At 70.2% G+C, this 114,403-nt stretch carries 107 protein-coding genes, 2 pseudogenes and 2 riboswitches (2 of these 111 only partly in view); of the genes and pseudogenes, 72 read left to right on the forward strand and 37 right to left on the reverse strand.

All coding sequences use genetic code 11. The features are described 5' to 3' along the window. Positions 1-470 carry the start of an HRDC domain-containing protein gene (locus tag LX16_RS04600; RefSeq protein WP_147133574.1) on the reverse strand. It extends 754 nt beyond the left edge of the window, so the window shows 470 of its 1,224 coding nt (coding positions 1-470); it begins with the start codon at positions 468-470; the stop codon falls past the left edge of the window. Between the two features lie 229 nt (positions 471-699). Between LX16_RS04600 and LX16_RS04605 the strand changes: the two genes are divergently transcribed. Further along, a complete protein-coding gene (locus LX16_RS04605; RefSeq protein ID WP_147133577.1) occupies positions 700-1,446 on the forward strand; it encodes a hypothetical protein in 747 nt (248 codons plus the stop codon). A 111-nt stretch (positions 1,447-1,557) separates the two neighbouring features. After that, positions 1,558-2,379: an isocitrate lyase/PEP mutase family protein gene (locus LX16_RS04610; RefSeq protein ID WP_147133580.1), complete on the forward strand. Its 822-nt coding sequence runs from the start codon at positions 1,558-1,560 to the stop codon at positions 2,377-2,379. A gap of 6 nt (positions 2,380-2,385) precedes the next feature. On the opposite strand, the gene LX16_RS04615 is transcribed toward LX16_RS04610, so the two are convergent. Beyond that, positions 2,386-2,970 carry a DUF3000 family protein gene (locus LX16_RS04615; RefSeq protein ID WP_147133583.1) on the reverse strand — a complete coding sequence of 195 codons (585 nt, stop codon included), beginning with the start codon at positions 2,968-2,970 and terminating at the stop codon, positions 2,386-2,388. Positions 2,971-3,103: 133 nt separating this feature from the next. On the opposite strand from LX16_RS04615, the gene LX16_RS04620 reads away from it, so the two are divergent. Then, a complete protein-coding gene (locus LX16_RS04620; protein WP_147133586.1) occupies positions 3,104-5,488 on the forward strand; it encodes an Hsp70 family protein in 2,385 nt (794 codons plus the stop codon). A 31-nt stretch (positions 5,489-5,519) separates the two neighbouring features. Here the strand turns inward: LX16_RS04620 and LX16_RS04625 are convergent, their stop codons facing one another. Next, entirely contained in the window at positions 5,520-6,119 is a 600-nt protein-coding gene (locus LX16_RS04625; RefSeq protein ID WP_244615762.1) for a dihydrofolate reductase family protein, read from the reverse strand. A 268-nt stretch (positions 6,120-6,387) separates the two neighbouring features. Between LX16_RS04625 and hemE the strand changes: the two genes are divergently transcribed. The 5 genes from hemE (at position 6,388) to LX16_RS04650 (ending at position 11,672) form a co-directional block, all read left to right on the forward strand. Then, entirely contained in the window at positions 6,388-7,431 is a 1,044-nt protein-coding gene (hemE, locus tag LX16_RS04630) for a uroporphyrinogen decarboxylase (protein WP_425304408.1), read from the forward strand. A gap of 4 nt (positions 7,432-7,435) precedes the next feature. Beyond that, positions 7,436-8,833 (forward strand): protoporphyrinogen oxidase, encoded by a 1,398-nt coding sequence (gene hemG / locus LX16_RS04635; RefSeq protein ID WP_147133596.1) that lies wholly within the window; start codon positions 7,436-7,438, stop codon positions 8,831-8,833. A gap of 62 nt (positions 8,834-8,895) precedes the next feature. Then, positions 8,896-9,603, forward strand: coding sequence for a hydrogen peroxide-dependent heme synthase (gene hemQ / locus LX16_RS04640; RefSeq protein ID WP_147133600.1), 708 nt, complete (start codon positions 8,896-8,898; stop codon positions 9,601-9,603). Positions 9,604-9,768: 165 nt separating this feature from the next. Next, positions 9,769-11,181: an APC family permease gene (locus LX16_RS04645; protein ID WP_147133603.1), complete on the forward strand. Its 1,413-nt coding sequence runs from the start codon at positions 9,769-9,771 to the stop codon at positions 11,179-11,181. 53 nt (positions 11,182-11,234) lie between these two features. Then, positions 11,235-11,672, forward strand: a complete 438-nt coding sequence (locus tag LX16_RS04650) for a hypothetical protein (protein ID WP_147133606.1) — start codon at positions 11,235-11,237, stop codon at positions 11,670-11,672. Between the two features lie 5 nt (positions 11,673-11,677). Here LX16_RS04650 and LX16_RS04655 read toward each other — a convergent pair whose 3' ends face one another. Further along, positions 11,678-12,109, reverse strand: a complete 432-nt coding sequence (locus tag LX16_RS04655) for a GNAT family N-acetyltransferase (RefSeq protein ID WP_147133609.1) — start codon at positions 12,107-12,109, stop codon at positions 11,678-11,680. A gap of 80 nt (positions 12,110-12,189) precedes the next feature. Here LX16_RS04655 and LX16_RS04660 point away from each other — a divergent pair, with 80 nt between their 5' ends. Further along, the gene (locus LX16_RS04660) at positions 12,190-13,170 is read left to right on the forward strand and encodes a serine hydrolase (RefSeq protein ID WP_147133612.1); all 981 of its coding nucleotides are present in this window, start codon (positions 12,190-12,192) and stop codon (positions 13,168-13,170) included. A gap of 21 nt (positions 13,171-13,191) precedes the next feature. Here the strand turns inward: LX16_RS04660 and msrB are convergent, their stop codons facing one another. After that, positions 13,192-13,593, reverse strand: a complete 402-nt coding sequence (msrB, locus tag LX16_RS04665; protein ID WP_147133615.1) for a peptide-methionine (R)-S-oxide reductase MsrB — start codon at positions 13,591-13,593, stop codon at positions 13,192-13,194. A 162-nt stretch (positions 13,594-13,755) separates the two neighbouring features. On the opposite strand from msrB, the gene LX16_RS04670 reads away from it, so the two are divergent. Further along, on the forward strand, positions 13,756-14,277 hold the full coding sequence (locus tag LX16_RS04670) for a hypothetical protein (protein ID WP_147133618.1): 522 nt from the start codon (positions 13,756-13,758) through the stop codon (positions 14,275-14,277). Here the strand turns inward: LX16_RS04670 and LX16_RS04675 are convergent. Further along, a complete protein-coding gene (locus tag LX16_RS04675) occupies positions 14,250-14,921 on the reverse strand; it encodes a DUF3159 domain-containing protein (protein WP_147133621.1) in 672 nt (223 codons plus the stop codon). The genes LX16_RS04670 and LX16_RS04675 overlap by 28 nt on opposite strands. Positions 14,922-15,326: 405 nt before the next feature. Here LX16_RS04675 and LX16_RS04680 point away from each other — a divergent pair, with 405 nt between their 5' ends. Next, positions 15,327-16,337 (forward strand): TY-Chap domain-containing protein, encoded by a 1,011-nt coding sequence (locus LX16_RS04680; protein WP_147133624.1) that lies wholly within the window; start codon positions 15,327-15,329, stop codon positions 16,335-16,337. A 50-nt stretch (positions 16,338-16,387) separates the two neighbouring features. On the opposite strand, the gene trpS is transcribed toward LX16_RS04680, so the two are convergent. The 3 genes from trpS to LX16_RS04695 all read right to left on the reverse strand — a co-directional run bounded on the left by trpS (position 16,388) and on the right by LX16_RS04695 (position 18,282). Continuing rightward, positions 16,388-17,434 carry a tryptophan--tRNA ligase gene (gene trpS / locus LX16_RS04685; protein ID WP_147133628.1) on the reverse strand — a complete coding sequence of 349 codons (1,047 nt, stop codon included), beginning with the start codon at positions 17,432-17,434 and terminating at the stop codon, positions 16,388-16,390. Between the two features lie 351 nt (positions 17,435-17,785). After that, positions 17,786-18,106 (reverse strand): hypothetical protein, encoded by a 321-nt coding sequence (locus tag LX16_RS04690; protein WP_147133630.1) that lies wholly within the window; start codon positions 18,104-18,106, stop codon positions 17,786-17,788. After that, complete coding sequence (locus LX16_RS04695; RefSeq protein WP_147133633.1) at positions 18,103-18,282, reverse strand: hypothetical protein; 180 nt, start codon at positions 18,280-18,282, stop codon at positions 18,103-18,105. Before LX16_RS04695 ends, LX16_RS04690 begins: the two co-directional genes overlap by 4 nt. Before the next feature lie 235 nt (positions 18,283-18,517). Here LX16_RS04695 and LX16_RS04700 point away from each other — a divergent pair, with 235 nt between their 5' ends. The 3 genes from LX16_RS04700 (at position 18,518) to LX16_RS04710 (ending at position 19,838) form a co-directional block, all read left to right on the forward strand. Further along, a complete protein-coding gene (locus tag LX16_RS04700; RefSeq protein ID WP_158645478.1) occupies positions 18,518-19,342 on the forward strand; it encodes a Scr1 family TA system antitoxin-like transcriptional regulator in 825 nt (274 codons plus the stop codon). Next, the gene (locus LX16_RS04705) at positions 19,332-19,499 is read left to right on the forward strand and encodes a DUF397 domain-containing protein (protein WP_147133639.1); all 168 of its coding nucleotides are present in this window, start codon (positions 19,332-19,334) and stop codon (positions 19,497-19,499) included. Before LX16_RS04700 ends, LX16_RS04705 begins: the two co-directional genes overlap by 11 nt. Positions 19,500-19,658: 159 nt before the next feature. After that, the gene (locus LX16_RS04710) at positions 19,659-19,838 is read left to right on the forward strand and encodes a DUF397 domain-containing protein (protein ID WP_147133642.1); all 180 of its coding nucleotides are present in this window, start codon (positions 19,659-19,661) and stop codon (positions 19,836-19,838) included. Between the two features lie 58 nt (positions 19,839-19,896). Here LX16_RS04710 and LX16_RS04715 read toward each other — a convergent pair whose 3' ends face one another. Beyond that, positions 19,897-20,829: a lytic polysaccharide monooxygenase auxiliary activity family 9 protein gene (locus LX16_RS04715; RefSeq protein WP_147133644.1), complete on the reverse strand. Its 933-nt coding sequence runs from the start codon at positions 20,827-20,829 to the stop codon at positions 19,897-19,899. 150 nt (positions 20,830-20,979) lie between these two features. On the opposite strand from LX16_RS04715, the gene LX16_RS04720 reads away from it, so the two are divergent. Beyond that, positions 20,980-21,729 carry a 2-phosphosulfolactate phosphatase gene (locus LX16_RS04720; RefSeq protein ID WP_147133647.1) on the forward strand — a complete coding sequence of 250 codons (750 nt, stop codon included), beginning with the start codon at positions 20,980-20,982 and terminating at the stop codon, positions 21,727-21,729. Between the two features lie 12 nt (positions 21,730-21,741). Here LX16_RS04720 and LX16_RS04725 read toward each other — a convergent pair whose 3' ends face one another. The 5 genes from LX16_RS04725 to LX16_RS04745 form a co-directional block, all read right to left on the reverse strand. After that, a complete protein-coding gene (locus LX16_RS04725) occupies positions 21,742-22,683 on the reverse strand; it encodes a DNA double-strand break repair nuclease NurA (RefSeq protein ID WP_147133650.1) in 942 nt (313 codons plus the stop codon). After that, a complete protein-coding gene (locus LX16_RS04730) occupies positions 22,684-25,116 on the reverse strand; it encodes an AAA family ATPase (RefSeq protein ID WP_147133653.1) in 2,433 nt (810 codons plus the stop codon). Further along, on the reverse strand, positions 25,116-26,285 hold the full coding sequence (locus LX16_RS04735) for an exonuclease SbcCD subunit D (protein ID WP_147133656.1): 1,170 nt from the start codon (positions 26,283-26,285) through the stop codon (positions 25,116-25,118). Before LX16_RS04735 ends, LX16_RS04730 begins: the two co-directional genes overlap by 1 nt. A 210-nt stretch (positions 26,286-26,495) precedes the next feature. Further along, the gene (locus LX16_RS04740) at positions 26,496-28,226 is read right to left on the reverse strand and encodes an ATP-binding protein (RefSeq protein ID WP_211354285.1); all 1,731 of its coding nucleotides are present in this window, start codon (positions 28,224-28,226) and stop codon (positions 26,496-26,498) included. A gap of 8 nt (positions 28,227-28,234) precedes the next feature. Next, on the reverse strand, positions 28,235-28,972 hold the full coding sequence (locus tag LX16_RS04745) for a pyrimidine reductase family protein (RefSeq protein WP_147133662.1): 738 nt from the start codon (positions 28,970-28,972) through the stop codon (positions 28,235-28,237). Between the two features lie 197 nt (positions 28,973-29,169). Further along, positions 29,170-29,284, forward strand: a riboswitch (cobalamin riboswitch). Between the two features lie 118 nt (positions 29,285-29,402). Between LX16_RS04745 and LX16_RS04750 the strand changes: the two genes are divergently transcribed. Together LX16_RS04750 and LX16_RS04755 are read left to right on the forward strand one after the other, a co-directional pair. Continuing rightward, on the forward strand, positions 29,403-30,581 hold the full coding sequence (locus LX16_RS04750; RefSeq protein WP_147133666.1) for a prenyltransferase/squalene oxidase repeat-containing protein: 1,179 nt from the start codon (positions 29,403-29,405) through the stop codon (positions 30,579-30,581). 110 nt (positions 30,582-30,691) lie between these two features. Beyond that, positions 30,692-31,519 (forward strand): alpha/beta hydrolase, encoded by an 828-nt coding sequence (locus tag LX16_RS04755; RefSeq protein WP_147133669.1) that lies wholly within the window; start codon positions 30,692-30,694, stop codon positions 31,517-31,519. On the opposite strand, the gene LX16_RS04760 is transcribed toward LX16_RS04755, so the two are convergent. Then, positions 31,516-32,514, reverse strand: a complete 999-nt coding sequence (locus LX16_RS04760; protein ID WP_147133671.1) for an acyltransferase domain-containing protein — start codon at positions 32,512-32,514, stop codon at positions 31,516-31,518. The genes LX16_RS04755 and LX16_RS04760 overlap by 4 nt on opposite strands. A 124-nt stretch (positions 32,515-32,638) precedes the next feature. Here LX16_RS04760 and LX16_RS04765 point away from each other — a divergent pair, with 124 nt between their 5' ends. Then, a complete protein-coding gene (locus LX16_RS04765) occupies positions 32,639-33,022 on the forward strand; it encodes a hypothetical protein (protein WP_147133673.1) in 384 nt (127 codons plus the stop codon). A 9-nt stretch (positions 33,023-33,031) separates the two neighbouring features. Beyond that, the gene (locus tag LX16_RS04770) at positions 33,032-33,391 is read left to right on the forward strand and encodes a DUF3817 domain-containing protein (protein WP_147133675.1); all 360 of its coding nucleotides are present in this window, start codon (positions 33,032-33,034) and stop codon (positions 33,389-33,391) included. A gap of 6 nt (positions 33,392-33,397) precedes the next feature. Here LX16_RS04770 and LX16_RS04775 read toward each other — a convergent pair whose 3' ends face one another. Beyond that, positions 33,398-33,952 carry a hypothetical protein gene (locus LX16_RS04775; protein ID WP_147133677.1) on the reverse strand — a complete coding sequence of 185 codons (555 nt, stop codon included), beginning with the start codon at positions 33,950-33,952 and terminating at the stop codon, positions 33,398-33,400. 46 nt (positions 33,953-33,998) lie between these two features. On the opposite strand from LX16_RS04775, the gene LX16_RS04780 reads away from it, so the two are divergent. Both LX16_RS04780 and LX16_RS04785 read left to right on the forward strand, forming a co-directional pair. Then, a complete protein-coding gene (locus LX16_RS04780; RefSeq protein WP_147133679.1) occupies positions 33,999-34,682 on the forward strand; it encodes a response regulator transcription factor in 684 nt (227 codons plus the stop codon). A 54-nt stretch (positions 34,683-34,736) separates the two neighbouring features. Then, positions 34,737-36,029 carry a sensor histidine kinase gene (locus tag LX16_RS04785; RefSeq protein WP_147133681.1) on the forward strand — a complete coding sequence of 431 codons (1,293 nt, stop codon included), beginning with the start codon at positions 34,737-34,739 and terminating at the stop codon, positions 36,027-36,029. Positions 36,030-36,041: 12 nt separating this feature from the next. On the opposite strand, the pseudogene LX16_RS28165 reads toward LX16_RS04785, so the two are convergent. Continuing rightward, positions 36,042-36,539 (reverse strand): annotated as a pseudogene (locus LX16_RS28165) (winged helix-turn-helix transcriptional regulator); the annotation flags it as partial. A gap of 111 nt (positions 36,540-36,650) precedes the next feature. Here LX16_RS28165 and LX16_RS04795 point away from each other — a divergent pair. Beyond that, entirely contained in the window at positions 36,651-37,211 is a 561-nt protein-coding gene (locus tag LX16_RS04795; protein ID WP_147133685.1) for a dihydrofolate reductase family protein, read from the forward strand. A gap of 51 nt (positions 37,212-37,262) precedes the next feature. On the opposite strand, the gene LX16_RS04800 is transcribed toward LX16_RS04795, so the two are convergent. The 3 genes from LX16_RS04800 to LX16_RS04810 form a co-directional block, all read right to left on the reverse strand. Then, positions 37,263-38,474, reverse strand: a complete 1,212-nt coding sequence (locus LX16_RS04800; protein WP_147137030.1) for a L,D-transpeptidase — start codon at positions 38,472-38,474, stop codon at positions 37,263-37,265. Next, positions 38,398-39,708, reverse strand: coding sequence for a coiled-coil domain-containing protein (locus tag LX16_RS04805; protein WP_147133686.1), 1,311 nt, complete (start codon positions 39,706-39,708; stop codon positions 38,398-38,400). The genes LX16_RS04800 and LX16_RS04805 overlap by 77 nt, the downstream gene beginning before the upstream one ends. 58 nt (positions 39,709-39,766) lie before the next feature. After that, a riboswitch (cyclic di-AMP (ydaO/yuaA leader) is annotated at positions 39,767-39,936 on the reverse strand. A gap of 89 nt (positions 39,937-40,025) precedes the next feature. Beyond that, on the reverse strand, positions 40,026-41,633 hold the full coding sequence (locus tag LX16_RS04810; protein ID WP_147133688.1) for an AfsR/SARP family transcriptional regulator: 1,608 nt from the start codon (positions 41,631-41,633) through the stop codon (positions 40,026-40,028). Between the two features lie 232 nt (positions 41,634-41,865). On the opposite strand from LX16_RS04810, the gene LX16_RS04815 reads away from it, so the two are divergent. From LX16_RS04815 to LX16_RS04880, 14 genes are all read left to right on the forward strand, one after another. Then, on the forward strand, positions 41,866-43,350 hold the full coding sequence (locus LX16_RS04815) for a UDP-N-acetylmuramoyl-L-alanyl-D-glutamate--2,6-diaminopimelate ligase (RefSeq protein WP_244615677.1): 1,485 nt from the start codon (positions 41,866-41,868) through the stop codon (positions 43,348-43,350). Positions 43,351-43,411: 61 nt separating this feature from the next. Continuing rightward, complete coding sequence (locus LX16_RS04820; protein ID WP_147133693.1) at positions 43,412-44,809, forward strand: UDP-N-acetylmuramoyl-tripeptide--D-alanyl-D-alanine ligase; 1,398 nt, start codon at positions 43,412-43,414, stop codon at positions 44,807-44,809. Continuing rightward, positions 44,806-45,906: a phospho-N-acetylmuramoyl-pentapeptide-transferase gene (gene mraY / locus LX16_RS04825; protein WP_147133696.1), complete on the forward strand. Its 1,101-nt coding sequence runs from the start codon at positions 44,806-44,808 to the stop codon at positions 45,904-45,906. Before LX16_RS04820 ends, mraY begins: the two co-directional genes overlap by 4 nt. Continuing rightward, a complete protein-coding gene (murD, locus tag LX16_RS04830) occupies positions 45,906-47,261 on the forward strand; it encodes a UDP-N-acetylmuramoyl-L-alanine--D-glutamate ligase (RefSeq protein WP_147133699.1) in 1,356 nt (451 codons plus the stop codon). Before mraY ends, murD begins: the two co-directional genes overlap by 1 nt. Further along, the gene (ftsW, locus tag LX16_RS04835; protein WP_147133702.1) at positions 47,258-48,544 is read left to right on the forward strand and encodes a putative lipid II flippase FtsW; all 1,287 of its coding nucleotides are present in this window, start codon (positions 47,258-47,260) and stop codon (positions 48,542-48,544) included. Before murD ends, ftsW begins: the two co-directional genes overlap by 4 nt. Further along, positions 48,541-49,653 (forward strand): UDP-N-acetylglucosamine--N-acetylmuramyl-(pentapeptide) pyrophosphoryl-undecaprenol N-acetylglucosamine transferase, encoded by a 1,113-nt coding sequence (locus LX16_RS04840; protein WP_147133705.1) that lies wholly within the window; start codon positions 48,541-48,543, stop codon positions 49,651-49,653. The genes ftsW and LX16_RS04840 overlap by 4 nt, the downstream gene beginning before the upstream one ends. Then, a complete protein-coding gene (murC, locus tag LX16_RS04845; RefSeq protein ID WP_147133708.1) occupies positions 49,650-51,062 on the forward strand; it encodes a UDP-N-acetylmuramate--L-alanine ligase in 1,413 nt (470 codons plus the stop codon). The genes LX16_RS04840 and murC overlap by 4 nt, the downstream gene beginning before the upstream one ends. A gap of 3 nt (positions 51,063-51,065) precedes the next feature. Beyond that, positions 51,066-51,806, forward strand: coding sequence for a cell division protein FtsQ/DivIB (locus LX16_RS04850; protein WP_147133710.1), 741 nt, complete (start codon positions 51,066-51,068; stop codon positions 51,804-51,806). A gap of 209 nt (positions 51,807-52,015) precedes the next feature. Then, entirely contained in the window at positions 52,016-53,140 is a 1,125-nt protein-coding gene (gene ftsZ, locus LX16_RS04855) for a cell division protein FtsZ (RefSeq protein WP_147133713.1), read from the forward strand. Between the two features lie 10 nt (positions 53,141-53,150). Beyond that, positions 53,151-53,879, forward strand: coding sequence for a YggS family pyridoxal phosphate-dependent enzyme (locus tag LX16_RS04860; RefSeq protein ID WP_147133716.1), 729 nt, complete (start codon positions 53,151-53,153; stop codon positions 53,877-53,879). 59 nt (positions 53,880-53,938) lie between these two features. Then, the gene (locus LX16_RS27865) at positions 53,939-54,505 is read left to right on the forward strand and encodes a cell division protein SepF (protein WP_147133719.1); all 567 of its coding nucleotides are present in this window, start codon (positions 53,939-53,941) and stop codon (positions 54,503-54,505) included. Positions 54,506-54,522: 17 nt separating this feature from the next. Continuing rightward, positions 54,523-54,822 (forward strand): YggT family protein, encoded by a 300-nt coding sequence (locus LX16_RS04870; RefSeq protein ID WP_244615678.1) that lies wholly within the window; start codon positions 54,523-54,525, stop codon positions 54,820-54,822. Between the two features lie 76 nt (positions 54,823-54,898). Further along, positions 54,899-55,651 (forward strand): DivIVA domain-containing protein, encoded by a 753-nt coding sequence (locus LX16_RS04875; RefSeq protein WP_147133722.1) that lies wholly within the window; start codon positions 54,899-54,901, stop codon positions 55,649-55,651. A 146-nt stretch (positions 55,652-55,797) separates the two neighbouring features. After that, positions 55,798-56,514: a hypothetical protein gene (locus tag LX16_RS04880; protein WP_147133725.1), complete on the forward strand. Its 717-nt coding sequence runs from the start codon at positions 55,798-55,800 to the stop codon at positions 56,512-56,514. Positions 56,515-56,762: 248 nt separating this feature from the next. Here the strand turns inward: LX16_RS04880 and narI are convergent, their stop codons facing one another. The 4 genes from narI to LX16_RS04900 are packed head-to-tail and all read right to left on the reverse strand — an operon-like array spanning position 56,763 to position 63,493. Beyond that, positions 56,763-57,497, reverse strand: coding sequence for a respiratory nitrate reductase subunit gamma (narI, locus tag LX16_RS04885; RefSeq protein ID WP_147133728.1), 735 nt, complete (start codon positions 57,495-57,497; stop codon positions 56,763-56,765). Beyond that, positions 57,494-58,135, reverse strand: coding sequence for a nitrate reductase molybdenum cofactor assembly chaperone (gene narJ / locus LX16_RS04890; RefSeq protein ID WP_211354286.1), 642 nt, complete (start codon positions 58,133-58,135; stop codon positions 57,494-57,496). The genes narI and narJ overlap by 4 nt, the downstream gene beginning before the upstream one ends. Next, on the reverse strand, positions 58,132-59,832 hold the full coding sequence (gene narH, locus LX16_RS04895) for a nitrate reductase subunit beta (protein WP_147133731.1): 1,701 nt from the start codon (positions 59,830-59,832) through the stop codon (positions 58,132-58,134). Before narH ends, narJ begins: the two co-directional genes overlap by 4 nt. A 1-nt stretch (position 59,833) precedes the next feature. Next, on the reverse strand, positions 59,834-63,493 hold the full coding sequence (locus LX16_RS04900; RefSeq protein ID WP_147137038.1) for a nitrate reductase subunit alpha: 3,660 nt from the start codon (positions 63,491-63,493) through the stop codon (positions 59,834-59,836). A gap of 255 nt (positions 63,494-63,748) precedes the next feature. On the opposite strand from LX16_RS04900, the gene LX16_RS04905 reads away from it, so the two are divergent. From LX16_RS04905 to LX16_RS04995, 20 genes and pseudogenes are all read left to right on the forward strand, one after another. After that, entirely contained in the window at positions 63,749-64,954 is a 1,206-nt protein-coding gene (locus LX16_RS04905; RefSeq protein ID WP_147133734.1) for an MFS transporter, read from the forward strand. A gap of 264 nt (positions 64,955-65,218) precedes the next feature. Continuing rightward, positions 65,219-65,710 carry a TraR/DksA family transcriptional regulator gene (locus tag LX16_RS04910; RefSeq protein ID WP_147133737.1) on the forward strand — a complete coding sequence of 164 codons (492 nt, stop codon included), beginning with the start codon at positions 65,219-65,221 and terminating at the stop codon, positions 65,708-65,710. After that, positions 65,683-66,294, forward strand: a complete 612-nt coding sequence (gene lspA / locus LX16_RS04915) for a signal peptidase II (protein WP_244615680.1) — start codon at positions 65,683-65,685, stop codon at positions 66,292-66,294. Before LX16_RS04910 ends, lspA begins: the two co-directional genes overlap by 28 nt. Further along, a complete protein-coding gene (locus LX16_RS04920) occupies positions 66,291-67,226 on the forward strand; it encodes an RluA family pseudouridine synthase (RefSeq protein ID WP_244615681.1) in 936 nt (311 codons plus the stop codon). The genes lspA and LX16_RS04920 overlap by 4 nt, the downstream gene beginning before the upstream one ends. A gap of 229 nt (positions 67,227-67,455) precedes the next feature. Next, positions 67,456-68,490: pseudogene (locus LX16_RS04925) on the forward strand (MinD/ParA family ATP-binding protein); the annotation flags it as partial. Positions 68,491-68,551: 61 nt separating this feature from the next. Next, on the forward strand, positions 68,552-69,346 hold the full coding sequence (locus LX16_RS04930; protein ID WP_147133743.1) for a hypothetical protein: 795 nt from the start codon (positions 68,552-68,554) through the stop codon (positions 69,344-69,346). Further along, complete coding sequence (hisD, locus tag LX16_RS04935; RefSeq protein WP_147133746.1) at positions 69,330-70,622, forward strand: histidinol dehydrogenase; 1,293 nt, start codon at positions 69,330-69,332, stop codon at positions 70,620-70,622. The genes LX16_RS04930 and hisD overlap by 17 nt, the downstream gene beginning before the upstream one ends. Beyond that, a complete protein-coding gene (locus LX16_RS04940; RefSeq protein WP_147133749.1) occupies positions 70,619-71,707 on the forward strand; it encodes a histidinol-phosphate transaminase in 1,089 nt (362 codons plus the stop codon). The genes hisD and LX16_RS04940 overlap by 4 nt, the downstream gene beginning before the upstream one ends. Then, a complete protein-coding gene (hisB, locus tag LX16_RS04945) occupies positions 71,704-72,315 on the forward strand; it encodes an imidazoleglycerol-phosphate dehydratase HisB (protein ID WP_147133751.1) in 612 nt (203 codons plus the stop codon). The genes LX16_RS04940 and hisB overlap by 4 nt, the downstream gene beginning before the upstream one ends. After that, positions 72,315-72,485 carry a hypothetical protein gene (locus LX16_RS26855; protein WP_170283842.1) on the forward strand — a complete coding sequence of 57 codons (171 nt, stop codon included), beginning with the start codon at positions 72,315-72,317 and terminating at the stop codon, positions 72,483-72,485. Before hisB ends, LX16_RS26855 begins: the two co-directional genes overlap by 1 nt. After that, a complete protein-coding gene (gene hisH, locus LX16_RS04950; RefSeq protein WP_147133754.1) occupies positions 72,482-73,093 on the forward strand; it encodes an imidazole glycerol phosphate synthase subunit HisH in 612 nt (203 codons plus the stop codon). Before LX16_RS26855 ends, hisH begins: the two co-directional genes overlap by 4 nt. Beyond that, a complete protein-coding gene (gene priA, locus LX16_RS04955) occupies positions 73,093-73,815 on the forward strand; it encodes a bifunctional 1-(5-phosphoribosyl)-5-((5-phosphoribosylamino)methylideneamino)imidazole-4-carboxamide isomerase/phosphoribosylanthranilate isomerase PriA (protein WP_147133757.1) in 723 nt (240 codons plus the stop codon). The genes hisH and priA overlap by 1 nt, the downstream gene beginning before the upstream one ends. Next, positions 73,812-74,255: a RidA family protein gene (locus LX16_RS04960; RefSeq protein WP_244615682.1), complete on the forward strand. Its 444-nt coding sequence runs from the start codon at positions 73,812-73,814 to the stop codon at positions 74,253-74,255. Before priA ends, LX16_RS04960 begins: the two co-directional genes overlap by 4 nt. A 382-nt stretch (positions 74,256-74,637) precedes the next feature. Then, the gene (locus tag LX16_RS04965) at positions 74,638-75,285 is read left to right on the forward strand and encodes a DUF4126 domain-containing protein (protein ID WP_147133759.1); all 648 of its coding nucleotides are present in this window, start codon (positions 74,638-74,640) and stop codon (positions 75,283-75,285) included. 66 nt (positions 75,286-75,351) lie between these two features. Further along, a complete protein-coding gene (gene hisF, locus LX16_RS04970; RefSeq protein WP_147133762.1) occupies positions 75,352-76,113 on the forward strand; it encodes an imidazole glycerol phosphate synthase subunit HisF in 762 nt (253 codons plus the stop codon). A 167-nt stretch (positions 76,114-76,280) separates the two neighbouring features. Continuing rightward, positions 76,281-77,369, forward strand: coding sequence for a FecCD family ABC transporter permease (locus LX16_RS04975; RefSeq protein ID WP_147133765.1), 1,089 nt, complete (start codon positions 76,281-76,283; stop codon positions 77,367-77,369). Between the two features lie 25 nt (positions 77,370-77,394). Further along, the gene (locus tag LX16_RS04980) at positions 77,395-78,375 is read left to right on the forward strand and encodes an ABC transporter substrate-binding protein (RefSeq protein WP_147133769.1); all 981 of its coding nucleotides are present in this window, start codon (positions 77,395-77,397) and stop codon (positions 78,373-78,375) included. A gap of 3 nt (positions 78,376-78,378) precedes the next feature. After that, entirely contained in the window at positions 78,379-79,185 is an 807-nt protein-coding gene (locus LX16_RS04985; RefSeq protein ID WP_147133772.1) for an ABC transporter ATP-binding protein, read from the forward strand. Continuing rightward, positions 79,182-79,922 (forward strand): class I SAM-dependent methyltransferase, encoded by a 741-nt coding sequence (locus LX16_RS04990; protein ID WP_147133776.1) that lies wholly within the window; start codon positions 79,182-79,184, stop codon positions 79,920-79,922. The genes LX16_RS04985 and LX16_RS04990 overlap by 4 nt, the downstream gene beginning before the upstream one ends. Before the next feature lie 102 nt (positions 79,923-80,024). Beyond that, entirely contained in the window at positions 80,025-80,471 is a 447-nt protein-coding gene (locus LX16_RS04995; RefSeq protein WP_147133779.1) for a protein-tyrosine phosphatase family protein, read from the forward strand. Between the two features lie 142 nt (positions 80,472-80,613). Here the strand turns inward: LX16_RS04995 and LX16_RS05000 are convergent, their stop codons facing one another. The 5 genes from LX16_RS05000 to LX16_RS05020 all read right to left on the reverse strand — a co-directional run bounded on the left by LX16_RS05000 (position 80,614) and on the right by LX16_RS05020 (position 85,097). Beyond that, positions 80,614-81,516, reverse strand: coding sequence for an amino acid ABC transporter permease (locus tag LX16_RS05000; protein WP_147133782.1), 903 nt, complete (start codon positions 81,514-81,516; stop codon positions 80,614-80,616). A 12-nt stretch (positions 81,517-81,528) separates the two neighbouring features. Further along, positions 81,529-82,185: an amino acid ABC transporter permease gene (locus LX16_RS05005; RefSeq protein ID WP_211354287.1), complete on the reverse strand. Its 657-nt coding sequence runs from the start codon at positions 82,183-82,185 to the stop codon at positions 81,529-81,531. Positions 82,186-82,252: 67 nt separating this feature from the next. Then, positions 82,253-83,194 (reverse strand): glutamate ABC transporter substrate-binding protein, encoded by a 942-nt coding sequence (locus tag LX16_RS05010; protein ID WP_147133785.1) that lies wholly within the window; start codon positions 83,192-83,194, stop codon positions 82,253-82,255. Positions 83,195-83,242: 48 nt separating this feature from the next. Continuing rightward, positions 83,243-84,001 (reverse strand): amino acid ABC transporter ATP-binding protein, encoded by a 759-nt coding sequence (locus LX16_RS05015; protein ID WP_147133788.1) that lies wholly within the window; start codon positions 83,999-84,001, stop codon positions 83,243-83,245. Between the two features lie 475 nt (positions 84,002-84,476). After that, a complete protein-coding gene (locus LX16_RS05020; protein ID WP_147133793.1) occupies positions 84,477-85,097 on the reverse strand; it encodes a TIGR03085 family metal-binding protein in 621 nt (206 codons plus the stop codon). 303 nt (positions 85,098-85,400) lie between these two features. Here LX16_RS05020 and LX16_RS27025 point away from each other — a divergent pair, with 303 nt between their 5' ends. From LX16_RS27025 to LX16_RS05030, 3 genes are read left to right on the forward strand one after another with little or no spacing between them, the layout of a single operon-like run. Continuing rightward, positions 85,401-87,239, forward strand: a complete 1,839-nt coding sequence (locus LX16_RS27025; RefSeq protein ID WP_244615683.1) for an ABC transporter ATP-binding protein — start codon at positions 85,401-85,403, stop codon at positions 87,237-87,239. Then, on the forward strand, positions 87,236-89,026 hold the full coding sequence (locus LX16_RS27030) for an ABC transporter ATP-binding protein (RefSeq protein WP_211354289.1): 1,791 nt from the start codon (positions 87,236-87,238) through the stop codon (positions 89,024-89,026). Before LX16_RS27025 ends, LX16_RS27030 begins: the two co-directional genes overlap by 4 nt. Positions 89,027-89,046: 20 nt before the next feature. After that, positions 89,047-91,059, forward strand: coding sequence for a DUF5107 domain-containing protein (locus LX16_RS05030; protein ID WP_147133796.1), 2,013 nt, complete (start codon positions 89,047-89,049; stop codon positions 91,057-91,059). On the opposite strand, the gene LX16_RS05035 is transcribed toward LX16_RS05030, so the two are convergent. Then, positions 91,052-92,314 carry a helix-turn-helix domain-containing protein gene (locus LX16_RS05035; protein ID WP_147133799.1) on the reverse strand — a complete coding sequence of 421 codons (1,263 nt, stop codon included), beginning with the start codon at positions 92,312-92,314 and terminating at the stop codon, positions 91,052-91,054. The genes LX16_RS05030 and LX16_RS05035 overlap by 8 nt on opposite strands. A 124-nt stretch (positions 92,315-92,438) precedes the next feature. On the opposite strand from LX16_RS05035, the gene LX16_RS05040 reads away from it, so the two are divergent. Beyond that, complete coding sequence (locus LX16_RS05040) at positions 92,439-93,236, forward strand: TrmH family RNA methyltransferase (RefSeq protein WP_345740647.1); 798 nt, start codon at positions 92,439-92,441, stop codon at positions 93,234-93,236. Positions 93,237-93,318: 82 nt separating this feature from the next. On the opposite strand, the gene LX16_RS05045 is transcribed toward LX16_RS05040, so the two are convergent. Further along, the gene (locus tag LX16_RS05045) at positions 93,319-94,296 is read right to left on the reverse strand and encodes an N-acetylglucosamine kinase (protein WP_147133804.1); all 978 of its coding nucleotides are present in this window, start codon (positions 94,294-94,296) and stop codon (positions 93,319-93,321) included. Between the two features lie 230 nt (positions 94,297-94,526). Here LX16_RS05045 and LX16_RS05050 point away from each other — a divergent pair, with 230 nt between their 5' ends. From LX16_RS05050 to ngcE (LX16_RS05075), 6 genes are all read left to right on the forward strand, one after another. Beyond that, positions 94,527-95,507 carry a MurR/RpiR family transcriptional regulator gene (locus tag LX16_RS05050; protein ID WP_244615684.1) on the forward strand — a complete coding sequence of 327 codons (981 nt, stop codon included), beginning with the start codon at positions 94,527-94,529 and terminating at the stop codon, positions 95,505-95,507. A 66-nt stretch (positions 95,508-95,573) separates the two neighbouring features. Beyond that, positions 95,574-96,326 carry a sugar isomerase domain-containing protein gene (locus tag LX16_RS05055; RefSeq protein WP_147133807.1) on the forward strand — a complete coding sequence of 251 codons (753 nt, stop codon included), beginning with the start codon at positions 95,574-95,576 and terminating at the stop codon, positions 96,324-96,326. A gap of 30 nt (positions 96,327-96,356) precedes the next feature. Continuing rightward, positions 96,357-97,766: an N-acetylglucosamine/diacetylchitobiose ABC transporter substrate-binding protein gene (gene ngcE / locus LX16_RS05060; RefSeq protein ID WP_147133809.1), complete on the forward strand. Its 1,410-nt coding sequence runs from the start codon at positions 96,357-96,359 to the stop codon at positions 97,764-97,766. A 69-nt stretch (positions 97,767-97,835) separates the two neighbouring features. After that, positions 97,836-98,762 (forward strand): carbohydrate ABC transporter permease, encoded by a 927-nt coding sequence (locus LX16_RS05065; protein ID WP_147133811.1) that lies wholly within the window; start codon positions 97,836-97,838, stop codon positions 98,760-98,762. Positions 98,763-98,770: 8 nt separating this feature from the next. Next, entirely contained in the window at positions 98,771-99,685 is a 915-nt protein-coding gene (locus tag LX16_RS05070) for a carbohydrate ABC transporter permease (protein ID WP_147133814.1), read from the forward strand. A 122-nt stretch (positions 99,686-99,807) separates the two neighbouring features. Next, complete coding sequence (gene ngcE, locus LX16_RS05075) at positions 99,808-101,214, forward strand: N-acetylglucosamine/diacetylchitobiose ABC transporter substrate-binding protein (RefSeq protein ID WP_147133817.1); 1,407 nt, start codon at positions 99,808-99,810, stop codon at positions 101,212-101,214. 60 nt (positions 101,215-101,274) lie between these two features. Here the strand turns inward: ngcE (LX16_RS05075) and LX16_RS05080 are convergent, their stop codons facing one another. Beyond that, a complete protein-coding gene (locus tag LX16_RS05080; RefSeq protein ID WP_147133821.1) occupies positions 101,275-102,390 on the reverse strand; it encodes a C45 family autoproteolytic acyltransferase/hydrolase in 1,116 nt (371 codons plus the stop codon). A 185-nt stretch (positions 102,391-102,575) separates the two neighbouring features. Between LX16_RS05080 and LX16_RS05085 the strand changes: the two genes are divergently transcribed. Next, on the forward strand, positions 102,576-103,265 hold the full coding sequence (locus LX16_RS05085; protein WP_147133824.1) for a hypothetical protein: 690 nt from the start codon (positions 102,576-102,578) through the stop codon (positions 103,263-103,265). Positions 103,266-103,300: 35 nt separating this feature from the next. Here LX16_RS05085 and LX16_RS05090 read toward each other — a convergent pair whose 3' ends face one another. Further along, a complete protein-coding gene (locus LX16_RS05090) occupies positions 103,301-104,308 on the reverse strand; it encodes a phosphotransferase enzyme family protein (protein ID WP_147133827.1) in 1,008 nt (335 codons plus the stop codon). A 244-nt stretch (positions 104,309-104,552) separates the two neighbouring features. Between LX16_RS05090 and LX16_RS05095 the strand changes: the two genes are divergently transcribed. From LX16_RS05095 to LX16_RS05105, 3 genes are all read left to right on the forward strand, one after another. Beyond that, positions 104,553-104,750, forward strand: coding sequence for a hypothetical protein (locus tag LX16_RS05095; protein ID WP_147133831.1), 198 nt, complete (start codon positions 104,553-104,555; stop codon positions 104,748-104,750). 281 nt (positions 104,751-105,031) lie between these two features. Continuing rightward, positions 105,032-105,289, forward strand: a complete 258-nt coding sequence (locus tag LX16_RS05100) for a Prokaryotic metallothionein (RefSeq protein WP_147133834.1) — start codon at positions 105,032-105,034, stop codon at positions 105,287-105,289. 103 nt (positions 105,290-105,392) lie between these two features. Continuing rightward, entirely contained in the window at positions 105,393-106,295 is a 903-nt protein-coding gene (locus LX16_RS05105; protein ID WP_147133836.1) for a bile acid:sodium symporter family protein, read from the forward strand. A 42-nt stretch (positions 106,296-106,337) separates the two neighbouring features. Here the strand turns inward: LX16_RS05105 and dnaE are convergent, their stop codons facing one another. From dnaE to LX16_RS05120, 3 genes are all read right to left on the reverse strand, one after another. Next, on the reverse strand, positions 106,338-109,880 hold the full coding sequence (gene dnaE, locus LX16_RS05110) for a DNA polymerase III subunit alpha (protein WP_147133838.1): 3,543 nt from the start codon (positions 109,878-109,880) through the stop codon (positions 106,338-106,340). 196 nt (positions 109,881-110,076) lie between these two features. Then, entirely contained in the window at positions 110,077-110,262 is a 186-nt protein-coding gene (locus LX16_RS05115) for a hypothetical protein (protein WP_147133840.1), read from the reverse strand. A gap of 220 nt (positions 110,263-110,482) precedes the next feature. After that, positions 110,483-110,665: a hypothetical protein gene (locus LX16_RS05120; protein ID WP_147133842.1), complete on the reverse strand. Its 183-nt coding sequence runs from the start codon at positions 110,663-110,665 to the stop codon at positions 110,483-110,485. Positions 110,666-110,988: 323 nt separating this feature from the next. Between LX16_RS05120 and LX16_RS05125 the strand changes: the two genes are divergently transcribed. Then, a complete protein-coding gene (locus tag LX16_RS05125) occupies positions 110,989-114,000 on the forward strand; it encodes an alpha-mannosidase (protein ID WP_147133844.1) in 3,012 nt (1,003 codons plus the stop codon). Positions 114,001-114,191: 191 nt separating this feature from the next. Then, positions 114,192-114,403, forward strand: partial view of an extracellular solute-binding protein gene (locus LX16_RS05130; RefSeq protein WP_211354292.1) — the 5' end (the start) only. 1,237 nt of this gene lie beyond the right edge of the window; the window shows 212 of its 1,449 coding nt (coding positions 1-212); its start codon is at positions 114,192-114,194; its stop codon lies beyond the right edge, outside the window.

Here is a 114,403-nt window from a genome sequence, read left to right on the forward strand (position 1 = left end):
TCGGCCGCCGAGTGGTGCTTCTCCAGGCGGTACCCGAGCAGCCGCTCGGTCAGGGCCGCCAGTCCCACCCGTTCCATGCCGCAGAGGCGCGCCGCGAGCTCCGTGTCGAACAGGGAGGAGGGGCGCATCCCGACCTCGGCCAGGCACGCCAGGTCCTGGCTCGCGGCGTGCAGGATCCACTCGGTGCCGGAGAGGACCCGGCCCACCCCGGTGAGGTCGTCGAATCGGGTCGGGTCGATCATGAAGGTGCCGGAACCGTTGCGGCGCAATTGGATAAGGTATGCCCGGGGTAGGTAGCGGAAACCGGACGCCCGCTCGGCGTCGACGGCGACCGGCCCGGAGCCTGCGGTGAGGGCATCCAGCACCGCCTCCAGCGCCGTGTCGTCGGCCACCACCTCCGGGACGCCGTCGCGAGGCTCGGTCAGCAGTACCGGGTCGGCGGCTTCGGCTTCGGTGTGATCTTCGGACACCTCCTAACCGTACGGGGGTACGGCGTGTCATGGGCAATGGCCCACCGGTATACCGGTGCAGGTCACCCTTAAGGGTGGACTTTTCGGATTCCGCGGCCGAATCGGGACTGGCGATCACTGATTAGAGTGCTTTACCAACGGTCGCGTCGTGCCGCTCCCCGGTGGCGTGTGACCCCCGCTTCCTCCGTCGTGAGCCCGCGCCGGTGACAATCCCTTGTGGAGGGCAGAGATGTACAACTACGGCCCTGGACAGCCGACTCCGGGACAGAATCCCGAACCCACCCCGAACAACCCGTACGGTGGTGACGCCGCTCCCCAGAATCCGTACGGTCCACCGCCCGCTCCCGCGGGGGGACAGCCGTCGCCGTACGCCTCCGAGCCCGGGGCCGGGGTGCCCTACCCGACCACGCCGGAACCCGCCCCGGCGTACGAACAGCCGGTCTCCGGCCAGCCGGCATCGCCCGCGCCGGGACAGCCGTACATCCCGCAGCAGCCGGGCTACCAGCCCGGTGCGACGACCGCCATGCCCGCGGCCCCCGTCACCGGGCCGGGCGTGGGGCCGTCGCCGCTCGGTGGTCCTCCCACCTCCTTCGCGCCGCTGCCGCCGGCCGGGGCCGCGCCGAAGAAGAGCCCCGCGGTGCCGATACTCGCCGTGGTCAGTGCGCTCCTGCTCATCGCCGCGGGCGTCTTCGGCTTCCTCTGGTTCGACAAGAGTTCGGAGGCCGACGACCTCGCCGCCGAACTGTCCTCCACCCGCAGCGACCTCCAGGGCCAGGTCGACGACCTGACCACCGAGGTCGACGACCTGGAGGACCAGCTCGCCATCGCCGAGGGCGACGCCGAGGACGCGGAGGGACTCCAGGAGTGCCTCGACACCCTGGGCGCCTACTTCGACGCGGTCGACGCCGACGCCTCCGAGAGTGAGCTGGACGACCTGTGGCTCGACTTCACCCTGGCGTGCACGCCTTACCTGTAAGACCGTTCCGTTCCGTTCCGTGCCCGGTGGCCGGGCCGCCTCCGGCCGCCGGGCACGGTTCGTGTCGGATTCCCGCCGGTCACCCGGCGGACCGCGGTTAGATTTGCCGCCATGACCGATATCCACGAACTCGCCACCCGATTCCACCGACTGCACGACGGCCCGCACGCGTTGCGCCTGGCGAACTGCTGGGACGCCGGAAGCGCCGCGGTGATCGCCCGTGCCGGTGCCGACGCCGTCGCCACCACGAGCGCGGGCGTGGCGTGGAGCCTCGGAGTCGCCGACGGCGACCGGCTCGACCGGGCCGCCGCCGTCGACGCGGTCGCCCGGATCACCCGGAGCGTGTCCGTGCCGGTCACCGCCGACATCGAGTCGGGCTACGGCGAGACCCCCGACGACGTCGCCGAGACCGTACGGCTGTTCCTCACCGCCGGAGTGGTCGGCGTGAACATCGAGGACGCCCACGAGGGCGGTCTACGCGACGTCACCGCGCAGGCGGAGCGGATAGCCGCCGCCCGGCAGGCCGCCGCCGACGCCGGCGTGGACCTGTTCGTCAACGCCCGCATCGACAACTTCCTCGGCGGCATCGGAGAACCCGAGGGCCGCACCGCCGTCGCCCTCGAACGCGCCGCACGGTACCTGGCGGCCGGTGCCTCCGGGATCTTCGTGCCGGGCGTGGCCGATCTCGCCGTCGTCCGAGAACTCGCCGACGGCATCGACGCCCCCCTGAACGTCATGGCCGGCGGGGGCGCACCGCCCGTGCCGGAACTGGAGACCGCCGGGGCGCGACGGGTCAGCGTCGGCCCGGGCATCACCCTGGCGGCGTACGCGCTGGCGGGCCGTGCGGCGACGGAGCTGTTCGAGACCGGCGGGTACACGTCGCTGACGGACGGGCTCGGCTTCGCCGAGGTCAACGCGATGTGGAGCCGCTGACGTCGGTCAGGCCGCCGCCCGGATGTAGAACTCGTCGGGCGGCAGGCCGGCCGCCGCGGCCAGCAGCAGGCACCAGCCCTGCAGGTGCGGCGTGAGATCGGTGCCCACCGGGGACCACGACGCCCGGATGTCCAATGTGGCTTCCGTGGCGTCCCGGGGGAACTCGTCCGGATCCCGCAGGGCCCCGAACCGCGTCTCGGTGGTGCACGTGACGGTGCCGCCGATGGCGGCGTGATCGGCCGCCGCGTCGGTGAGCCCGTCCACGAGCCACGCCCACGCCACCGTCGACAACACCGGATCGGTGTACATGTCCTCGTCCACCGCCACCGACAGGTGGGTGACCAGTCGCAGGGTCCCCTCCCACGCGGGATGGCCCGCGGGGTCGTGCAACAGGACCAGCCGGCCCGACGTGCCCGGTGAATCCGAGGCACCCACCTCCGCGCTCACCGCGAACGCGTAGGGCGCTATGCCGCGCGGGGCCGAGATCTCGGTGATGGATATCCGCCGGTCCGGACGCCAGGCGCGCAGCGACGCCACCGCGTCGCGGAAGATGCCCGGTGCCTGGTCGCCGAGTGCGGTCGCCGCTGCCACCGTGCCACCATAAGGCCCCGTCGCAACGGTTCGACGCAGGGCACGCCGGTGCCCGGCGCCCACTGCGCAATGTCGACGGTTTCCGCTCGTCCGCCCGACGCGGGCGATGGCGTGTCGTTGCTAGCCTGACCCCATGCCAGGCCAGCCCAGTCTCGGTGTCGACTTCGGTACATCGCACACGGTCGCGGTCACCGTCACACGATCCGGGCCGAACCCCCTGCTGTTCGACGGCTCACCGCTGCTTCCCTCGGCCGTGTACGCCGACCGGGCGGGCGCCCTGCTGGTGGGAACCGACGCCCTGCACGCCGCCGGGCGGGACCCGGCAAGGTGCGAACCGCATCCCAAACGCCGTGTCGACGACGGTTCGGTCCTGCTGGGGGAGCAGGAGGTGACGGTGACGGCGCTGTTCACCGCGGTCCTGCGCAGGGTCTCCGACGAGTACCGCCGGGTCACCGGCGGAGGCGGGGAGGTCGTCCTCACCCATCCCGCGACCTGGGGGGAGACCCGCCGCAGCCTGTTGACGGCGGCGGCCGAGGACGCCGGTCTGGGTGAGGTCCGGCTGCTGCCCGAACCGGTCGCGGCGGCCGCATACTTCGCGACCCGGCCCGGCGACCCGCTTCCGGTCGGGCACCGGCTGATGGTGGTCGACGTCGGCGGCGGCACGGTGGACGTCAGCGTCGTGCGCCGGGTCGACACCGGTTTCGAGGTGCTGGCGGTCGGCGGCCGGGACGACATCGGCGGCACCGACCTCGACGCCCTGGTGGCGGAGTGGCTACGCGGGCATCCGGCGGCGTCGGGCGACTGGAGCTGGCTGGACTCCGACACCGCGGCGGCGCGGCGCAGTCGCCGCCAGTGGTACGAGGAGGCGCGCAACGCCAAGGTGAGACTCTCGCGCCACAGCAGCACCGAGCTGTTCCTGCCCACGTTGGAGCGGGAGGTCCTGTTGACCCGCGCCGAACTGGAGCGACTGGCGCACCCCACGGTCACCGCCATCGCGGATCTCGCCGAGACGGTGGCCGCCTCGGCCGGGACCGGCGACGAGCCGGTGGTGTACCTGGTCGGCGGCGGCAGCCGGATGCCGCTGGTCGGCACCCTGCTGCACCGGCGGTTCGGCATCGCGCCGGTGACACTGGAGCAACCCGAACTCGTGGTGGCACAGGGCGCGGCGACCGCACCCCGGGTCCGTGGAACCGGAGCCGACGAGATCGCCACCGCGTCGGTGATGGCGCACGCGCCCGTCGCCGCACCGACACCTACCGAGGTGATCCGGGGCGAAGACGGCGCCGAGGTCCCACCGGCCCCGGACCGACCGCCCGCGACGGAACCCGCGCCGGAGCCCGCCGAGGAACCCACACTGGCCGCGCCCGCGGAGCCGGTCGCCGCCGAGCCGCTTCCCGACGACACGACGCCGACCCCCGACCGGCCCCGCCGGATACCCGGGCCGTTGCGGGTGGTGGCCCTGGTGGTCGCCGTCCTCGTCGTGGCGACGATCGTGGCGTCGAGGACCGGTTGGTTCGGCCTCGGAGACGAGGCCCAGGGCGGTCACGACACCCTCGAGGCCGACCCGGTGCTGGAGGGCCCCGCCGTGTTCACCGGGCACGAGGGCACGGTGATCGACCTCGACACCGTGGCGGTCGATGGACGGCCCACCCTGGTGACCGCCGGAGAGGACGGCGGCGTGTGTCTGTGGGACGTCGCGACCGGTGATTCGCTCGACCGCATCGACGCGCACGACTCATCCGTCACCGCGCTGGCGGTCGGCACCACGGCCGACGACGTGCCCATCGCCGTCACCGGCGACGGCGACGGCGTCGTGCGGGTCTGGGACCTGACCGAGCGGGAGCAGATCTTCGAGTACACCGGACACGCCTCCGGCATCCGGGCGTTGGCGCTGATGCGGGCCGGTACCTCCACCTTCGTGGTGTCCGGCGACGAGAGTTTCCAGGGGCTGCGGGGTTGGCGGTTGGACACCGGCGAACAGGTGCTGCCGTTCACCGACGCCCCCGACATGTCGATCGAACTGGAGTCGGTGATCATCGGGGACAAGTCGGCCGTGGTCGCGGCCGATTCCGGCGTCAACCTCGTCTGGAGCCAGAACTTCATCGGCGACTCGGTGCCACGCGAACTGCGGGTCTCCGGTCACCTCGCGACGGCCCTGGCGGCCGGTGAGATCGACGGCGGCCCGGTGGTCGCCGTGTCGATGGGCGCCGGTGAACCGGTCTCACTGTGGAACCTGACCACCGGCGAACGACTCGGCGAGTACGGCGAAGCCGACTCGCGCACCGCGGCGTTGGCGATCGTCGAGTGGAACGGCCGTGCCCTGCTGGCGGTGGGCGGCGCCGGCGGGATCGTCCGCGTCTTCGACGTGGACACCGGTGACGTGGTCGACGAGTTCGACGTCCAACCCGACGGCGAGACCGACGAGATACCGGCGATCGCGTTCACCGCCGTGGGCGACGACCTCGCCGTGTGCAGCGCCACCCTCGACCGGATCGACGTCCGTCCGGTCACGACCTGACCGGACGGACGTGCGTTCCGCGCGGCCGGGATCAGCGTTCCGCGCACAACCGCAGGTGCGTCACCGTGCCGGAGTGGATGACCCGCTCCATGGTGAACTCCAGCGGATAGTTCGCCAGCCCGTCGAACAGCCGCACTCCGCCGCCGAGCACGACGGGTGACATGTGGATCTGCAGCTCGTCCAGCAGGCCGGTGGACAGGCCCTGACGGAGGACGTCGGGGCCGCCCGTACACAACACGTCCATGCCGTTCGCAGCGGACTTCGCCTGTGCCACGGCCGATTCGAAGCCCTCGGTGACGAAGGCGAAGACGGTCCCGTTCCGTCTGGTGAGGACCGGGCGCGGCCGGTGCGTCACCACGAAGACGGGGCCCCGGAACGGCGGATCCTCGCCCCAACGCTCCTCACCGAGGTCGAAGGTGTTCCGGCCGAGCAGATACGCGCCCGCCTGGTGGAACTCCTCGGCGACCACGTCGGAGTCGATGTTGGGGCTGCCGCCCTCCAGGTTCTGCCGTTCCCGCCAGGCGACCAGGTCGTACATCCAGCGGTGCAACCGCTCGTGGACGCCGGAGCCGTCCTCACCGGGCTCCGGTCCGACGAATCCGTCCAGTGACATCGACACCGATCCGGTCACAATGGTCAAGGCGTGACACCTCCGTCCGTCCATCGCCCCGCGTGGTCCCACGCGGGGCGGTCGACGCGTCCGCGGTTCGTCCCGCCGACGCCGAGACCCTGAATGGTAGTCGGGTGACGGTGACGACACTCACCGCGCGACATCCGGCGCGCTCCACGTCGGCCGGTCGCGGGGTGCCACGTGCAGGGCGGGACCGGCGACGCTGTGACCGAGGGCGGAGAACCGGGTCGCGGTGGCCTGTCGCGCCGGGCGTCGTGTGATGATTCCGATGATGGCTACCAACGGTGTGTTGAACGAGTCGGTGTTCCTGCGAGCCTGCCGAGGGGAGGACACCACGCACACCCCGGTGTGGTTCATGCGGCAGGCGGGCCGGTCGTTGCCGGAGTACCGCAAGGTCCGTGAGGGCATCCCCATGTTGGAGGCGTGCCGGACCCCGGACCTGGTCTGTGAGATCACCCTGCAACCGGTGCGGCGCCACCACGTGGACGCCGCCGTGTTCTTCTCCGACATCGTCGTCCCGCTCGCCGCGGTCGGCGTCGACGTCGACATCGTCCCCGGGACCGGCCCCGTCGTGGCCGAGCCGATCCGCACGATGGACCAGGTGGAGCGCCTGCGGGACCTCACCCCCGAGGACGTCCCGTACATCACCGAGGCCGTCGGCCTGCTGCGCCGGGAACTGGGCGGGACACCGCTCATCGGTTTCGCCGGCGCGCCGTTCACCCTCGCCAGCTACCTGGTGGAGGGCGGGCCGTCCCGGACCCACGTCCAGACCAAGGCGCTCATGTACGGCGCGCCCGAGGTGTGGCACGCGCTGTGTGAGCGACTGGCCGCCATCACCTCGACGTTCCTGTCGGTGCAGATCGAGGCGGGCGCTTCGGCCGTCCAGCTCTTCGACTCCTGGGCCGGGGCGTTGTCGCTCGCCGACTACGAGTCCTTCGTGGCACCGCACTCGCGCCGGGTGCTCGCGTCGGTGGCCGACCGCGGCGTCCCCCGCATCCACTTCGGAGTCAGCACCGGTCACCTGCTCACCGCGATGGCCGACGCCGGCGCCGACGTGGTCGGGGTCGACTGGCGCACCCCCCTCGACACCGCCGCCGGACTCGTCGGCGGCAGGCCGTTGCAGGGCAACCTGGACCCGTGCACGCTCATGGCACCCGACGAGGTGCTGGAACGCGAGGTGCGCAGGGTGCTCGCCGAGGGCGCCGCGGCCCCCGGCCACGTGTTCAACCTGGGCCACGGCGTGCTTCCCGAGACCGACCCCGACGCCTTGACCCGCACGGTGGAGCACGTCCACCGGCACAGCGCGCGGTGACGTGATGACCGGTCGGCACGTGCTCGTCGTCGGCGGCGGCATCACCGGACTCGCCGCCGCACTGCGGCTGCGGGACCGCTACGGCGACGCCGTGAAGGTGACCGTGGTGGAGCAGGCGCGACGACTCGGCGGAAAGATCCTCACCGGTGAGATCGCCGGGCTGCCCGTCGAGACCGGCGCGGAGACGTTCCTGGTACGGCGGCCCGAGGTCGTCGCCCTCGCACAGCGGGTCGGACTCGCCGACCTGATCCGTCACCCCGCGCCGGTCCGGGCCGGTCTGTACGTCGCCGGTGAACTGGTGGACATGCCGGCCCGCACCGTCATGGGCGTCCCCGCCGACGCCGAGTCCGTCGCCGGGGTCGTCCCCGCCGACGACGTCGCCTCGATCAGAGACGAGGCCACCTCGGAGGAACCCCTGTTGGGCGAGGACGAGGACGTCTCGGTGGGGGAGTTGGCGCGCCGCCGGCTCGGGGACCGGCTGACCGACCGGCTCGTGGATCCGCTGCTGGGCGGCGTGTACGCCGGACGCGCCGACGACCTGTCGCTCGCCACGACGGTGCCCGGGCTCGCCGCGGCGGCCCGCCGCCACACGAGTCTCACCCGCGCCGCCGCCGCGACGCTGGCGGCGACCCCGGCGGCCTCCGGCCCGGTGTTCGGCACCGTGGAGGGTGGCCTTTCCCGGCTCGTGCGGGCGGTCGCCGACGCCTCCGGCGCCGACATCCGGCTCGGCGCGCCGGTGCGGGTCCTGACCCGTACTCCCGAGGGGTGGCGCGCCGAGATCGGTGCCACCCGGGACCCGAGCCACCTCGACGCCGACGCGGTGATCCTCGCCGTTCCGGCGAGCCCGGCGGCCCGGCTGCTCGCACCGCTGCACACCGGGGTCGCCGCCACCGTGGGCGAACTGGACTACGCCTCGCTCGCGCTGGTGACCCTGGTGCTGCCCGCAGTGGACCTGCCGGACCGTTCCGGTTTCCTGGTGCCCGCGTCCGAGGGGATGACGATCAAGGCGGGCACGTTCTTCGGCCGGAAGTGGCCGCACCTGGCGGCGGAGAAGATCACCGTGGTGCGGATGTCCATCGGCCGCTACGGTGACACCGCGCCGTTGCGGCGCGACGACAACGCGCTCATCGACACGGCCCACGCGGAGCTGTCGGCGGTGTTGCGGCGCAGTCTCCCCCTTCCCGTCGAGGCGGTCGTGCAGCGGTGGGGTGGCGCGTTGCCGCAGTACCGGCCCGGCCATCTCGACCGGGTGGGTTCGGCGCGCGCGTCGCTTGCGGGACACCCGATCGAGCTGGCCGGTGCCGGCTTCGACGGTGTCGGCATCCCGGCGTGCGTGGCCTCCGGGCAGGACGCCGCCGACCGGCTCGGCGACAAGTGGTTCGGCATCCCGGCACCGGTGTGACCCGTCTCCACGGCGCGGGGGGCGACGGTCACGGCGTGACGCCGGTGAGGCAGTATTCCGGCATGTCAACCGGTGCAAATCCCAATGCCGCACGGATCAGGGAACTCAACGACACCATTCGATACACCATGTGGTCGGTGTTCAAGGCCACCACTCCGCTCCCGGGCCTGCGGGACGATCTGGCCTCCGATGTGGAGGCCCTGTACGAACAGCTCGCGGAACGCGACGTGACGGTGCGCGGCACCTACGACGTCGCCGGCCTGCGCGCCGACGCCGACCTCCTGATCTGGTGGCACGCCGCCTCCAGCGACGACCTGCAGGCCGCCTACGGCCAGTTCCGGCGGACCTCGCTGGGACGGCACCTGGAGCCGGTGTGGTCACAGATGGCGTTGCACCGTCCGGCGGAGTTCAACAAGAGCCACATCCCGGCGTTCCTCGCCGACGAGGAGCCCCGCGAGTACCTGTGCGTGTACCCGTTCGTGCGTTCGTACGAGTGGTACCTGCTGCCCGACGCCGAACGCCGCGAGATGCTGGCCGAGCACGGCAAGATGGCCAGGGACTACCCCGACGTCCGCGCCAACACGGTCGCCTCGTTCGCGCTCGGGGACTACGAGTGGATGTTGGCGTTCGAGGCCGACGAACTGCACCGGATCCTCGACCTGATGCGGGAACTGCGCGGTTCGCGCGCCCGTCGTCACGTCCGTGAGGAGACCCCGTTCTACACCGGACGCCGCCGCGAGGTCGCCGACATCGTCAACAGCCTGCCGTAACCGGGTGTGGGACCGTGGGCGGTCACGGACGATCGCCCACGGTCCGCCACTTCGTCTCGCCCGCAGGTGAAGCACCGTGTCACCACGGTGTCCGCGCCGCGTCCCGGACGGTGTTCCGCGTGTCGTCACCCGGTTCGGTGGTCCGGTATGGGGTAATACGTGGCGATGAGTCACACACCTACCCCACCGGTCACGCTCGCCCCGGAGGAACCCCCTCCCACCGAACTCAAACGGGCGATCGGCCCCGGGCTACTGCTGTTGTTCATCGTCGGCGACATCCTCGGTACCGGAATCTACGCGTTGACCGGTCAGGTCGCGGCGAAGGTCGGTGGCGCACTGTGGATCCCGTTCGCCGCGGCCTTCGTCGCCGCGTTCCTCACCGCGTTCAGCTACCTGGAGTTGGTCGGGAAGTACCCCCGGGCCGCCGGGGCCGCCCTGTACACCCAGAAGGCCTTCGGCATCCACTTCCTGACCTTCATGGTGGCCTTCACGGTCATGTCCTCCGGGATGACGTCGGCGGGTTCGGCGGCGCGGGCGGCCGCGTCGGACTACCTGCCGCAGGTGTTCCAATGGCTGCCCGACACCGAGACCGCCGTCGTGATCGTGGCGGCGATGATGTTGCTGGTGTTCGCCGTGGTGAACCTGCGCGGCGTATCGGAGTCGGTGTGGGTGAACGTGGTGTTCACACTGATCGAGTTGACCGGTCTGGCGATCATCATCGTGGTGTCGGTGCTGGCGGTGATGTCGGGCGAGGGCGACGCCTCCCGGGTCATGGACATCGATCCGGCCCCCGACCAGTCGGCGTTCTTCGCCGTGGTGGCGGGCACCTCGCTGGCCTTCTTCGCCATGGTGGGTTTCGAGGACAGCGTCAACATGGCGGAGGAGACCACCAACCCCCGGATCTTCCCCCGCGCGATGCTGGCGGGGATGGGCATCGCCGCGTTGATCTACGTCGCGGTCGCGGTCTTCTCGTCCTGGTTGGTGCCGATCGACGTCCTCGTCGGGGACGACCCGGAGCAGCCGGGCGCGGGGGCGTTGCTGCGTGTCCTGGAGACCGGGGCGCCGGGCTTCCCACTGTGGCTGTTCTCCGTCATCGGGGTGTTCGCGGTGTCGAACTCCGCGCTCATCAACATGCTCATGGCCAGCCGCCTGGTGTACGGGATGGCGAACGAACGCGTCATCCCCAAGGTGTTCGGGAAGGTCGCGCAGCGGCGCCGCACCCCGTGGGTGGCGATCGTGTTCACCTCCGCCATCGCCATCTGCCTCACGACCTACGCCGACGTCGGGTTGCTGGGCGGTACCACCTCGCTGCTGCTGTTGGCGGTATTCGCCGTCGTCAACGTCGCGGTGCTGGTACTGCGTCGTAAACCGGTGGCGCACAAGCACTTCAAAGCGCCCACGGTGGTCCCGGTGCTGGGCGCCCTGATCAGTGCCTTCCTGGTGGGACCCTGGTCGGGCCGTGATCCCGAGCAGTACCGGATCGCCGGAGTGCTGCTGGCCGTCGGCGTGGTGCTGTGGGCGATCACCTACTTCGCGCACCACCGGCCGCAACGCGGCCGCGAGGTCGCCACCGACTGAGCGCGTGGAGAACCGGGTGGCGGATTCACCCGCACCGGCCTTATCCTCGCGGCATGACGGCCCCGCGAGCCGAATGGTGCATCGTCGCCACCCTGCTGCCGTACCCCTATGACGGCGACAAGCAGGGGTTCCGTAGTCACGGCATCTTCCCTGCGGGGTCACGTCTGCACGTGATCGGTGGTTTCGCCGGCATGGGCCACGAGACGGTGACCGTGGTGGGGTTCTCACACGGTCGGCGCCGGCCGGTGTCCGCGTTCCTGCCCGGGCGTTACCTGGGAGGCTGGCGGGCCCGGCTGGTATACCGGCCGGCGATCCTGCGGCGGATCCATCAGGCCGAGGAGTTCGACTCCACGACGGCTCACCGTTGGCGGCACCTGATGCCCGGGGATCACCTGGGACGCATTGACGCCACCGACCCCGAGTACGGCGACGTGCTCGCCTCGGTCGCCGCCTGGTTCCAGCGCCGGTTCCACGGTGACGAGGAGGAGTGAACCGGTCAGGGGCGTAGCATCGGAGTGTGGGGAATGCCGTCTTCCAAGTATTCCGGCCCGTCCGGAAGGAAGCCGTAACGGCTGTAGAACCCCAGGGCGTAACTCTGCGCCTCCAGCCGCACCGGTGCCGGACCCGTCAGCCGCACCGCCTCACGCATGAGCCGGTCCGCGAGACCCTCGCCCCGCGCGTCGGACGCCGAGCACACCCGGCCGATGCGGTAACCGCCCTCCCGGTCCGACAACAGCCGCAGATAGGCGGCGACACCACCGTCCCGGGCGATCCACAGGTGACGGGTCTCGGGATCGGTGTCCCGGCCGTCCAACTCCTGGTACGGACACTCCTGCTCCACCACGAACACCGCGACCCTCAGCCGCAGCAACGTGTACAGCGTCGCCGCGTCGAGTTCCGCGAAGCGCCGGACCACCACCGCATCCATCCCGTCATCTCAGCACACCGCGGTGGCGCCGTCGCGCGGAAGTCATCGAAGGGCCGCACCGCGCGGGAGGGACACCGGTCATGCCGATGTCGATGAGCCGCAGGTCGCTACTGGAACTGGGCGCGGTCACCGCCGCCGGGGCCGTGGTGCCGTCCCCGGCGCGAAGCGGTGAGGACGAGGCGCCCGCGTCCGATCCCGAGGAGGCGGCCGACCGGATCCGTGCGGTGTTCACCCGGTACAGCGAGGCGGCGGGCGGCTGGTGGCGGGCGAGGATCAGCGTCAACCGGCGGGACGGTTCTGCGGTGGACGCCATCGACCGGGAGTCGGGGCGGGAACTGGAGGCGTGGAGCACCAACAAGGTGCCGGTGGCGATCGCGGTGATGCGCAAGGTCGACGACGGGGAGTTCGACGTCGACCGGCTGCTGGACGTCACCGCGCGGGCCGCCTCACACGACGGGGACGGGATATTCGTGTACGACGACGCCTACCCCAGCCACGTCACCGTCGGGCACGTGCTCGCGAACATGTTGACCGTCTCCGACGACACCGCGGTGCGGTTGTGCGCGGAGCTGGTGACCGCCGACGAGGTCGACGGGTTGATGTCGGCGCACGGTTTTACACACACCCGTGTGCAGGAGACGGCCGGCGGCGGGTTCCTGCTGGGCCGGACCACGCCCGGTGAGCAGCACGACCTGTGGCGGGCGCTGATGGCGGGGGAGTTGCTGTCGGCGGAGTCCACCGGGCGGATCGTCCGGTTGGCGCGGTCGCCCGAGGCGTTCACCGACGGCATCCGGTTGCGGATGCCCACACCGCAGCGGCTCCGCGTCGCGACCAAGGCGGGGTGGTTCGACGCGGCGACGGACGAGCGGTGCGAGGCCGGGGTCATCGCCGACTCGGAGGGGGCCGCGGTGATGACCTACAGCCTGTACGCGGGTGACCAGGGCGCGGCCGGTGACTTCGGCGCGACTCATCCGGCCAACGCCGCGCGCGCCGCGATGGGGCACCGGTTCGCGCGCATCGTGAGCCGCCTGCCGGGTTCCGGGATGCGCATCGCGCCGTGAGGCTTCTCCGGCTCGGCGGCCTCAGCCGGACGCGGACTCGGTGGGACGCAACCGCAGGCTGATCGAGTTGATGCAGTACCGCTGGTCTGGCATGTCCTTCGGGGCCAGGCCCTCACCGGTGAACAGGTGTCCCAGGTGGGATCCACAGTTGGCGCAACGTACCTCGGTGCGCCGCATCCCCAGGGAGTCGTCCTCGTGGAGGGTGACCGCCGCCTTCTCGGTGTCGGCGAACGACGGCCAGCCGCAACCGGAGTGGTACTTGGTGTCGCTGGTGAAGAGTTCGGCTCCGCAGGCGCGGCAACAGTAGACGCCGGTCGTCTCCGTGTCGGTGTACTCGCCGGTGAACGCCGGTTCCGTGCCGCCCTCCCGCAGGACCCGGTACTCGGCCTCGGTGAGCTTCTCACGCCATGGATCGGTAGTCACGGCTCCACGGTAGCGCGTCCCGGCGGGGCGGCGTCCCGTCACGCGCGAGTCTGATCGGGACGGCGGATGTGCCGATCCGGGCCATTGTGGCGCCTGTCACCTGCGGTCGTGGCAGGATCAGCACGTGCGACGACTGCGGTAGGCCGGAACCCGGAGGTGACGATGCCCGGCGCGCTCCCGATCCGGTTCCGGCCGACTCCCGGCCAGGCGGTGTCGAGGGCGGCCCGGGTGGGCCTGATCGCCGCGTCGGCCGCCGCGGCCGTGATGGCGCCCTTCGCTCTCACCCACCGGTTCTCCTGGTCGGCGGCGTGGCCGGTCGTGGTGGCGGTGGGTGCCGCCGGGGCGGTGTTCGCGGCGACGCACGCGGTCCGGGGCGGAATCGTGTTGGACGAGACCGGTGTCCGGCCGACCGGCGCGAGGTCGTGGCGGATGCGGGCGGAGTGGCACCTGGTCACCGAGATCCGCGCCGAGCGGCGGGGATGCCGGACGGTACCGGTGGTGTACCTGGCGTCGGGACGTACCTGGCGCCTGCCGGCCCCGTACGACGCCGGGCTGCTGGAACGGGACACCCGTTTCGATCAGAAGCTGTGCGTCATCCGCAACCTGTGGGTGACGCATCGGAGCCGACGACCTCCGCCGGACCACCGGGGCGAGACCTACTCCCGTACCGCCGCAGACGCCTGAACCGGCACCACGGGATGCCGTATGCCCGGGTGGGAGGCGGGCAGGTTGCGGCGCAGCACCCACCAGCTCGCCGCCAGGCACGCGGCGATGAGCGGCCAGGTCAACGCGACCCGCGCGACCGTCAGCGCCGCGGTGAAACCCCACAGCCACAGCGGAAGGAACACCGCCACCCGCAACAGGTACTGGCAGACCCACACCCAGCTCGCCCGGCCGTACGCCCGCGACAGGTCGGGGTCGCGGCGCCAACGGGTGCGTTGGCCGAGTACACCGCCGACGACCACACCCAGCAGGGGCCAACGGATCACGATGCTGATGGCCCAGGCGAGCGCGCTGGCGGCGTTGCTGAGCAGTTGCAGGAGGAAGAAGTCCTCGGCGCGGCCGGTGTACAAGGCGATCATGCCCGCCACACAGACTCCGGCGAGGCCGACGAGCACCGAGCGGGGTTTCCCGCCCCGGCCGAGGCGCCATCCGGCGACCACGAGGCCCGCGACCACGGCGACCAGCACACCGACGACGACCGACTGACCCGCGAGCCACCAACCGAGTCCGAATGCCACCGGCGGGATGGTCGCGTCCACCGCGCCGCGCCTGCCGCCCAGCAGCGCGGCGAGTGATTCCTGCGGCCGGTCGTCGGGCTTGGTCACGGCGGCGGTCCTCTATCCAGTCGGTGGGGCGACGTCTGGGCGACTCGTGGGGGTGACGTCGAGGCGGCACTTCGTTAGGTAAGCCTAACGCGGGTCACCGCGTGTGCCCCCGTACACCGGCGACGAGGTCGGCCGGGTCTCACTTCCGCGCGGTGCCTCACACCGGGTGGGCCGCGTGGTCACGAGCCGGTATCCCGCCCGGACCGGCCCGGAGGTGCGGCGGCGGCCCGGTTCCGGTGGTGTGACCGGCCCGATGCGGTGTGACGTAGGCGATGCCGTGTGGCGTCGGAGGCCACTGAGGCGGCGACGGGCGGTGACGCGACTTGTCGGCTACTGCTACCTTGCCGAAGCGGAAACCGATGGCCCGCCTTTCGCCCGCCGGGCCGGGATGGCAGTATGCGCTAGATGCTGGGTACTAAGAGGTTGACGGAGCAGCAGCTCACCGACCTGCTGCGTCGACTCCAGCGTGTCAATTTCGGCCGGTGGGGACAGGCCGACATCACCGCTGCGATCGGCGCGTTGGGCTGGCAGTTGCAGCACGGCGAGATCGACGTCGGCATGTGGCGGGCCGAGACCGGTTACGACACCGGAGCCGCCATCATCGACCGGGTGCCACCGACCCCGGGCGTGGAGTTCGTGGGGGACTTCTACGCCGTGGAGTTGATGGTGTTGCGTTCCGCGGTACGGGGCGACGCCGGGGAGAACCACCGGACCATCGTGTTCCGCGAGGTGCTGCGCACCATGTTGCGCGAGTTCGGTCAGCCCGACGTCCGGGGCGGCGACGGCGGTCCCTGGGCACGGTGGCGGGACCCGGTGCTCACCGTCGAGTTGCATCTGCGCCGCTTCCACGGCGGTGTCAGCCTGCGGCTGTTGGCGACCGAGGCGCTGGAACGCATCGAGGCGCACAGTATCCAGCGCGGTGACGTCTCGGGGTGGACGGCCTACTCCAAGCGGCCCGAGTTGCCGTTGGAGCCCGCGGTCACCGATCTGGGCGAGTTCACCGCGAGGCTGTCGGGTGTCCTGATGGACCTGGCGGGGGACGTGCCCGTGGTCGACACCGAGGGGACCGTCATCCTGCGCACCAGCGACTGGTCCGCCAGGTTCGTACTGGCGGCCGTCGACGGTTCGGTCCGGGTGGAGGCGTCGCCGGCGGTCAAGGGCGCCCACCGCGACGGCCTGAACTACCTCGCCGGACTCGGTTACCGCAAGCCGTCCGAACGGATGCCCACCTGGTCCCGCCAGTTCGAGGACGGCGGGCGCGACTCCACCTCCAACGCCGCGCGCATGATGGTGGACGCGTTGCGCGCCTTCGGGATCGACGACCTCTACGACATCGTCTACGACGCCTTCACCGCCGACGGCGAACGCATGTACCTTCCGGTGCTGGGCATCGCCAGCGCCGACTCGATGAACTGAGTCGGAGGCGGGGCACCCGCGCGCGGGCGGTCACGGGTGCCCGCCGTCCTTCAATACCGGGTGCCCATGGCGATGCGGACCTCGGCGAGCGTCGCGTCGGCGATCTCGTTCGCCCGGGCGTTGCCCCGTTCCAGGATGCGCGTCACGATCCCCCGGTCAGTCTCGAACTCCCGCCGGCGCCGCCGCATCGGCGCGAAGAAGTCGTTGACCGCCTCCGTGGTCAGTCGTTTCAGCGCCGAGGCGCCACCGTCCCCGATGGACTCCGCCACCGCCTCCGGTGCCTCCCCTCGGCACAACGCCGCCAGCAGCACCAGATTGGACACCTCGGGGCGGTTCGGCGGGTCGTAGGTGATGCGGCGCTGTGAATCCGTGACCGCCGAACGGATCAACGCGGTGGTCTCGTCGGCGGTCGCCGACAACGGGATCGAGTTGCCGCGGCTCTTGCCCATCTTGCCGCGCCCGTCCAGGCCCTTCAGGCGCGGCGCGTGCGACAGCAGCGCCTCCGGGGCGGTGAAGATCGGCGCGTACCGGTCGTTGAACCGGCGGGCGATGTCGCGGGTCAGTTCCAGGTGCGGAAGCTGGTCGTCGCCCACCGGGACCAGATCGGCGTGACAGAACAGGATGTCGGCGGCCTGGTGGACCGGATACGTCAGCATGAGCCCGCTGACCGTCTCCCGGCCGCCCGCCTGGATCTCCTCCTTGACGGTGGGGTTCCGCGACAGTTCGCCTGTGGACACGAGGCTGAGGAACGGCAGCATGAGCTGGTTCAGGGCCGGGACGGCGCTGTGCGCGAACACGGTGGAACGGTCCGGATCCAGTCCGGTGGCGAGGTAGTCCAGTACGACGTCGGTGACGACCTCGTCGATGCCGGCGGTGATGTCCCGGTCGGTGATCACCTGGTAGTCGGCCACCAGGACGAACACGTCCACGCCCTGGTTCTGCAACCGGACCCGGTTCTGCAGGCTGCCGAAGTAGTGGCCCACGTGCAGCCGCCCGGTGGGGCGGTCGCCGGTGAGGACCCGGTGGTCGGTCGGTGAGGCGAGCACGTCGGCGGGCAGCCGCAGTGTCGTGGCCTCGTAGGTCTCGGTGGTGGTCATGTCGGTCTCCGTGGTGTCGCGGGCCGTGCGGCCACGGGACGGGAGCCGACCGGGCCGTACGAGACGGCCCTGGTGGGTGACATGCGTCAGTCGGCCGTCGCTAGGACGGCCACCAGTTCAGCTGGGTATGACGACGCACGCACCGAATGTATCACCGCGCGTCGCGTCCGGTGTGGGACGCGGAGTGGCCGCACCGCTCTCGGGAGGAGGAGCGGTGCGGCCGGAGCCCGGCCCCGGGCGGAACGGAGCCGGACGGAACAGGGCCGGACGGTCCACGGTGCCGCCCCTGATGCGGCTTGGTTGGTCAAACGTCCGATGTGGGAGGTCGTGGTGGTGGGTCGCGGTGACGGTTCAGCCGTCGCAGGTTCGCGCCGATCGCCACCGCGCGTACACGGCCAGCGCACCCGTCTCGATCTCGCGACGCCACTCCGGCGGGTTGTCCACCCAGCCCGCGCCCCACCGGGCCTCGGCAAGGCCGTCGGGGCAGGAGATGGTCACGAGCAGGGTGCGCCGCGCCCGCCAGACGCCCCACACCCGCAGCGTGTCCCGCGCCGTGGGGGCCGAGGTCACGGTCAGCACCTGTTGTGCGGTCTCTGCCCACCAGGTGCCGTAGACGGTGAGCCCCGCCCACGCCACGTCGGTGGCGGGGACCGCCTCCCGTGGCGGATTCATCGTGGCCGCCGGGAGTGCACGACCGCGCAGGGCCAGTCGGTCCGGCAGATCTGGCAGCGTTCTCCCCGAACGACGTCCGGGAGGTGCGGCCGGTGATCGACGCCCCCGGAGGCCGCCGCCACCGCCGTGGGCTGGACCGCGATCCGTTCGGCGTCTATGCTGTCGATGCCATCCATGGAGTCCTCCATACGCTTTGTGGACGGTTGTGCGGAGCCGGGCGCGCCTCAATCGCGCCCGGCTCCTTTCGTGAGGCCCCATCGCCCAACGGCGCAACCCCACAACGTCACCGTAGGTACGGATGCCCCGTTTTGGGAAGACGCCACGCACTATCCGTTATGTACGGTCCTTGACGGAAACATCCGCGCCGTACCCTGCGTGACGGACACGTATGTGAGCTGCCACACTGTAGCCATGACTACCGGTAGTCCTACGATTGCGCGGCGCGTCTTGGGGACCAGTCTGCGTAATCATCGTGAATCCCGTCGTATCACCAGAACGACCGCCGGCGCGGCGATCGGTTATGCGCACCAGACGATCCAGCGCATCGAAGAGGGCACTCAGGCAACGCGCGAGCATCAGGTGCGTGGGCTTTGTCAGCTCTACGGCGTCCCTGAAGACGAGATAGCGGAGCTGTGTCGTTATGCCAAGGAGGGCGCCAAGCGTGGCTGGTGGGAATCCTATAAGGAGGGAATGCCGCCGGAGTTCCGTGCCTTCGCGGAGACGGAGGCCGAGATCGCGGCGATGCACACGGTCGAACTGGAGCACGTTCCGGGCATCATTCAGACGGATGGATATCTGCGTGCAGCCCAAACCGCTGCGCTTCCCTTTCCGGAAGAGAAGCTGCGGGCCGTCCGGCGACTACGTCAACTCCGGCAGGAACGACTGTTCCGGCGCGATCCGCTCCCCGAGCTTCACATCGTGCTGGGGCAGTCGGCGCTGCTGTACCTCCGTCGGTTGGGTGACGTCGGTGATGAACAGCTGCGCCGTATCCGCGATGTCGCCGCTCTACCGACCGCTGACGTCCGTGTCGCCGTGGAGCTTCACCCGGCCATGGCCTGCTCGTTCACCATTCTCACGCCAGGGCCACCGCTGCCGGGTGCGCCCTTCGTGTTCATCGATGCGGTACACGGTGGTCGTTACGAAGAGGGTAGGGACGTAGTGTCTCTCTACGAGCGGACGTTCGCCGCTGCTCATGAAATGGCCATACCGGTAGAGGAGTACATACATGGCTGGTAAATGGCGCAAGCCCAGCCGGTCGACCGCGACCGGTGGTAACTGTGTCGAGGTGCGGTTGTCCGGTCCGGTGGAGGTCCGTGACAGCAAGGCCCCCGCCCTCGGCAGTCTCGCCGTGGATCGTGGCGAGTTCGCCGCCCTGTTGCGTTCGGTGGGATGAGTCTCCGGCTCGGTGGTCTGCGGCCCCGTGCCGCCGGCCACTCGGGCCGGATTCCCGTGCCGGTCGGGTTGCCGACATCCCCGTTGTTCGTCTGGGCCGGGGCGCATAGCGTGAGTTCCGTCAGCCCACGACGGGTGACGGAGTCGCGAGGGGATCGTCATGACACCTGGAAGATGGCGCAAGTCCACTCGTAGCAACGCGAGTGGCGGCGACTGTGTCGAGGTGCGGTTGTCCGGTCCGGTGGAGGTCCGTGACAGCAAGGCCCCCGCCCTCGGTGGTCTCGCCGTGGATCGTGGCGAGTTCGCCGCCCTGTTGCGTTCGGTGGACCGTTCCGGGTAGCACTGAACCGCCGGTGGTCTCCGGACCGGCGGTGAAGGCACCGGTCCGGAGTGGTCGGTCACTCGTGGCGGGTGCGTGGCGTCCTGCCCGCCCACCACACCGCCGCCGCGCCGGCCGCGATCAGGGCCGCGGCGATGGTCCACCAGGGCGGTCCGGTCGAGGTGTCTGCCGCGTCGGCCGATCCGGTGACGCCGGGATGGTGCGCGTGTCCGGTGAGGGCGGCCACCGCTTGAGCGGTGTACGCGTGGGCGGTCGTGGCGTCCACATCGGCCCCGACGCCGGTGACCTCACCGTTGCCGCCGTCGAAGACCACGTCGGCGCAACTGTAGAAGTTCTCCTGTGAGTCGGAGCGCACCCAGTGCGTGTAGATCAGGTGCCGGCCGGACTTGTCGTCGGGTAGGTCGACGTCCCAGTAGTAGTAGTGTGAGCCGCCGGGGCCGCCCGACTGGGGTGGATCGGTGACGCTCCAGAACGGCTCCAGGTCGTCCCAGCCCAGCGGTTGCAGCGGGTCGTAGCCGTCCTTGGTGATGTACATGTGAAAGGCGCCGGGATGTGCGGCCCAGTTGCTGTGCTGGACCTGGATGGTGTCGCTGGCAGTCAGGTGGGTCAGCGGCCAGTCGTCGCGGGGTGCGTCGTAGGCGCTGAAGTCGAAGGGACCGTTGTTGCCGCCGCTGCACAGTTCCCCGTCGGGGATGTAGCCGACGGTGCGTCCGCCGCCGAACGAGTCGAGTACGGCGAACCAGTTGTAGAGCGGTGTGGTGCCGGTGGTGTCCACCGCGTCGGCGCAGGCGGGGTTGTCGGGGATGATCTGGCCGGTGTCGGTGAGGCCGTCCACCCAGCACAGGTAGGTACGGCTGCCGGGCATCATGGTGACGCCGTGCGCATCGGCCGTGCCGGGTGCGGCCACCAGGGTCAATCCCAGGACGAGGGCCGCGGTGGCCGATGCGGCGAGGGGTCGCCGGATACGGGGATGGGAGATGTCTCGGTGCATCGGAACTCCAGTACGAGAGGAATGGGAGCGCTCCCAAAACCACGGTAACAATCGATTAACGTCTATGTCAAGCGGTCCGTGGTCGTGCCGTGACGCCCGCCGTGCGGGGCCGCCCGCCGGTTCGCCGCCCGGACCCGGCACAATCCCGGTGTGCGGCGATGGTTCGGGCAACGCGGATACGGCCTGCGGTTCGGTTGGGGCGCCGAGGGGGCGGCGGAACTCGCCGACCCCGCCGGTGCCCTCGTGGTCGTCGACGTCCTGTCGTTCACGACCTCGGTCAGCGTCGTCGTGGAACGCGGTGGCGCGGTCCTGCCGTTCAGGTGGCGCGACGCCCGTGCCGCCGCCCACGCCTCCCGGCACGATGCCGCGCTCGCGGTGGGGCGCCGCGAGGTGGACGCCTCCCATCCGTGGTCGCTGTCCCCGGCGGCGCTGCGCGAGGCGCCCGCCATTCCGCGCCTGGTGCTGCCCTCGCCTAACGGATCCACCATCGCGGCGACCGCCGGAGGCGGCACGGTCTACGCCGGTTGCCTCCGCAACGCCGCCACGGTCGCCGAACGGCTGCGGACGAAGGGTTTCGGGACACCGGAACGCCCGGTCGCCGTCGTGGCCGCCGGTGAACTCCGTTCCGGTGGCGCGTTGCGGCCCTGCCTGGAGGATCAACTCGGCGCGGCGGCCGTGCTGTCGGGACTGATCGCGGCGGGACTGCCGGCCTCACCGGAGGCGGAGACCGCCGCCGTGCGGTGGCGGCCGGACCGGGCCGCCGATCTGGTGCGGCGCAGCGGAAGCGGTGTCGAACTCATCGAACAGGGCTACGGCGGGGACGTCGAGATCGCCGTGGAGGTCGACGCGTCCCGGACCGTGCCGGTGTTGACGGCGGAGGGCTTCGTCGCCGACCGGTGAAAGCGGTCCGGATCAGCCGACGGGGCGACTCGTGCGCAGGTTCCGCAACAGCAGCCGGGGATCGCCGAGTTTGGCGCGCAGCATCCGTTCCAGGCCCGCTATCGGCGTGAGGTTCTGCGGGGCGCGAGGGTCCTTGTGCGCCGAGGACGCCAATCGGGGCAGCATGAGGGCCGAGGCGTCCGCGAGACCGATCACGGTGTCCACGGGCAGCTCCGCCGCGGCCTCCAACCGGGCGACACCGGCCCAGGAACCGTCACCGCCACCCGGAAGCCGGATGTACCAGGTGTAGCGCTGCCAGCTCGTCTTGAGCAGGAATACCGGGGTGCGTTCCCCCGGCTTGAGCCGGTCGACGACCTTGGCGGGTTCGTCCGTCAGGTAACGGCGCTGGTGCGACTTTATGAAACCGACCGCGCGGCGCAGGTGTTCCCGCCGCCGCAACGCGCCGTCGAGCACCAGCAGGTCCGCGTCGGCGGGCTCGGCCTCCGCCGCCACCGCCACCTCCAGGGACGTCAACCGTTCCTGAACCGCGTTGACGAGGTCGCCCGGTTCGGCGCCGGTCACCCGTCGCGCCTGATACGCCGCCACCGGCCCCGCCGACAGTTCCGCGTCCGCCACCGAACTGAACAGCCCCCGTTCCACCCGGCTGGTCACCATGGAGGCGTTGGGGGAGTGGGACGCCAGGTCGCACACCACGACCCCGGCCGCGTAGGAGGCGCACAGCCCCGGTACCGGAGGCTGCCCCGGAACGTCGATGTCCACGCGCGCGTCGAGACGGCGGACACCGTCCACCAACAACACCCTCGGCGGCGGAGCCGACGCGTCGGGACGCAACGGCATCCAGTCGACCGAGGGGACCTCCACGTCCAGTTCGGGGCCGGTCAACCCCCGGGCGTCGCTCAGCCGCTCCCCGCTATCGGCGTACCCGGGATCCCACGCGCTGACACTGATCCGCATCTACACATCCACTCTGGTCACATGAGAGCCCGACGCGTTCTTGCCCACCTCGAAGCGCACCGGGATCCGTTCGGCCAGCCCGGCGACATGCGTCACCACGCCGACCATCCGGCCGCCGGAGGTGGCCAGACTCTCCAGATTGGCCGCCACCTGGTCCAGTGTGGCCGCGTCCAATGTACCGAAGCCCTCGTCGAGCAGGATCGCCTCCAGGCACGCGCCCTCGGAGGACATGCCCGCCAACTGGTCCGACATGGCCAGTGCGAGCGACAGCGCCGCAGCGAAGGTCTCGCCGCCGGAGAGCGTCTTGACCGGACGGGTCAGGTCCGCGTCGTGGTGGTCCACCACATAGAACTCGGTCTCCTCCGAGATGAGCTCGTACTGTCCACCGGTCAACTGGTGGAGGATGCGGGACGCACCGGCCACCAGGTCCTCCACGGCCTCGCTCAGCAGCCAGTTCACGAAGTTCTTCGTCCCGAGGTGGCGGTGCAGTTGCCGCGCCACCTCGGCCTGCTGTGCCTGTGCCGCCCGCTGCTCCGACAGCGAGATGTACTGTCTGCGCTGCGCCGTCAGGGTGTCCAGGTCGTGCCGGGCCCGGTGGAGGGCGGCCGTCACGACGTCGGTGAAGTCCTCGGCGCCACCGCTCGGCGGCGGCGTCACGCCCGCCTCGGTCAGCCGGGCCACGAGTTCGTTACGGACGACCCGGGTCTGGGCGTCGAGTTCGTCGCGGGCCTTCAGTTCGTCGGCGCGCCGGCGGCGCCGGACGTCGAGTTGCGCGGTCGCCCACTCGGTGAGCTGGTCCCATCCCGCGCGCAGGTCGCTGCGGTCGGTCGCCGGTGGGCCGAGTCGCGCGACCCGGTCGCGGTGGTGATCGAACCGCTGCCACTCGGCGGTCTGCCGGTCGAGGACCGACCGGTGGGCGCGTTCGGCGCGCCTGGCGTCCTCGCGGGCGATCCGGACGGCGGCGGCAGCGGCGGTCAGTTCCTCGCTCCGCCGGCGCGCCGCGTCCCGTGCGTCCCGCAACTCCTCCTCGGGAGGTGCGGTCGCCAGCCGTTCCCGGAGCTGTCGTTGCTGGTCCAGGCGCTCGTCGAGTCTTCCCCGGTACTGCGCGGCCGTCTGCTGCGCCTTGACGAGCTCCGCACGGGCGGCCCGCAACGACTCCCGGGCGGCCTCCTCCTCGGCCGCGGCATCGGCGAGCGCGTCGTGGCCGGGGTGCGGGGAGGCGGCCGTGACCGGGTTCCCGCACACCGGGCAGTCGTCTCCCTCGTGGAGCTGACGACGGAGGGTGGCGGCGAGGTCGGCGTCCCGGGCCGCCTGGTGGGCCGCCTCGGCCTGCGCCAGGTGCACCTCCGCCGACGCCACGGCGGCCTCCGCCTGCGCGAGGCGGTGTTCGGCCTCCTCGGTCAACGGCGTCCCCTTGGCGATCGACCCGGCCAGCTCCGCGGCGGCGGCGTAGTCGCCAAGTGTCTGCTCGATACGGGCGACGTCGGTGTCGGCGGCGGCGTGCCGCAACCGTTCCTCGGCCTCCTCCCGCAACGTGACCTCGGCGCGCGCCGTCTCGATGTCGGCGGCCGTGGCGGCGAGTTCATCCGCAATGGAATCCACATCGGACGGCCTGCGGATGTACGTGAGCAGCGAGTGCTCCTCGTCGACGACCTTGAGCACCGACTCGGTCTCCGAGGCCCGGCGCGCCAGTTCCTCCAGCCGGGGCAGCGCGTCCCGCACCTCCTTGTCCAAAGCGGACAGGACGGTGATCCGCTCCGAGGCGGCGGTCAGGTCCTCGTCGGTGACGGGGGTGAGCCGGGACAACTGCGAGTCCATGTGGGACAGCACCGCCTCGGCCGCGCGGTGTTCCTCACCCGCCGCGACCTGGATGTCGCGGTAGACGGAGTGGCCCAGCAGGTTCTCCAGGATCTTCCGGCGTTCGGCGGCGCTGGCGTGCAGGAAGTCCGCGAAGGCGCCCTGCGGCAGTAGCACGCACTTGGTGAACTGCTCGAACGGCAGCCCGACGATGCGCTCCACCTGCTCCGTCAACGCCTTGGCCGAACCCGCCAACGACGTCCCCATGAGGCCGCTGACGTCACCGATCCCGCCGGGCCGCACGTCGGCCGGCAGCCGCTCCAACGCGGCGCTGGAGGTCGTCACACGGCCCTTGCCGCCACGCTTGACGACGCGGGTGGCGACGTAGACCCGATCGGCGGCGGCGAACACCAACTGGACCTTGCCCGAGGTCGCCGAGGGCGCGAGCGCGTACTCGATGCCCTGACCCCACCTGGGCACCCTGCCGTACAGGGCGAAGCAGATCGCGTCCATCACCGTGGACTTGCCCGCCCCGGTGGGGCCCACCAGCGCGAAGAAGTCCGCGTCGGTGAAGTCGACGACGGTGTGCCGCGAGAAGGTGCCGAAGCCCTCCATCTCCAGGCGCAGCGGACGCATCAGGCCACCTCCTCCTCGGCCGACGCCACAGTGGAAACCCGATCGTACAGGTGATCGAACAACCGTGTGACGGCGTCGTCGGCGACACCGCGTTCCTCCAGGTAGTCGCCGAACAACTGCCGTGGCGTCCGCCCGATCCGGGAGGTACGCCGCTCACCGGAGCGCGTCTCCACCATGCCCGGGTCGATCTGGATGGCCAGGGCCCTGGGGAACAACTCCTGCACCTCCTCGCGCAGGCCCGCCCGGGACTTCTCCTTTATGTACACCCGAAGCCACGCGTTCGGTGGGGGATCGGCCTCCCGCAGCTCGGCCAGCGTTCCGCGTAGGGTGCGCAACGGCACCGCCTCGGTCAACGGCACGTGCCTGACCTGCGCGGGCGTCGACGCCGTCACGTCCACGATCAACACGCCCGGCGTGTAACTCTCCTCGCCGAAGTCCACCGCGATCGGCCCTCCACTGTAGTGGATCGGGCATCCCCCGGTCACCTTCTGCCGCCGGTGCAGGTGACCCAGCGCCACGTAGTGCGTGGTCGGCGGGAAGATCGTCGCCGGGACCGCGTAGTCGGCGACCGTGTGCGCCTCGCGCTCACCGCCACCCACCTTCCCGCCCACGACGGTCAGGTGCCCGGTCACCAGGTTGACCGAGTCCGGCGTGAACGACGCCGACAACGCCGCGACGAGTCGCCGCAGATGGTCGGTGTACGACTGCCCGGTCTCGGCGGCGGTCAGGGAGAACAACTCGGTCGCCCGCACCGCGTAACGCTGCGACACGAACGGCAGCGCCGCGCACCGCCACGTCTCGCCCTCGGCCGTGCGACCGGTGACGAGGTGGTCGGTGGCGGTGCCGATGGTTCCCCGCAGCGTGATGCCCGCCGCGTCCGCCCATCCGCGCAACGCGTCGATCGCCGCGCCGTGATCGTGGTTGCCTGCGACCGCGACCACGTCGGCGCCGGTCTCCCGGAGCGCCGAGAGCGTCCGCACCAGGAGCTTCTGCGCGGCGGCCGACGGCGCGGCCGTCTCGAACAGGTCACCGGCGACCACGATCAGGTCAGGCCTCTCCCGCCGGGTGATCTCCACCAACTCGCGGAAGACCTCGTACTGCTCGGGCATGCGGGACTGGCCCTTGAGGGTCGCTCCGATGTGCCAGTCGGAGGTGTGCAGAATTCGCAATTGCCGCTCCTTGGAGTGTCGGAGGCCGTCTTTGAACCTACTGTTCTGCTGCGCGTCGCCCGGTCGGCGCCTCGCGGCGTTGTCGAAGGCTCCTGCGTAGACGGCCTCTCGGGAGAACCGGCCGGACCATAACGGCCGGGTGCGACCCTCGTCGACCATATGCGCGAAGCCCGCCCGGCCGTGGCCGCCCCGCCGCCGTCCCCGCCACGATCAGAACGGGATGTCGTCCTCGTCGTCGCCCGCCAACGCGAACGGGTCGACCGTCTGCGTCACCGAGCGCAGCGCGGACGCCGGCGCGGCCCCCGCCTCGGCGGGCCTGGTCGCCCACGCCGGGAACGGGAAGTTGACCACCAGCGGCACCGGCAGTTCCGGCTGCGCGACGAACATGGTGCCCGGCTTGGCCATCAGCGCCCGCTGCCGCTGCCCCGTGGCGAGGAACCCGTACTCGGGGCGGTTCGCCTCGGCGGGGTCGAGCCGTCCCACGACCCGGATGGCGCTGTTGGCCGCGATGCGGCGCTCCACCTCGCTGGCGGTCTGCTGGGCGCCGATGAGGATGACCCCCAGGGACCGGCCGCGTTCGGCGATGTCCAGCAGGATCTCCTTGATGGGGCTCGTGCCGTCGCGTGGCGCGTACTTGTTCAGCTCGTCCAGCACCACGAACTGGAGCGGCCGCGCCGTGCCGGCCTTCTCCTTGCGCTCGAACTCGCCGCGCAGCGTCACACCGACCACGAACCGCTGCGCGCGGTCGGGCAGGTTGTGCAGGTCCACGACCGTCACCTGGGCGTCGTGGTCGGTGCCGACACCGTGTGCCCGGCGCGGCGGCAGGTCGCCACGCACCAGCCTTCCGATGTCCCTCGTGGAGGAGATCAGACGGCGGATGAACGCGTTGATGGTGCCGAGCCCGACGGCCGTGCCCGCCCAGGTGCCCCGGGTCGTGTCGTCCGACAGCCTGTCGCACAACAGATCCACCAACGCGCCGTACGAGGACACCAACTGTCCGTCGATGACGGCCCCGCCGTCGTCCTTGGGCTGCGCCTCCCGGTGCAGCTTCGCGGCCACCTGGTGGACGACCATCGTGTACTGCTGCCGTTCGTCGTCCGCGTCGGCGAACACGAACGGCAGCAGGCGTTCCGAGCAGAACTGCGCCACCGTCCAGTAGAACGACTCCACGCCCGTGGAACGGCACGCCACGTCGGGCACGCCGTTGCGGTCGCCCTGCCGGGGCGGCGCCATCACCGTCACCGAACCGAACGCCTTGGCGGGCAACCCGAGCCGCGCGTACGAGTCCCTCAGCGTGTCGTCGAGCCGGGTGTTGTCGTGGTCGAGCAGCAGCAGGTCCTCACCCTTGACGTTGAAGATGAGCGCCTTGGTGTTCACCGCCTCGGGGCCGATCGCCTGCGAGTGCAGCAGGGAGTACAGCAGCCACGTCGCGAAACTGGTCTTGGTCGCGACCCCGGAGATGCCCGAGATCGACACGTGCGCGCCACGGGTGCCGTCGAGGAAGTCGGCGTTGAGGAAGACCGGTTCGCCGTCGCGGGAGAAGCCCAGCGGGATCTGCCGCGTCATCTGGTCGAAGTACAGTGCCGAGTCCCTGGCCGCGCCCGAGGCCCGCATGACGGCGTCACCGGGGCGGGGTGGGACGAACACCTCCGGATCGACCCGGGTGACGGTGATCTCGGCCGCCTCCTGGACCTGCGCGGGAAGGTGACCCTCCGAGATCGCGAAGACGTCCGAGTCGAACTGCGCACCCTCGTGCCGCGACCGCACGGCGGTGACGACCCCCGAGACCGTCACGGGCTCCCGCCCGGCGACCTCCCGCCTGGTCACCACGACATCGTCCAACTGGAGGTAGGAATCGGGTGCGATCGCCACCCAGAACGTCAACGGGGTCGCGTCCTCGGTGCCCAGGACCCGCCCCACCACATCTTCGGCTTCGGCCATGCGGACCATCATCGCAGGCGGGTGTAACGCAGCAGCAGGTTCCCGTTGGCGTGCAGCGCGTGGGCCAGGGCCATCGGCCGCAGCGGCGACGGAGGACCGGCCGTGATGCGGTCGGCACCGGCTCCCGCCAGGAACGGCGACAACGTCAGGCACAGTTCGTCCACCAGGTCGGCGGCGGTCAACTCGCCGAGGATGTGCGGCCCGCCCTCGCACAACTGCTGCCGCAGACCGCGTTCCCGGAGCACCCGCAGTGCCTCGCCGAAGTCCACCGTCTCCTCGCCGGCCACGACGAGGTCGGCGACCTCCGCCAACCGGTCGGTGTGGCTCCGCGGCGCCGCCGCGCACGTGATCACCAACGGCCGGACCGGGGCGTTGCGGAACAGCGGCGCCGACACGTCGAGGTCACCGCTGCGGGTCACCACCGCCATGACCGGGTGGTCGGGCAGACCGTGCTCCCGCCGCCACTCCACCCGTTCCGGTGTCATGCGAAGCGCCTGGTAGCCGTCGGTGCGGACCGTGCCCGCGCCGGTGATCAACACATCGCACCTCATCCGGAGGAACCGGAAGACCCGCATGTCGTCCTCGCCCGACAACGCGTGCGAGTCGCCGTCCACCTCCACGGCGCCGTCGGTGCTGGACACGAAGTTGACCCGCAACCACGACTCCGCCTCCGCCGGAGGGGCGTACCGGGCGATGAGTTCCGCGTCGGTGAGTTCGGTCGTCTCGGTGGGGAATATCGACTCCATGACGGCTATTGTGCAGGCGCGGCGAGGGCGGGGTGTTCACCGGCGACGGTTCCGCGGTTCGCGGCGCCCGCCCGGCCCACGAGACGGGACGGCGCGCCGCCGGCAATCCTCAGTGGACTCGTGCTTCCGGTCGAGGTGAGCACCGTCATAACCACCGGTTCGGGGCTTGACGCCCACCGGCGGGGCTGCGATCCTTCACCCGCTACACCACGAACTGTGGGGGAAGTCCGGTCCGAGTCCGGCGCTGACCCGCAACGGTAGGCGTGTTCCACACACGCGAGCCCGAATACCCGCAGTCCGGATTCGCCCCATTCGATCCCGTCGCGGTCTGCGGGATGGCAGCGCGGGAGGTGCGGCCGTGACGACGCGCCGTCGCCGCGACCGGGCGTCTGCTCGCCAACCAGCGGCCCGGCCTGCCCGAAAGGCCACCATGTCCCTCCACACCGGATTCCGGCGGTTCGCCGTCGCCCTCGCGGTCGGTGCCCTCGCCGCCACCGCGTTCCCCGCCACGGCCGCCGCCGACCCGGCGGCCGACGGTGCCGCCGGAGCCGCCGCCTGGCTCGCCGGCCGGGCCGCCGCCGACGGGGGCTTCGGCGATCCCGGCACGACGGCCGACGCGGTCTTCGGCCTCGTCGCCGCCGACGCCGGAGCCGGCCACACCGCCGCCGCCCTCGACTTCCTGTCCGACCCCGCCGTGCTCGCGCCCTACATCGGCACCGCCGAGACCGGTTACCGTGCACCGCAGACCGCCAAGATCATGCTCGCCGTGCAGGCGGGCGGCGGCGACGTCAACGACTTCGGTGGCGTCGATCTGGAGGCGGCACTGCGCGGCCTGGAGGGACCGGACGGCCGATTCCCCGGGGTACTGGCCCAACAGTTCGCCGTGCTGGTGCTCGCCCGTGACGACCAGGGCGTCTCCGGGGCGGCAGTGTCGGCGCTGGTGTCGATGCAGTGCGACGACGGCGGTTACAACTGGAGCACCACCGGAGGCGGCTGCACCGGCGACGTCGACTTCACCGCGTACGCCTCGGCCGGTCTGCTGGCCGCCGGTGAGACGACCGCCTCCGCCGACGCCCTCGACTGGCTGGAGTCGGTGCAGGGCGACACCGGCGGCTTCTCGGCCGGTTTCCCGGGCGCGCCCGAGAACGCCAACTCCACCGGACTGGCCGCCGGTGTGCTGGCCGACGGAGGCCGGGACGACGCCGCCGCGAAGGCCGTGGCGTTCGTGCTGGGCCTCCAGCAGGGTTGCGACGCGCCCGAGGCCGACCGCGGCGCGATCAACTACGACTCCGGCGACTTCAACCCGGGCCCGGCCGTCATGGCCACCGCGCAGGCGCTCACCGGCATCACCGGGGAGGGCCTGGTCGGGCTGGACCACTCCGACGACACCGACGCGCTGCCGGGTCTCGACTGCGACGGTCCTTCGGAACCCGGTGAGTCCCCGGCACCGGAGGAACCCGGCACGTCACCCTCCGCCCGGCCGGACGAGTCGGTGTTGCCGGTGACGGGCGGTTCGTGGGGGCTTCCGCTGATGCTCGGCGCCGCCCTCGTGGTCGTCGGTGTCGTCCTGGCGGCCCTCACCCGGCGCACCGGTCGGGGCGAGCGCTAGGACGGCCCCCAGAGGCCCACGGCGGCCGTACCGGTGGCCGCGACCGGCACGGCCGCCTCCCGCCGCGACTGCGGCGTCGCGGCGGGAGGCGGCGGCGGATAATCGTCGGCATGACGGTCGGCTCGGTACTGCGGTTCACCGCGATCACGGCGGGCGTGATCGTCCTGCTCGTCGGTCTGTTGTGGATGTTCCAGCGGGAACTGGTGTACCTGCCCGACTCCGGCTCGCCGCCGCCGGTTCCCGGAGTCGAGGAGGTCGTCCTGCGCACCGACGACGGCCTGTCGTTGACCGCGTGGTTCGCCGCCCCGACCGCGCACGACCGCGACCAGGCCGTGCTGGTGGCGCCCGGGAACGGCGGCAACCGCGCCGGCCGCGTGCCACTGCTGACCGGCCTGACCTCGGCGGGGTTCACCGTGCTGCTGTTGGAGTACCGGGGATACGGCGGTAACCCCGGTTCCCCCGACGAGACCGGTCTGCGGCACGACGCGGTCGCGGCGTACCGCCATCTCGTCGACACCGCCGGATTCGACCCGGAGCGCCTGTTCTACCTGGGGGAGAGCCTGGGGGCGGGGGTGGTCAGTGGTCTCGCCGTCGACCGTCCGCCCGCCGGGATGCTGCTGCGGTCACCGTTCACCGACCTGGCCGCCGCCGGCCAGGAGGCGTACCCGGTGCTGCCGGTCCGCCTGCTGCTGTGGGACCGCTTCCCCGTGGAGTCCGATGTGGTCGCCGCGGGCGTGCCGTTGGCGGTGGTGCTGGGAACCGGCGACGGGATCATCCCGCCCGAGCTGAGCCGCCGGGTGGCGCGGGCGGCGTCCGACGCCGGTATCCCGGTGGCCGTCACCGAGATCGACGGCGCCGACCACAACGACCCGGCGCTCGCCTCCGGCCCCGAACTGATCGACGCCATGGTCCGGCTGGCCGACTCGGTCACCCGTTAACGCCGCCAGATCCCGGACCTGACCTGCCAGCCGGTCCCGTCCTGGAAGCCGTCCGCCAGCACCCGGAGCAGCGTGGAACTCCGGGGCAGCCGGGCGGGATCATACGGCCCCACGTGATTGAACGCGAACAGCAGCACGTCCTTCTCCCCGTTCTCGGTGGCCTTGGGACCCGGAGGCATCAGTTCGAAACGGTTCTGGAAGACCGTGATGTTCGACCCCGGTGCCAGACGTTTCCCCAACCGTGGATCCAGCAGCCACGACGTGCACGTGTAGACCGGCCGCCCGGTGAAGCGGTCGCCGAACATGACGGGGAAGAACTCCTCGGCGGTGTCCACCGCGAGTCGGCACGCCTGCGGTGAGAAGGGGCCGCCCTCGCCGGGGATGTGGATCCCCAGGGTCATCTCGCCCTCGTCGTGGCCGTTGAACGGGTGGCCGGGACCGAGTGGTTCGAGGCAGAACTCCAGCCTTCCCAGTCGGTAGATGGCGCCGCGGAAGTGGAGCGTGAACCAGAACGCCACCTCCAGCCCCGGTTCGCCGTACCGGGCGCGGTTGAGTCGCAGCTTCTCCCCGATGTTGCCGAACGTGGCCCAACTCACCTGCGGCGGTACGCCCCGCGCCTGGTGGTATTCGAGCGTGTGGCGCATGACCGACAGCAGTGCCCACAGGTACACGAACCGGCCCGGTGCGCCCAGTTCCCGCGACAACTTCGGCCACATGAGCATGCCGGTGCCTCCCATGTCGGCGCGCAACTGCCGGTGGCAGCGTTCCAGCACCCACCACAGCTCGGGGTCGCGTTCGGGATCGGGACGCGCCTGCGCCACGGCGGCGGCGTCCTCCGGGTCGGCGGTGAGGTGGTCGACGAGGAGCCGTTCGGTGTCGGCGGCGCTGGGCAGCGCGACACCGCCGTCCGGTGCCCCGATGTCCTCCCAGGTCTGGTACCAGTGTTTGTCCGCTTCGGCGAGGCCGAGCCGGTCTTCCAGCCGGGTTGGATTCATGGCTGGCAATCTACTAGGTTCACTCATCGTGCCGGCCCGCGCGACGGGCGGCCGGAACACGATCCACACCACGTCCCGGGGACCTCGACGCGACGTAGAATTCGGCGCGCCCTACCCTGTCGGCGTGGGCCGGTTTCTTACCCCTGGTTGGCTGCTGAGACATGTGCTGGCCGTCGTGGTGACGGTCGGCTGCCTCGGCATGGGCTACTGGCAGTGGACCCGGGCCACCGAGGGCAGCTCGATCAGTTGGGGTTACGCCTTCGAATGGCCGCTGTTCGCGGTGTTCGCGATCGCGTTGTGGATCCGGGAGGTTCGCACCGAACTGGCCCGGGGACGCGGTGAGTCGGTGGAGTCGACCGAACCGCCGCTGGTCTCGCCGTTCGACCGCGACGAACCGGTGGAGCCGGCGGCGTCGGAGACCGGCGACGACGCGACCGACGCCTACAACCGCTATCTGGCGTGGCTGGCCGCCGACCCGAACCGCCGCCCCGGCGAATACCCCGGTTAGGAGCTCGTCTTGGACGTCAACCCCGAACTCAGGTCCGCACTGCGGCGGTACCAGGTCATCGCGTGGATCGTGGGCGTGCTGCTCATCGTCCTGGTCTTCGTGGCGGTGCCGTTGCGCTACATCGGCGGCGAACCCGGGCTGTCGGCGATCGTGTCGCCGATCCACGGATTCGGATACATGGTGTACCTGGTCCTGGCCTTCGACCTTGCGCGCCGCGCCGGATGGGCGTTGTGGCCGAGGATGGTGTGCCTGCTGCTGGCGGGCACGATCCCGGTGGTGTCGTTCGTCGCCGAGCGCTGGGTCAGGCGGACACTCGCCGCCGAGGCGGCCCGCTCCACCGAGATGACGACGGCCGAACCCGTACGGTGAGCACGGTCACACCGAACTGACCAGGCCGTGGGGGCGTCCGTTCCACCACATGGCGTCGATGATCACCGCCGAGCCCGAGCCGACGAAACTGACGACCAGCCGCCCGGACGCGGGCTGTTCGGTGGCGGCGGTGAACCCGGTCGCGGGACTCGCCGACACCAGGGTCGCGCGGTCCGGCTCCAGTCGCACCACGGCGGTGCCTCCGGCGGTCTGGAAGCTGCACTCGTAGGTGTCGACGTCGACGAGCATCCAGCCGCCGTGGTCCTCCGGCGGGGTCGTGCTCGCCGGGTCGTCGTCCGGCGGGGGTGTCGGTGCCGAGATGGTGTCCGTCTCCGACCGTTCGCCGGTGTCGTCGCCCGGGTCGTCGGCGCCCTGGGCGTCCGCCTCCGGTGACGGCTGGTCGTCCGACTCGGTCAGGACCGTGTCGGCCTCGGAGCGGGCCGAGTCGGCCGTGAACACCGCCGTCATGCCCCACCACGAGCCGGTGGCGCCCACCGCGGTCACCGCTACCCAACCGACCAGGGCGGCGGCGCGCCTGAAGAGTACCGATCGGTGTGCCATGATCGCCATCTTGTCAGAACCCGCGGACCGACGGTAGAGTGCCGCAGTGGCGAGGGTGCTCCTTATCGAAGACGACGCGAACGTGCGCGCCGCACTCGCGCGGGCGCTCGGTAAGGCCGGTCATCACGTCACGGTGGAAGGCAACGCGCTCAACGGTTTGCGGCAGGCCAACGCGCTCCGTCCCGACGTGGTCATCCTGGATCTCGGTCTGCCCGATATGGACGGTGTGGACGTGCTCCGCATGCTGCGGGGCGTATCGAACGTGCCGGTCATCATCGCCAGCGCCCGCCGCGCCGAGTCCGACATCATCCAGCTCCTGAACGCCGGCGCCGACGACTACGTCGCCAAGCCGTTCTCGGCGGCACACCTCCAGGCGCGCATCAGCGCGGTACTGCGGCGCAGGGAGGCGCCGCAGCCGGTGGAGACGGTGATCACGGTGGGGCCGTTGAGCATCGACCCGGCCCGCCATATCGCCACACTGGACGACACCGAACTGGAACTCACCCGTCGCGAGTTCTCTTTGCTCACATACCTGGCGCGCCACGCCGGACGAGTCGTGTCCAAACAGGAACTCGTGGAGCAGGTGTGGCAGCAGCCCTACATCGGCGCGGAGGCCACGGTCGACGTACACGTGTCCTGGTTGCGCCGCAAACTGGGCGAGACCGCCGCACGACCCCGCCTGCTTCGCACGGTCCGCGGTGTCGGGATCATGCTGTCGGACGGGCAGTGAGCCGATGACGCGACGTCTCCCGGCCCGGCGCGGCACCGGGCGGTGGCCCGGCCGATGAGGTGGGCACTGGCGAAGGTCGCCATCGCCACCACGTCGATGGTGGCGTTGGCGTTCTGCATCCCGCTCGCCCTGGTCAGCCGCCAGGTCGCCGAGGAGCGGGCGATGGCCGAGGCGCGTGAATCCGCCGCCGCCATGGTGACGGTGCTGGCGGCCACCGACGACCCCGTCGCCCTGCGTCGCGCGGTCGCCGCCGACCACGCCGGAGCGGCCGACCGGTTGGCGGTCCACCTGCCCGGACACGGGGTGATCGGGGCCAGCCACGTCGACCTCGCGCAGGTGCGCCGGGTCTCCGCGGCCGCCGAGACCGCGACCGTCCCGGGCGAGGGAGGCGTGGTGTACCTGCGAGCGGTGCTGCTGCCCGGTGAACAGGTCGCCGTGGTGGAGGTGTACATCCCCGACGAGCGGTTGACCCACGGTGTGGCGACCGCGTGGTGGACGCTGTCGATCGTGGCGGTCCTGCTCGTCGCGATCTCGGTCGGGATGGCCGACCGGCTCGCCGCGAAGGTCGTCAGGGCCGCGACCTCACTGGCCGCCGCCGCCACCCGGCTCGGAGCCGGCGACCTCACGGTGCGGGTCCGGCCCGCCGGCCCCGACGAGCTCGTGGAGGCGGGGGAGGCGTTCAACAGCATGGCCGACCGGGTGGTGAGCGTGGTGGACGCGGAACGGGAACTCGTCGCCGACCTGTCCCACCGGCTCCGCACCCCGCTCACCGCCCTGCGCCTCGACGGCGAGGCACTGCCCGACACCCCGGACGGCCGCCGGATCCGGGCGAGCGTGGACGCGCTGGAGGCCGAGGTGGACGCGGTCATCGCCGGTGCACGTCGTTCGGTGGCCGACCGGGGACCCGCACACGCACAGGTCGCCGAGATCCTCGCGGAGCGGATCGCCCTGTGGGGCATGCTCGCCGAGGACTACGGCAGGCGTTTCGAGGTCGAGGGACTGGACGCACCGGTGTGGGTGCGCCTGTCGCGGGACGACGTCACGTCCTGCCTCGACGCCCTCATCGGCAACGTCTTCGCGCACACCCCGCAGGACGCGCCGTTCGCGGTGCGGCTGGACCCGGTGGCGGGCCGGTTGGCGGTCGAAGACGGCGGTCCCGGTATCGACGACCCGATCTCCGCCCTCACCAGGGGCAAGAGCGGTGCCGGTTCATCAGGGTTGGGGCTGGACATCGTCGCCCGGATGGCGAAGTCGACCGGCGGCCGGTTGCACATCGGCGTCAGCGAGCTGGGCGGGGCCCGCATCGTGTGGTCGTTCGGTGACGCCGTCATCGACGTCGCCGGTTGAGGCGGACCCCGCCGAACGCCGCGCGATCGCCTTCAGATACCCCGCCTGCAGCCGTTCCCTGACGGTGGGGCCGCCGGGTTCGGGGGCCGGGGCGCCGAGGTGTTCGTGCCGCAGCTCCGCCATGAACCGCGTGAGCAGCTCCGGTCCGCCCTCGGTGAGCAGCCTCGCCCGGATCGACAGCGCGTCGCTTACGGGAAGCCACCGAGAACCCCACGCTCCCAACGCCTCCATTACCGGCAGCAGTGCGATGGCCGGCTCGGTGAGGCTGTACACGGCCTTCTGCCGGTGTCCCGGGTCGGGCGACCGGGTCAACATGCCGAGTCCGACGAGTCGCTTCAGCCGTGCCGACAGGATGTTGGAGGCGATGCCCTCCTCGGAGTTGAGCAGCAGCTCACGGAAGTGCCGCCTGCCGCCGAAGATCATGTCGCGCAGGATGAGCAGGGTCCATCTGTCGCCGAAGACCTCCAGTGAGAGGTTGATCGGGCATTCCGAGCGGTGGTTGTCGGGCATCGTCCTACTCCGGGCTACTGGTTGCATTCCGAGATCAGTCTACTAGGCTGGGGCCGATGGCGGAACACCACCAGTGGGCCTCCGGAGCCACACACACGATGGGAGACACCGATGGGAAGACTCGTCTACTCGACGATCGGATCACTCGACGGGTACGCCGCCGACCCCGACGGCGACTTCACCTGGGCCGAACCCACCGAGGAGGTACTGGAGTTCCTCAACGAGACGGAACGCCCCGTCGGCACCTACCTGTACGGGCGCCGCATGTACGACATGATGGCCTACTGGGAGAACGCGCAGGACGAACCCGGCCTCTCGCCCGCGAGTCGTGAGTACACCCGGATCTGGCAGGCCGCCGACAAGATCGTGTACTCCACGACCCTCGACCGGGTCACCACCGGCGCGACCCGCATCGAACGGCACTTCGACCCCGACCTGATCCGGCGTCTCAAGGCCGAATCCCCCCGCGACATCGGCATCGGCGGACCCACGATCGCCGCCGAGGCGATCACGGCGGGACTCGTCGACGAGTACCAGCTCTACGTCATCCCGATGCTGGTGGGCGGTGGGCTGCAGATACTGCCGCCCGGAATCCGGATCTCACTGGACCTCCTGGAGGAGCGGCGGTTCAGCGGCGGCACCGTGTTCCTGCGCTACCGGGTCGCCTCCTGACACGACGGCGGCCCCGCGGATTCCGTTCCGCGGGGCCGCCGTCGAGCCGTTTCAGTCGTCGTCGGTCTGAGTGGTGTCCGGGGGCTCCAGGTAGCTGCCCTCCAGGAACTCCTCCCAGCTCAGGTCGTAGGCGGTGAAGCCGTCACCGTAGGGCAACTCCACGCCCGTGCCGGTCACGATCACCGGGTCGCCGACGCGGGTGAAGTTGAAGATCCACTCCGAGTCGGCGGGGGAGGCGTTCACGCAGCCGTGCGAGACGTTCCGCACGCCCTGATCGCCCACCGACCACGGCGCCGAGTGGATGAACTGCCCACTCCAGGTCAACCGCTGCGCCCACTGGATGTCGGTGATGTAGCAGTCCTCACCGTCCTCCTCGCCGTTGCAGCCGGGTTCGTTCGTGGTGTCGAACACCGTCTCGGCGAGCTTCTCCATCACGATCATCGTGCCGGAGTAGGAGGGACTGCTGTCCTTGCCCAGGCTGATCGGCATGGTCTTGACGACCTCGCCGTTCTCCATGGCCACCATCTGCTTGGTCTCGTTGCTGACCTCCACCGACCGCGCGGTGCCGCTGATGTGTACCGTCTGCGTGATGTCGGCCTCGCCGTACACCCCGCCGCCCAACGGCATCCCGCCGATGGCGGCGCGCACCTCGATCACCGTGCCGGGCTGCCAGTACTCCTGAGGCCGGTATTCGAGGTGGTTGCCGCTGAACCAGTGCCACGCGCCCGGCTGCGGCGGGTCGCTCTTCACGAACAGCCGCCGTTCGACGTTGGCGCGTTCCTCCTCGGGAACCGAGAACTCACGCGGGAAGTCGAGCATGATCGGCGTCGCCTGGCCGTACTCGTATTCCGAACCGTTCCAGATCGAGGCGAACATCTGGTTCCCCGGACTCGCCATGGTCGTGAACGTCGTCTCGGTGGTCACCGGGATCTCGTCGGCGTCCACGGCGGTCACCGCGGCGGTGTAGGTGGTCTCGTACTCCAGGGGTGACGAGGGAACCCAACTCGTGCCGTCCGGACGCAGCTCACCCTCCACGGGTTCGCCACCCTCCGGTTGCAGAACCACCTCGGTGACCTCGCCGGCCTCGACCTCCACACCGATCTCGGTGCTGACCGGGGCCTCCTCGGTCCCGGTCTCGGGCGAGACCGTGAGCTGCGCGGCCGACTCGGGCGGGGGCTCCTCGCCCTTACCGTCCACGAGCTTGGCGTCGGCGCCGCACGCGGCCAGCCCACCGGCGACGAGCACTCCCGCGCCGAACGCCATCAAGGCACGACGAAACTTCCGGCTTCCCATGGGTAGCAACGGTACACACCACGGACACCCCAAACCGCCCCGCTGTACCCGTGCAGGCGGGGGACATGTCCGAAGTCACCGCATTTACACCGGTATATCCGCCGTCTCGGCGGGCGGGCCGACCGGTTCGGTGGAGGGGGCCTCGGCCGAACCGGCGTGACGGTAATCGCATCGACAGATGCACGTGGTTCGTGTGGTCGCTCGACGGGTCTCCACCGCCGCCGTTGTACGCGATCCACCCCTGCGCCGGGTCCCAGTACTGGTTGTACCAGATGACGTACATGACCCCCAGCGCACTGGCGTTCTCCACGAACCACGCCGCGAGGTTGTCGCCGTACTCCTTGTCCGCGCCCACCGCCACGCCGCCGAACCCCTGAGACGGCTGCACCGAGAAGTCACACGCCCGCCCCAACGGGTGTTCGCCGAACGTCCCGCCCCGGTAACAGGAGACGAAACGCTGGAAACCACTGATCTGCGCCTGCTGCAGCGCGTGCAGTGTGCGCGGGGTCAGGCAACCCGATGCCGGGGTCGGGTCGTCGACCGAGCAGCTCTCATAGGGCAGGGACCCGTCGGTGTTGCGAGGTGCCGGATCCGCGGCACGGAAGTCACCGGGGGAGGGACCGGTGGTGGCGTTACCGCCGTTGGCGGCGATGGCCGACGCGGCGGCGTCCCGGGCGTCACGCAGATCGTCCAACGCCTTCTCGGCCGCGGCGATCTCGTCCTCCAGGCTCTGCTTCTCGGCCTCCAGGTCCTCCTTCGACTCCCTGAGCTCACGCAGCTTGATGCCGCTCTGGTCACCGAGATAACTCACCGTCGTCAGACCGTCGATCGCCACGTCCGGCGAACCGGTCGACAGGATCGCCGTCGCGGACGACAGCGACCGCGTGGTGTACAGGACCTCCGCGAAGTCGTTGACCTCGGCGGTCAACGTCTCGATCTCGGCCTCGCTCTCGGTGATCGTCTCCTTGATCTCCTCCTGGCGGGTCTCCGACGCCGCCAGGGCCTCCTCGGCAGCCAGGTACTCCTCGATGGCCGCCGACAGGTCACCGCCCAGGTCCGACTCACCCTCCGCGGGATCGGCGACCGCCGGAGACGACAACAGCAGCACGATCGAGGCGACGGCCGCGATCAGGAAACGAACCGGGAGACGGGACGGGACGGCCGCCGACGGCACGGGGGAGACGGCGGGGCACCGCGTGCCCACGCGACGACGCCGATCGATACGACCGGCACCGTGATGCCTGTCAGGGGTCACGTACACGTCCTTCTTCGTCGACCGCTTACCGGGTTAGCTGTCGGGTTCGGGCCGAAGCCGCCCTACCGCGCGGCGGACGGGAGGCCGCGCCGCGTACGGATTCACCCCTGCCCCGCCTCGGGCGGAGCGGTGGTTCCCCGGCTCGCCCGTCACCGGGCGACTCAGCGGTGGCCGCCCCCGCCACACGGTGTGGGGCGCTGGTGGTGACGACCAGCGCCAGACTAGATCCCGCCGGCGGACCCGATCGACGCGGGTCCGCCACCGCCTTACTCGTTCAACGCCGCGACCACCTCCTTGACCCCGGCGTCGTCGTCGATGGACGTGAATATCTCAAGGGCCGCCTCCAGGGACGACACCGCGGCGGTCTCGTCACCACACGCCCGGTGCAGTGAACCGAACCGCTGCCGCACGTGAGCCTCACGGTGCCGGTCCTGGGAGTCGACCGCCAGCCGCAACGCCTGCTCCAACTCGCTGCGCGCCCCGGTCAGGTTGTCCAGTGACAGGAAGGTCCCCGCCAACGCCCACCGGGCGTAACCCTCGCCGAACGGGTCGCCGATCCCCTGCAACTGCTCGGCGGCGTCCCTGAACAGCGACGCGGCCTCGGCGTTGTCCCCGGTGAACCTGGCGACCGCACCGAGACCACACACCGCCAACGCCGCCTCGCGGTCGTTGCCCAACGCCCGGGCCAGCACCCTCGCGACGTCGAAACACTCGTGAGCGCCCGGGAAGTCGTCGGTGTAGATGTGCCACTGCCCCAGGCCGCGGAGCATCGTCGCCTCACCCTCGGTGTCGCCGCACTTGCGGGCCGCGACCAACGCGATCCGCGCGCAGCGCCGCCAGTCGTCCAGGCGGATCTTGAAGTCCAGATACGGCACCAGGGCCGCCGACAACCGCCACGCCGACGACGCCAGACCGGCCGTCGCGGCCTGACGGACCAGCGCCATGATGTCCTCGCAGTTGTCGGCCAGCCACGTCAACGGATCCGGTGGTGCCGGAACCCTGGGCGAGGCCAGACCGGTCGTCGTCATCGCGAACGGGCTCGCAGGCAGCTTCGCCACCGCCGCCTCCACGACCGCCTGCCGCTCGGTGCAGGTCCGCCGCAGTTCGGCCGTGCGCACGTCGGTGTGCCTCGCCCGCGCGGTGGGCGCTCCCAGCAGCCGCCGGTGCACCTGCTGCGACTCCTCGCTGGGCTCGATGCCCAGTTCGTCCGCCAGCGTGGCGCGCAGCCTGCCGTAGGTGTCGATGGCCTCGGCGCGCTGACCGGCACTCGACTGCGCGGTCATGAGTTGACGCCACAGACTCTCCCGCAGCGGATGCTCGGCGATGAGGCCGCGGAGTTCGCCGATGGCGTCGGCGTGCTGTCCGTTATGGACGTAGAGAACGGCGCGTTCCTCAAGCGCGTCGAGCCGGGTGTCAATGAGCTTCTGGATATATGGAATCCACGGCGGCGGACCCTTGATATCCGCCAGAGGTTCACCACGCCAGAGTTTCAGGGCGCGGTCGTACACGGCGATCGCCTCGGCGACGTGTCCCTGGCTCGCGTCGTGCCGGGCTTGCGCGAGCAGATCGGTGAACACCTGGACGTCGAGTTCGCCGGGCTTGACGTGCAGGACGTATCCGCTGCGCAACCGGTTGAGCCGGCCGTGCAGGGCGCGCCGCAGCACGGTGACGTAGGAATACAGGTTGGCGCTGGCGGACTTGGGAGGCTGAGCACCCCAGACGACGTCCATGAACCTGTCGAGCGGCAGTTGTTCGCCCGGGGTCAAGAGGAATGTCGCCAACATCCGTCGTGGTTTCAAACCGCCGAGCGGTGCGTCGTGGCCGTTGACTCGTGCGGTGAGTGCTCCTAAAAGGCCGAATTCGAACTCAGGCATTGTGGGTTCCTCTTCCGGTGTCAATCGGGATGCCGGTGTTGTAGAGCATTTATATACACCCGCGGACAGGTCCTTGGGAACCCCTGAAAACCAGAAACGTCACGGAATCGTCCATGGACGCCGACCCGAGCCCATTGACAACGTTCTATCCGGTTGTGGATCGGTGACGCCCCCGGCGGGTGAAACCGGCGGATGCCGGTTCCCGCCCGGCCCGGCGCGATATCGTCGCCGGGTGCTTGGTTTCCCACGTCCCGCGCAGGTCAGCCCGACATCACTGGCCGACCTGGCCGCGTCACTGTCGGTGTCCGTCGAATCCGATGTCCGGGTGACCGGCGTCTCGCTGGCGTCCGCCCGGGTCCTCCCCGGCGACCTCTACGCCGCGCTGCCGGGCAGCCGCAGCCACGGCGCGCAGTACCTGCCCGAGGCCGTCTCACGCGGCGCCGTCGCCGTCCTGACCGACGAGGTGGGAGCCAAGACCGCCGCCGAGCACGGCCTGCCGTGCCTGGTGGTCCACTCGCCGCGCGCCGCCGTCGGCCCCGTGGCCGCGCAGGTCTACGGAGACCCCACCGCCCACCTGCGGATCATCGGCATCACCGGCACCAACGGCAAGACCTCCACGGCGTACCTGGTGGAGTCCGGGCTGCGCGCCGCCGGACGACGCACCGGGCTGATCGGCACCGTCGAGACCCGCGTCGGGGACGAGACCATAGTCTCCGAACGCACCACACCCGAGGCCCCCGAACTCCAGGCGCTGTTCGCCTACGCGCGGGAACAGGGCGTCACCGACATCGTTATGGAGGTGTCCAGTCACGCGCTGGCCCTGCACCGGGCCGACGGCATCCGGTTCGACGCGGGCGGCTTCACCATGTTCGGGCTGGACCACCTCGACTTCCACCCCGACGTCGAGGACTACTTCGCCGCCAAGGCCATGCTCTTCGACGGCCGCAGCGACACCGAGATCATCAACCTCGACGAACCCGCCACCGAACGACTCATCGGACCCGACACCGTCACCTACTCCGTGGGCGAGTCCACCGCCGACTGGTGGGCCTCCGACATCACCGGCGAGGGCTTCGACCAGTCCTTCACCGTCCACTCCCCCCACGGCGGCACCCACGCCGGATCGGTGCGACTGCCCGGCCGCCACAACGTCGCCAACGCGTTGCTGGCCTACGCCGCCCTCGACGCCGTCGGCGTCGACGCCGCCACCGCCGTCGCCGGTGTCGCCGCCTGCCCCGGCATCCCGGGCCGGATGGAACTGGTGTCGGGCGACGGACCGGTCCGCGGCGTCGTCGACTACGCCCACAAACCCGACGCGATCACCGCGGTCCTCCAGGCGTTGCGACCCATCACACCCGGCAGGATCATCGCCGTACTGGGGGCCGGCGGCGACCGCGACACCGGTAAACGGCCCATCATGGGCGCGGCGGCGGCCAACCTGGCGGACCTGGTCATCGTCACCGACGACAACCCGCGCAGCGAGGACCCCGCCGCCATCCGGGCCGGCGTGCTGGCGGGCGTACGCGACACCCCGTACCTGGACGTGGCGGGCCGCGCCGAAGCGGTGGACGAGGCGGTCGGCCTCGCCCGGCCGGGCGATACGATCGCGCTGCTCGGCAAAGGCCACGAATCGGGCCAGGAGTTGGCCGACCGTACGGTGCCCTTCGACGACAGGCGGATCCTGGCCGAGGCGTTGCGGGCCGCGGCCGGGGCCTGAACCGCACCGACCGCCGAAAGCCGAGCGCCCGTCGAGCGCACCGGACCGTGAGGAGCCATCAGTGATAGTCATGACCCTGGCCGAGATCGCCGAGGCGGTCGGCGGGCGACTGACCGGGCCGGCGGACCCCGGCACACGCGTCACCGGGCCGGTCGAACACGACTCCCGCAAGGCCGCACCCGGCGGCCTGTTCGTGGCGTTCACCGGCGAGAACGCCGACGGGCACGACTACGCGCCGCAGGCGTTCGAGGCCGGAGCCGTCGCCGTGCTCGGTTCACGTGAGGTCGACGGTCCCGCCGTCGTCGTGCCCGACGTGCTCACCGCGCTGGGACGCCTCGCCCGTGAGGTCGTCGACCGCAGCCCCGACCTCACCGTCGTCGGCGTCACGGGATCCTCGGGCAAGACGTCCACCAAGGACATGCTCGCCCAACTGTGTGAACGCCTCGGACCGACCGTCGCCCCCGAGGGCAACCTCAACAACGAGCTCGGCCTGCCGTACACCGTCTGCCGGGTGGACGCCGACACCCGCTACCTCGTGCTGGAGATGGGCGCCCGCGGCATCGGGCACATCGCGTACCTGTGCGACATCGCGCCGGTCGACGTCGCCGTGGTCCTCAACGTCGGCACCGCGCACATCGGCGAGTTCGGATCCGCCGACGCCATCGCCGTCGCCAAGTCGGAACTGGCCGCGGCCGTACCCGCCGGCGGCACCGTCGTCCTCAACGGCGACGACGCCCGGGTCGCGGCGATGGCCTCGGTCAGTCGCGGCGACGTCGTCACGTACTCCACCTCCGACCCGGACGCGCCCGTCCACGCGAGCGACCCGGAGTCGCAGGAGGGCCGGTTCTCGTTCACCCTCCACACCCCGAGCGGCGACGCCCCGGTCCGGCTCGCCGTCCACGGTGCCCACCAGATGTCCAACGCCCTGGCCGTCGCCGCCGTCGGCGACCGGCTCGGCATGGCACCGGGCGACATCGCCGCCGCCCTGGGCGAGGTCCGCGCCCGCTCCGGCCGCCGCATGGACGTCTTCACCAGGGAGTCCGACGGCATCACCGTCATCGACGACAGCTACAACGCCAACCCGGCCTCCATGGCGGCGGCACTGGCGGGCCTGACCGAGGTCGGCCGCGGCCGGCGCAAGGTCGCGGTCCTCGGCTACATGGCCGAACTCGGCGACTCCGAGACCGCCGCCCACGAGGAGGTCGGCAGGCTGGCCGCCGAGGCGGGTGCCGAACTCGTCATCGTCGTGGAGGCCGTCGCGGAGCGCATCGCCGCAGGTGCCGCGGCATGCGGCGTCGCCACCGAGGTCGCCGCCGACCAGGACGAGGCCATCGCCCTCCTCGACGAACTGTCACGTCCGGGTGACACGGTGCTCATCAAGGCGTCTCGATACCGCACCTGGCGGGTCGCCGACTATCTTCGTAGCACCCATACCCTGACGAAGGAGGCCCACGCATGAGGGCGGTCATCGTCGCCGCATTCGTGGCATTCACGATCTCCCTGTTCTTCACCCCCTTGGCGGTCAAGGGCTTCCGCAGGTTGAAAGCCGGTCAGCCGATCCGCACCGACGGACCGCAGACCCACCTCACCAAGCAGGGCACCCCCACCATGGGCGGTGTCGTGTTCATCCTGGCGACGGTGCTGGCCTATCTGGCCGGACACGCCGTCCTCATCGCACTCCCCGAGGGCTACAACCGGCCACAGGGCTTCACCGCGACCGGCATCGTCCTGATCGGCCTGTTCGTGTGCATGGGGCTCGTCGGCTTCATCGACGACTTCCTCAAGATCCGCCGCAAGAACTCCGGGGGCCTGAACAAACGGGCCAAACTGTTCGGACAGATCATCGTGGCGGCCGGATTCGGCTACATGGCCCTCAACTACGAGGGCTCGGTCGGGATGACCGTCGCCAGCGACCACCTGTCGTTCGTCCGCGACATCGACTGGGCGCAACTGTCCAAGGTGGGCGCGGTCATCATGTTCGTCTTCGTCGTCATCGCCACCTCCAACGGCGTCAACCTCACCGACGGCCTCGACGGCCTGGCCACCGGCGCGTCCATCATGGCGCTGGCCGCCTACATCATGATCGCTTTCTGGCAGTACCGGCACTGGTGCTACAGCCCCAACCCGCCGTCCGACCTGTACTGCTACGAGATCCGGGACCCGTTGGAGATCGCACTCATCGCCGGGGCCGCCGCCGGAGCGTGCTTCGGCTTCCTGTGGTGGAACACCTCCCCGGCGCAGATCTTCATGGGCGACACCGGCGCGCTCGGCCTCGGCGGCCTCATCGGCGGCCTCGCCCTCTCCACCAAGACGATCATGCTCCTGCCGATCATCGGCGCGTTGTTCGTCATCATCACGTTCTCGGTCATCATCCAGGTAATCTCGTACAAGACCACCAAACGCCGAGTCTTCCGGATGGCGCCCTTGCAGCACCACTTCGAACTCGCGGGCTGGAGCGAGGTCAACATCGTCGTCCGTTTCTGGATCGTCGCGGGCATCGGTGTCGCCATCGGCATCGGCCTGTTCTACGCCGACTTCCTCCAGGTGGCCGGATAGTGACCCGATACCTGGTGGCGGGCGCCCGGGTCGCGGGCGCGGCGGCGGCGCGGGCACTGGCCGCGCGCGGCCACGACGTGGTCGTCTACGACCGCGACCCGTCCGACACCCTCACCGGGCTCGCCGACCTCGTCGAGGCCGTCCACACCGGCGACACCCTCCCCGAAGCGGTGATCGCGCAGGCCGACGAGGTCGTCGTCTCACCCGGATTCGCCCCCCACCACTGGCTGCCCACCACCGCGGCGGCCCTCGGGAAACCCGTCTACAGCGAACCCGAACTGGCGTGGCGGCTCCGGCCCGCCGACGCCGCGCCCTGGCTGGCCGTCACCGGCACCAACGGCAAGACCACCACCGTCACCATGCTGGCCGCCGTTCTGAAGGCGGCCGGCGTCCACACCGACGCGCTCGGCAACATCGGCACCCCGCTCGTGGACGCCGTCACCGCCGACTACGACGCCCTCGTCGTGGAACTGTCGAGCCAACAACTGGAGTGGGCCGACCGGCTCGCCCCCGAATACGGCGTACTGCTCAACCTCGACGCCGACCACCTCAGTTACCACGGCGGCATGGCCGAGTACGTCAGGGCCAAGACCCGCATCTGGCGCGGCGGCGTCGCCGTCGGCAACCTGGACGACCCGGTGGTCGCGGGCCTGCTGGCCGCCGCACCCGGCGAACACGTCGGATTCACCCTCGGCCCCCCGCCCCGCGGCGGCTTCGGCGTCATCGACGAGACCCTCGTCGACCACACCGGTGACGAACCGGTCCCGCTGGTACCGGCCAAGGCGATCCGCCCGGCCGGCCGGCACCACGTCGCCAACGCGCTGGCCGCCGCCGCGGTCGCCCGCAGGTTCGGCGTACCGGTGGAGGCGGTGGCCGCCGGGCTCGCCGCCTACCAGCCGCAACCCCACCGCAACGTGCTCGTCGGGACCGTCGCCGGAGTCCGCTACATCGACGACAGCAAGGGGACCAACCCGCACGCCACCGCCGCCGCCGTGGACTCGTACCGGCGCATCATCTGGATCGCCGGCGGTCAGCTCAAGGGCGTCGACGTCGACCCGCTGGTCGCCCGGGCCGCCGACCGGCTGCGCGGCGCCGTGCTGCTGGGCACCGACCGCGCGGTCATCGCCGCCTCCCTGGCGCGACACGCGCCCGGCGTCCCGGTCATCCGGGTCGACCGCGACGATCATGAAGCCATGACCGAGGTGGTTGCCGCCGCGGCCGGACTGGCCGAACCCGGCGACGTCGTGCTGTTGTCACCGGCCGCCGCGTCCTACGACATGTTCACCGGATACGAGGACCGGGGGCGGCGATTCGCCGACGCCGTCGCGGCCCTGGCGGCGGCACAATCGCGATGACCACGCTGACCCGACGGCCGCGGACCGGGTTCGCCACGCTGCGGGGCCTGCTGGACCGCCCGCTGGCCTCCTACTTCCTGCTGCTGGCCTCGGCGGGTCTGCTACTGCTCATCGGGCTGGTCATGGTCTTCTCCGCGACCATGGTCAAGGCGTACGAAGAGGACGGCAACGCCTTCTCCGACATCATGCGGCAGAGCCTGTGGGCGCTGATCGGGCTGGTGACGTTCTGGTTGGCGCAGCGGATGCCGGTGCGGTTGTACCGGCGCGCGGGCCGGCCCCTCATGATCGTCGCCGGATTCTTCCTGGTCGTCGTCGCGATCATGCCGGCCGGTGACGAGTCCGGCGGCCTGGGAACCGACAGCGGCCACTGGATCACCATCGGCCAGTTCCAGTTCCAGCCGTCCGAGATCATGAAGTTCGCGTTCCTGCTCTACGTGTCGGCGGTCCTGACCCGTGCGGGCCCCAAGATCGGGCTGTGGCGGGAACTGGCCGTCCCGCTGTTCCCGGTCGCGGCCGTGGTGTTCCTACTGGTCGGCTACACCGACCTGGGCACCATGCTGTGCCTGGTGGCGATGTTCTTCGGGCTGCTGTGGACCGCCGGAGTCCGGCTGCGGGTCTTCGGCGCGATGGCGGGGATGGCGTTGGCCGGTGTGCTGGTGCTGATCCTGGTCGCCAGTTACCGGCTCGAACGGCTGGTGTCGTTCTCCAACCCCGAGCAGTACGCCGACGGTTGGGGATACCAGGCCGTGCAGGGCTACTACGCGATCGCCACCGGCGGCTGGTTCGGCGTCGGGCTGGGGGAGAGCCGCCAGAAGTGGGAATGGCTCCCCAACGGACACAACGACTTCATCTTCGCGTTGATCGCCGAGGAACTGGGCGTGGTCGGCTGTGTCGTGATCCTGGTGCTGTTCATGGTGCTGTCCTACTCCGGATTCCGCATCGCCAACCGGGTGGACGACCCGTTCCGGAGGCTGGCGGCGGCCGGACTCACCACCTGGATCTCGGTACAGGCCATGATCAACATCGGAGGCGTGGTGGGCCTGATCCCCATCACCGGGCTCCCGCTACCGTTGATCTCCGACGGCGGCACCGCACTGGTCGTCGTCCTCGGCGCCATCGGCATGCTCGCCTCGTTCGCGCGTGCCGAACCCGACGCCGCCAGGGCGCTGCGTGCCCGCAACCCGGGACGCTGGACACGACTGCTGTGGGCGCCCGTACCACCCCGTCCCCGCACCACCGGGCGATCCGGGAAGACCCGAGCGACAAGGAGTGACGAGACTTGAGTCAGCTGCGATCGGTAGTGCTCGCCGGCGGCGGCACGGGTGGCCACATCTACCCGCTGCTGGCGTTCGCCGACTGCCTGAGGCGACACGATCCCGGCATCCGGATCACCTGCCTGGGAACCGACAAGGGCCTGGAGAACGACCTCATCCCGCCGGCCGGATACGACCTGCGGATCGTCCCGGCCCACCAGCTACCCCGCAAGGTCAACCTGGACCTGGTCAAGACCGGGCCGCGCATGATGCGCGCCACCAAGGTCACCAAGGCGATCTGCGACGAGGTCGAGGCCGACATCGTGATCGGCTTCGGCGGATACGTCGCGGTGCCCGCCTACCTGGCGGCGTGGCGGCGCAAGACCCCCATGATCATCTTCGAGTTCAACGACCCGCCGGGCGTCGCCAACCGGCTCGGAATGCGCTTCGACCACCAGCTCGCCCTGGGCTTCCCACACCTGCCGCAGACCGTTCCCGCGCTCAAGCACGGCACCGTCACCGGCGTCCCGCTGCGCACCTCGATCTCCCGCCTCGACCGCGCCGCACTCCGCGCCCAGGCCAGAGCCCACTTCGGACTCGACCCCCACCGGCCGACCCTGCTGGTGTTCAGCGGCTCCCAGGGTGCCAACTCCATCAACCAGGCCGTCGCCGGCGCCGGCAAGGCCATCACCGCCGCCGGCGGCCAGGTCCTGCACGTCATCGGCGCCCGCCGCGACGAACCCGTGGAGATCCCCGCCGACCTCAGCGGCCCCTACGTGACCCTGCCGTTCCTGCGCGAGATGGAACTCGGCTACGCCGCCGCCGACATGGTGCTGTGCCGCGGCGGCGCCATGACCTGCGCCGAGGTCGCCGCCGTCGGCCTGCCCGCGGTGTACGTCCCGCTGCCGTGGGGCAACCGCGAGCAGTACAAGATGGCCGGACCCGTCGTCGCCGCGGGCGGTGGACTCTTCTGCGACGACGCCGACATCTCCCCGCAATGGCTGGAACGCGAACTCGTCCCGTTGCTCACCGACCCCCACCGGCTCCAGCACATGGGTGCGTCGGCGGCGGCGTTCGGGCGGCGCGACGGTGACGAGGCACTACGGGAACTGACACTGAGGACGGTGGCCGGGGCATGACACTGACATCGCCCATCGACGAGGGAGTGACCGCCGAAGACCTCGGCCACGTCCTGTTCGTCGGCGTCGGGGGAGTGGGCATGAGCGGGCTCGCCCGGCTGTACGCCACGCGCGGCCTCCGCGTCTCCGGAAGCGAACTGCACGACTGGCCGTCACTGGTGGAACTGGCGAAACTGGGCGTCACCGTCCACCGGGAGCACCTCCCCGCCAACCTGGACGGCGTCGACACGCTCGTGCGGTCGACGGCGACCCCCGAGGACCACGTCGAGCTGGTCGAGGCGCGCCGCCGCGGCATCCGCGTCTACCACCGCTCCGAGGCGTTGGCCGCCGCGATGACCGGCAAGAACTCGATCGTCGTCGCCGGCACCCACGGCAAGACCACGACCACCGCGATGATCACCGAACTGCTCACCGATCGCGGACTCGCGCCGTCCTTCGTCAACGGCGGAGAGTCACCCGACGGCCGCAGCGGCCAGCACGGGCACGGTGACCACTTCGTCATCGAGGCCGACGAGAGCGACCGCTCGTTCCTGCGTTACCGGCCCGACGTCGCCGTACTCACCAACATCGACGCCGACCATCTCAACAACTACGAGTCCATGGACGGCCTCAAGGACGGCTTCGCCGAGTTCCTGATGGGCGTCACGCCCGACGGGCTCGTCATCGTGTGCGCCGACGACCCGGCCGCCGCCGAGGTCGGCGCTCGCCTGGCGGGCGAGGGACGCCGCGTCCTCACCTACGGCACGGTTCCCGGAGCCGACCTGCGGATCAGCGCGCCGGCCTCGTCCAACGACGGCGTCACGTACCGCGCCGAGTTCGAGGGCCGCGACCTGGGGGAGTTCCGGCTTCCCGTCCCCGGCGCCCACCTCGGTCTCAACAGTGCCGCCGCCGTCCTCGTCGGCCTACACCTGGGCCTCGACCCCGACGACGTCCGCAAGGGACTGTCCGGCTTCGCCGGGGTCCGGCGGCGCTTTGAACTGACCGGCACGGTCGCGGGGGTGAGGGTCTACGACGAGTACGCCTACCACCCGACCGCGATGAACGCGGCCCTGACCACCCTCAAGGGACTGACCGGCGAGACCGGGCGGCTGGTCGTGGTGTTCCAGCCCTACCGGGTCTACCGCACCCGCGACTTCCGGACCGAGATCGCCCGGGCTCTGTCGATCGCCGACCTCGCGGTCGTCATGGAGGTGTTCGGCCCCGGTGAGGAACTGCCGCCTGGCGACGGCGGCGAGGCACTGTGGCTCGCGGTACCCCTGCCCGCCGACCACAAGTGGTTCGTCTCCGACTGGGCGCAGGTCGCGCCACTGGTCGCCGACATCACCCGGCCGGGTGACGTCGTGGTCACCATGGGGGCACCACCGATCGCGCTCATGCCGGCCGAGATCCGGGCCGCACTGGCGGAGTGACGCATGGCCCGGCCCGGAACCAGGAAGTCCAGGACGAGGAGCCCCCGGACGTGGCGGCTCCTCACCGCGCGGGTGCGCGGCGGCCGACGCTGGCTGGTGTTCACCGTGCTGGGCGTGGTGGTGCTGGCCGGATTCGTCACCTGGCTCGGTTACGGCTCCCCGGCGTTCGGGGTGGAACGCGTCGAGGTGCGCGGGGCGACCTTCACCGACCCCGACAAGGTCCGGGAGGCCGCGGCGGTCCCGCGCGGCACCTCGCTGCTGGCCGTCGACGCCGACGGGATCGCCGCGAGGGTCGCCGAACTCGCCGAGGTCGCCCGGGTCGAGGTCGGTAGGGACTGGCCGCACACCGTCGTCGTGGAGATCACCGAACGGACACCCCGGTTGGCGGTGCCGACCGGGGACGGTTACGCCCTGGTGGACGCCGCAGGGGTCGTGTTCCGGACCGTCGAGGATGCCCCCTCGGGCACCGTGGTGGCCACATTGGATGATCCAGGCCGTGCCGACCCCGCCACGGTGGCGGTCCTGACCGTACTGTCGGCGCTCACTCCGGAGCTGGAATCGCTGCTGGTCAAGGTGTCGGCCCCCGCCGCCACCAGGATCACCCTGCTGCTCGAGGACGAGCGCACGGTATTTTGGGGTGACGCCTCCGATTCGGACCGCAAGGCTCAGGTGGCCACCGCGCTGCTGTCCCGGCCGGAACGACATTTCGACGTCAGCGCACCAGACGTTCCCACGGTGAGCTAAGTTGAGTTGCGTGTACCTGAGAATGCGGGACGGTTGATCATCCAGATCGGCGACACGCCGGAACACATCCGTGGCCGGGCCGGGCACAGGTCATACGTTGCGGACAACAATATATTTATAGATCGCGCAGGGTCGGCTAGGTCGCGATCGGACATGAGGACACCAGACCCCTCCTGCCGTCGGGCCAGCAGAGGAAGGACAGGGGAGATATGACACCACCGCACAACTACCTGGCAGTCATCAAGGTCGTTGGTGTCGGCGGCGGCGGTGTCAACGCCGTCAACCGAATGATCGAGGCCGGACTCAAGGGCGTGGAGTTCATCGCGATCAACACCGACGCGCAGGCCCTGTTGATGAGCGACGCCGACGTCAAACTGGACGTCGGCCGTGAACTCACCCGTGGTCTGGGCGCCGGCGCCAACCCCGAGGTCGGCGCCAAGGCCGCCGAGGACCACCGCGACGAGATCGAGGAGGTTCTCAAGGGCGCCGACATGGTCTTCGTCACCTGTGGAGAGGGCGGCGGCACCGGCACCGGCGGGGCGCCCGTGATCGCCAACATCGCCCGCAAGCTCGGCGCGTTGACGATCGGTGTGGTGACCCGGCCGTTCACCTTCGAGGGGAAGCGCCGCCAGACCCAGGCGGTGGAGGGCATCGAGGAGCTGCGCAACGAGTGCGACACCCTCATCGTCATCCCCAACGACAGGCTGCTCCAGACCGGTGACCGGGGTATCACCATGATGGACGCCTTCCGGCTCGCCGACCAGGTGTTGTTGTCCGGTGTCCAGGGCATCACAGACCTCATCACCACACCCGGCCTGATCAACCTCGACTTCGCCGACGTCAAGAGCGTCATGAGCGGTGCCGGTTCGGCGCTGATGGGCATCGGCAGTGCCCGTGGGGAGAACCGCGCGGTCGAGGCCGCGAAGGCCGCCATCGCCTCGCCCCTGCTGGAACAGAGCATGGAGGGTGCCCGTGGCGTCCTGCTGTCGATCGCCGGCGGCTCCGACCTGGGCCTCTTCGAGATCAACGACGCCGCCGAACTCGTCAGCGACTGCGCCCACGCCGACGCCAACATCATCTTCGGCGCGGTCATCGACGACGCGCTCGGCGACGAGGCCCGCGTGACCGTCATCGCCGCCGGATTCGACGCCGAGGACAGCTCCTTCGAGATCCCCGAGCCGATCCGGCTGTCCGCGCCGGAACCACCGGCCGATCCGAGCCCGGTGGGGGGCGAGCCGACGCCGATGTCCCGGCCCGGCGCCAACCCGCCGCCGCCCCGCAAGGTGCTGTTCGACGACGTCGACGTCCCGGACTTCCTCAAGAACGGATCCTGATCCGCGAGTGATGACGCCGACCGACCAGCCGAGACGCCGTGACGAGATCGCGGCGTCGTTGCGGCTGGCCCGTGAGGAGATCGCCGCCGCCTGCGCCGCGGCCGGGCGGGTCCCCTCGGACGTCACGCTCGTCGCGGTCACCAAGAACTTCCCGGCCGAGGACGCCGCCCACCTGGCGGCCCTGGGCGTTTCCGACCTCGGTGAGAACCGGGACCAGGAGGCGTCGGAGAAGGCCCGGGAGCTCGCCGACCTCGGTGTGCCGGTGAGATGGCACTTCGTGGGCCGGTTGCAGCGCAACAAGGCGCGGTCGGTAGCGGAGTACGCGCACCTCGTGCAGTCGGTCGACCGGGCGGCGTTGGTGTCCGCGCTCGACGACGCCTGCCGTCGCCGCGACCGCCGCCTGGACGTGCTCGTGCAGATCAGTCTCGACGGCGATCCCTCCCGGGGCGGCGTCGTACCGGCCGAACGCGACGCCCTGGTGGAGTCGGTGCTCGCCGCCGAGAACCTGTCACTGCGCGGCGTCATGGCGGTGGCCCCCGTCGAGTGGCAACCCATCAAGGCATTTGAGAGTCTTGCCGACCACGCCGACCAGGTGAGACGCCTCGCACCACAAGCGACGGAGATGTCGGCGGGCATGACGGGGGACTTCGCGGAGGCGATCTCCTGTGGTGCCACAATGATCCGTTTGGGCAGCAAATTGCTCGGAGCCCGTCGGAATGTCGGGTACCCTGTGCGCTAGATCGAAGAAGAACATCGCTGTAGTTTTGGGCGACACCAGGCCGGGAGGGAGCAGAGTCGATGGGCGCGATGCGCAAGGCGGGCGTCTGGCTCGGCTTGATCGAAGACGAAGAGGACCGTCAATACGACGACTTTGACGACTCCGACGAGTTCGACGATCGTGCCGAGCGCAGTAGTCAATCACGAGTGCGCCGACTGGAGCGCACCGACCGTTCCGGTGGTGATCGCGCCACCGTGCGTCAGCTTTCCCGTCAGCCTGCCTCGGTCACGCCGTTGACCCGGGACAGTCTGGCTCTGGCGCCCGAGCCGGCCACCAGGGAGCGGCCGATGCTGGTCAGCGACAGTCCCGAGTACCGGATCACCACGGTGCACCCCACGACCTACAACGAGGCGCGGACGGTCGGTGAGGCGTACCGCGACGGCACCCCGGTCATCATGAATCTGTCCGAACTGGACGAGTCCGACGCCAAGCGGCTGGTCGACTTCGCGGCTGGTCTGGTGTTCGGGACGCGTGGTAGTTTCGATCGGGTCACCAATAGGGTGTTCCTCCTGTCACCTGCGCACATCCAGGTGACCGCCGAGGACAAGGCGAAGATCGCCGAAGGCGGGTTCTTCAACCAGAGTTAGTGAGGTAGCGGGTAGCCGTGACGGCGTTGTGGCAGATTGTCTACCTGGCCCTGTACGTTTTCTACCTGTTGATGCTGGCTCGGCTGGTGGCGGGCATGGTGATGCGGTTCGCCCGCCGCTGGCACCCCGGTCGTGCCGCCTCCATCACGTTGGAGGTCGTCTTTTCGGCCACAGATCCCCCCCTGAAAGGCTTGCGTCGCCTCATGCCTCCACTACGGCTTGGTAACGTGGCGCTGGACCTCGCCTTCGTGGTGCTGTTGATATTTGTCATAGTGCTCAAGACCTATGTGGTGGCGCCTTTGATGTACCTTCCCTAGGTCTGTGGAGACCATCCACGGCAGGCGATACGAAAGCGGTCACTCCCGGCCGCGGACCGAAGTGTAGGAGTTTTCGATGCCGCTGACCCCGGCCGACATTCACAGCATCTCGTTCAAGAAGGCCCCGATCGGCAACCGTGGCTACAACGAGGATGAAGTCGACAACTTTCTCGATGAGGTGGAGCGAGAGCTGGAGCGTCTCATCGAATTCAACAACAAGCTACGTGCGCAGAACGAGCAACTGCTGTCAGGCGCCCCCGCAGGAGTGGGCGAGCACGCCGAGCTGCTCGGAGAGCTCGAACGTCTCCAGCGTGAGAAGAACGTCGCGGAGCAGGCCGCCATGGCGGCCGAGGCCGAACTCGAGGAGTTCCGCCGCAACGGCGCCGGCGCGCAGGGCGGATCCGAAGGTGGCGAGCAGCAGGCGCTGCGGCTCCTGATGGTCGCGCAGCGGACCGCCGACGAGGCGCTGGACAGCGCCCGCAGCGAGGCCGACACGGTACTGACCGAGGCGCGCACCCAGGCCGAGGAGATGGTGAGCCAGGCGCGCGCGCAGGCCGACACCCTGGAGCGTGAGGCCAAGAAGCAGCACCAGGAGGTCATGGGCAAGCTGGAGGCGAAGCGCTCCGCGCTGCACAAGCACATCGAGGAGCTCAAGACCTTCGAGCGTCAGTACCGCACCCGCCTGAAGGCATACCTGGAGAGCCAGTTGCGCGACCTCACCGGTCGCGGCGAGGGAGTCATCGAGGGCGACGCCGAGGTCCACCCGGAGATCCGCGGCGGTGCCGGAAACCCCATGCTGGCGGGGGCACCGGCCGACGTGATGCGCTGATAGGGCGCAGTAACCCAATCGCCGCTGGGACGTTGTGTTAGGTGTAAGGTTCCGCGTGATCTCGCGTGAGCGCCGTCACGAGGGTGCCGTAGGGTGTGTGTCTCCGCCGAGGCGCCGCACCGCCAACATCGTCTATGTGGGGGTTGATGCACATCATGATCGTCGGTAGTTTACTGCTCTTGGTTGCCGGAGCCGGATTCCTGATCGTCGGGCTCGCCAACGGCAATGACTCATTCCTGATCGGGACGATCGTGGCCAGCCTGGTCGCGGCGGTCTGCTTGTACGTGGGTTCCCGCAACAAGCCTGACAGGTCTGCGAGCGGTCGACACGATCGTGAGGAATTCTCCCCGGACGAGACCAACGAACGGTTGCGTACGGGTGGACGACGCCGGAACCGTTACGACACCGGCGAGTTCCCGGCCGTCGACGGCCGTGGTGAGGGCTCGAAGACGTCTCGTGACGAGTTCATCGACATCGACGTCGACACGAGCCTGGTCCCGGCCGACGAACCGGCCGAGGTGCCGATGTCGAGTGTGGAGGCCGCCGCGCTGATGCGGATGGACGCCGAGGTGATGGTCGTCGACGGTCGCCCGCGTTTCCACCTCGGCGGCTGTGTCCACCTGATCGGGCGCGACGCCGAGCCCCTCCCGGCCTACGAGGCCGTCGAACTCGGGTTCAGCGCCTGCTCGCTGTGCCGCCCCGCGCAGTCACTGCTGCGGGAACCGACCCACCGGTTAGCGCGGCCCGAAGCTGCTGTCGGCGGACATGTCCCCCCGGATGTGTCCGCCGAGCAGCCACCGCGCCACACACGCCGCCGGTCCGGATCGGTACCGGACTCCGACGACCGCCCGGACGCTTTCTGATCCGCGCGTCCCGACATCCCCACCACCGACTCCCGCCGGGGTGCCATCCGCCGCGCGTCCCCTGTCGCGTCCTGGATGTTCCGCCGTCTCGGGCTCCCGTGTCGCCTTGCCGAGGGGGCCTCCAACCTCCGCCCCATACTTCGAGCCTAGACCGGTTTGCCTGAATGGCACCTTAAGTCACCTTAAGCCGGCTTAAGGCGGTTCAAGGTCCGGCTTCGCATTCGGCCGGTCGCATCCGGGAGCGGAGGTCACCAACCGCGCGGGACCGGTCTGCGGGCCGCCGCGGTACCCGTGTCCCTGGTCCGGTACACGATGTACGGCCTGAACAGGTAGCCGACCGGAGCGCTGAAGGCGTGGACCAGCCGGGTGAACGGGAACAGAGCGAACAACGCCAGACCGGTCAGGACGTGCACCTTGAACGAGGTCGCCGCCGCCGACATCGCCTCGACGTCCGGTCGCAGGACCCAGATACTTCGGAACCACACCGACACGGTCTGACGGTAGTCGGTCTGCGGCCGGCCGGTCAGTTCACCGATGCCCGACAGCAGCGTGGTGGCCAGACCCGCCAGGATGGCCGTGACCAGCACCAGGTACATGAGCTTGTCGTTGCGGGTGGTCGCCGAGAACACCGGTCCCACGGTGCGTCGCCGCCATATGAGCAGCGAGATCCCGGCGAGCGTGCACACGCCGGCCACCAACCCGAGTCCGAGGGCGACGACGTGATACGCGGTGTCGGACAGCCCGGCCGCCCGGGTCCAGCTCTCCGGGATGAGCAGCCCGATCACGTGACCGACGATCACCACCAGGATCCCGAAGTGGAACACCGGGCTCGCGATGCGCAGCAGCCTCGACTCGTACAACTGCGAGGACCGTGTCGTCCAGCCGAACCGGTCGTAGCGGTACCGCCAGACCGTCCCCCCTATGAAGACGGCCAGGACCACGTACGGCAACACGCCCCACAGCAGCCAGGACCCCTCACTCACCGCGCACCCCCTCGCGCCGTGGTCGGCATCCCCAACGGCACGGCGCCCCCGTAACCCGACAGCCCGACCGATTCGCGAGCGGGACCCTCCCCGGCCAGCCGACGCACCCGCTCCGCCAGTGTCGCGTCCCCGGCCGGCAGGGTGCCCCGGACCGCGTCGACGACGACCAGGTACCGGGATCCGGCCTCCCGCAACGCCTCTCGCAGCAGCTCCAGCCCGGGACGCAACTCCACCAGCAACCGCACACCCCGGTCCGGGTCCCGCGCGGCGAACTCGCAGAGCACCGCCAGGTGATCGGGCAACTCGTCCACGGGCGGAACCCAACCCGCCTCCCGGATCACTCCCTTGACCGCCGCCAGTGCCCCACCCCTGCGGCGGGTGTCGCCGTCGGAGTAGTAGGTCAGGTGCAGGCTGCGTCGCCGCCGCAGGTCGAAGGTCTCCACGTACTCGGCGGCCGCCGCCGACGGGTCGGCCGCCGCCAGCTCCTCGGTGAACCGGATCAGATCGGTCCGGACCCGGCTGCGCGGCTGTTCGGCCAGCGCCGCCGCGACCAACGGCAACCGGTCGCGGGCGGCCCGGTCCGGATAGGCGAGCAGCATCCCGGCGGCGTGCCGGATCACCCCGGCGTCGGCGCTCACGACCGCTCCTTCGGCGAATCGTCGCCCCGGTCGGGGAACAGGCCCCGAGGGCGGCCGTTGCCGTCCCAGTTCAGCAGGTTGACCCTCCCCGAGAGGTCGCCGCGCCGGTCGCTGCTCTGCCGCACCCGCAGGGCGTGGAAGTTCTCCACCGTGGCCGGTGTCGTGCGCCCCGACGCCTCGCCGAGGCCCGCGGAGTGGTTCACCGGCGACATGCCGGGACCGCCGTCGTAGTCGAGACTGCAGCCGATCTCCTCGATGACACCCCGGTCGGCGTCGTCGACGCCGTACGCGGTGGGGATGACGTAACGCTCGTCGTACTTGGCGATCGCCAGCAGCCGGTACATCCGCTGGATCTCCTCCGCGTCGAAGCCCACCGACTCGGCGATCCCGGGATCGGGCGGTTCGCCCAGGTTGACCGCCCGCATGTGTGAACGCATCGCGGCCAGCCGGCGCAGCGCCGCCGTGACCGGCTCCGGGTCGCCCGCGGTGAACAGTTCGGCCAGGTACTCCACCGGGATGCGGAGTGTGTCGATCGCCCCGAACAGGTTGCCCACGTCCTCCCCGTCGTGCCCGGTCTCGCCGAGGGCGTCCACCACGGGCGACAACGGCGGTATGTACCAGACCATCGGCATGGTCCGGTACTCCGGATGCAGCGGCAACGCGACCCGGAACCGGCTTATCAGCTGATGCACCGGTGACCGGACCGCCGCCTCGATCCAGTGCGGCGGGATGCCGTCACGGGCCGCCGCCCGTCTCACCTCCGGGTCCGCCGGATCCAGCAGCACGTCCAGCTGCGACTCGTACAGGTCGCGCGGGTCGGGCACCGCGGCGGCGGCACCGACCCGGTCGACGTCGTAGAGGACGACGCCCAGGTACCGCAGTCGCCCGACGCAGGTCTCCGAGCACACGGTCGGCATGCCCACCTCGACGCGGGGATAGCACAACGTGCACTTCTCGGCCTTGCCGGTCTTGTGGTTGAAGTACACCTTCTTGTACGGGCACCCGGTCACGCACATCCGCCAGCCCCGGCAGCGGTCCTGGTCGACCAGCACGATGCCGTCCTCCGCGCGCTTGTACATCGCGCCGCTGGGGCAGCTCGCCACGCACGACGGGTTCAGGCAGTGTTCGCAGATGCGGGGCAGGTAGAACATGAACGTCCGCTCGAAGTCGAGCTTGATCCGGTCGCCGAGCCGCTGCACCACCGGGTCGGACGCGGTCAGGTCCGGGCCGCCGCCGAGGTCGTCGTCCCAGTTGGCGCTCCACGTGATCGACGTCGGCCGTCCCGTGATGAGCGACCTGGGCTCGGCCACCGGCATGTCGTCGCCCAGTGGTGCCGTCATCAGGTTCTCGTAGTCGTACGTCCACGGCTCGTAGTAGTCCTGAAGCGACGGCAGCCGCGGGTTGGCGAAGATGGTGGCGAGTTTCCGCAACCGCCCGCCGGAGCGCAGCCGCAGCCGCCCGCCCCGGGTGCGCCGCCAACCGCCCTGCCAGGTCTCCTGGTCCTCGTAGCGTCGCGGGTAGCCCTGCCCGGGGCGCGTCTCGACGTTGTTGAACCAGACGTACTCGACGCCGGTGCGGTTGGTCCACGCCTGTTTGCAGGTGACCGAGCAGGTGTGGCATCCGATGCACTTGTCGAGGTTCATCACCATGGCGACCTGGGCCATCACCCGCCCGACGGGGCGTCGCTGCTCTGCCATCTCAGTACCTCACTCCGGTGCGGCGCTTGCGGACCACGGTGACCTCGTCGCGCTGGTTGCCGGTCGGCCCGATGTAGTTGAACGCGTAGGACTGTTGCGCGTAGCCGCCGATCAGGTGGGTCGGTTTCACGAGCAGGCGGGTCAGCGAGTTGTGGATGCCGCCGCGCCTGCCGGTGGTGTCGGTCTTCGGCACGTCGATGACCCGCTCCTGGGCGTGGTACATGTACACCGTCCCGGTGGGCATCCGGTGCGACACGACCAGCCGGGCGGCGACCACGCCGTTGCGGTTGACGGCCTCCACCCAGTCGTTGTCCACCGCGCCGATGATCCGCGCGTCCTGTGGACTCATCCACAGTGTCGGGCCGCCCCGGGACAGGGTCAGCATCATCAGGTTGTCCTGGTACTCGGAGTGGATCGACCACTTGGAGTGCGGGGTGAGGTACCGCACCGTCACCGACCTCTCCCCGGTGGGGCCGAGTTCGGGCTCACCGAACAGCGCCGTGATGTTCAGCGGCGGCCGGTACACCGGCAGCGACTCGCCGAACAGTCTCATCCAGTCGTGGTCCAGGTAGAAGTGCTGGCGGCCGGTCAGCGTGTGCCACGGCTTGTCGTGTTCCACGTTGATCGTGAACGGCGAGTACCGCCGCTGCGGCGACTCCTTCCCGGACCACTCCGGGCTCGGACCGACCGGTGTGGGCCGGGCCTGGGTGTCGGAGAACACGACCCGCCGCTCGGCGGCGGCTCCGATGAGCTCGGAGAAGTCGGTTCCCGTCCGTTCGGCGAGCCGCCGGAACCCCTGCGCGGCGAGTCTGCCGTTGCTGGTGCCCGACAGGGCGAGGATGACCTCGCACGCCTTGACGTCGGTGTCGATGAGGGGACGACCCCGGGCGACACCGGTCTCGGCGGTCCCGTTGCGCGCGGCGAGCCAGCGGATCTCCTCGTCGGGTGTGAACTTCACGCCCTTCACGGGCAGGCCCGCCTCCTCGGTCAACGGTCCCAGGGCGGTCAGCTTCGCCGCGATCTCGCGGTAGTCCCGTTCCACCACCACCAACGCGGGCATCGTCCTGCCGGGCACGGGCGTGTCGCCGGTGGCCCGCCAGTCCGGGGCGGTCCCGCCCGGTTGGGCGAGTTCACCGGGTGTGTCGTGCTGGGCGGGGACGGCCACGATGTCGGTGACGGTGCCGAGGTGGTCGACGGCGAGTCGGCTGAACACCTCCGCGAGCCCCTTGAACGCCTCGAAGTCGGTGCGGGCCTGCCACGGCGGGTCGATGGCCGGGTTGAACGCGTGGACGAACGGGTGCATGTCGGTGGTGGAGAGGTCGTGCTTCTCGTACCAGGTGGCCGCGGGCAACACGATGTCCGACAACAGAGTCGTGCTGGTCATCCGGAAGTCGATCGACAGCAGCAGATCGAGCTTCCCGGTCGGCGCCTCGTCCCGCCACCGGACCGTCTTGGGGCGGTGCGCCGGGCCGGCCTCCGCCCCCTGCACGGCGTGATCGGTGCCCAACAGGTGCTTCAGGAAGTACTCGTCGCCCTTGGCGGAGGAACCCAGCAGATTCGCGCGCCACACCGTCAGGACCCGGGGCCAGTTGTGCGGGTCGTCGGGGTCGTCGGTGGCGAACCGGAGCCGTCCGTCCCGCAGTTCGGTCGCGACGTGCTCCTCGACGCCGCGTCCGGCGTGGCGGGCCTCGGCGGCCAGTTCCAGCGGATTACGGTCGAACGTGGGATACGACGGCATCCAGCCCATCCGGGCCGACGCCGCCACCAGGTCGGCGGTATGGCGACCGGACATGGCGTCGGGGTGGACCGGTGACGCCAGCGCCGAAGCGTCGTAGGTGTCGTACCGCCACTGGTCGGTGTGCAGGTACCAGTACGAGGTGCCCGCCATGAACCTGGGCGGCCGGCTCCAGTCCATTCCGGACGCGTACGCCGCCCATCCCGCCTGGGTGCGGCACTTCTCCTGCCCCACGTAGTGGGCCCAGCCGCCGCCGTTGACGCCCTGGCACCCGGTCAACAGCAGCAGGGTCAGGAACGCGCGGTACATCGTGTCGCCGTGGAACCAGTGGTTGGTGCCGGCCCCCAGCACGATCATGGCGCGGCCACCGGAGGCCGCGGCGGTGTCGGCGAACTCGCGGGCGATCCGGGTGGCCCGGCGGGCGGGGACGCCGGTGTGGGCCTCCTGCCACGCGGGCGTGTACGGCTGCTCCGCGTCGTCGTAGCCGCGCGGCCACACGCCGGGCAGTCCCGGTCGCGCCACCCCGTACTGCGCGAGCAGCAGGTCGAACACGGTGGTGACCAGTTCCCCGCCCACCCGGGCCGCCGGTACACCCCGCGACAGGACGCCGCCGTCGACGTCGAACCGGGGAAGCGTCACCTCCACCGATTCCGCGTCCACACCGGCCATGCTGAGGCGGGGCGTGATGTCGCCGAGCCGCAGGTTCCACCGGCCGGCGCCGGAGTCGGACCACCTGTCACCGATGGTGCCCAGTGGCGCCACCGGTCGGCCGGTGGCGTCGTCCATGACCGTCGGCCGCCACACGTCCTCCGGGGCGGCCTCACCGGTCGACACGTCGGCGGCGGTGAGGAACTTCCCCGGGACTAGCGTGTCGCCGTGTTCGGTGAGCCGCACCAGGAACGGCAGGTCGGTGTACCGGCGGACGTAGTCGGCGAACGCGGGGCGGACCCGTTCGACGAAGTTCTCCTTGAGGATCACGTGCCCCATCGCCATGGCCAGCGCGCCGTCGGTGCCGGGGTGCGGCGCGAGCCAGTCGTCGGCGAACTTGGTGGCGTCGCTGTAGTCCGGTGACACCACGACGACCTTCTGTCCCCGGTAACGCGCCTCGGTCATCCAGTGGGCGTCGGGGGTGCGGGTGACCGGGACGTTGGAGCCCCACAGGACGAGGTACGCCGCGTCCCACCAGTCACCCGACTCGGGGACGTCGGTCTGGTCGCCGAACACCTGCGGCGACGCCATCGGCAGGTCGGCGTACCAGTCGTAGAACGACAGCATGGAGCCGCCGATGAGGTTGACGAACCGGGCACCGACGCCGTGTGACACCTGGGACATGGCGGGGATCGGGGAGAAGCCGGCGATCCGGTCGGGGCCGTGGCGGCGGATGGTGTGGACGTGGGCGGCGGCGGCCATCTCCAGGGCCTCGTCCCATTCGACGCGGACCAGTCCGCCCTTGCCGCGCGCCGACTGGTACCGCCGCCGTTGCTCGGGGTCCTCGGTGACCCTGGCCCACGCCGTGACGGGGTCGCCGGTGCGCCGCTTGGCCTCCCGGTACATGTCCACGAGCACGCCGCGCGCGTACGGGTACCGGATCCGGTTGGGGGAGTACGTGTACCAGGAGAAGGCGGCCCCGCGTGGGCAGCCACGGGGTTCGTATTCGGGACGGTCGGGTCCCACCGAGGGGTAGTCGGTGGCCTGTGTCTCCCAGGTGATGACGCCGTCCTTGACGTACACCTGCCACGAGCAGGAGCCCGTGCAGTTGACGCCGTGCGTGGAACGGACCACCTTGTCGTGGCTCCACCGGTCGCGGTAGAACACGTCGCCCTGCCGGCCCCCGTGCTTGACGACCGCGCGGGCGTCGGGTGTCGCCTCGGCCCTGGTCAGATGGACGGCGGTACGCAACAGCGCGCGCGTCGCCTCGCCCCCCATGGGTTCGGACGTCACCGGTGCCCTCCGTCTCCGCCGACGGGGGTACGCCCACCGCACGGCCGCCGGCGACCCGTCCGCCGCCGCCCCGAGCCCCCGCCCACATCGGCCGCCTGGTTCGCACCGTAGTACACGGCGCAGGTCGTCAGGGGTGAATCGTGGACAGTCGCCGGGCCGCCCGGTTTGACGGTTCCGGGCCGCCGGGGCGGCGCCCGGTTCTACTGTGAACCCACGTGACGGCCTTACCGGGGAGGACGGGTGGCTCAGGAGGAGCGGGTGACGCCGGTGCCCGGCGCCGGGCGGAACCTGGCACTGGCGACCGGCGCGTTCGCGTTGACCTTCTGGGTGTGGAACCTGATCGGACCGTTGTCGAAGACCTACACCGAACGCCTCGACCTGTCACCGGCGCAGACGTCGCTGCTGGTGGCGTTCCCCGTGCTGGTCGGCGCCCTGGGACGCATCCCCGTCGGTGTGCTGACCGACCGGTGGGGCGGCCGGGTCATGTTCACGGCGGTCTGCTGGATCAGCATCGTCCCCACCCTCCTGGTCGGCCTGTGGCACGACTCGTTCGCGGCCCTGCTGGCGTGGGGCTTCCTCCTCGGGGTCGCCGGGACGTCGTTCGCCGTCGGCATCCCCTTCGTCAACGCCTGGTACCCGCCGCGGCGACGTGGTTTCGCCACCGGCATGTTCGGCGCCGGAATGGGAGGGACCGCGCTGTCGGCGTTCATCACGCCGCGCCTCGCCGAGTGGTGGGGAGTGGGCAGCACGCACCTGGTGCTGGCCGGCGCGCTGCTGGTGGCGGGCGCGGTCATGTGGCTGTTCAGCCGTGACGCGCCGGACTGGCGGCCCGGCACCGAACCGGCCCTGCCCCGGATCCGCGGGGCACTGCGGCTGGCGACGACCTGGCAGATGTCGCTGCTGTACGCGATCGCGTTCGGTGGCTTCGTCGCGTTCTCGACCTATCTGCCGACGCTGCTGACGACCGCCTACGACTTCGCGCAGACCGACGCGGGGATACGCACCGCGGGTTTCTCGCTGGCGGCGGTGGTGGCGCGTCCGGTGGGCGGGATGCTGTCGGACCGGTTCGGGCCGACGGCGGTGTGCCTGGTGTCGTTCTTCGGTACGGCCGTCATGGCCGTGGTACTGGCGTTCCGGCCGCCACCGGAACTGCCCGCCGGTGCCGCGTTCGTCCTGACGGCGGTCGCGCTGGGACTGGGGACCGGTGGCGTGTTCGCCCTGGTGGCGAAGCTGGTCGCGCCCGCCCGCGTCGGCACGGTCACCGGCGTGGTGGGCGCCGCCGGAGGGCTGGGCGGCTACTTCCCGCCGCTGGTGATGGGCGTGGTGTACCAGGCGACCGGCGCCTACACGATCGGTTTCGTCCTGCTGGCCGTCACCGCCGCGGCGGTGGGTCTGTTCACGGCCGCGAAGTTCCGTCACCCCGCGCGCGAGCACGGCGGAGGGTGACAACACGTTGGCGGCAAGTGATTGCTTGTGTGACTGATGTGGCGTACCATGGGCGCTTAACGCGCGGCGGCCTGCCGCGCGAGCCCTGTATTCGGGGCTGTTTCCACGAACGTGCCGGGGGGCGGTCATGTCCGAGCTGTGCTGTCGCACACGTCGAGAGCGTGACCGGACGCGGCCGGAGCACTCCGGCCCCGACCCCCGCCCGGGGGTGCCGTTGGCCCCCGGCGATGCCTTGTCCACGCCGACCCCTCCTGAGAGCGCGCGATGACATCTACGAAGAAGACGGCCACGAAGAAGTCCACCGCCAAGAGCGCCGCAGCCGGCAAGAAGAAGGAACCGGCCGTGCCGGCGGCGGCGACCGCGACGGCCACCGCCGAGAAGCCCGCCGCGGTACGGTCCGACGCCGAGATCGGCGAGATCCGCGAGGCGCTCGACGAGCGCCTGCGCGAACTGCGTGAGGAGTACGAGGGCGCGATCGTCGGCATCAGCGAGGCGCAGCGGGAGCGGCTGGCCGACTCCGCCGGCGACGATCAGGTCGACTCCGGTTCCAAGACGGTGGAGCGTGAGCAGGAGATCAGCCTGGCGAACAGTGTCCGGGAGCGGATGATCCAGGTGGAACGTGCCCTGGAACGCCTCGACGACGGTGACTACGGCATCTGCGAGAAGTGCGGCACCGCCATCCCCGCCGCCCGGCTCGCGGCTTTCCCATCGGCTACGCTTTGCGTCAATTGCAAGCAACTGGAGGAGCGACGCTGAGCACCCGGGACGACACCGCCGACTCCGCCGGCGTGAAGGAGGCCCCCGACACCCCTCGTCGGACCCTGCGATTCGTGTGGGTCTACGTGGCGGTGGCGGTCGTCTCCCTGGCCGCCGACATCGTGAGCAAGGTCGTGGTCGTGGCGCAGATGTCGCCCGGCGACTCGGTCACGGTGATCCCCGGAACGTTGTACTTCCTGCTGACCCGTAACAGCGGGGCGGCGTTCAACCTCGCCGACGACTACACGCCCGTGCTCACCTGCCTGGCGACGGCCGTGGTGATCGGCCTGAGCTGGTACGCGTTCCGCAACCTGGGTTCCCGCCCGTGGGCGATCGGCCTCGGCATGATCGCCGGCGGCGCCGCCGGCAACCTCGTCGACCGGTTGTTCCGGGAGCCGGGTTTCATGCACGGTCACGTCGTCGACTTCGTCAGCGTGTTCGACCCGTACGGACAGGGTTTCCCGGTGTTCAACGTCGCCGACTCCAGCCTGGTCCTGGGCGTGGGCCTGGTAATCCTGCTGGAGTTGACCGGCCGCCGGATCGACGGTCAACGGGTCACCGGTGGCTCGCGGAGCGATTCGTGAGCCGGGAGCTGCGTGAACTGCCGGTCCCCGACGGCCTCGAGGGGGTACGGCTCGACCAGGTGATCTCACGGATGTTCGGCCTGTCGCGCAACGTCGCGGCGGAACTGATCGGCGCCGGTGAGGTCACCGTGGACGGCGAGCAGTGCCCCAAGTCGACGCGGGCCAGCGCCGGGGCGTGGCTGTCGGTGCTGCTCCCCGAGCCGCCGACCGCCGCCGGGCCCCCGACACCCGAACCGGTGGACGGCCTGCTGATCATCTACGCCGACGACGACATCGCCGTGGTGGACAAGCCCGTCGGTGTCGCGGCACACCCCAGTCCGGGGTGGACCGGCCCCACCGTCATCGCCGGCCTGGCGGCGGCGGGACACCGGGTGAGCGTGCACGGCCCGGCCGAGCGGCAGGGCGTCGTCCACCGGCTCGACGTCGGCACCAGCGGACTCATGGTGGTCGCCAAGAGCGAACGCGCCTACTCCGCCCTGAAACACGCCTTCAAGTACCGGGAGGTCGAGAAGCGGTACCGGGCGGTCGTACAGGGCCACCCCGACCCGTTGCGGGGCACCATAGACGCCCCGATCGACCGGCATCCCGCCTACGACTACAAGTGGGCGGTCCGTTCGGGCGGCCGACCGAGCATCACGCACTACGACACCCTGGAGGCGTTCCCGGCGGCGAGCCTGGTCGACATCCACCTGGAGACCGGGCGCACCCACCAGATCCGGGTCCACTTCTCGGCGCTGCGTCACCCCTGCGCGGGAGACCTCACCTACGGCGCCGACCCGACGTTGGCGGAGAAACTCGGGTTGACCCGGCAGTGGCTCCACGCGTACCAACTGGGGTTCACCCATCCGGGCAGCGGTGAACAGGTCGAGTTCCAGAGCGAGTACCCCGCCGATCTGGCGCACGCGCTGAGCGTGCTGCGTGGTGAGGACTGAACCCCGCGACACCTGCTGCGGGGCGGAATCGGCGCGCGTCGGGTACCCTCGGGGCCAGCAAGGCCAGGTGTGGGACGTTGTCGGCGACGTCACGACACGGTGCCGCGCGCCGTTCGCCCGGGCCCCGGGGTGAGCGCATGCACGAGTCCATCCGAGAGAGGATTCGGTGCCGCCAGCGACCTGTCGCAAGTCCGGTTCGTTCCGTAGCCTGTAGGACACAGACAACCGTGCGCGGACGGCTCCGCGCTGTCACCCCAGGGAGGTGAGCGTGGGTTCCATCGACGGCTGGTCCGCCAGGCAGCCCGAGCCGGTGCCTCGATGGCGTGCCCTGCTCGGCCGCAATCGTCAACGTGAGGATTCCGCCGCCGTACTCGAACCGTCGCCACCCCACTACCCCGCCGCCCCACCGCCGCAACGCCAGCCCGCGGCGTGGCCCGCCAACGACCCCGACCAGGACCTCGACCGACATCCGGCGCTACCGAAACTGCGCCGCGACCTCGGCAGGGCGCGCGTGGTGGCGTTCGTCAACCCCAAGGGCGGCGTCCACAAGACCACCGCCACGGTACTGACCGCAGCGGCACTGGGCAGCGCCCGCGGCAGCGGCGTCATCGCCTGGGACGACAACGAACTGCGCGGCACCCTGGGGCTGCGGGCCGGGACGGCCCGGCACGCCCGCACGATCCGTCACCTCGTCGCCGACCTCGCCGAGGTCGAGGCCGCCGGGGTGCAACTGTCGGAACGCGCCGACGACTACCTGCGGCACTCCTCGGACGGCTCCTTCGACGTCCTGGCCGGTGACGAGGACCCGAAGCTCGCCCGGCAGCTCGACCCGCAGACCGTCCTCAGGGTCCTCGACATCCTGACCCGTACCCACGACATCATCTGCATCGACACCGGCAACAACGTGGAGAGCCCGAACTGGCGCACCATCGTGTCCTCCGCCGACCAACTGGTGGTCACCTCGGTGCCCCGGGAGGACGCCGCGTTCACCGCCGACTGGATGCTGGACCTGCTGGAGGCCGACGGGTACAACGAACTGGTCGCCAACGCCGTGACCCTGTTGTCGTGCCCGACGCCCCGGCCCGGCCCGCTGTTGGACGACCTGGTGACCCACTTCCGGTCCCGCACCCGGGATGTGGCGGTCGTGCCGTACGACCCGGCGCTGGAACCGGGATCGGCGATCAAGTACTCCGAGTTGCGCACCTCCACCCGTTACGCCTGGCTCACCGCCGCCGGGGTCATCATCGACGGATTCACCCGCTGATCGGCGTCGCCACCACGGCCGTGTGGCCGGGGGCGGCACCGTCATGGAATGATCTGTTGCTGTGAGCCGATCCCCGAATCCGCCCGGGATTCCCGAACCCGCCGAGGGCACCACCACCGCGGAGGCCGGAGCCGCCGGAGCGCACCACCCGGCCGCGCCGCCGGTGCGGGAACCCCGCAGTCGTGGACGGGACGCCCTGGCCGCGCTCGGAGTGCTGGCGCTGCTGGCGTTCCTGGGCCTGCCGTTGGGTGTGATCTGGGTGACGGCGACCCCCCGGGTCGAACTCGTCCGGGTCCCCGGCGGCTGGGGCCTGACCCAGGAGAACCCGGAACAGTACATGGCCGCAGACGGCGTGTTCGCGCTGATCGGCCTGGCCGCCGGTGTGATCGCCGGCGTCATGGTGTGGGTGCTGTTGCCCAGACGGCGTGGCCCGTGGGTGTTGACCGGACTGGTCCTGGGGTCGATCGCCTGCCAGCTCGTCGCCTGGTGGTTCGGCCGGATGGGACGCGACGGCTACCTGGCCTCGATGGAACAGGCGCAGGTCGGCTGGCACTACTGGCGCTGGCCGGAACTGAAGATGGTGGACTTCAACCCGGCGGCCGCCGTCGAGAGTCTCGCCGACGGCCGGATCACCGAGGGCATGGGGCATCTGGCGCTGGGCGTGCTGGCGACCATGGCGTTCACCGCCGCGTTCGTGTACACGGTGTGCGCGGGTTGGTCCCGGTTCGCCGACCTGCGGGCGGACGGACCCGGCTCCGACGTGGCATATCACACCGAAACGCTCCCAGGATCCGAAACTCCACCGCAGGTGTCGAAACCGGCCGACTACCCTCGATCAGGTGCTGAAACGCATTGATCTCCGAGGGTCCGGTGACGTCGCGCGCGGTCTGCTGCCGCGCGCCCGGTTCGACGTGGCGGCCGCGATGGCCGAGATCCAGCCGCTGCTCGACGAGATCGCCCATCACGGGGCCGCGCCGATCCGCGCCGTCACCGCCGAACGCGACGGTGTGACCCTGGGGGACCTGCGGGTTCCCGAGTCGGCGTCGACCGCCGCCGTGCGTGCGCTGGACCCGGCGTTGCGGGAGGCGGTGGAGCAGTCGATCACCCGGGTGCGCGCCGCCCACGCCCCGCAGCGCCGCCCCGACCTGGTGACCGAGGTGGTGCCGGGTGGCACGGTCACCGAACGGTTCGTACCGGTGGACCGGGTCGGACTGTACGTGCCGGGAGGGTTGGCGGCGCTGGCGTCGAGCGTCGTCATGAACGTCGTTCCCGCGCAGCTGGCGGGTGTGCCGCAGATCGCGGTGTCCTCGCCGCCGCAACGCGACACCGGCCTCCCCGACGCGACGATCCTCGCGGTGTGCCGGATCCTCGGTGTCGAGGAGGTCTACGCGGTGGGAGGCCCCGCCGCGATCGGCATGTTCGCCTACGGCACCGACGAGTGCCGCCCCGTCGACATGATCACGGGGCCGGGGAACATCTACGTGACCGCCGCCAAGCGGGCGGTGCGGGGGATCGTCGGGATCGACGCCGAGGCGGGCACCACCGAGATCGCCGTCCTGGCCGACGACACCGCCGATCCGGTGCACGTGGCCGCGGACCTGATCAGTCAGGCCGAACACGACCCCGAGGCCGCCAGTGTCCTGGTGACGCCCTCGGAGGGACTGGCCGACGCCGTGGACGCCGAGGTGAAGCGACAGGTCGACCGGACCCGTCACTCCCAGCGGGTGACGATCGCGTTGTCGGGGCCGCAGTCGGGTGTCGTCCTCGTCGACGACGTGGAGCACGGACTGGCGGTCGTCGACGCCTACGCCGCCGAGCACCTGGAGATCCAGACGCGGGACGCCCGTGAACTGGCCATGCGGGTGCGCAACGCCGGAGCGGTGTTCGTCGGCCCTTACTCGCCGGTGTCGCTGGGCGACTACTGCGCCGGTTCCAACCACATCCTCCCGACCGCCGGGTGCGCCCGGCACTCCTCAGGCCTTTCCACGGCGACGTTCCTGCGGTCGATCCAGGTCGTGGAGTACACGCGTGAGGCGCTCGCGGCGGCCGCTCCGCACGTGGTCACGCTCGCCGAGGCGGAGAACCTCCCCGCGCACGGCGCCGCCGTGACCGCGAGGACGGCGGGCGCATGAGTGACGTCCGGGACCTGCTGCGACCGGATCTGCGCGGCCGGTCGCCGTACGGCGCCCCGCAACTGGACGTCGCGGTGCGGCTCAACACGAACGAGAACTCGTACCCGCCGCCGCCCGAGGTCGCCGCGGCGATCGGTGCGGCGGTGACCGAGGCCGCGACCGGGCTCAACCGCTACCCCGACCGCGACGCCGTCGCGCTGCGTGAGGACCTGGCCCGGTACCTGGGGCACGGGTTGACGACCGCGCAGGTGTGGGCCGCCAACGGCTCCAACGAGATCCTGCAGCAGTTGCTGCAGGCGTTCGGCGGACCGGGGCGTACCGCGCTGGGGTTCACGCCGTCCTACTCGATGCACCCGCTCCTGGCGTCGGCCACCGGGACCGGTTGGCGAGACGGCGGCCGGGAGGCGGGGTTCGCGCTCGGCGCCGGGCACGCGGTCACGCAGGTGCGGCACCACCGTCCGGACGTGGTGTTCCTGTGCTCGCCCAACAACCCGACCGGGACCGCCCTGGACCCCGAGGTGGTCGAGGCGGTGCTGGCGGAGTCCCACGGACTCGTGGTCGTCGACGAGGCGTACGCCGAGTTCGCCAGGCCGGGCACACCGTCGGCGTTGCGGCTGCTGCCGGGCAATCCGCGCCTGGTGGTGACCCGGACCATGAGCAAGGCGTTCGGCCTGGCGGGCGCCCGGTTGGGCTACCTGGCCGCCGACCCGGAGGTCGTCGAGGCCGTCCAGTTGGTGCGGCTGCCGTATCACCTGTCGGCGCTCACCCAGGCCGCCGCCCGTGCCGCGCTGGCGCACACCGACGTGCTGCTGTCCGACGTCGCCGCCGTCATGCGGCAGCGCGACCGGTTGGTGGACGAACTGTCCGCCCTGGGCCTGGAGGTGGCGCCCAGCGACGCCAATTTCGTCCTCTTCGGCGGAATGGCCGATTCCCGGGCGGTGTGGCGGTCGTTGGTAGACCGGGGGGTGTTGATCCGCGACGTCGGTATCCCCGGGTGGCTGCGGGTCACCGCGGGCACGCCCGGTGAGATCGACGTGTTCCTGTCCGCTCTGTCCGAGGCGCTGAAGGAGTATCCGCCGTCATGAGCCGCACCGCAGTCGTCGACCGCACCACCGGTGAGACGAAGGTCCACGTCGCACTCGACCTCGACGGGCCCACCGGCGTCGTGGAGGTGTCCACCGGGGTCGGCTTCTTCGACCACATGCTGCACCAGCTCGGGAAGCACGGTGGGCTCGACCTGACCGTGCGGACCGAGGGCGACCTCCACATCGACGCGCACCACACCATGGAGGACACCGCGATCGCGCTGGGAGCGGCGTACGCGCAGGCCCTCGGCGACAAGGCGGGGGTCCGCCGGTTCGCCGACGCCTCCGTGCCGCTCGACGAGGTACTGGCGCGGGCCGTGGTCGACCTGTCGGGTCGGCCGTACATGGTCCACGACGAACCCGCCGACCTCGCGCCGATGATCGGCCCCGCGTACCCGACGAGCATGACCCGGCATATCTTCGAGTCCTTCGCACACCACGCCCGCATCACGTTGCACGTGGCGGTGCTGCGCGCCGCCAACCCCGGTCAGCGGCCCGACGCCCACCACGTCGTGGAGGCCCAGTTCAAGGCGCTGGCGCGGGCACTGCGCGACGCCGTCGCCCTCGACGGCCGCGGCGGTGTGCCCTCGACGAAGGGTGTCCTGTAGTGGAAAGCGTCTGGCCGATCGTGTTGATGGGTGCCGCGGGTCTTCTCGTCGGCGGTACGTACTCGATGTTCCGGCAGGAACGCAGGGCCGCCGCCGTGGTCTGCGGCGTCCTGGCCCTGGTCGCCCTGGCCGGAGCGGTGCTGTGGTGGTGGCCGCAGGGGGCGGCGTGAGTCGTCCCGACGTCGTCGTCTTCGACTACGGCTCCGGCAACCTGCGTTCGGCGCAGCGGGCGCTGGAACGGGCCGGCGCGGACGTCACCGTGACCGACGACGTGGCGGCGGCGGCACGCGCCACCGGACTCGTCGTCCCCGGTGTGGGCGCGTTCGCCGCCTGCATGGCGGGACTGGCGGCGGCCGGCGGCCACACGCTGGTCACCGACCGGGTCGCCCGAGGCGCGCCCGTACTGGGTATCTGCGTCGGGGCGCAGGTCATGTTCGACGCCGGTGACGAGCACGGTGTCGTGACCGGGGGTCTGGGCCTGTTGCCGGGGACCGTGACCCGGTTGTCGGCCGAACGTGTTCCCCACATGGGATGGAACACGCTCGACCACGACGGGCTGTGGCTGCTCGACGGCGTCGCGCCCGAGGAGCGGTTCTACTTCGTACACTCCTACGCCGCCCGGCCGCCGATCGCCGGTGCCGAGGTCGCGACCTGTGACTACGGCGGCCCCTTCGTGGCCGTGGCGTGCCGTGGACCGTTGTCCGCCACCCAGTTCCACCCGGAGAAGTCCGGCCGGGCAGGGTTGGCGTTGTTGTCGAACTGGGTGAGGAGCCTGTGATGCCGGTATTGACGCTGTTGCCCGCGGTGGACGTGACCGAGGGCAAGGCCGTGCAACTGGTACAGGGGGTGGCCGGCAGCGAACGGCATTACGGCGACCCGGCGGCCGCGGCGCGGGAGTGGCAGCGCCAGGGCGCCGAGTGGATCCACCTGGTGGACCTGGACGCCGCGTTCGGCCGGGGGGAGAACTCCGCGCTGCTCGCCCGGGTCACCGCCGAACTCGACGTGAAGGTCGAACTGTCCGGTGGCATCCGTGACGACGCGTCGCTGCGGCGCGCGCTGGACGCCGGTGCCGACCGGGTCAACATCGGCACGGCCGCGCTCGAGGACCCCGAATGGTGCGACCGGATCGTCGGTGAGTACGGCGACCGGGTCGCGGTGGGGCTGGACGTGCGCGACGGCAGGCTCGCGGCGCGCGGCTGGACCCGGGAGGGCGGCGAACTGTTCGAGGTCCTGGAGCGGCTGGAGAAGGCCGGTTGCGCCAGGTACGTCGTCACCGACGTGCGAAGCGACGGGATGCTGACCGGCCCGAATCTGGAGCTGCTGCGCAGCGTGTGCGAGCGGACCGGTAAACCGGTCATCGCCAGCGGCGGCGTGTCCACTCTGGATGACCTGCGGGCGTTGCGGGAGCTCGCGCCGCTGGGCGTGGAGGGCGTCATCGCCGGTACCGCCCTGTACGAGGGCCGGTTCACCGTCACCGAGGCGCTGGAGGTCCTGGCGTGACCGACGTGACCGGCCCGGCCGACGTGGCCCCGGACGACGCCCACCGCATCGTGCGGGTCGGTTCGGGTGGCCCGTGGGAGGACCTGTACGGGTACGCGCGGGCGGTCGCGGCGGGGCCGTGGGTCGTTACGTCGGGCTGCACCGCCACCGTCGACGGCCGGGTTCTGCACGTGGGCGACCCGGCGGAACAGGCGAAGGAGGCGTTCCGGATCGCGCTCGACGGCCTGGTGCAGGCCGGGGGCTCGCTGTCGGACGTCATCCGTACCCGGATGTACGTGATCGACCCTGGTCACGCCGACGCGGTCGGCCGTGCCCACGGGGAACTGTTCGGCCTGGTGCGTCCCGCCGCGACCCTGGTCGTGGTGGCCCGGTTGCTGCACCCCGACCAACTCGTGGAGGTGGAACTGGAGGCGTACCTGCCTCCGGGCCGTCGCCCCTGACCCGGCTCCCGCCCGCCCGCACCGCCGACCCGATCACGTCGGCTTGGTTGGTCATAATGCGCGCTTGGTTGGTCATACGACGGCGAAAAATCGGACATTAGGGTTTAGAGCTCCTGAATCATTGAACTGTCTGGCTCGGAACGCTCAGGCGGCGACTGGCGGCGTTGTCGGGTCTTCCGCGTACAACACCGGTACGCAGAAGACCCTCCGCCTTGCCATTCATCCACCTGAGGCGCCCCTCCCTGCTCAGACGCCAATAATCCAGGAGCTCTTATTCGAGGCATGTCGATCGTCGTACGGCCAACCAAGCCGGCGGATGGGGGAGGCGGGCGGCTGACACAATGTCGGTCACCGGTTCGTCTCGTCCCGCAACGGAGTCGCAGTGCTGGCCTACCTCACCGCCGCAGGGCTGTCCGCGTCGGCGGGCCTCAACGCCTACATCCCGTTGCTGGTGGTGGGTCTGCTGAGCCGGTTCACCGACTCGGTGTCGCTGCCGGCCGGGTTCGACTGGCTCGCGAGCTGGTGGGCGCTGTCGGTCATGACGGTCCTGCTGGTCGTCGAGTTCGTGGTGGACAAGGTCCCGGTGCTGGACCACGTCAACGACGTCATACAGACGGTGATCCGGCCGGCGTCCGGTGGCGCGGTGGCCGCCGCCACCACGGCCGCTGGTGAGTGGGACGCCGCCGCCAACGCCGCGATGGAGTCGCAGCATCCCGCGCTGGCCGCTGCGGGCGGTACGGCGATCGCGCTCGCCGTCCACGGGCTGAAGGCGCTGCTGCGGCCGATGCTGAACGCGGGAAGCGGGGGAGTCGCCGCCCCGGTCGCGAGCACCGCCGAGGACGCCGGATCGGTCGGCATGAGCCTGCTGTCGGTGTTCGCCCCGGTCCTGGCCGGGGTCGCGTTGTTGATACTCGTCCTGGTGGGCTGGCGGCTGTGGCTCGCCCGGCGGCGGTGGCGCAGGCGCCGCGCGGAACGCAGGTCCGCCAAGGCGGCGAGGCGGGACGCGCCCGACGCGACCCTGCCCGGCTGAGGGCGCGGGTCCCAGGACCCGGAATCGGAGCCGGTGCGGGACCGCCCGCCGGTTACGCTCGGCGGCATGGCTTTGGCGGTACGTGTCATCCCCTGTCTCGACGTCGACGGTGGCCGGGTTGTCAAGGGAGTCCGGTTCCAGGACCTCCGAGACGCCGGGGACCCGGTGGAACTGGCGGCGGCCTATGACGCCGCGGGTGCGGACGAACTCACCTTCCTCGACGTGACCGCCTCCGTGGACGACCGCGACACGGTGTTCGACGTGGTGGCCCGCACCGCCGAGTCGGTGTTCATCCCGTTGACGGTGGGGGGCGGGGTCCGCACCGTGGACGACGTGGACCGCCTGTTGCGGGCCGGCGCGGACAAGGTCGGGGTGAACACCGGGGCGATCGCGCGCCCCGAGCTCATCGGTGAGGTGGCGCGGCGGTTCGGTTCGCAGGTGTTGGTGTTGTCGCTGGACGTGGCGGCGGACGACTCGGTGCCCAGCGGCTACACCGTCACCACACACGGGGGCCGTACCCGTACCGGGCTGGACGCGGTGACGTGGGCGGTCCAGGCCGAGGACCTGGGCGCGGGGGAGTTGCTGCTGAACTCGATCGACGCCGACGGCACGAAGGAGGGCTTCGACCTGCCGCTCATCGCCGCGATACGGGAGGTCGTGTCGATACCGGTGATCGCCTCCGGCGGGGCGGGCGCGGTGGGTGACTTTCCGCCCGCGGTCGCCGCGGGCGCGGACGCGGTGCTGGCCGCCAGCGTCTTCCACTTCGGGCAGATGTCGATCGGCGACGTCAAGGCGGGCCTGGCCGAGGCGGGCCACGTGGTGCGCTGAACCGGCTTCCCGGGCCTTCAGTGTCGGCGCCCGGGGACGTGCACCTAAGGCGTGACGGCGACGTCTCGCCGCACCGGGCGCGGACCACCGCGGAACCGCTTCATTTATAGTCACTTGCTATTGCGACCGTGTTGCAATAACAGGCCGACGCGAGATGGAGTGGATCGTTGAAGGACGTCGCGACCCGGGTCGTCCCGGACGATCCGCTCGGTACCCGGTCGCAACGTCGCCGGAGCCTGGGCTGGATCACCGGTCTGACGGCCGGTCTCATCGCCACCGTCTGCCTGACCATCGGCATCGGCCCGGTGTGGATCCCGCCCGACGTCGTGCTCGGCATCGTCGGTGACCGGCTGCTCGACCTGCCGCCGGACCCGGACCGGGCACGTTCCGACGTGTCGATCGTGCTCAACGTGCGGATACCGAGGGTCCTGCTGGGTGTCGCGGTCGGTGCGGGCCTCGCGATGTGCGGCGCGGTGTTGCAGGCCATGGTGCGCAACATGCTCGCCGACCCCTACATCCTCGGCATATCCGGCGGGGCCTCCGTCGGCGCCGCCGGTGCCATCCTGTTCGGACTGGGCGCCGGGATCGGACTCAACGCGCTGCCGGTGAGCGCGTTCCTCGGCGCGCTCGGCGCGGCACTGCTGGTGTTCTTCATCGCCCGCGCCGGCGGCCAGATCACCTCGCTGCGACTGCTGCTGTCCGGCGTCGCGGTCGGATACGCCCTGTCGGCGGTGACCAGTTTCATCATCTTCGCCTCCGACTCGGCGGAGGGCTCCCGCTCGGTCATGTTCTGGCTGTTGGGTTCGCTGAGCCTCGCCCGGTGGGACCCGCTGCTGCTCGTCGTGCTGGTCGTCGTCGGCCTGGCACTGCTGTGCTTCATCCTGTGGGGGCGGCGGCTGGACGCCATCGCGATCGGCGACGAGACCGCCCTCACCCTCGGCGTGTCCCCGACCCGCACCCGCGTCGTCCTCCTGGTGTTCGTGTCGCTGGCGACCGGCGCGGTCGTCGCCGCCGCGGGGGCGATCGGGTTCGTCGGACTGGTGATACCGCACATCGCGCGCCGCCTGGTCGGCTCGCCGCACACCAGGGTCATCCCGGTCGCCGCGTTGATCGGCGCGGTCTTCCTCGTATGGGCGGACGCCGCGGCGCGCACGGTGATGCAGCCCCGGGAACTGCCCATCGGGATCATCACCGCGATGGTGGGCGCGCCGTTCCTGCTCTTCCTGGTGCGGCGGATGTACGCCCGCCGTGTCTGACCGTCCCCCTACCCGAAGGATCCCCATGCGTCACAGAACAGTCACGCTCCTGGCGGTACCCGTGCTGGCCGTGTCCCTGGCCGGGTGCGGCGGCACCGACGCCGGTGCGGCCGACGCCGCGGCCGGATACCCGGTCACCGTCGAGAACTGCGGTACGGAGGTGGTGTTCCCGCAGGCCCCCGAACGGGTGGTGCTGCTGGAGAGCGCGCCGGTCACGATCCTCGACGGGCTCGGCGTCCTCGACCGGGTGGTCTCCCGTGCCGGTTCGTTCGCCCCGGAGTACTACTCCGACGACCTGAACGCCCGGATCTCCGAGATCCCGGCACTGTCCGAGGACATCGACGCCGCCGGGCACCTCATGCTGTCCCAGGAGGTCGTGATGGCGGAGGAACCCGACCTGGTACTGGGACTGCCGGACGGCATGACCCGGGAGGGTCTGGCCGACGCCGGGGCCAACGTGCTCATCCAGGACGTCTACTGCACCGAGGACGTCGCGCCGACCACCTTCGACACCCTCTACTCCCAGATCGAGACCTACGGCCGGATCTTCGACCGTCAGGGGCAGTCGGCCGACCTCGTCGACTCGCTGCGCGACCGGGTCGCGGCGGTCACCGAGGCCACCGCCGACGCGCCGGAACGCACCGCCGCGGTCCTCTACCCCACGGTGGGCGGCGGTCCACTGTACACATACGGTACGGCCTCGATGGCACAGCCGCAGTTGGAGGCGGCCGGTTTCACCAACGTCTTCGCCGACTCGTCCCAGCGCGTCTTCGAGGTCAGCGTCGAGGAACTCATCGACCGCGATCCCGACGTGCTGATCCTGCTGGGTCAGGGCGACCTGTCCGGGCTGGCCGGGGAGATCACGGCCCTGCCCGGCGCGGACTCGTTGCGCGCGCTGGCCGACGACCAGGTGCTCGTCCAGTCGTTCAACTTCACCGAACCGCCCAGCCCGCTGGCAGTCGACGGACTGGAGCGGATCGTGGAGCGGTTCGGCACGGGAGGTTAGTCCATGCTGGAGGCACGCGCCATCCACCACGCGTACGGCGCGACACCCGTGCTGCGCGGCGTCGACGTCCACGCCTCCGGAGGGGAGGTCGTCGGACTCATCGGCCCCAACGGCAGTGGAAAGACCACCCTTTTGCGCACCCTCTACGGTTCACTGACGCCGCAGCGGGGAACGGTCACGCTCGACGGTGTCCCGTTGGCGCGCCTGACCCGGCCGGAACTGGCCCGACGACTGGCGGTGGTGGTGCAGGAGAGCACCACCGAGCTGCCGCTCAGCGTCGCCGACACGGTGCTGTTGGGGCGCATCCCCCACCAGGGGACGTTCCAGCGACGGACCGCCACCGACCTGGCGGTGGCCGCCGACGCCCTGGACCGGGTGGGCGCCGCCCATCTGGCCGGGCGCGATTTCGGCGGCCTGTCCGGAGGCGAACGGCAGCGCGTCCTCATCGCCAGGGCGCTGGCGCAACAGGCCGACCACCTCCTCATGGACGAGCCCACCAACCACCTCGACATCCATTTCCAACACGAGGTGCTGCACCTGGTGCGGGAACTGGGCGTGACGACGATCGTCGTGCTGCACGACCTCAACCTCGCCGCGCGCTACTGCGACCGCGTGGTGCTGCTGGACGACGGTATGGCCCGCGCGCACGGGGCACCCGAGGAGGTGCTCGACTCCGGCGGACTGGAGGAGGTGTACCGCATCGCCATCCAGGCGGTCACTGCTGACGACGGGCGGATGCAACTGCTGTTCCGTCACATGGACCGAACCGGGGCGACCGATGCGCCCACCACCGCGAAAGGACGACTATGACATCCGCGACCGGCTCCGAGGCCGCCCAGGCCGGGATCACCGCCTACTGGGACAAGTACGCCGACGCCTACGACGCCCACCAGCGCGCCCGGCAGCGCGAACCCGAGGTGCTGGCGGCCTGGACGAAGGTGTGGTCGGCGGTGCTGCCGCCCGCCCCCGCCACCGTGCTCGACGTCGGGACCGGCAGTGGGAACGTGGCACTGCTGTTGGCCGGTCTCGGCCACCGCGTCACCGGGCTGGACCTGTCGGAGGGGATGCTGGAGGAGGCCCGGCGTAAGGCCGCCGGGGCGCCCGACGCGCCGGAGTTCGTCGTCGGGGACGCCGTGCGCCCCGACTTCCCGGAGGCGTCCTTCGACGTCGTCACCGCCCGGTACGTGCTGTGGACGGTGCGGGACACCGACCTCGCGCTCGACAACTGGCGGAGGCTGTTGCGGCCGGGCGGGCTGCTGGCCGCGGTGGACTCCACCTGGTATCCGGGAGGAGTGGCCGCCTCCTGCGAGGACGCCGCCACCGACCGGGAACGCGACTTCCGGGCCGCGTACACCGACGAGGTGCTGCCCCGGTTGCCGCTGGCCGAATCCGGCGACATCGGACAGACGGCCGAACGGCTGAGCCGGGCGGGATTCCGGGACGTCACCGTGACGGAGCTGCCCGAGCTGCTGGAACTCGACCGCCGCCACGGGGTGGCTCCGGGACACCGGCCCCAGATGCAGTACCGCATCACCGGGCGGGTGTGATCGCAGGCCCGCGGTGGGCGCCTCGTGCCGGTTCGCCGGGGGCGTGCCGGCGGGATGCCGCCGCCGGTCGGCACGGATCGTGGGATGAGATATCGTCAACCCATGGTTGACGATTGGGATGTCGAGAGCGACGGCATGCTGGCCCTGCCCTCCGGCCGGGTCATCCGCGGCCGTGGCCTCCGTTCACCGCTGCCGGAGGGCAGGCGGCCGACGTTCGGGCTGTACCTGCTGGGGCGGGAACCCGCACCGATGGAGTGGGAACGCCGCTGGATCAGGTGGCCGGACTTTCGGCTGCCCTCCGATCGTGAGGCGGCGGCCGAGGCGTTCCACGAGGCGTGGCGGCGCAGCGAGACCGAACGGGTCGAGGTGGCCTGCCACGGTGGGCGCGGGCGCACCGGGACCGCGCTCGCCTGCATCGCCGTCATCGACGGGGTCCCGCCTGGCGAGGCGGTCGCCTACGTCCGCGAGCACTACCGGCCAGGTGCCGTCGAGACCCCCTGGCAGGCGCGCTACGTGCGTCGGTTCCGGCCGGTGAGTACCCGGCCGTGAGCCGGGCGGGCGGACCGTTCCCCCGGCGGCCTTCGGCGCGGCGGTCCCGCGACTCGTGGATCGGCGTCGGGCGTTCCGCCCCGGAACGCACCGGTGGCCCGTCACCCCGAGGTGACGGGCCACCGGTGCGACACAGACAGGATCAGGCCAGCGTGCCGGCCTGTCCCATGTCGGGAGCCGGGTTCACCGGTCTGGTCCCCTTGGGCACCTTGCGCGCCGTCTTGCGCTCCACCACTGTCACCAGCTTGGACAGGCTGGCGGCCAGGACGAAGTACACGAACGCGGCGATCAGGAGCACCTGCAGGAACGAGTTGGCGTAGTCGCGGCCGATGATCTGCGCCTCGTGCAGCAGGTCCGGATAGGTGATCGCGTATCCCAGCGCGGTGTCCTTCAACAGGATCACCAACTGCGCCAGCACCGCCGGGAGCATGTTGCGGATCGCCTGCGGCATGACGATCAGCCGCATGGTCTGACCGTGCCGGAGACCGATGGCGTGACCGGCCATGGCCTGACCCGGCGGCAGCGCGTTGATGCCGCTGCGCAGGATCTCGGCGAGGACCGCGCCGTTGTAGACCGCCAGGCCGAACACCAGGTAGATGAGCCGTCGCCCGTCCTGGTCGATGCCCATGCCATTGGCGAAACCGAGCGCGCCGTCGATGGTGAACGGGATCCAGATCAGCAGCAGCAGCGGCATCGCCCGGAAGAACTGCACGTACACCGACGCGAGGAACCGGATCACCTTGAACCGGGAGACCCGGCCCATTCCGACGATGACGCCCAGCACCAGCGCGCCGACGCTCCCCAGCGCGAACGCCTGGAGTGTGCTCAGCAGCGCCGGGATCCAGGCGTTCTCGATGATGAGGACGTCCAACGGGTTGACCCACCGGGACTGCTCGAAGAACGCCTGCTCGTACAGGGCGTAACCCGCCCAGCCGAGGACACCGAGCAACACCACCCCGCTGACGAGTGAGGCGGTGTGCGCCCGCTTGCGGCCACGGGGGCCGAGGGCGTCGAACAGGACGGTGCTGTGTGGCTTATTGCTCATGGTTAAACCGCCTCACCGCGCGAACTCGGCGCGCCGTTCGGCCCGCCGGATGAAGTAACTGATGGGCAGGTTCACGATCAGGTAGCACAGGGCGACCCCGATGATGACGGTCCACAGGTTGTAGTGGACGTCGGTGTCGTTGATCAGCCGCTGCGCCATCGCGGAGGTCTCGGTGACACCGATGGCGAGCACCAGCGAACTGTTCTTCACCAGCGCCGTCAACAACGAACCCAACGGCGGGATCACGGTGCGGAACGCCTGCGGGAGGATGACGTTGCGGAGCGACTGGCCGAAGGTCAACCCGATCGACCGGGCGGCCTCGGCCTGGCCCAGGTTGATCGAGTTGATGCCCGAGCGGAGGGTCTCGCCCACGAACGCCGCGGTGTAGGTGGACAGGCCGATGATCGCCCACTGCCAGTTGGGCAGGGCGATGCCGATCTTCGGCAGGCCGAAGTACATGATGAACAGCACCGCCAGCAGCGGGATGTTCTTGAACAGTCCGGTGTAGGCGGTGGCGAACCACCGGGCCGGCGGGGCCGGACTCACGTGCATGGTGGCCAGCACGCCGCCGATCACCAGGGCGAAGAAGAAGCTGACCGCGGTGACCCAGACCGTCACCCACAGCCCGCTGCCCAGGGCGGCGGCTATCTGCGCCAGATTGTCGAACACGAGGACTCCTCGGGAGCTAAAGCAGTGGTGCCCACCGGCTATCGATGGGCACCACTGAAGGAGTGGGTTACTTGGCCTCGTAGTTGTCGATCGCGGGCGGCTCGGGCATCTCCATGCCGGCCGCGCCGAAGGTCAGGTCGAACGCCTTGGCCCAGTCGCCGTTGTCGAACGCCTCCTGGATCATGTCGTTGACGAACTGACGGGACTCGGTCTCGCCGAACTTCATCGCGATGCCGTAGGGCTCGTCACTGAACAGGTTGGTCTCCGGCAGGACCTTGAAGACCTCCGGCTTGGCGTCGACGAAGCCGTAGAGGATGGTGCTGTCGGTGCTCACCGCGTCGTGGGTGCCGTTCTCCAGGGACTCGGCGCACGCGGCGTAGTCCTTCAGCGTGTTGATCTCCGCCTCGGGGTTGGCCTCTTCGAGGTTGCCGATCGAACCGGAACCCTCGGCGATGCAGACGTTCTTGCCCGCCAGGTCCTCGACACTGTTGATGTCGGTGTTGTCGGCGGCGACCATGATGTTCTGGCCGGTGTAGAAGTACGGGCCGGCGAAGTCGAAGGACTCCAACCGCTCCGGGTACATCGAGTAGCTGGCGATGACCACGTCGACGGTGCCGTCGTTGATGTAGGTCTCGCGGTTCTCGGAGGTGGTCTCGACGAACTCCAGGTTCGCGTTCTCGCCCTCCTCGATGACCTCACCGAAGATGCGCATGGTGAGCAGGCGCGCCATCTCGGCGTCCATGCCCTCGATCTTGCCCGTCGCGGTGTCCTTCTGGCCGATCAGCGGCTGGTCGAACTTGGAGCCGACCACCAGCTTGCCCTTCTCACGGATGTCCGCGATGAGGCCGGTCTCGGGGAACTCGGTCGCCTGCGTCATGGCGTACTCGCCGACTTCCTCCTGACGCTGCTCCTCGGCCTCCTGGTCCTCGCTGGCCTGACCTGAACAGGCCGAGACGGCCAGAGCCGCGATCGCGGTGCCGACAAGCGCGGCCTTGCGAATGCTTCGCATGTTGTGCCTGGTTCCTTTCGGTTAACGGTGCTACGCCGGACGGCGCGACTAGTGTGACAACACTTTGGACAGGAAGTCCTGTGCGCGTGCGGTCTGTGGATTGTCGAAGAAGTCGGCCGGAGGGGCCACCTCGACGATCTGGCCGTCCGCCATGAACACGACCTTGTCGGCCGCGCGGCGCGCGAAACCCATCTCGTGGGTCACCACGACCATCGTCATGCCCTCCCGGGCGAGGTCCTGCATGACGTCGAGGACCTCGTTGATCATCTCCGGGTCGAGCGCGGAGGTCGGTTCGTCGAACATCATGAGCTTGGGGTCCATCGCCAGCCCCCGGGCGATGGCGACGCGCTGCTGCTGCCCGCCGGAGAGCTGCGCCGGGTAGGAGTCCGCCTTGTCCGACAGGCCCACCCGGTCGAGCAGCGCGCGGGCGCGCTCCTCCGCCTTGGCCTTCGTCATGCGCCGGACCTTGATCGGTCCCAGCGTGATGTTCTGCAGCACGTTGAGGTGCGCGAACAGGTTGAAGTGCTGGAACACCATGCCCACGTTCGAGCGCAACTCCGCCAGGGCGCGGCCCTCGGCGGGAAGCGGCCTGCCGTCCACCTTCACGTCACCGGAGTCGATCGTCTCCAGGCGGTTGATGGTGCGGCACAACGTCGACTTGCCGGAGCCGGACGGCCCGATCAGCACGATGACTTCTCCGGGCATGACCGTCAGGTCGATGTCCTGAAGCACGTGAAGGTCACCGAAGTACTTGTTGACCTTGGACAACTGGACGAGCGGTGTCTGCGTCGTCGTAGCGTTTTCCATTCGTGTCCCTGCGAGTAGACCCGGAGGCGGCGGGTGCGGAATCTGACGGTTACGGGCGGGTAGTGCGTGGCGCCATATTAGTGCCCCAGCTCACGAGGTGCCACCGGGGCGACCTCGCGTTCCGGCACCGAATGTCCGGTTATACCAGCCACTTCGCTCCCCGAGAAATCGAGGATCGAGAATATGGGCAGGAATGGTGACCTGCGGGCTTCCGTGACGCGGCGGCGACACCTCCGTCGCCGACCGGTGCCGTACGGTGGTGGCCCACCGGCGGTGGTAAGGGGTATCGCGCCGTATAAGACCAGGCTAGGCGGCATACGGCGACGACGGGGCGCGGTGCCCGTCGGCGCAGGGTCACAATCCGGCATCTAGTTCGTCACGAATCCACCGACTCGCCGTCGTATCGGGCGAATCGGTCGGGTAACGGCGCATATCGCGTATTACCGTCCTGTCCGGAATGTCGGTCGGCGCGGCCTCACAGCCCGAGCCGGGCCGAACGCAACCGCTCCGCCGCCGGCCCCGACAACTCGACCCGGCTGCGTTCCCCTCGTCCGAAGCAGAACAACAGCAGCTCGCCCGGTTCCCCGGTGACGACCGCGTCGACGCCGTTCCTGCCGAACGTCCGCCTGCCGAAGCCGGGCGCGGCCAGGGTGACCGTCAGTCCCGTCCGCCGCAGCAGCAGGCGGGCCACCCCCAGGCGGCCCCAGAGGTCCTTCGCCGCCGCGCGTGGCAGCTCCCGTGGCCGCCAGCCGGGCGCGGCGCGCCGCACGTCCTCGTGATGGACGAAGAACTCGACGGTGTCGGCGAACGGCTCGACCACCGGATTGGAGACCGGGCTCCACCACGGCGGCCTCCGCAACATGCCGACCAGCTCCTCGAACGGGCGCGCCCGGTACCGGCGCCGGATCGCCTCGGCGCGGTCGGCGAAGGCGGGCAGCACGATCCCCAGCGCCGAGTCGGGACGCCTCTCCCGCACGACCAGGTGGGCCGCCAGGTCACCGGTGTCCCACCCCTCGCACAACGTGGGCGCCTCCGGCCCGAGTCGGGCGAGCAGGTCCGCCAACGCCGTACGTTCCCGCCGGGCCAGGTTCGTCATGTCGTCATTGTGACAGCGGGCGCGGGAATGTCGCAGGCGCGTCATACATTGAACCGGTCACGAGTCCGTCGTCGGCCGCCGCTCCACCGGCCCCCGGCGACCGGAATGAGACCGCCGCCGACGCAGCGTGTGATGCCCGTCGCGTCGCCGCGCGGAGGTGGTACGGATGAGCTGGCAACAGAGCGGCGGCGTCGAACGGTAAGGACCGATAGCCGGTTGCGGTGCGGACATTCGCGAGTCAGTATGGCGTGGCGGTGTCTGGGTGCCGCCTTGGACAGCGGGAGGAAATGCGTGGACGGCGACATGCCCGACAAAGGCGTCATCACACGGGGCCTGCGGGTGTTGGCGATGGCCGTGCGCCGCCAACCCCGGATCTTCACCGTGGCCGCGTTCGGCGCGGTGTTCCACTCGCTCCTCATGCTCACGGGCGCCTTCGTCAACGCCTGGATCGTCGACTCGCTCGTGGTGCCGTCGTTCCGGTCCGGCAGCGTCGACACCGGAGTGCTGGCGCTCGTCGTGGTCGTCCTGCTGTCGCTGAGCCTCTTCAAGATCACCGGTATCTTCATCCGGCGGCTCGGCGCCGGATCGATGCAGTTCCGGCTGCAGGCGATCCACCGCCGCGAGGTGACGCGCCGATACCTGAGCCTCCCGGTCGCGTGGCACCAGAAGCACCAGACCGGTTCGCTGCTGTCCAATGCCAACGCCGACGTGGAGGCCAGCTTCGTCCCCATCGCCCCGCTGCCGTTCGCGGTCGGCACCCTCGTCATGCTCGCCACCGCCGTCGCCGCCCTGTTCTGGACGGACTGGGTGCTGGCGATGGTCGGGCTGGTCGTCTTCCCGATCCTGTTCGGGTTCAACGTCGCGTACGCCCGGCGGATGTCCCCACGCATGACCCGCGCCCAGCAGCTCCGCGCCGACGTGTCGGCCGTCGGTCACGAGAGCTTCGACGGCGCCCTGGTCGTCAAGACCATGGGAAGGGAGGCCGAGGAGACCGTCCGGTTCAACAAGACCGCCGACCAGCTCCGGGACTCGCTGATCTCGGTCGGCCGCCTCCGTGGCCTGTTCGACCCGATCATGTCGTCGCTGCCGGAACTGGGCACGCTGCTGGTACTGGTCCTGGGCGCGTGGCGGCTGTCGACCAACGCGGTGACCCTGGAGGAGATCGTCCGGGTCACCATGCTGTTCTCCGTGCTGGCGTTCCCGATCCGCGCCATCACGTGGGTGCTGGCGGACCTGCCCCGCAGCGTCGTCGGGTGGGAACGCGTCCACGGTGTCCTGTCCGCCACCGGAGACATGGTCTACGGCGACGACCGGCTCCCCGAATCCACCGCCCCCGCCGCCCTGTCGTTCCGGGGCGTCGGCTTCTCCTACCTCCCCGACAACCCGGTCCTGAAGGACGTCACCTTCGACGTGCCGCCGGGGAAGACCGTGGCGCTCGTCGGCCCCACCGGTTCCGGCAAGTCGACCATCGCCTCGTTGGCGACCCGGCTCGTCGACCCCGACACCGGCGTCGTCGCGCTCGACGGCACCGACGTGCGCACCCTCGACCACGCCGCGCTCGCCGACACCACCGCACTGGTGCCCCAGCTCGCCTTCGTCTTCGACGACACGATCCGCAACAACATCAGCCTAGAACGCGACCTCGGCGGCGGCGACGCCACCGTGTGGCAGGCGTTGCGCACCGCGCAGGCCGACGGCTTCGTCGCGCACCTGGAGAACGGCCTCGACACCCAGGTCGGGGAACGCGGCGCCTCGCTGTCCGGCGGGCAACGTCAGCGGCTCACCCTCGCCCGGGCCCTCGCCGGATCACCCCGGCTGCTGATCATGGACGACGCCACCAGCGCGGTGGACCCGAAGGTGGAGGCGGCGATCCTCGCCGCCCTCAAGAACAGCACCCGCCCGGCCTCGGTCCTGGTCGTCGCCTACCGGCGCGCCACCATCGCCCTGGCCGACGAGGTGGTCTACGTGGAGAACGGCAGGGTCGTCGCCCACGGCGGCCACGAGCAACTGCTGGCGACCGTCCCCGGTTACGCCAACCTCGTCACGGCCTACGAACGTGCCGAGGCCGAACGGGCCGCCGAAGGCGAGTTCGACAGCGACGAGTGGGACACCACCGAATCCGACCGGGAGGTATCGGCGTGACCGCCGTCGACACGGCCATCGAGGACAGGGTCTCCCCGTGGCAGACCCTCAAACGTGGCCTCGCGCTGTCGCCCGAGCTGCGCACCGGCCTGGCCGGGACGCTGCTGCTGGCGATCGTCTCCACGGTCGGACGCGGCGTCGTGCCCGTCGCCATCCAACAGGGCATCGACGACGGCCTACTGACCCCGGGCGGCCCCGACGTCGGTTACGTCGCCGCGATCGCCTCCGTCGGCGCGGTCATCCTCGTCATCACCGTCATCTCCGGCTACTACATGAACGTGCGGCTGTTCACCGTCTCCGAGACGGCGCTCGCCGCGCTGCGCACCCGGACCTTCCGCCACATCCACGACCTGTCGATGCTGCACCAGCAGGGCGAACGGCGCGGCGTCCTCACCGCCCGCGTCACCACCGACGTCGACCAGATCAGCCAGTTCCTCCAGTTCGGCGGCATCATCCTCATCGTCTCCAGTGGACAGGTGTTGATGGCGACGATCGTCATGGCCGTCTACTCGTGGCAGCTCGCGCTCGTGGTCTGGTTGGTGTCACTGCCGCTGGTGTTCGTCGTGCGGTATCTGCAACGGCGACTCGCCGAGGCCTACGTCCTGGTCCGTGAACGGGTAGGCGTCATGCTCGGCGCGATCTCCGAGTCCGTCGTCGGCGCGTCCGTCATCCGGGCGTACGGCGTCCAGGACCGCACCGCCGAACGGGTGGACGAATCGGTCGAGAACTACCGCGTCGCCCAGTTCCGGGCGCTGCGGCGCAGCGTCGTCAGCGGCAGCGTCGGCGAGGTCTTCAACGGCTTCGCCCTGTCCGCGGTGATCGTCGCCGGCGTCTACCTCGGCGTGGGCGGCCAGCTCACCGTCGGCCAGCTCACCGCGTTCCTGTTCCTGGTCACGCTCTTCGTGCAACCGATCATGATCGGCACCGAGATCCTCAACGAGGCGCAGAACGCCATCTCGGGCTGGCGCCGGGTCCTGGACATCCTCGAGACCGAACCCGACGTCGCCGACCCCGGCGACGACGGCACGGGCCTGCCGGCCGGGCCGGTGGACGTCCGGTTCGCCGACGTCGCCTTCTCGTACCCCGGCGGCCCCCGGGTGCTCGACGACATCGACGTCGCCATCGCCGCGCAGTCGAAGGTCGCCGTCGTGGGGGAGACCGGCAGCGGCAAGACCACCTTCGCCAAGCTCCTGACCCGCCTGATGGACCCCGAGTCCGGTGAGGTGCGGCTGTCGGGCGTGCCGCTGACCCGGGTGTCCTTCGAGTCGCTGCGGCGCCGCGTCGTGATGGTGCCCCAGGAGGGCTTCCTGTTCGACTCCACGATCGCGGGGAACGTCCGGTTCGCCAACCCGGAGATCACCCACGCCGAGATGTACGTGGCCTTCTCCGAACTCGGCCTCGCCGACTGGATCGACGGTCTGCCGCAGGGCCTCGACACCCCGGTCGGGGAACGCGGTGAGGCGCTCAGTGTCGGAGAACGGCAACTGGTCGCCCTCGCCAGGGCGTACGTCGCCGACCCGGACCTGCTGGTCCTGGACGAGGCCACGTCGGCGGTCGACCCGGCCACCGAGCTGCGGCTCTCCAGCGCCCTCGACGCCGTCACCCGCGGCCGCACCACGGTGGTCATCGCGCACCGCCTGTCCACGGCCGAGAACTCCGACGAGGTCCTGGTGTTCGACGCCGGTCGCATCGTGCAACGCGGGCCGCACTCCACACTGGTCACCCAGGAGGGGTCGATCTACGCCGGTCTCCACGCGTCCTGGGTGGAGCAGACCCGGTCGGTCTGACCGGCATCGAGAAGGACGTCATGACGCGCATCTCGCTCACCACGCTGCGACTGCCCGCCACCCCCGTCGGCGATCCGTCACCGCTGCCGCCGTTGCCGGGAACCACCGACCCGAACGCGTCGGTACCCGTCGAAGGCGTCCCCGACGAGGTCGCCCGCAACATGCGGCACGGCAGACCGGCGTCCGTCCTTCCGTACACCACACAGGACGGATACGACCGGCGGCTCCGCGACACCGTGCTGCCGGTCGCCGTCATCGACAACGGCGTCCTACGCGCCACCGTCGTCCCCGCCCTCGGCGGCCGACTCTGGTCCCTGGTGCACCTGCCGACCGGCCGGGAACTGCTGTACCGCAACCCCGTCCTGCGTCCGGCGAACCTCGCGCTGCGCGACGCGTGGTTCTCCGGCGGCGTCGAATGGAACATCGGCACGACCGGACACACGCCGCTGACATGTGCCCCGATGCACGCCGCCGAGGTCGACGGCCCCGACGGCCCGATCCTGCGACTGTGGGAGTACGAACGGCTCCGCGAGGTGCCGTACCAGGTCGATCTGAGCCTGCCGCCCGGATCGGACCGCCTCTACGTGGGTGTCCGCATCGTCAACCCGCACACCGAGACCGTGCCGATGTACTGGTGGTCGAACATCGCGGTACCGCAGCGTCCCGGTGGCCGCGTCATCGCACCCGCCGACGACGCCTACCTGTTCTCCTACGGCCGGCGGCTGCACGTGGTACCGGCACCCGTGCACGACGGCGCCGACTACAGCGACCCCGCGGGCGCCCCGCACGCCGCCGACTACTTCTTCCGGATCACGGCCGGCGACCGGCCCTGGATCGCCGCGGTCGACGCCGCCGGAGACGGACTGGTCCAGGCGTCCACCGCGCGACTCACCGGCCGCAAACTGTTCGTCTGGGGCGGCAATCCCGGCGGCCGGCGGTGGCAACGGTGGCTCACGGAGGGCGGCGGCGACTACCTGGAGATCCAGGCCGGCCTGGCCGCCACCCAGCTCGAACACCTGCCGATGCCCCCGGGTGCCCACTGGTCGTGGGTGGAGGCGTACGGCCCCGTTGCCCTGCCGCCTCACGCCGCGCACGGCGACTGGGCCACCGCGCGCACGGCGGTGGAGACCGCACTGGACGCCTCGGTACCGGCGGCGGAGTTGACGGCGCGGCACGAGACCTGGCCGTGGGACGCGCCTCCCGCGCGGACCCTCACCACCGGTTCGGGATGGGGGGCGTTGGAGCGGCACCGACGCCGGGTCGAGGGCGAGCCCGAGACGACCCTGCCCGGCATCCCGTTCCCCGACACCACCGACGCCGAGACCGCGCCGTGGCGGACACTGCTCGACACCGGACGTCTGCCCGCCTGGGACCCCACCCGGCCACCGGTCTCGTACGCGACGTCGCCCGCGTGGCGGCGGCGACTGGAGGCCGCCGACCTCGACGGCGACTGGCACGGTCTCTACCAGCTCGGTCTCGCCCGGGCCGCCGCCGGTGAGACCGCCGGTGCGAAGGCCGCCTGGCACCACAGCCTCTCCGTCGCCGAGACCGCCTGGGCACACCGCGCGCTCGGGCACCTGGCGCTCCGCACCGGGCGTGCCGTGGCGGACCCCGACGCGCGCCGCGAGGCCGTCGCGACGGCGGTGCAGCACTACGAACGGGCGGTGGCCGCCGCGCCGGACGTGTGGCAGTTGACCGTCGAGGCGTGCGACGCCCTCTTCGCGGCCGGGCGGGACGCGAACGTACTGCGGCTCACCGAGGCGGCCGGTCCGGTCACACACGGCCAGGTGACCATGCGGCGCCTCAAGGCGCTCATCCGGACCGGGCGCCTGGACGAGGCCCGGTCCGTCTTCGACGGCGGATTCGAGGTGCCCAACCTCCGGGAGGGTGAGGAGACACTGGACTCGCTGTGGTTCGCGCTGGCGGAGCGCCGCGTCGCCGGGGACGGTGAGGTGACCGACGAGGTCCGTGCCGAGGCCCGCCGCCGTCACCCGCTGCCGGAACGCTACGACTTCCGGATGGGCGTCACCTGATCCGGCGCCTCCGACCGGCGCCATATGTCGGCCGCCGTAACCCGGTGGGCGTCGCCTCGGCGTCCAGCAGTTCCCGGATCATCCGTGCCATGGCGTGGACACGGCTCGACGCGCAACGACGTGACAACTCCTCCGCCGCGGTGAGCTGTTGCGTCGCGGCCTCGGTCATCCCGGCGAGCCGCAACGCCCGCGCCAGCCGCAGCCTCGTCAGCGCCCGGTCCCGGACGTGCTTGGCCGACAACGCCTCCAAAGCCGTCGCCAACGCCGGAACCGCCTCCGTCGCGTGATGGACGACCCGCCTGCCCGCCAACGCCAGATCGAGGTGGACCTTCCCGGTGACGGTGTGCCACAGGTAGTCGTTGCCGTGACTGGCGGGCGGCGAGAGCAGCGACCCCGGTACCTCGGCGAACCGTTTGCCCGCCACCTCCAACTGCTCCATGGCGGCGTCCTCGTTCCCGGCGCGGGCGTGAGTGCGCGCCTCCCCGAGCGCCGCCCAGGTCAGGCCGGTGACCGTGATGTCGGGGCTGATGCGTTTCACCGACCCGGCCAGGGCGACGGCCCCGGCGTGGTCACCGGTGGCGGCGTGCACGATCGACTGACGCGCCAGCAGTTCCGCTGCCAGGTCCGGGTCCTCCCCGGCCATTGCCCAGCGTTGCCCGCAGTCGTGCCAGAACAGTGCGCCGTTGGCGTCCCGGTTGTCGCTGCGGATCCACCCCGCCAGCCGCGCGAACCGGGCCGCCAGCGTCAACAACGCCCGCCGCACCGGGAACGGCGCCCCGATCTGCATCCGGATGATGTCCTGGGCCTGCTGTTCCACGGAGGCGCGGATCTGTTGCCCGCCCATGGTGGAGTCGATGTCTATGTACGCCTCCAGCAGCCGGGTCAACGTCACCGTCGTGTGCGTGTTGGCGTAGGCCGGGGGCCCGTCGTCGTCGGAGACGGGCGGCGGCGCCGTCCACAGTACCGGCATCGGAACGGCCGGCCGCGGCTCGACCGGCACCACCGGCTCCTCCTGAAGCAGCGAGGTCAGCTCGCCCCCGGTCTCCAGCAGACTGTCGCACCGCGACGCGATGTCGAGCGTGGGTTGACGGCGGGCGCTCTCCAACTTGGAGATGTAGGACCCGTCGACGTCCAGGTCACGGGCGAGCTGCGCCTGGGTGCGGCGGCGTGCGCGGCGCCAGTGCTTGAGTCTGGCACCGAACCGTGCCGCCGCCGCATCGCGATGCGCGGCACCGGGCGGCTGAGTTGACGGCATGGGGCGGGCTTTCGTCCAGTGGGGCGGGGGTGAGCGCAATCATAGTAGGCGACCCACGGAGACGCCCCGGAATTCACCGCCGCCGGGTCAGCCGTTCGTACAGAAGATCCACCCGGACAATGGGGTGGTGGCCGATCACCTCACCGATCCCGACGACCCCCGGCTGGACGACTACCGGGCGTTGACCGACCTGGCGCTTCGTACCCGGTTCGAGCCGCCGAACGGATTGTTCATCGCCGAGGGCGAACTGGTGGTCCGGCGTGCCCTGCGCGCCGGTTACCGGATGCGGTCCCTGCTGGTGGACGCCAAACGGATCGACCAGCTCGCGGACCTGGCACCGCCCGGCGCTCCCTCCTACGCCGCCTCGCCGGCGGTGTTGGAGGCGGTCACCGGCTTCCACGTGCACCGGGGCGTCCTGGCGTCGTTCCACCGCACCCCGCCGACGGCGCCGGAGGAGGTGCTGGCGCAGTCGCGGCGGCTGTTGATCCTGGAGGACGTCAACAACCACACGAACATCGGTGCGATCTTCCGTTCCGCGGCGGCCCTGGGCATCGACGGCGTCCTGTTGTCGCCGACGTGCGCGGACCCGTTGTACCGCCGCAGTATCAGGGTGAGCATGGGGGAGGTGTTCGCACTGCCGTACGCCCGGTTGTCGCCGTGGCCGTCGGCGCTGGACACGGTGCGGCGGGCCGGTTTCACGGTTCTGGCCCTGACCCCGGACCCGGACGCGACGCCGATCCAGCGACTCACCGATGCGCAACGGGAACGGCCGGCCCTGCTGTTCGGGGCCGAGGGGGCGGGTTTGACCGGGGAGGTGTTGGACACCGCCGACGTGGCGGTGCGGATTCCGATGCACCGGGGTGTGGACTCGCTGAACGTGGCGGCCGCGGCCGCGGTGGCGTGCTTCGCGTTGACCGGGTGACGGCACGCGGTTCTCGCGTCCACCACTCGGTAGTGACGGACCCGGTCGTGACGGCCGTCCGGTGCGGCCCGGCGCGGCGACGTCAGCCGCCGAACAGTTCCCGGTGCAGTGCGGCGAGCCGGTCGGTGTCGCCGGGCAGCATCCGGTGTGCGGCGAGCCAGGCGGCACCGGCGGCACCGTCGTGGGCGACCCGGATCGGGGTGTCGGGGAAGCGTTCGGTGAGGCGTTCCCGCACGCCGCGTGACACCGGGGTGTCCCCTCCGGCGAGGCTGCCCGCCAACACGACCGGGCGTCCGTCGGCGGTGTGTACCTTGTCGACCGACGTCACGAGGTGTTCCACGGCCCGGTCGACCAGATCGACCGCGACCGGGTCGCCGACCTCCGCGGCCTGTGTCACCAGTGGCGCGAACCGGGACAGCCGCACCGGTTCGGTGGACATGACGGACTGGATCACCTGGTTGACGGTGGGCGCGGTCCCGGGCACGACCGCCTCCACGACCGCCTCGACGAGCCGCCCGCCCGGTCCGATGCCGTCGAGGTGGCGCAGTGTCGCCGACACCGCCTGCCGACCGAGCCAGAAGCCGGAACCGAGGTCGCCCAGCAGCCAGCCGTAGCCGTCGGAGCGACGGCCCGCCAGGTCCCGGTCGTCGATGGCGGTGGCGATCGCGCCGGTTCCGGCGATCAGGACGGTGCCGGAGGGTTCGGGGGTGCCCGCGGTGAAGGCGACGACGGCGTCGGCGACGAGCCGCACGGGGCAGTGGAGTCCGGCCTGCCGCCACACCTGGTCGAACAGCGGGTCACCCGCGTCGTCGCGCAATGTGGTCACTCCGGCGATGCCCATGACGACCGCCCCGACCCGTTCGGGCGCGACCGAGACGAGCACCTGCGCGACGGCGTCGGCGACGTTGCGGACGGCCGCCTCCCGGCCGTGCGAGACGGGATTGCCGCCGCCCGCCGTGCCGACGGCCAGCCGCCGCCCGGACAGGTCCACCGCGGCGACCCTGGTGGAGGTTCCCCCCACGTCGAGCCCGAGTACACAGTCGGTTCCGGCGGTGTTCATGCGGCGATCCTAGAGCCGCGCCGTCGGAGGTCGCGCCGGCCCCGTCGCGTCCCACCACGCGGTATCGCCGGTCACGCACCGGCGGGGTGTGGATACCGACTGTCGGGTAAGGGATCTTTCCGGTCACGGAATGTTGCAAGTCTGAAAAGATTGCCCACCAGATCTTGACGATTCGGCTGCCAGGTAAGAGTTTTGCTCAGAACGCCCGCGGCGTTCGATCCCCCGCAACGATGCGAACAAGAGGGCTGGGCCTGACCATGACGCACCCGTCGACTCCCGCCGATGTGGCCTCGACCACGTCGTCGGCCGGTGTGCTGGGCCGGATCGCCCAGCTCGACGGTTCGTTGTCGGAGGCGCTGACCCGGGTCGCCGCCCAGGTGTTGGCCGATCCGGGTGCCGCGGCGCGGTCCACGATCGTGGAGCTCGCGGAGCGGAGCGGTACCTCACCGGCCTCGATCACCCGGTTCTGCCGCACCCTGGGTTTCGACGGTTACGCGGCCCTTCGGGTGGCGATCGCGACCGAGACGGGCAGGGCCGAGGCGCAGCACGGGATGGGTTGGCACACCGACATCGGCCGTCCGATCCGGCCCGACGACCCGCTGGACCGGGTGCTGGGGCACGTTCTCAACGCGGAGTTGGCCGCGTTGCAGGACACCGCGCAGCAGTTGGACGTCTCGGTGGTGGCCAGGGCCGCGCGGGCGATCACCGACGCCCGCCGGGTCGATCTCTACGGGGTCGGTGGGTCGGCGCTGGTGGTGGGGGACCTCCACATGAGCCTGCACCGGATCGGTGTTCCGGCGTGGGTGTGGAACGAGGTCCACGGTGCCCTGGCCAGTGCCGCCCTGTTGGGTGAGGGTGACGTCGCGGTGGGTTTCTCGCATTCCGGCGCGACCGTGGAGACGGTGGAGATGCTGGCGGAGGCCGGCAGTTGTGGTGCGTTGACGATCGCCGTCACGAGTTTCCCGGGTTCCCACATCGCGGAGGTCGCCGACATCGTGTTGACCTCGGCGACACGTGCCAACACCTCGCAGGCCGACGTCATGGCCGCCAGGCATTCGCAGATGCTCGTCGCGGAGCTGCTGTACCTGGCGGTGGCGCAGCGGTCGTTCCCGCGCACGGTGAGTTCGTTCCAGACGACCGCGCAGGCGGTGGCGGGTCACCGTCGTGCCGGTCCCGGTGCCACGCCGCCAGGGGCGTTTGCCGATGTGTGAGCGGCAAGGATACTGTGTGGCGACCGTCAAACCAACAAGAGGCACCAGAAAGGGACAGAAGCACACATGAACGTTTCGGCTGAAGGCTACGCCGCCGCACTGCGTGGTGTGCTCGACCAGGTCGTCGCCACCCAGATGGAGGCCGTCGGCCGCGCCGCCGACCTCGTCGTCGAGTCGCTCGCGGCCGGGGGAATCCTGCAGGCCTTCGGAACCGGGCACTCCGAGGCACTCACCATGGAGCTGGCGGGGCGGGCCGGCGGACTGGTGCCCACCAACCGGATAGCGCTGCGCGACCTCGTGTTGCGCGGTGGCGAACCGGTCGACCTGTTGACGAGCGACAAACTGGAGCGCGATCCGCAGATCGCGCGCCGCCTGTTCGCGCTCGCCGACGCCCACCCGAGTGACGTCTTCGTGATCGCATCCCAGTCCGGCATCAACGGATCGATCGTGGAGTTCGCCGCGGCGGTGAAGGAGGCCGGCCACCGGCTGATCGCCTTCACCTCGCGGCAGCAGTCCGAGCAGACGCCGTCGCGTCACCCCTCCGGCAGGCGGCTGCTCGACTACGCCGACGTGGTGCTGGACAACTGCGCGCCCTACGGCGACTCCCTGCTCCCACTCCCGGCGGGCGGCTCCTTCGGTGCCGCCTCCTCGATCAGCGCCGCCCTCCTGGCGCAGATGGTCGTCGCGGAAGTCGTGCGACGGCAGCTAGACGCCGGAGAGACACCACCGGTGTACCTCTCCGCGAACGTCCCCGGCGGGGACGAACACAACCACGCACTCGAGTCGCGCTACGCCGGACGCATCCGGCGCGGCGCGTGACCAGGTCCTTGTCAAAGGAGACTCAACCACATGTCAAACCCTGAACCCAGCGACCTCACCCGTCGCCGCCTCCTCCAGGGAACGGCGCTGGGTGCCGTCGCCGTCCCCGCCGCGGGGCTGCTGTCCGCATGCGCCACCAGCGGCAGCGAAGACAGCGGCGACGACGTCACCAACTCCGGTGATGCCGAGAACCCCTTCGGCGTCGACGGAACCCTCCCGCTGGACGTCGTGATCTTCGACGGCGGCTTCGGTGACAAGTACGCCACCGAGGGCCACCAGGTCATGTACAAGGAGAAGTTCCCCGAGGCGGAGATCGTCCACTCCACCGAGAAGGACATCGCCGCCACCCAGCAGCCGCGTTTCGCGGACGGCGAGCCGCCAGACGTCCTGGACGACTCCGGCGCCGGCAAGATCCCGATCGACTCGCTGGTCAACGACGGTCTGCTCGCCGAGCTGACGCCCCTGCTGGAGGCACCGTCCTACGACGACCCCAACGTCACCGTCCAGGACACCCTGGTCGACGGCGTGCTCAAGCCGGGCATCTACAACGGCAAGGTCTACGCCCTGAACTACGCCATGGGCGGCTGGGCGATCTGGTACGACGGCAAGCTGTTCGAGGACCAGGGCTGGACCGCTCCCACCACCTGGGACGAGATGATGGCGCTGTGCGCCGAGATCAAGGACGCCGGCATCGCGCCGTGGACCTACGCCGGGCAGCACCCCTACTACCTGTGGGACTCGCTGTACACGCTGGCGAGCCGTCACGGCGGCCGTGAGGTCTCCGTGGCGATCGACAACCTGGAGCCCAACGCCTGGAAGCACGAGTCGATCAAGCTCGCCGCCGAGGCGCTGTACTCCCTGCAGGACAAGGGATACGTCCTGAAGGGCACGCCGGGCATCAACCACATCGACTCGCAGACCAAGTTCAACAACCGCGAGGCTGCCTTCCTGCCGTGCGGAAGCTGGCTGGCCAACGAGCAGATCGACGTCGCCCCCGCCGACTTCGTCTACCAGGCCATCGGCATCCCGCCGCTGGAGGGCTCGGTGCAGCCGGAGCTGGTCTGGTCCTCCGGTGAGGAGCCGTTCGTGGTTCCCGCCCAGGCCAAGAACAAGCCGGGTGCCTACGAGTACCTGCGGATGATGCTGTCCAAGGAGGGGTCGAAGATCTTCGCCGAGAAGGCGCAGTCCCCGACCATCCTCAAGGACCAGGAGATCACCAACCCGCCGGCCGCCGCGCTGGCGTCGCTGGTGACGACCGCGGAGAACGCCTACCGTCCGCAGCTGGCCGACTGGTACGTCGACTTCAAGGAGCAGGCGGAGCCGGTGCTGGGCCAGATGATGGCCGGCGAGGTGACGCCCGACGAGTTCATCGACGTGGCGCAGAAGGCCGCCGACGCGGTCGCCGAGAGCGACGTCGAGAAGTTCACTCAGGAGTACTAGGAATCCGCCCGGGGCCTCCCGAAACGGGAGGCCCCGGGCCCACCTCGGAGCAAGAAGGTACGCGTTTCGATGAAGCACGGCAAGGGTTGGTTCGTCGCCTCATTTCTGGCACTGCCGGTGGGTCTGTACGTATGGCTGGTGATCCTGCCGTTCGCGCAGGCGTTCCAGATCTCCCTCACCGACTGGAGTGGATACTCCCCGTCGTTCGACTACATCGGCTTCGACAACTTCGTGGAGATGTGGAGCGACCCGAAGGGTTGGGTGATTCCAGGTTTCACCCACACCGGGATCATCCTGTTGGTGCTGCCGGTGATCGTCATCGTGATGTCGCTGTTCTTCGCTTTCATGCTCAATGTGGGTGGGCGTAGCCGCGGCGGCATCGGTGGGGTGCGCGGCGCGGGGTTCTACAAGATCGTCTACTTCTTCCCGCAGGTGTTGGCCACCGCCATCATCGCCATGGTCTGGTCGCAGATCTACAAGCCACCGGCCACCGGTGGCCTGATCACGTCCGCGCTGGAGGCGTTGGGGCTGCCGTATCCCGAATACGGCTTCATGGGTGACACCAGCTGGGTGCTGACCGGCATCATCGCCGTCATGGTGTGGAGCAGCGTCGGCTTCTACCTGGTCTACTTCTCCTCGGCGATGGCCGCGATACCGCAGGACATCTACGAGGCGGCCCGCATCGACGGCGCGAGTCGGGTCAAGACCTTCTTCACGATCACGCTCCCGCTGCTGTGGGAGTCGGTGCAGACGGCCTGGGTGTACCTGGGCATCATCGCGCTGGACGGTTTCGTGCTGGTCTTCATGATGACGCCGAGCCAGGGCGGGCCCAACCACGCCAGTGAGGTCATCGGCGGTGTCATTTACAAGTTCGCCTTCGGGGGCGGTCGAGACGCGGGTATGGCTTCGGCGATCGGCGTCGTACTGTTCGGCGTCGTGCTCATCCTGACCGTGGTGTCACTCCGGTTCACCCGCCGCGAACGCATCGAGTACTAGGAGGATTCATGTCGATGGCTCCGATGCCCGCGGTGACCGAGGAACCGGTGACCCGGGAAGAGAAACCCAGGGCCGCCAAGTCCGCCGGTGATGAGGGCGGCAAGGTACTCAACGCCTTCTCCCACGGCTTCCTCGTGCTGTGGGCGGCGATGGTGATCCTGCCGGTGGTGTGGATCATCGTCAACTCCTTCCGCCCCTCCGGTGAGATCAAGTCCGACCCGTTCGGCCTGCCGAGTGAGCTGAAGTGGTCGAACTTCTCCGGTGCGTGGGTGGAGGCCAACCTCGGCCAGTACTTCGTGAACACCGTCGTCGTGCTTCTCATGTCGGTGACGGGCACCATGCTGCTGGGCGCGATGGCCGCCTACGTGTTGGCGCGTTACACCTTCTTCGGCAACCGGGCGATCTTCCTCGGGTTCGTCGCGGGCATGATGTTCCCGGTGTTCCTGGCGCTGTTCCCGCTGTACAAGACGATGGACAACGTCGGACTCAAGGACACCCACTTCGGGTTGGCGCTGGTGTATATCGCGTACTCGATGCCGTTCACGGTGTTCTTCCTGACGGCGTTCTTCCGCTCGTTGCCGACCGGTGTCGCCGAGGCCGCCATGATCGACGGAGCCGGACACTACCGGCTGTTCTTCCGGGTCATGTTGCCGATGGCCAAGCCCGGCCTGATCTCCATCACCATCTTCAACGTGATCGGGCAGTGGAACCAGTTCATCCTCCCGTTGGTGCTGATGGGCCGGAATCCGGACGGCCAGGTGCTGTCGGTGGGTCTGTCGGAGCTGGTCTCGGAGGCCGGCAAACAGGTCGACACCGGTGTGTTGTTCGCGGGTATGGCGCTGGCGATGCTGCCGGTGCTGATCGCGTACATCCTGTTCCAGCGTCAGATCCAGGCGGGTATGACCGCGGGGGCGTTGAAGTAACGTCCTCGTCCCGAAACAGGCACCTGTCCCGTACCCGCCGGTACCGGGGTAGGTGCCTTTTCGCTCGGCGGCCGCGTATATCAAGATAGATCCACCCCCAACGCCGATGGAGCATTCTCGCCATGACTTACACCCCTTCCGCCGCCATGCGGCGGATGCGCCGCAGGACCCTGATGAAGGCCGGCGCGCTCGCCGGCCTGGGTGCGGGTGCCTCGACGTTCCTCGCCGCCTGTGGGGGCGCCGAGGCCGCCGAGGAGAACCGGTACCTGCGTGGTCCGGTGGAGTTGGACTACGGGAACCCGGACAACCCGTTCGGAGTGAACGGCGACGTTCCGCTGGACGTGACGATCTTCAAGGGCGGCTACTCCGACGAGTACGCGACCAAGGGCCACCAGGTGATCTACGGGAACAAGTACCCGTACGCGGAGATCATCCACGTCGGCACCGAGCAGATCAGCGAGGTCGTGAAGCCGCGGTTCCGCAGCTACAACCCGCCGGACGTGCTGATGAACGCCGGCGGCGAACGCATGGAGATGGACCAGCTCGTCAACGACGGCCAGTTGACCGACCTGCGGGTGCTGCTCGACGCCCCCAGCATCGACGACCCGGCGAAGACGGTCGCCGAGACGCTGCGTGACGGCGTCGTGGAGGCGGGCCGGTTGGGCACCGGCGACGAGGTGTGGGGACTGCCGTACGACTTCGCCGGATACGGTCTGTGGTACTCGCAGCGGCTCTTCGACGAGTACGGATGGCAGGTGCCGCAGACCTGGTTCGAGTTCATGACCGTGTGCGAGCAGATCAAGGCCGACGGCGTCGCGCCCTTCACCTACCAGGGCAGGTTCCCGTACTACATGATGGACCCGATCGTGACCCTGGCGGTCAAGCACGGCGGTCGTGGCGTCATGGAGGGCTTCGACGAGGACTGGGGTCCCGACGCCTGGGACCACGACTCGGTCCGGCTGGCCGCCGAGGCGTGGGAGGAGTTCATCGGCAAGGGATTCCTGCTGGAGGGCACCGTATCCATGTCCCACCTGGAGGCGCAGGACGCCTGGATCGCCGGGGACGCCGCCTTCCTGCCGTGCGGTAGCTGGCTGGAGAACGAGGAGAAGAACGACCTCCCGGGCGACTACCAGATGAAGTTCCTGCCGATCCCGCCGCTGGACGGCAGCGCGGAGCCGGAACTGGTGCAGGGCACCCCGGGTGAGCACTTCGTGGTGCCCCGGTACGCCAACAACCCGGCCGGCGGCCTGGAGTACCTGCGGATCATGCTCTCCGAGGCCGGTACGACCGCCTGGGTCAACAACACCTCGTCCCTGAACGTGGTGTCCGGTGCCACCGTCGAGACCGACCGCTCCGGGGTCCAGTCGTTGGCGCCGTTCCTGGCCGACGACGCGAACCTCTACCAGAACACCATCGAGGTCGAACACGGCACCTTCGTCCAGGAGGTGCTGTTCCCACAGATCACCGCGTTGATGCGGGGTGACGCGAGCGCGAGCGACTTCATCCGCGCGGTGAAGGCCCAGTTGTGACGGTGACCGTCGTACCACGTCCGCACGGACACGGTACGACGGTCACACTCTCCGACCGGTTCAGGCGTCGAGCCGCGCGGTCACCTCGGCGAGGGTGACGGTGGTGAACTCCGACTCGCACGGCGGTCCCTCGGTGTAGTGCATGGCCCCGGAGTCCAGGTCGATCGCGGCGGCGAACGCGGTGTGGGTGCGCAGGTGCGCGGGCCGTTCCGGGTCGGGATGACGGCACAGGCCGAGGATTCCGCCCTCGTGGTCGCGAAGTGAGGTCGTCACGCGGGCAAGGTCCACCGGCCCCTCGGCGTTCAACAGGGCGTCCAGGCGGTCGTGACGGTGGTAGGTGGTGATCGGGCGGCTGCGCCAGGTCTCGGTGACACCCAGGACGTCCGGATCGAGGAAGTGGTTGGCGTGGACCAGGACCCGGTCGTCCACCGCGGGGATGCGACGCGCCCCCACCGGTGACGACTCCACGTCGACGATCCCCTGGTCGCGACTGCCGATGAGGAAGTTCGCCGAACAGGACGGCGCGTCCACCGCGGCGTGGCCGAGGGCCTCGGCGAGGCGGCGCGACCCCAGGATGCGCGAGGTGCGCAGGTGGAACGGCATGCCGCCGCGCTTCCAGTCGTCGGCGTCGCATCCGAGACCGTTGACGCACAGGCCGACGCCCGCCGAGTTCAACCCGATCTTGCACCCGGCGATCCCGGCCTCGGTGTAGGCGAGCGTGACCAGGTCGCCGTCCCGCCAGGCCAGCAGTCCTCCCTGCACGTCGGGGAACCAGTCCCAGTTCTGGCCGATCCACAGCCGTCCGTCCGCGGAGCGGTCCCTGGGGATGCCGAAACCGGTGCAGTCGTCGGCGTCGGCGAGGGTGCCGGCGTGGCTCCACGCGCTGTACAGCAGCTCGAACCTGGCGTTCAGCATGACGATCTCGGACATCGACCGCCCACTGCCTTCGGCTATGCCGGCCATCGTCTCGACGTAGTCGCCGTCCAGCCGGGTGAAGACCTCACGGTAGAAGTCGACGCGCTCGGCGACCTCGGAGTCGGTGAGTCCGGCGTCGTCGCGCAGCCGGCCCGAGTACAGGGCGACGTTCGCCGCGACACGGTCGGCGAGCGCGGCCCCGTGGAGGCGGCCGCGGTCGAACGGGGATCCGGAGAGCAGTACGAGGGGTAGTTCAGCCATGCGGCCAGCCTGCCATGCCGGGCCGGGAGAGGCCAGGGGGTTAGGCCACCGGCGGGGCGCCGGGCGGCGCCGGCCGGGATCCCGACGGTCCACTCCGGACCGGCGGTGTGTGCGTCCCCTCGCCGTGGACCCGGGAAAGTAGGCTGGGCCCCGATAGTGGGTCGCGCAACCGTTCGGAGGCCGTCGTGCTGAGGGAATACGTCGATGGCCTGCCCGGCGGGCGGCGTGACCGGGTGCGTGCGGTGTTCGGGGCGCTGAGGTGGGCGTCGGCCGCCGTGGCGGTGACGGTGCTGGCGTTCGTCGTCGCCGACCCGGACGGCTTCGGCGTCGTGTACGGCGCGGACGGGCCGATGGACTGGCGCCTGGTGGTGGTCGTGGCGGGGGTTCTGGCCGCGGTCGGATGCCACGCCCTCACGGTGCCGCCGGAGCCCCGGCCGCCGATGCCGCCGCTCGTCGCGACACCGAGGCTCGCCGAGGTCACCGGGCGGAAGACCGTCTCGTTCGCCGAAGGCGACTGCGAGCTGGTGGCGGTGCGGGTCACGCACCCGGACGGGCCCAGGTCGGCACTGCTGGCCGACCTCCTCACCGGCGAGTCGATCGCTGGTTTCCCCGTGGGTTCACGGTGGAACGTGTACTGCTTCGAGGCCGACAACGGCAGGGTGGTCCTCACCGAGGCACATCATGACGTCGTGAGATGCGGGTACCACCTTCACGGCGTGCGGACACCCACCTACTGCGAGGCGTTCCAGGGCCGCGCGAGGCCGGGCTCGTACCTGCTGCCCGCCGACCTCGACGGTGCGACGGCGGACGTGATCCCGGTCGTGACCCACCCGTTCCGCGCCAGGCGGGGTGTGGCCACCACCGGCGCCGAGTAGCCGCCCACGGGGGTCCGGTGCCGGACTCCGCCGGGTCACCTGGCGAGGGCGCGCATGACCTCGTCGAAGTTGGCGGTCCACCACTTGACCAGGGCGGTCTGACCGGGGAGCAGGTGGTCACACGCCTGGTTGCGGCGCAGGTAGTGCCATTCGATGACCCAGTTGTCGGCGAGCCTCTCCCACCACAACCGGTGCAGTGCGATCGCTATCTCCTGCGTGCCCAGGTCGAGGATCTCCCGGTACCCGGCGACGAACTCCGCGGCCCGCACCAGGTCGACGCCGCGTTCGTCGCCGTAGGTGAAGAAGAACGCGGCGGCCCGCACCAACTCCTTGCTGTAGGGGCCGATGCGCATCCGGTCCCAGTCGAGCACCGCCTGGACCCGGTCGTTGGTGTCGAGCAGGATGTTGTGGGGGTGCAGGTCGCCGTGCAGGTAACCGGCCATCATGACCGGGATGTCCGGGGGACGACGGTGGGCGAGCTTGGCGAGCATCCCGCGTTTCATCCGCAGGGTCCGTTCGGCGACCGCGTCGAAGGCGCCACCGCCGTGCCGCGACTCCACGAGGTCCAGGAGCCGGTCGACCCGCCGCAGCGCGCTGTCCACCGGGATCGACGGCTGGTGATACGGCTGCTGCGGGGTCTGCACCGCCGAACGCAACGTCAGGTGGATGCTCCCCAGCACCCGGCCCAGGTCACGGCAGCGGGGCAGCGGCAGGGCCAGGCCGGAACGGTGACGACCGTTGAGCCACGGGAAGACGCCGAACTCCTGACCGTCGAGCAGCAGCGTGTCGGTGTAGCGGCTGCTGGTGACGGGGAGGACCACCGGGACCCGGTTGGCGGCCAGGGCGCGCAGCACCGAGAACTGGAACGCCAGCTGTGGTCCGCGCACGTCCAGGAACAACTTCAGCATGAACTCCCCGGCGTCGGCCTCGACGCGCCAACTGCGGTTCATCAACCCGGTCGGCACCCGCTTGACCGAGTGGATCTCACCCAGCGGCCAGTGCGGAAGCACCACGGCCGGTGGGGGTAGTTGCGTCGTCGCCACGTGAACCAACCTAAAGCCTGTCCCATCGGGCGGCAACACGGCCACGACACGTCGCCCGACGGTGCGGCGGTCGGGTCGGCGTACGCCCGGGGCCGGAGCCGGACGACGCCTGCGAGGTGCCGTCGCCGCTGTTCAGCCGCACGAACAGCCTGCCTCGACGTGGCCGCGACGGTGCGTCCGGTCCCGGCTGTTGGCACGAAACCGGGAGACAGCGCGCCCCCGCGCCACACTAGGGTGCGACACCATGAGTTACGAGACCCCTCCCCACCTGTCCGGCAGGCCGCATCGGCAACAGATCGACATCTCCGCCGGTACCGCGTTCAAGGCCGGCTTCTTCGCCTACTTCGGTTTCATGTGCGCCGCGCTCATCGTCGGCGTGGTCGTCGGAGGAGTCATGCTCCTGTTGGGCGCCAGCCTGTTCGCGGGATTCAGCTCGTTCTGAGCGTCGTTCCACTGACGTGACCCACCGCGGGGCACGGCGGCTTCCGCCCGTCCGGTGTCCCGGGGAGGCCACCGCGTTGGAGGCCGCCACGCCCGCGGGTCGTGTACGTGCCGTGCGGGGACGACACGGTCGCGGGCCTCGACGCGCACCCGCCACCCGCACGCGGCGATCCGGTTCCCCGCCGTGGGGGCCGTACGCGCCGCGCGGGTTCGCGGTTTCGGGTTCGTGGCGGTGCCCGATGAACCATGATGCGAGGGAGGCGACTTCCGAGAGGGGACATCATGGCGCGCTGCGACGTGTGCGGCAACGACTACCGGTTGTCGTTCGAGATCCGGACGACCTCGGGCGACACCCACACCTTCGACTCCTTCGAGTGCGCGATACACCGGCTCGCGCCGGTGTGCGAGCACTGCGGTTGCAAGATCGTCGGCCACGGCGTCGAGGTCTCCGGCAGGTTCTACTGCTGCGCGCACTGTGCGCGCCGCGCCGAACCCGACGGCGCCGAGATCAAGGACGCCGCCGGTACCCCGCCGTCCTGAGTCGGGCCTGTCGGCGCGGTGATTCTGGCCGGTCGGTCGTTGGCAGCGCACGGCGACTTCTCCACAATCGGTGACCACCCGATTGAGAGAATGGTGAACATCGATGGATTCGGTGCTGACGACCGTGATGCTGCCGGTGGCGTTGGGCGTGGTCATGCTCGGCCTCGGCCTGGGCCTCACCGTGGCGGACTTCCGCCGCGTCCTGATCTACCCCAAGGCGGTCCTGGTGGCGTTGGCCTGCCAGATCGTCGTCCTGCCCCTGGTGTGCTTCGGCATCGTCCTGGCGTTCGACCTGCCCACCCCGCTGGCGGTCGGCATGATGCTGTTGGCGGCGTCCCCCGGCGGCACCACCGCCAACCTGTACAGCCACCTGTTCGGTGGCAACGTCGCGCTCAACATCTCGCTGACGGCGGTCAACTCGGTGCTCGCGGTGGTGACGCTTCCGCTGGTGGTGAACCTGTCGCTGGGTTACTTCACGGGTGGCGGCGAGCAGGTGGGCCTGCAGTTCGACAAGGTGCTGCAGGTGTTCGCGATCGTACTGCTGCCGGTGCTGGGCGGCATGCTCGTGCGGCGGTACCGGCCCGGTTTCGCCGATCGGATGGACCGGCCGGTGCGGGCCTTGTCGGTGGTGGTCCTGGTCGCCGTCATCGCCGGTGCCGTGATCAGCGACATCGACCACGTCGCCGAATACTTCCTCGCCGTGGGCCTGGCGGCGTTGGCGTTCAACGTGTGCAGCCTCGCCGTGGGGTACCTGGTTCCCCGGCTGTTCCGCGTCGCACCCGCCGAGGCCGGGGCCGCCGCCTTCGAGATCGGCGTCCACAACGCGACACTGGCGATCGCCGTCGCGTTGAGCCCGTCGCTGCTCAACGACGCCGAGATGGCGGTGCCCGCCGCGGTGTACGGGTTGCTGATGTTCTTCACCGCCGCGGCGTTCGGACTCCTGCTGCGGCGGGTTCGCTCCAGAGAGGCCGGTGAACCGGAGCGGACCGTGACCGAACCGGCGTGACGACCGTGGGGGACACCGGAAGGCGTCCCCCACGGTCCGCGCCTACTGCAGGCACTCGGCGCCGAGCAGGACCTTCAGGTCGGCGTGCAACGCCGTCGAAGGGGTCACCCGCAGGTCGTCACCGACCTGCAGCAGCACCGACTCCGGCCCGTTCGTCAACCGCACCCGCACCTGCGCGTCACCCGGATGCGCCGAGAGGACCTGTTTGAGCTGGTCGACCAGGTCGGCGTTCACCCGGGCCAGCTGCACCGCCAGCGACACCGGGGCCGGTGCGCCCTTGGTGAAGCTGGAGATGTCGAGCAGTTTCATGTCGGCGGCGATGAGCTGCGGACTGCCCTCCTTCTTGTCGAGCTTGCCCTTGATGCAGCAGACCAGGTCGGGGGCCAGTTGGTCGCCGAAGGCCTCGAACGTCTGCGGGAAGAAGCACACCTCGATCGCGCCTGCCAGGTCCTCCAGTGTGGCCTTGCCCCACAGCTTGCCCTTCTTGGTGACCCGTTTCTCCACGGCGGTGAGGATCCCCGCCACCTGTACCTGTGCCTGGTCGGCGATGTCGTCGCCGACCAGCGCCGCCACCGGCCGGTCGGCGTGGGACGCCAGCAGCCGCTCGTATCCGTCCAACGGGTGCGACGACACGTACAGGCCCAGCATGTCGCGCTCGAACGCGAGGAGTTCCCGGCTGTCCCACTCCTCGGTGGGCACGGTCAGGTCCACGCCGAGCGTGGAGGCCGAGTCGGCCTCCAGGAGACCGCCGAACAGGTCGTACTGCCCCTTGGCCTCCTCCTTCTTCACGGTCATGACCGCGTCGACCGCCTGTTCGTGGATGGCGGCCAGGCCCTTGCGGGCGTGGCCGAGACCGTCGAACGCGCCCGCCTTGATCAACGACTCGATGGAACGCTTGTTGCACGCCACCGCGTCCACCTTCGACAGGAAGTCCTGGAAGTCGGTGTACTTGCCCTTCTCGCGGCGGCGTTCCACGATCGACGACACGACGTTGCCACCGACGTTGCGGATCGCGCCGAGTCCGAACCGGATGTCCTCACCGACCGCCGAGAACGACCCCAGCGAGTCGTTGACGTCCGGGGACAACACCCGGATGCCCAGCTTGCGGCACTCGGCCAGATAGACGGCCATCTTGTCCTTGGAGTCGCCCACCGAGGTGAGCAGCCCGGCCATGTACTCCGGGGTGAAGTTCGCCTTTAGGTAGGCCGTCCAGTACGCGATCATGCCGTACGCGACGGCGTGGGACTTGTTGAACGCGTAACCGGCGAACGGCAGGATGGTGTCCCACAGCGTCTTGATGGCGTCCGCGGAGAACTCCTGCGCCTGCATACCGGCTTCGAACAGCGCGAACTGCTCCTCCAGGACCTCCTTCTTCTTCTTACCCATCGCCTTGCGCAGCACGTCGGCCTGGCCAGGGGTGAATCCGGCGACCTTCTGCGCGATCTTCATGATCTGCTCCTGGTAGACGATCAGGCCGTAGGTCTCGGCCAGGATCTCCTTGAGCGGTTCGGCCAGCTGCGGATGGATCGGCGTGATCTCCTGGCGGCCGTTCTTGCGGTCGGCGTAGTCGTTGTGGGCGTTCATGCCCATCGGACCGGGCCGGTACAGGGCGAGGACGGCGGCGATGTCGTTGAAGTCGGTGGGCTGCATTCGGCGCAGCAGTTCCCGCATCGCCGTGCCGTCCAACTGGAAGACGCCCAGGGTGTCGCCCCGGCTGAGCAGTTCGTACGCCTTGGGATCGTCGGTCGACAGGTTGTCGAGATCGACGTCGATGTTCCGGTTCGCCTTGATGAGGTCGATGGCGTCGCCGATGACGGTGAGGTTCCGCAACCCCAGGAAGTCCATCTTCAGCAGGCCGATGTCCTCACAGGACGGATAGTCGAAGCCGGTGATGACGGCGCCGTCCTGCGGTCGCGCCCAGATCGGGATGACCTCCTTGATCGGCTGGGAGGACAGGATCACCGCGCACGCGTGGACGCCAGGCTGCCGGATCAGTCCCTCCAGGCCGCGGGCGGTCTCGAAGATCTTCTTGGACGCCGCGTCGTTCTCCAGCAGGGTCCGGACCTCCACCGCCTCGGTGTAGCGCTCGTGAGTCGGATCGACGATCCCGCTGAGTGGGATGTCCTTGCCCAGCACCGGCGGCGGCATGGCCTTGGAGATCTTGTCGGCGATGGAGAAACCCTCACTGCCGTGCAGGATCCGCGCGGCATCCTTCAACGCCGCCTTCGCCTTGATGGTCCCGAAGGTCACGACCTGGGCCACCTTGTCGGAACCGTACTTGTCGGCGACGTAGGTGATCATCTCGCCACGGCGGCGGTCGTCGAAGTCGAGGTCGATGTCGGGCATCGACACGCGCTCGGGGTTGAGGAACCGTTCGAACAGCAGCCCGTGCTCCATCGGGTCGGCGGAGGTGATGCCGACGGCGTACGACACCAGCGAACCGACCGCGCTGCCCCGGCCCGGGCCGACCCGGATACCGATCGACCGGGCGTGGTTGCAGATGTCGGCGGTGACGAGGAAGTACCCGGGGAAGCCCTGTCCGGAGATGACGCTCAACTCGTAGTCGGCGCGTTCCCGGTATCCCGGAGGCAGTCCCTGGGGAAACAGCCGCGCCAGGCCGGCCTCCACCTCGTGCTTGAGCCAGCTCTCCGCCGTGTGACCCTCGGGGACGTCGAAGCGCGGCATCCGGTCCTGGTGGGCGAACGCCTCGTCGTAGCCCTCGATCATCTCGGCGACCAGCAGGGTGTTGCGGCAGCCCTCCTGCCACAACTCGTCGGGACGCAGCTCCCGCATCTCGTCGGCCGACCGGAGGTAGTAGCCCTCGCCCTCGAACTTGAACCGGTTCGGGTCGTCGAGCGTCTTCCCGGACTGGACGCACAGCAGGGCCGCGTGGGCGTCGCGCTGGTCCGCGGTCACGTAGTGGGAGTCGTTGGTCACCAGCGCCGGCAGGTTCAGCTCCTTGGCGACCCGCGCCAGGTCCTCCCTGACCCGCTTCTCCACGGAGTTGTCGTGCTCCATCAACTCCAGGAAGTAGTTCTCGGCACCGAAGATGTCGCGGTAGTCGGCGGCGGCCTTCAACGCCTCGTCGAACTGGCCGAGCCGCAACCGGGTCTGCACCTCACCGCCGGGGCAGCCGGTCGTGGCGATGATCCCCTCGGCGTGCTCGGCGATCAGAGTGCGGTCCATCCGGGGCTTGTAGTAGTAGCCCTCGATGCTGGCCATGCTCGACAGCGTGAACAGGTTGCGCAGACCGGTGGCGTTCCTGGCCAGCATCGTCATGTGGGTGTAGGCGCCGTTACCGGACAGGTCGTCCTCACGCTGATGCGGCTGCCCCCACGACACCGGCTTCTTGTGGAACCGGTCGTGCGGCGCCAGGTACGCCTCGATACCGATGATCGGCTTGACGCTCGACTTCTTGGCCTGCTGGTAGAAGCTGTACGCGCCGTACATGTTGCCGTGGTCGGTCATGGCGATCGCCGGCTGCTCCAGCCGTTCCGCCTCCGCGAACAACGGCTTGAGCTGGGCGGCACCGTCCAGCATCGAGTACTCGGTGTGAACGTGCAGGTGGACGAAACTGTCGGACAACGCGAACCCCTCACCATACGGACTGCCACGAGAGCGCACCGGCTCCTGACCGACCCCGGCCGGGCGCAGGGAACCAATCTAGTCCTCCCCCTGAGACGCCGGAACCCCCACCGGGTGAGGGGCGGTGGGGGTGTCGCGGGCCGGGAGGCGGCACGGAGCCGGCGGCGGACTCCCGCCGCGCCGCCGGCCGCGAGGGTCAGATCATGTAGCAGGCGCCGCAGGTGGTCCGGCAGTTGCGCTCGGTGCAGCACTGCTGCTCCCAGCCCACGCGGCACGGCCGGATGATGCAGTACGGACTGCACTGCACGCCGGCCGCTTCGGCGGACCGTTGCGGGACGAGCCGGTTCAGCATCCGGTCGCCGACCTTCTTGAGAATCGTCATGGGAACCACTCCTTGTCGTATGACTCGGGGCGGTCCATGCGGGCCGCCCCGAGCGGTGTGAAGGGTGCCGCCATCGTCGCCGAGGCCGGTTGCAGAAAGTCCGCATCCGTGTGCGGACACCGTGTTCTCGCGCCCCCCGGACGCCGTGGACGGTGCGAGCGCGGGCACGGTGACGGCCGGGCCGCCCGGGGAGGCGGGCGGCCCGGCCGGTCGATCGGTGTCAGACGACGTAACAGGTGCCGCAGCTGACCCGGCAGTAGCAGTCCAGGCAGCAGCGCTGCTCCTTGCCGGTGCCGCACTGGCGGTACCAGCACTGCCACGCCTCGGTGCAGCAGGCACCGGCCTCGCCGTTGGGAACCAGCCAGTCGAGCATGCGATCGCCGACCGCGCGAAATACGGACATGAGTGGCCTTTCGTTGGTCGCGAGGACGGGAGGCCTCTCGCATCTGAGGGACGCGTACCTCCTCGACCGCCGCCGGCGGGAGGCGGCGTCGCCCTGACCGCCGCGTCCCCCGGTGAGCGGGGGGCGGTGCCGGCCTCGTCCCCGCGTGAGGATCGGACCTCCACACGATAGAAGCCTTTCGATGCAGCGGAGTTGCAGAAAGTCGGCAGCCGATCCCTCGCGCAGGGTGACGACGCCGGTCGGCGGCAGCGCCCTCCCGCGACGCCTCGACGCGGGGCATACTGGGCCGTCCGGTGACCGACCACTACCCACAGGATGCGCCGATGCATGACGACCGCCAACTCATCGAGGGCCGGGTCTCCCGGATATTGCGGGAGAGGATCCGGCCGGCCGTCCACGGCACGGCGGTGCCGCTTGAGGTGCGTGTCTGGCACGCGCCCGGCGAACCGGTGCCGCCCGGTGAGGCCGTCGCACAGGAGTACACGCCCGCGTCCGTGGGGGACGCGTGGGGGCCGCCGTGGGGGACCAGTTGGTTCGAGTTCACCGGCACCGTTCCCGCCGAGTGGAGTGACCGCACCGTGGAGGCGGTCGTGGACCTCGGTTTCACCGGTGACGGACCCGGTTTCACCGCCGAGGGCCTGGTGTACCGGCCGGACGGTACGGCGGTGAAGGGCCTGCATCCCCGCAACCACTGGGTCGCTATCGACGACCGGGTCCGTGACGGCGACCGCGTCCGGTTCTTCGTCGAGGCCGCCGCCAACCCGGTGATCGCCGGACCCGTCACACCTCTGGGCGACAAGGCCACCGCCGGGGACGCACCGCTCTACCGGTTGGCCCGCGCCGATCTCGCCGTGTTCGACACCCCGGTCTGGGAACTGCTGCAGGACGTCGAGGTACTGGACGAACTGATGCGGGAACTGCCGCTGGACCAGCCACGCCGCTGGGAGATCCTGCGCCGGTTGGGCGAGGCGATGGACGTCCTCGACCTCACCGACGTCTCGGGCAGCGCCGCGCGGGTGCGTGAGGTGCTGGCCCCCGCGCTGGCCGCCCCGGCGGCGGCCTCGGCGCACCGGCTCTCCGCGATCGGGCACGCCCACATCGACTCGGCGTGGCTGTGGCCGTTGCGGGAGACGGTGCGCAAGGTCGCCCGTACCGCCTCGAACGTGGTGAACCTGATGGACGACCACCCCGAGTTCAAGTTCGCCATGTCGCAGGCGCAGCAGTTGGCGTGGATCCAGGAGCACCGGCCGGACGTGTTCGCGCGGGTGAAGGAGAAGATCGCCGACGGCCGGTTCATCCCGGTCGGCGGCATGTGGGTCGAGTCCGACACCAACATGCCCGGTTCCGAGGCCATGGCCCGGCAGTTCGTCCACGGCAAACGGTACTTCCTGGAGCAGTTCGGCATCGAGACCCGGGAGGTCTGGCTGCCGGACTCCTTCGGATACTCGGCGGCGCTGCCCCAACTGGTGGCGCTGTCGGGCTCGACGTGGTTCCTCACCCAGAAGATCTCCTGGTCGGCCACCAACCCGTTCCCGCACCACACCTTCTGGTGGGAGGGCATCGACGGCACCAGGGTGTTCACGCACTTCCCGCCGATCGACACCTACAACGCCGAGTTCACCGGCAGGCAGCTCGCCCACGCCGTGGCCAACTTCCGGGACAAGGGCGCGGCGACCCGTTCACTGGTGCCGTTCGGGCACGGCGACGGCGGTGGCGGCCCGACCAGGGAGATGCTGGCCAGGGCCGCGCGGCTGCGGAACCTGGAGGGTTCGCCCAGGGTCGAGATCGAGGCACCGGAGGAGTTCTTCGCCGCCGCGCACCAGGAGAACCCCGAAGCGCCCGTGTGGGTGGGGGAGCTGTACCTGGAACTGCACCGGGGCACCTACACCTCGCAGGCGCGCACCAAGCAGGGCAACCGGCGCAGTGAGCACCTGCTGCGGGAGGCCGAGCTGTGGGCGGCGACGGCCGCCGTCCACACCGGATACGAGTACCCGTACGACGCACTCGACCGGCTGTGGAAGACCGTCCTTCTCCACCAGTTCCACGACATCCTTCCCGGGTCGTCGATCGCGTGGGTGCATCAGGAGGCCGCCCGCACCTACGCGGCGGTCGCCGAGGAGCTGACCGGCATCGTGGAGTCGGCGCAGCGGGCGCTCGCCGGTGAGGGCGACCGGACCCTGGTGTTCAACGCCGCACCCCACGCCCGTTCCGGCATCGCCGCGGGTGCCGCCGGGGAACGGGTGCCCGCCGGGGAACCGGTGGTCGTCACCGACGACGCGGAGGGCGCCTGGACCATCGACAACGGACTCGTCCGGGTGGTCGTGGACGCGCGCGGGCTGGTGGTCTCGGTCGTGGACCTGCGTGACGGCCGTGAGGCGGTGCCACCGGGCGAGGTCGTCAACCTGTTGCAGATCCACCCCGACCTGCCGAACTACTGGGACGCCTGGGACGTGGACTCGTTCTACCGCAACCGGGTGACCGACCTGGTCGACGTGGAGGCGATCGGCCTCGACTACGTCAGCCACGACAAGGTGACCCTGGGCGTGGAACGGCGTTTCGGCGCCTCGACGGTGACGCAGACGATCACCCTGTCGGCCGGTTCGGACCGGGTCGACTTCACCACCGAGGTGGACTGGCACGAGACCGAGACGATCCTCAAGGCGGCGTTCCCGTTGGACGTCCGCGCAGAGACCAGCGCCTCGGAGATCCAGTTCGGCCACCTGCACCGGCCCACGCACACCAACACCAGTTGGGAGGCCGCCAAGTTCGAGATCTGCGCGCACCGCTTCGTCCACGTCGCGGAGCCGGGATGGGGCGCGGCCGTCGTCAACGACTCCAACTACGGCCACGACGTGACCCGGACGGTCCGCGCCGACGGCGGCACCACCACGACGGTCCGGTTGTCGCTGCTCCGCGCTCCCCGCTTCCCGGATCCGGTGGCGGACCAGGGAGTCCACCGGTTCGGGTACGGCCTGGTGCCGGGGGCCGACATCCCCGCGGCGGTACGCCACGGCCACTGGATCAACCTGCCCGAACGGAGACTGCGCGGGGCCGGGCCGGTGGCTCCACTGGTGACGGTCGACGACGCGCGGGTCGTGGCGTCGGCGGTGAAGCTCTCCGACGACGGAGCGGGCGACGTGGTGGTGCGGCTGTACGAGGCCGCCGGAGGCCGTGCCGAGACGGCGGTGCGCCTCGGGGTTCCGGTGGCGTCGGCACACGTGACCGATCTGCTGGAACGTCCCGTGGAGGACGGTGAGCTGGAGGTCACCGACGACGCGGTCACGTTGCGGCTGCGGCCCTTCCAGATCACGACCGTCCGGTTCCGGCGCGCCTGACCTCTTCGGACGATCGCGGGTCTCCCGTCTCCGCAACGAGACCGGAGACCCGCGTACGTCTTCCGGTTCCCCGGCGATCGGTTGACACGGCATAGGGGGGTGACTATCGTCACTCCAGCGACACCGCCAGGCGGACGCCCTCCACGTACAACCGCCGGTCCGACGGTGCGCCCGAACCGTGAGGAACCGCCATGCGAGGATCGATCCGCCCCGGTGCCAGCTCGCGCCGCGCCAGAACCTTCACACTCGTCACCGGCCTGTCGATGGTGTCGGTGCTCGCCGCCGGATGCCTGGGCGGCGGCGGTGAGGAGTCGGCAGGCGACCCCGACCGGAACGCCGACGCCACCGAGTTCACCCTGACCATCACCAGCAACGCGATCAAGGGCGGCAAGAACTCCGAGGG

Source organism: Stackebrandtia albiflava (assembly GCF_007994225.1).
Taxonomy (GTDB): domain Bacteria; phylum Actinomycetota; class Actinomycetes; order Mycobacteriales; family Micromonosporaceae; genus Stackebrandtia; species Stackebrandtia albiflava.

What these genes read in the sequence shown, in the direction of transcription:
- LX16_RS27865 (WP_147133719.1), top strand. Translation starts at nt 53,939, where the DNA reads ATGGGCGCGATGCGCAAGGCGGGCGTCTGGCTCGGCTTGATCGAAGAC.
- LX16_RS04645 (WP_147133603.1), top strand. Translation starts at nt 9,769, where the DNA reads ATGAGTCACACACCTACCCCACCGGTCACGCTCGCCCCGGAGGAACCC.
- LX16_RS05030 (WP_147133796.1), top strand. Translation starts at nt 89,047, where the DNA reads ATGACGCGCATCTCGCTCACCACGCTGCGACTGCCCGCCACCCCCGTC.
- LX16_RS04730 (WP_147133653.1), bottom strand. Translation starts at nt 25,116, where the DNA reads ATGCGTCCGCTGCGCCTGGAGATGGAGGGCTTCGGCACCTTCTCGCGG.
- LX16_RS04810 (WP_147133688.1), bottom strand. Translation starts at nt 41,633, where the DNA reads ATGCCTGAGTTCGAATTCGGCCTTTTAGGAGCACTCACCGCACGAGTC.
- LX16_RS04900 (WP_147137038.1), bottom strand. Translation starts at nt 63,493, where the DNA reads ATGGGGGGCGAGGCGACGCGCGCGCTGTTGCGTACCGCCGTCCATCTG.
- LX16_RS04940 (WP_147133749.1), top strand. Translation starts at nt 70,619, where the DNA reads ATGAGTGACGTCCGGGACCTGCTGCGACCGGATCTGCGCGGCCGGTCG.
- LX16_RS04670 (WP_147133618.1), top strand. Translation starts at nt 13,756, where the DNA reads ATGCCCGGCGCGCTCCCGATCCGGTTCCGGCCGACTCCCGGCCAGGCG.
- LX16_RS05095 (WP_147133831.1), top strand. Translation starts at nt 104,553, where the DNA reads ATGAGTTACGAGACCCCTCCCCACCTGTCCGGCAGGCCGCATCGGCAA.
- LX16_RS04695 (WP_147133633.1), bottom strand. Translation starts at nt 18,282, where the DNA reads ATGGATGGCATCGACAGCATAGACGCCGAACGGATCGCGGTCCAGCCC.
- LX16_RS05050 (WP_244615684.1), top strand. Translation starts at nt 94,527, where the DNA reads ATGCGAACAAGAGGGCTGGGCCTGACCATGACGCACCCGTCGACTCCC.
- trpS (WP_147133628.1), bottom strand. Translation starts at nt 17,434, where the DNA reads ATGACCACCACCGAGACCTACGAGGCCACGACACTGCGGCTGCCCGCC.
- LX16_RS04755 (WP_147133669.1), top strand. Translation starts at nt 30,692, where the DNA reads ATGACGGTCGGCTCGGTACTGCGGTTCACCGCGATCACGGCGGGCGTG.
- hemQ (WP_147133600.1), top strand. Translation starts at nt 8,896, where the DNA reads ATGTCAACCGGTGCAAATCCCAATGCCGCACGGATCAGGGAACTCAAC.
- LX16_RS05000 (WP_147133782.1), bottom strand. Translation starts at nt 81,516, where the DNA reads ATGAGCAATAAGCCACACAGCACCGTCCTGTTCGACGCCCTCGGCCCC.
- ngcE (WP_147133809.1), top strand. Translation starts at nt 96,357, where the DNA reads ATGTCAAACCCTGAACCCAGCGACCTCACCCGTCGCCGCCTCCTCCAG.
- hisB (WP_147133751.1), top strand. Translation starts at nt 71,704, where the DNA reads ATGAGCCGCACCGCAGTCGTCGACCGCACCACCGGTGAGACGAAGGTC.
- LX16_RS04705 (WP_147133639.1), top strand. Translation starts at nt 19,332, where the DNA reads ATGGCTGGTAAATGGCGCAAGCCCAGCCGGTCGACCGCGACCGGTGGT.
- LX16_RS04620 (WP_147133586.1), top strand. Translation starts at nt 3,104, where the DNA reads ATGCCAGGCCAGCCCAGTCTCGGTGTCGACTTCGGTACATCGCACACG.
- LX16_RS04875 (WP_147133722.1), top strand. Translation starts at nt 54,899, where the DNA reads ATGCCGCTGACCCCGGCCGACATTCACAGCATCTCGTTCAAGAAGGCC.
- mraY (WP_147133696.1), top strand. Translation starts at nt 44,806, where the DNA reads ATGAGGGCGGTCATCGTCGCCGCATTCGTGGCATTCACGATCTCCCTG.
- LX16_RS05045 (WP_147133804.1), bottom strand. Translation starts at nt 94,296, where the DNA reads ATGAACACCGCCGGAACCGACTGTGTACTCGGGCTCGACGTGGGGGGA.
- LX16_RS04980 (WP_147133769.1), top strand. Translation starts at nt 77,395, where the DNA reads ATGCGTCACAGAACAGTCACGCTCCTGGCGGTACCCGTGCTGGCCGTG.
- LX16_RS04610 (WP_147133580.1), top strand. Translation starts at nt 1,558, where the DNA reads ATGACCGATATCCACGAACTCGCCACCCGATTCCACCGACTGCACGAC.
- LX16_RS04745 (WP_147133662.1), bottom strand. Translation starts at nt 28,972, where the DNA reads ATGGAGTCGATATTCCCCACCGAGACGACCGAACTCACCGACGCGGAA.
- narH (WP_147133731.1), bottom strand. Translation starts at nt 59,832, where the DNA reads ATGGCAGAGCAGCGACGCCCCGTCGGGCGGGTGATGGCCCAGGTCGCC.
- LX16_RS05125 (WP_147133844.1), top strand. Translation starts at nt 110,989, where the DNA reads ATGCATGACGACCGCCAACTCATCGAGGGCCGGGTCTCCCGGATATTG.
- murC (WP_147133708.1), top strand. Translation starts at nt 49,650, where the DNA reads ATGACACTGACATCGCCCATCGACGAGGGAGTGACCGCCGAAGACCTC.
- hemG (WP_147133596.1), top strand. Translation starts at nt 7,436, where the DNA reads ATGACCGGTCGGCACGTGCTCGTCGTCGGCGGCGGCATCACCGGACTC.
- LX16_RS04860 (WP_147133716.1), top strand. Translation starts at nt 53,151, where the DNA reads ATGACGCCGACCGACCAGCCGAGACGCCGTGACGAGATCGCGGCGTCG.
- ngcE (WP_147133817.1), top strand. Translation starts at nt 99,808, where the DNA reads ATGACTTACACCCCTTCCGCCGCCATGCGGCGGATGCGCCGCAGGACC.
- LX16_RS05080 (WP_147133821.1), bottom strand. Translation starts at nt 102,390, where the DNA reads ATGGCTGAACTACCCCTCGTACTGCTCTCCGGATCCCCGTTCGACCGC.
- LX16_RS04990 (WP_147133776.1), top strand. Translation starts at nt 79,182, where the DNA reads ATGACATCCGCGACCGGCTCCGAGGCCGCCCAGGCCGGGATCACCGCC.
- LX16_RS04740 (WP_211354285.1), bottom strand. Translation starts at nt 28,226, where the DNA reads ATGGCCGAAGCCGAAGATGTGGTGGGGCGGGTCCTGGGCACCGAGGAC.
- LX16_RS04995 (WP_147133779.1), top strand. Translation starts at nt 80,025, where the DNA reads ATGGTTGACGATTGGGATGTCGAGAGCGACGGCATGCTGGCCCTGCCC.
- LX16_RS04985 (WP_147133772.1), top strand. Translation starts at nt 78,379, where the DNA reads ATGCTGGAGGCACGCGCCATCCACCACGCGTACGGCGCGACACCCGTG.
- LX16_RS04795 (WP_147133685.1), top strand. Translation starts at nt 36,651, where the DNA reads ATGGGAAGACTCGTCTACTCGACGATCGGATCACTCGACGGGTACGCC.
- LX16_RS05055 (WP_147133807.1), top strand. Translation starts at nt 95,574, where the DNA reads ATGAACGTTTCGGCTGAAGGCTACGCCGCCGCACTGCGTGGTGTGCTC.
- LX16_RS05015 (WP_147133788.1), bottom strand. Translation starts at nt 84,001, where the DNA reads ATGGAAAACGCTACGACGACGCAGACACCGCTCGTCCAGTTGTCCAAG.
- LX16_RS27025 (WP_244615683.1), top strand. Translation starts at nt 85,401, where the DNA reads ATGCCCGACAAAGGCGTCATCACACGGGGCCTGCGGGTGTTGGCGATG.
- LX16_RS04725 (WP_147133650.1), bottom strand. Translation starts at nt 22,683, where the DNA reads ATGCGGATCAGTGTCAGCGCGTGGGATCCCGGGTACGCCGATAGCGGG.
- hemE (WP_425304408.1), top strand. Translation starts at nt 6,388, where the DNA reads ATGATGGCTACCAACGGTGTGTTGAACGAGTCGGTGTTCCTGCGAGCC.
- LX16_RS04750 (WP_147133666.1), top strand. Translation starts at nt 29,403, where the DNA reads ATGTCCCTCCACACCGGATTCCGGCGGTTCGCCGTCGCCCTCGCGGTC.
- LX16_RS04690 (WP_147133630.1), bottom strand. Translation starts at nt 18,106, where the DNA reads ATGAATCCGCCACGGGAGGCGGTCCCCGCCACCGACGTGGCGTGGGCG.
- LX16_RS04655 (WP_147133609.1), bottom strand. Translation starts at nt 12,109, where the DNA reads ATGGATGCGGTGGTGGTCCGGCGCTTCGCGGAACTCGACGCGGCGACG.
- LX16_RS04880 (WP_147133725.1), top strand. Translation starts at nt 55,798, where the DNA reads ATGCACATCATGATCGTCGGTAGTTTACTGCTCTTGGTTGCCGGAGCC.
- LX16_RS04910 (WP_147133737.1), top strand. Translation starts at nt 65,219, where the DNA reads ATGACATCTACGAAGAAGACGGCCACGAAGAAGTCCACCGCCAAGAGC.
- LX16_RS04775 (WP_147133677.1), bottom strand. Translation starts at nt 33,952, where the DNA reads ATGGCACACCGATCGGTACTCTTCAGGCGCGCCGCCGCCCTGGTCGGT.
- ftsZ (WP_147133713.1), top strand. Translation starts at nt 52,016, where the DNA reads ATGACACCACCGCACAACTACCTGGCAGTCATCAAGGTCGTTGGTGTC.
- LX16_RS04850 (WP_147133710.1), top strand. Translation starts at nt 51,066, where the DNA reads ATGGCCCGGCCCGGAACCAGGAAGTCCAGGACGAGGAGCCCCCGGACG.
- LX16_RS04760 (WP_147133671.1), bottom strand. Translation starts at nt 32,514, where the DNA reads ATGAATCCAACCCGGCTGGAAGACCGGCTCGGCCTCGCCGAAGCGGAC.
- LX16_RS04650 (WP_147133606.1), top strand. Translation starts at nt 11,235, where the DNA reads ATGACGGCCCCGCGAGCCGAATGGTGCATCGTCGCCACCCTGCTGCCG.
- LX16_RS05105 (WP_147133836.1), top strand. Translation starts at nt 105,393, where the DNA reads ATGGATTCGGTGCTGACGACCGTGATGCTGCCGGTGGCGTTGGGCGTG.
- LX16_RS05020 (WP_147133793.1), bottom strand. Translation starts at nt 85,097, where the DNA reads ATGACGAACCTGGCCCGGCGGGAACGTACGGCGTTGGCGGACCTGCTC.
- hisF (WP_147133762.1), top strand. Translation starts at nt 75,352, where the DNA reads ATGGCTTTGGCGGTACGTGTCATCCCCTGTCTCGACGTCGACGGTGGC.
- LX16_RS04660 (WP_147133612.1), top strand. Translation starts at nt 12,190, where the DNA reads ATGCCGATGTCGATGAGCCGCAGGTCGCTACTGGAACTGGGCGCGGTC.
- LX16_RS05115 (WP_147133840.1), bottom strand. Translation starts at nt 110,262, where the DNA reads ATGACGATTCTCAAGAAGGTCGGCGACCGGATGCTGAACCGGCTCGTC.
- LX16_RS04800 (WP_147137030.1), bottom strand. Translation starts at nt 38,474, where the DNA reads ATGGCGTTCGGCGCGGGAGTGCTCGTCGCCGGTGGGCTGGCCGCGTGC.
- LX16_RS05065 (WP_147133811.1), top strand. Translation starts at nt 97,836, where the DNA reads ATGAAGCACGGCAAGGGTTGGTTCGTCGCCTCATTTCTGGCACTGCCG.
- LX16_RS04785 (WP_147133681.1), top strand. Translation starts at nt 34,737, where the DNA reads ATGAGGTGGGCACTGGCGAAGGTCGCCATCGCCACCACGTCGATGGTG.
- LX16_RS05120 (WP_147133842.1), bottom strand. Translation starts at nt 110,665, where the DNA reads ATGTCCGTATTTCGCGCGGTCGGCGATCGCATGCTCGACTGGCTGGTT.
- ftsW (WP_147133702.1), top strand. Translation starts at nt 47,258, where the DNA reads ATGACCACGCTGACCCGACGGCCGCGGACCGGGTTCGCCACGCTGCGG.
- LX16_RS04710 (WP_147133642.1), top strand. Translation starts at nt 19,659, where the DNA reads ATGACACCTGGAAGATGGCGCAAGTCCACTCGTAGCAACGCGAGTGGC.
- LX16_RS05010 (WP_147133785.1), bottom strand. Translation starts at nt 83,194, where the DNA reads ATGCGAAGCATTCGCAAGGCCGCGCTTGTCGGCACCGCGATCGCGGCT.
- LX16_RS04605 (WP_147133577.1), top strand. Translation starts at nt 700, where the DNA reads ATGTACAACTACGGCCCTGGACAGCCGACTCCGGGACAGAATCCCGAA.
- LX16_RS04680 (WP_147133624.1), top strand. Translation starts at nt 15,327, where the DNA reads ATGCTGGGTACTAAGAGGTTGACGGAGCAGCAGCTCACCGACCTGCTG.
- LX16_RS05070 (WP_147133814.1), top strand. Translation starts at nt 98,771, where the DNA reads ATGTCGATGGCTCCGATGCCCGCGGTGACCGAGGAACCGGTGACCCGG.
- LX16_RS04715 (WP_147133644.1), bottom strand. Translation starts at nt 20,829, where the DNA reads ATGCACCGAGACATCTCCCATCCCCGTATCCGGCGACCCCTCGCCGCA.
- LX16_RS05100 (WP_147133834.1), top strand. Translation starts at nt 105,032, where the DNA reads ATGGCGCGCTGCGACGTGTGCGGCAACGACTACCGGTTGTCGTTCGAG.
- LX16_RS05035 (WP_147133799.1), bottom strand. Translation starts at nt 92,314, where the DNA reads ATGCCGTCAACTCAGCCGCCCGGTGCCGCGCATCGCGATGCGGCGGCG.
- priA (WP_147133757.1), top strand. Translation starts at nt 73,093, where the DNA reads ATGCCGGTATTGACGCTGTTGCCCGCGGTGGACGTGACCGAGGGCAAG.
- LX16_RS04700 (WP_158645478.1), top strand. Translation starts at nt 18,518, where the DNA reads ATGACTACCGGTAGTCCTACGATTGCGCGGCGCGTCTTGGGGACCAGT.